61 protein-coding genes and 1 pseudogene are annotated in these 115,343 nt (G+C 69.3%); 37 read left to right on the forward strand and 25 right to left on the reverse strand.

Features of this window, described 5'->3' with window-relative positions:
- The first annotated feature begins 577 nt into the window (after nt 1-577).
- Both NAM01S_RS07285 and NAM01S_RS35650 read left to right on the forward strand, forming a co-directional pair.
- On the forward strand, nt 578-865 hold the full coding sequence (locus NAM01S_RS07285; protein ID WP_067781338.1) for a hypothetical protein: 288 nt from the start codon (nt 578-580) through the stop codon (nt 863-865).
- Nucleotides 866-927: 62 nt separating this feature from the next.
- The gene (locus NAM01S_RS35650; protein WP_067781341.1) at nt 928-1,113 is read left to right on the forward strand and encodes a LuxR C-terminal-related transcriptional regulator; all 186 of its coding nucleotides are present in this window, start codon (nt 928-930) and stop codon (nt 1,111-1,113) included.
- Nucleotides 1,114-1,132: 19 nt separating this feature from the next.
- Here the strand turns inward: NAM01S_RS35650 and NAM01S_RS07295 are convergent, their stop codons facing one another.
- Nucleotides 1,133-2,008, reverse strand: coding sequence for an alpha/beta hydrolase (locus NAM01S_RS07295; protein WP_067781343.1), 876 nt, complete (start codon nt 2,006-2,008; stop codon nt 1,133-1,135).
- A gap of 40 nt (nt 2,009-2,048) precedes the next feature.
- Nucleotides 2,049-2,477: a nuclear transport factor 2 family protein gene (locus NAM01S_RS07300; RefSeq protein WP_067781346.1), complete on the reverse strand. Its 429-nt coding sequence runs from the start codon at nt 2,475-2,477 to the stop codon at nt 2,049-2,051.
- Nucleotides 2,478-2,611: 134 nt separating this feature from the next.
- On the opposite strand from NAM01S_RS07300, the gene NAM01S_RS07305 reads away from it, so the two are divergent.
- The 5 genes and pseudogenes from NAM01S_RS07305 to NAM01S_RS07325 form a co-directional block, all read left to right on the forward strand.
- Nucleotides 2,612-3,403: an esterase/lipase family protein gene (locus NAM01S_RS07305; RefSeq protein WP_218018352.1), complete on the forward strand. Its 792-nt coding sequence runs from the start codon at nt 2,612-2,614 to the stop codon at nt 3,401-3,403.
- 1,451 nt (nt 3,404-4,854) lie between these two features.
- Complete coding sequence (locus NAM01S_RS07310) at nt 4,855-18,681, forward strand: type I polyketide synthase (RefSeq protein WP_067781349.1); 13,827 nt, start codon at nt 4,855-4,857, stop codon at nt 18,679-18,681.
- Entirely contained in the window at nt 18,678-24,230 is a 5,553-nt protein-coding gene (locus NAM01S_RS07315) for a type I polyketide synthase (RefSeq protein WP_067781352.1), read from the forward strand. Before NAM01S_RS07310 ends, NAM01S_RS07315 begins: the two co-directional genes overlap by 4 nt.
- Before the next feature lie 51 nt (nt 24,231-24,281).
- Nucleotides 24,282-50,297, forward strand: a complete 26,016-nt coding sequence (locus tag NAM01S_RS37495) for a type I polyketide synthase (protein ID WP_067781354.1) — start codon at nt 24,282-24,284, stop codon at nt 50,295-50,297.
- Nucleotides 50,298-50,335: 38 nt separating this feature from the next.
- Nucleotides 50,336-66,520: pseudogene (locus tag NAM01S_RS07325) on the forward strand (type I polyketide synthase); the annotation flags it as partial.
- Between the two features lie 70 nt (nt 66,521-66,590).
- Here NAM01S_RS07325 and NAM01S_RS07330 read toward each other — a convergent pair.
- Nucleotides 66,591-67,349 carry a thioesterase II family protein gene (locus NAM01S_RS07330; RefSeq protein WP_067781361.1) on the reverse strand — a complete coding sequence of 253 codons (759 nt, stop codon included), beginning with the start codon at nt 67,347-67,349 and terminating at the stop codon, nt 66,591-66,593.
- Nucleotides 67,342-68,199, reverse strand: a complete 858-nt coding sequence (locus tag NAM01S_RS07335) for a class I SAM-dependent methyltransferase (RefSeq protein ID WP_067781364.1) — start codon at nt 68,197-68,199, stop codon at nt 67,342-67,344. Before NAM01S_RS07335 ends, NAM01S_RS07330 begins: the two co-directional genes overlap by 8 nt.
- Before the next feature lie 36 nt (nt 68,200-68,235).
- On the opposite strand from NAM01S_RS07335, the gene NAM01S_RS34805 reads away from it, so the two are divergent.
- The 4 genes from NAM01S_RS34805 (at nt 68,236) to pgfA (ending at nt 70,702) form a co-directional block, all read left to right on the forward strand.
- Nucleotides 68,236-68,388, forward strand: a complete 153-nt coding sequence (locus tag NAM01S_RS34805; protein ID WP_157107629.1) for a hypothetical protein — start codon at nt 68,236-68,238, stop codon at nt 68,386-68,388.
- 307 nt (nt 68,389-68,695) lie between these two features.
- On the forward strand, nt 68,696-69,478 hold the full coding sequence (locus NAM01S_RS07340) for an Rv1157c family protein (protein ID WP_067781367.1): 783 nt from the start codon (nt 68,696-68,698) through the stop codon (nt 69,476-69,478).
- Between the two features lie 28 nt (nt 69,479-69,506).
- On the forward strand, nt 69,507-69,674 hold the full coding sequence (locus NAM01S_RS33790) for a DUF2613 domain-containing protein (protein ID WP_084482598.1): 168 nt from the start codon (nt 69,507-69,509) through the stop codon (nt 69,672-69,674).
- Nucleotides 69,671-70,702 carry a cell envelope lipid trafficking protein PgfA gene (gene pgfA / locus NAM01S_RS07345; protein ID WP_067781370.1) on the forward strand — a complete coding sequence of 344 codons (1,032 nt, stop codon included), beginning with the start codon at nt 69,671-69,673 and terminating at the stop codon, nt 70,700-70,702. The genes NAM01S_RS33790 and pgfA overlap by 4 nt, the downstream gene beginning before the upstream one ends.
- Here the strand turns inward: pgfA and NAM01S_RS07350 are convergent.
- Together NAM01S_RS07350 and NAM01S_RS07355 are read right to left on the reverse strand one after the other, a co-directional pair.
- Nucleotides 70,644-71,711 (reverse strand): DMT family transporter, encoded by a 1,068-nt coding sequence (locus tag NAM01S_RS07350; RefSeq protein WP_253798576.1) that lies wholly within the window; start codon nt 71,709-71,711, stop codon nt 70,644-70,646. The two genes, pgfA and NAM01S_RS07350, sit on opposite strands and share 59 nt — an antisense overlap.
- Before the next feature lie 218 nt (nt 71,712-71,929).
- Nucleotides 71,930-72,511 carry a TetR/AcrR family transcriptional regulator gene (locus tag NAM01S_RS07355; RefSeq protein WP_067781373.1) on the reverse strand — a complete coding sequence of 194 codons (582 nt, stop codon included), beginning with the start codon at nt 72,509-72,511 and terminating at the stop codon, nt 71,930-71,932.
- A gap of 116 nt (nt 72,512-72,627) precedes the next feature.
- On the opposite strand from NAM01S_RS07355, the gene sigK reads away from it, so the two are divergent.
- The 3 genes from sigK (at nt 72,628) to NAM01S_RS07370 (ending at nt 74,277) form a co-directional block, all read left to right on the forward strand.
- Complete coding sequence (sigK, locus tag NAM01S_RS07360) at nt 72,628-73,290, forward strand: ECF RNA polymerase sigma factor SigK (protein WP_084482600.1); 663 nt, start codon at nt 72,628-72,630, stop codon at nt 73,288-73,290.
- Nucleotides 73,287-74,006 carry an anti-sigma factor gene (locus tag NAM01S_RS07365; RefSeq protein ID WP_084482602.1) on the forward strand — a complete coding sequence of 240 codons (720 nt, stop codon included), beginning with the start codon at nt 73,287-73,289 and terminating at the stop codon, nt 74,004-74,006. Before sigK ends, NAM01S_RS07365 begins: the two co-directional genes overlap by 4 nt.
- A gap of 97 nt (nt 74,007-74,103) precedes the next feature.
- Entirely contained in the window at nt 74,104-74,277 is a 174-nt protein-coding gene (locus NAM01S_RS07370; RefSeq protein ID WP_157107630.1) for a hypothetical protein, read from the forward strand.
- Between the two features lie 3 nt (nt 74,278-74,280).
- Here NAM01S_RS07370 and NAM01S_RS07375 read toward each other — a convergent pair whose 3' ends face one another.
- Both NAM01S_RS07375 and NAM01S_RS07380 read right to left on the reverse strand, forming a co-directional pair.
- On the reverse strand, nt 74,281-75,930 hold the full coding sequence (locus NAM01S_RS07375; protein WP_067781378.1) for an alkaline phosphatase D family protein: 1,650 nt from the start codon (nt 75,928-75,930) through the stop codon (nt 74,281-74,283).
- A 74-nt stretch (nt 75,931-76,004) separates the two neighbouring features.
- Nucleotides 76,005-76,256, reverse strand: coding sequence for a hypothetical protein (locus tag NAM01S_RS07380; protein ID WP_157107631.1), 252 nt, complete (start codon nt 76,254-76,256; stop codon nt 76,005-76,007).
- A 104-nt stretch (nt 76,257-76,360) separates the two neighbouring features.
- On the opposite strand from NAM01S_RS07380, the gene NAM01S_RS07385 reads away from it, so the two are divergent.
- The 3 genes from NAM01S_RS07385 to NAM01S_RS07395 all read left to right on the forward strand — a co-directional run bounded on the left by NAM01S_RS07385 (nt 76,361) and on the right by NAM01S_RS07395 (nt 78,412).
- Complete coding sequence (locus NAM01S_RS07385; protein WP_067781384.1) at nt 76,361-77,038, forward strand: PAS and ANTAR domain-containing protein; 678 nt, start codon at nt 76,361-76,363, stop codon at nt 77,036-77,038.
- A gap of 79 nt (nt 77,039-77,117) precedes the next feature.
- Nucleotides 77,118-77,597, forward strand: a complete 480-nt coding sequence (locus NAM01S_RS07390; protein ID WP_067781387.1) for a Dps family protein — start codon at nt 77,118-77,120, stop codon at nt 77,595-77,597.
- A gap of 56 nt (nt 77,598-77,653) precedes the next feature.
- Entirely contained in the window at nt 77,654-78,412 is a 759-nt protein-coding gene (locus NAM01S_RS07395; protein WP_067781390.1) for an ATP-binding protein, read from the forward strand.
- 77 nt (nt 78,413-78,489) lie between these two features.
- Here NAM01S_RS07395 and NAM01S_RS07400 read toward each other — a convergent pair whose 3' ends face one another.
- The gene (locus NAM01S_RS07400; protein ID WP_067781393.1) at nt 78,490-80,136 is read right to left on the reverse strand and encodes an AIM24 family protein; all 1,647 of its coding nucleotides are present in this window, start codon (nt 80,134-80,136) and stop codon (nt 78,490-78,492) included.
- 507 nt (nt 80,137-80,643) lie between these two features.
- On the opposite strand from NAM01S_RS07400, the gene NAM01S_RS34810 reads away from it, so the two are divergent.
- Together NAM01S_RS34810 and NAM01S_RS07410 are read left to right on the forward strand one after the other, a co-directional pair.
- Nucleotides 80,644-80,940, forward strand: a complete 297-nt coding sequence (locus NAM01S_RS34810) for a hypothetical protein (protein ID WP_067781396.1) — start codon at nt 80,644-80,646, stop codon at nt 80,938-80,940.
- Between the two features lie 302 nt (nt 80,941-81,242).
- Nucleotides 81,243-82,196: a DNA polymerase domain-containing protein gene (locus tag NAM01S_RS07410; protein ID WP_067781398.1), complete on the forward strand. Its 954-nt coding sequence runs from the start codon at nt 81,243-81,245 to the stop codon at nt 82,194-82,196.
- Nucleotides 82,197-82,223: 27 nt separating this feature from the next.
- On the opposite strand, the gene NAM01S_RS07415 is transcribed toward NAM01S_RS07410, so the two are convergent.
- Nucleotides 82,224-83,039, reverse strand: coding sequence for an SAM-dependent methyltransferase (locus NAM01S_RS07415; RefSeq protein ID WP_245910413.1), 816 nt, complete (start codon nt 83,037-83,039; stop codon nt 82,224-82,226).
- 93 nt (nt 83,040-83,132) lie between these two features.
- Here NAM01S_RS07415 and NAM01S_RS07420 point away from each other — a divergent pair, with 93 nt between their 5' ends.
- Nucleotides 83,133-84,311 (forward strand): cytochrome P450, encoded by a 1,179-nt coding sequence (locus tag NAM01S_RS07420; RefSeq protein ID WP_067781401.1) that lies wholly within the window; start codon nt 83,133-83,135, stop codon nt 84,309-84,311.
- Here the strand turns inward: NAM01S_RS07420 and NAM01S_RS07425 are convergent.
- The 3 genes from NAM01S_RS07425 to NAM01S_RS07435 form a co-directional block, all read right to left on the reverse strand.
- Nucleotides 84,298-84,747, reverse strand: a complete 450-nt coding sequence (locus NAM01S_RS07425) for a MerR family transcriptional regulator (RefSeq protein WP_067781404.1) — start codon at nt 84,745-84,747, stop codon at nt 84,298-84,300. The genes NAM01S_RS07420 and NAM01S_RS07425 overlap by 14 nt on opposite strands.
- A gap of 32 nt (nt 84,748-84,779) precedes the next feature.
- Nucleotides 84,780-85,334 (reverse strand): class I SAM-dependent methyltransferase, encoded by a 555-nt coding sequence (locus NAM01S_RS07430; protein ID WP_067781407.1) that lies wholly within the window; start codon nt 85,332-85,334, stop codon nt 84,780-84,782.
- A 61-nt stretch (nt 85,335-85,395) separates the two neighbouring features.
- On the reverse strand, nt 85,396-86,559 hold the full coding sequence (locus NAM01S_RS07435; protein ID WP_067781410.1) for an alpha-hydroxy-acid oxidizing protein: 1,164 nt from the start codon (nt 86,557-86,559) through the stop codon (nt 85,396-85,398).
- A gap of 112 nt (nt 86,560-86,671) precedes the next feature.
- On the opposite strand from NAM01S_RS07435, the gene NAM01S_RS07440 reads away from it, so the two are divergent.
- The 3 genes from NAM01S_RS07440 (at nt 86,672) to NAM01S_RS07450 (ending at nt 89,887) form a co-directional block, all read left to right on the forward strand.
- Nucleotides 86,672-87,715 (forward strand): Lrp/AsnC family transcriptional regulator, encoded by a 1,044-nt coding sequence (locus tag NAM01S_RS07440; protein WP_067781412.1) that lies wholly within the window; start codon nt 86,672-86,674, stop codon nt 87,713-87,715.
- 161 nt (nt 87,716-87,876) lie between these two features.
- On the forward strand, nt 87,877-88,431 hold the full coding sequence (locus tag NAM01S_RS07445) for a type 1 glutamine amidotransferase domain-containing protein (protein WP_067781416.1): 555 nt from the start codon (nt 87,877-87,879) through the stop codon (nt 88,429-88,431).
- Nucleotides 88,432-88,534: 103 nt separating this feature from the next.
- A complete protein-coding gene (locus tag NAM01S_RS07450) occupies nt 88,535-89,887 on the forward strand; it encodes a cytochrome P450 (protein ID WP_067781420.1) in 1,353 nt (450 codons plus the stop codon).
- 289 nt (nt 89,888-90,176) lie between these two features.
- Here the strand turns inward: NAM01S_RS07450 and NAM01S_RS07455 are convergent, their stop codons facing one another.
- On the reverse strand, nt 90,177-90,713 hold the full coding sequence (locus NAM01S_RS07455) for a hypothetical protein (protein WP_067781423.1): 537 nt from the start codon (nt 90,711-90,713) through the stop codon (nt 90,177-90,179).
- A gap of 179 nt (nt 90,714-90,892) precedes the next feature.
- On the opposite strand from NAM01S_RS07455, the gene NAM01S_RS07460 reads away from it, so the two are divergent.
- Both NAM01S_RS07460 and NAM01S_RS07465 read left to right on the forward strand, forming a co-directional pair.
- Entirely contained in the window at nt 90,893-91,669 is a 777-nt protein-coding gene (locus NAM01S_RS07460) for an ABC transporter permease (protein WP_067781425.1), read from the forward strand.
- 105 nt (nt 91,670-91,774) lie between these two features.
- Nucleotides 91,775-92,827 (forward strand): alpha/beta fold hydrolase, encoded by a 1,053-nt coding sequence (locus NAM01S_RS07465; RefSeq protein WP_253798573.1) that lies wholly within the window; start codon nt 91,775-91,777, stop codon nt 92,825-92,827.
- A gap of 36 nt (nt 92,828-92,863) precedes the next feature.
- On the opposite strand, the gene NAM01S_RS07470 is transcribed toward NAM01S_RS07465, so the two are convergent.
- Nucleotides 92,864-93,694 (reverse strand): SDR family oxidoreductase, encoded by an 831-nt coding sequence (locus NAM01S_RS07470; RefSeq protein WP_067781729.1) that lies wholly within the window; start codon nt 93,692-93,694, stop codon nt 92,864-92,866.
- Between the two features lie 37 nt (nt 93,695-93,731).
- Nucleotides 93,732-94,865: an AI-2E family transporter gene (locus NAM01S_RS07475; protein ID WP_067781431.1), complete on the reverse strand. Its 1,134-nt coding sequence runs from the start codon at nt 94,863-94,865 to the stop codon at nt 93,732-93,734.
- 166 nt (nt 94,866-95,031) lie between these two features.
- On the opposite strand from NAM01S_RS07475, the gene NAM01S_RS07480 reads away from it, so the two are divergent.
- Both NAM01S_RS07480 and NAM01S_RS07485 read left to right on the forward strand, forming a co-directional pair.
- A complete protein-coding gene (locus tag NAM01S_RS07480; protein WP_067781434.1) occupies nt 95,032-95,643 on the forward strand; it encodes a flavodoxin family protein in 612 nt (203 codons plus the stop codon).
- Between the two features lie 73 nt (nt 95,644-95,716).
- The gene (locus tag NAM01S_RS07485; protein ID WP_067781437.1) at nt 95,717-96,043 is read left to right on the forward strand and encodes a plasmid stabilization protein; all 327 of its coding nucleotides are present in this window, start codon (nt 95,717-95,719) and stop codon (nt 96,041-96,043) included.
- On the opposite strand, the gene NAM01S_RS07490 is transcribed toward NAM01S_RS07485, so the two are convergent.
- Complete coding sequence (locus NAM01S_RS07490) at nt 96,040-96,627, reverse strand: TetR/AcrR family transcriptional regulator (RefSeq protein ID WP_067781439.1); 588 nt, start codon at nt 96,625-96,627, stop codon at nt 96,040-96,042. The genes NAM01S_RS07485 and NAM01S_RS07490 overlap by 4 nt on opposite strands.
- Before the next feature lie 62 nt (nt 96,628-96,689).
- Here NAM01S_RS07490 and NAM01S_RS07495 point away from each other — a divergent pair, with 62 nt between their 5' ends.
- Nucleotides 96,690-97,214 (forward strand): hypothetical protein, encoded by a 525-nt coding sequence (locus tag NAM01S_RS07495; protein ID WP_067781733.1) that lies wholly within the window; start codon nt 96,690-96,692, stop codon nt 97,212-97,214.
- A gap of 17 nt (nt 97,215-97,231) precedes the next feature.
- Nucleotides 97,232-97,777: a hypothetical protein gene (locus NAM01S_RS07500; protein WP_084482609.1), complete on the forward strand. Its 546-nt coding sequence runs from the start codon at nt 97,232-97,234 to the stop codon at nt 97,775-97,777.
- A gap of 198 nt (nt 97,778-97,975) precedes the next feature.
- On the opposite strand, the gene NAM01S_RS07505 is transcribed toward NAM01S_RS07500, so the two are convergent.
- From NAM01S_RS07505 to NAM01S_RS07525, 5 genes are all read right to left on the reverse strand, one after another.
- A complete protein-coding gene (locus NAM01S_RS07505) occupies nt 97,976-98,839 on the reverse strand; it encodes an NAD-dependent protein deacetylase (RefSeq protein WP_067781445.1) in 864 nt (287 codons plus the stop codon).
- A gap of 26 nt (nt 98,840-98,865) precedes the next feature.
- Nucleotides 98,866-99,453 (reverse strand): TetR/AcrR family transcriptional regulator, encoded by a 588-nt coding sequence (locus NAM01S_RS07510; protein ID WP_067781448.1) that lies wholly within the window; start codon nt 99,451-99,453, stop codon nt 98,866-98,868.
- A 64-nt stretch (nt 99,454-99,517) separates the two neighbouring features.
- Nucleotides 99,518-100,042, reverse strand: coding sequence for a DoxX family protein (locus NAM01S_RS07515; RefSeq protein WP_067781452.1), 525 nt, complete (start codon nt 100,040-100,042; stop codon nt 99,518-99,520).
- Nucleotides 100,043-100,181: 139 nt separating this feature from the next.
- On the reverse strand, nt 100,182-100,427 hold the full coding sequence (gene mbp1, locus NAM01S_RS07520; RefSeq protein ID WP_067781455.1) for a microaggregate-binding protein 1: 246 nt from the start codon (nt 100,425-100,427) through the stop codon (nt 100,182-100,184).
- Nucleotides 100,428-100,555: 128 nt separating this feature from the next.
- A complete protein-coding gene (locus NAM01S_RS07525; RefSeq protein WP_067781457.1) occupies nt 100,556-101,725 on the reverse strand; it encodes a thiolase family protein in 1,170 nt (389 codons plus the stop codon).
- 214 nt (nt 101,726-101,939) lie between these two features.
- On the opposite strand from NAM01S_RS07525, the gene NAM01S_RS07530 reads away from it, so the two are divergent.
- Complete coding sequence (locus tag NAM01S_RS07530; RefSeq protein ID WP_067781736.1) at nt 101,940-102,836, forward strand: bile acid:sodium symporter family protein; 897 nt, start codon at nt 101,940-101,942, stop codon at nt 102,834-102,836.
- Nucleotides 102,837-102,900: 64 nt separating this feature from the next.
- Here the strand turns inward: NAM01S_RS07530 and NAM01S_RS07535 are convergent, their stop codons facing one another.
- A complete protein-coding gene (locus NAM01S_RS07535; protein ID WP_067781460.1) occupies nt 102,901-105,615 on the reverse strand; it encodes a discoidin domain-containing protein in 2,715 nt (904 codons plus the stop codon).
- A gap of 218 nt (nt 105,616-105,833) precedes the next feature.
- Between NAM01S_RS07535 and NAM01S_RS07540 the strand changes: the two genes are divergently transcribed.
- From NAM01S_RS07540 to NAM01S_RS07570, 7 genes are all read left to right on the forward strand, one after another.
- Nucleotides 105,834-106,739, forward strand: a complete 906-nt coding sequence (locus NAM01S_RS07540; protein WP_067781739.1) for an NADP-dependent oxidoreductase — start codon at nt 105,834-105,836, stop codon at nt 106,737-106,739.
- Nucleotides 106,740-106,763: 24 nt separating this feature from the next.
- A complete protein-coding gene (locus tag NAM01S_RS07545; RefSeq protein WP_084482611.1) occupies nt 106,764-108,260 on the forward strand; it encodes a bifunctional phosphatase PAP2/diacylglycerol kinase family protein in 1,497 nt (498 codons plus the stop codon).
- A gap of 85 nt (nt 108,261-108,345) precedes the next feature.
- Entirely contained in the window at nt 108,346-109,710 is a 1,365-nt protein-coding gene (locus NAM01S_RS07550; protein ID WP_067781465.1) for a glutamine synthetase family protein, read from the forward strand.
- Nucleotides 109,691-110,440 carry a gamma-glutamyl-gamma-aminobutyrate hydrolase family protein gene (locus tag NAM01S_RS07555; protein ID WP_067781468.1) on the forward strand — a complete coding sequence of 250 codons (750 nt, stop codon included), beginning with the start codon at nt 109,691-109,693 and terminating at the stop codon, nt 110,438-110,440. The genes NAM01S_RS07550 and NAM01S_RS07555 overlap by 20 nt, the downstream gene beginning before the upstream one ends.
- 14 nt (nt 110,441-110,454) lie before the next feature.
- On the forward strand, nt 110,455-111,816 hold the full coding sequence (locus tag NAM01S_RS07560; RefSeq protein ID WP_067781470.1) for an aldehyde dehydrogenase family protein: 1,362 nt from the start codon (nt 110,455-110,457) through the stop codon (nt 111,814-111,816).
- A gap of 43 nt (nt 111,817-111,859) precedes the next feature.
- Nucleotides 111,860-112,624, forward strand: a complete 765-nt coding sequence (locus NAM01S_RS07565; RefSeq protein ID WP_067781473.1) for a 3-oxoacyl-ACP reductase — start codon at nt 111,860-111,862, stop codon at nt 112,622-112,624.
- Between the two features lie 321 nt (nt 112,625-112,945).
- A complete protein-coding gene (locus tag NAM01S_RS07570) occupies nt 112,946-114,217 on the forward strand; it encodes an MFS transporter (protein ID WP_174554784.1) in 1,272 nt (423 codons plus the stop codon).
- 9 nt (nt 114,218-114,226) lie between these two features.
- Here NAM01S_RS07570 and NAM01S_RS07575 read toward each other — a convergent pair whose 3' ends face one another.
- Complete coding sequence (locus NAM01S_RS07575; protein ID WP_157107632.1) at nt 114,227-114,688, reverse strand: SUKH-4 family immunity protein; 462 nt, start codon at nt 114,686-114,688, stop codon at nt 114,227-114,229.
- Nucleotides 114,685-115,254 carry a TetR/AcrR family transcriptional regulator gene (locus tag NAM01S_RS07580; protein WP_067781479.1) on the reverse strand — a complete coding sequence of 190 codons (570 nt, stop codon included), beginning with the start codon at nt 115,252-115,254 and terminating at the stop codon, nt 114,685-114,687. The genes NAM01S_RS07575 and NAM01S_RS07580 overlap by 4 nt, the downstream gene beginning before the upstream one ends.
- Nucleotides 115,255-115,343: the final 89 nt, after the last annotated feature.

Raw genomic sequence — 115,343 nt, forward strand, 5'->3', positions numbered from 1 at the left:
TAAGCCGCCATTTGACTACCGTCGATTTTGCGCAAGATGGTGAGCCGGCGAGCGAGGGCGCGGGGCACCAGGGGTTGACCGGACCTCGCCGCGACGAGGTTGGCCAGGGTGAACATCTCTGCGATGCGTTCGATCTCGGACAGCTGCATCACGTCTCGGTTGATCAGATCGGCGACGTAAGTATGCGCGTTCTGCCGCAGTGTTCTTGCGCGTTCTGCCGCTACGATCGTGCGCTTCTTGCCGACGTTGGAAGAACTGCATTGCCGGAGCGATGTCGACCAGTCGACTGTGTGATCTGCAGGTGATTCGTTGCGGTCGCCACCCCACGCGTAGTCGTCGGCAGTCCCGGACCTTCGGCCAGTTCGGCATGCCGCAGCGAAGTGCGGAAGTTCATGCGGCGACTCACATTTCGAGGGGCGGTGTCGTCGTTCTAGGCGAGACGAATTCATCGAGCGCGCAGGAGCGCTCCGGTTTTGCGGAGAACCATGGACACATTGCACAACGGTGACCGCCGGGCACTGGTGGTCGGTCTCGGGATCAGTGGGGTCGCGTCGTCTCAGGGCCGACGAGGGCCACGATGGCGCTGAACCGGCTGGGGCTCACCGCCGAGCAGGAACGCATTTATCGGCGACTGCTGCGAGAACACGGGCTCGACGAGGCGCCTACTCCGGCCGAGCGTGCGGTTCTCGCCGAGCTGCGCGCATTGGGGTTGTTGCACGATGATCTGACCCCCAAGTCCCTGGCCGCAGCGGTGGAGATACTGATGCATCGACGGCTCGCCGAGGCGCAACGTCAGCTGGCTGGACTGTCCGCCGCCTGGGACGCGCTGCGGGAACTGGAGGCGGAACACCGCACGGAAATATAGTCAGCCCGGTCGAATTCCTGCCCACCCCAGCCGATTCCGCGCGGCGAATCCACGAACGACCGTTGTCCGCCACGGAACTGCGGGTCTTGCAGGCGCTGACCTGCCACGACACCGACGAAACGGCCGCGCGGTCGATGAACGTGTCGGTGCGGAAGTTCCGCGCCCATGTGGCATCGGCGATGGACCGTCTCGGCGCCAGGACCCGGTTCCAGGCCGCGCTGCTCGCCAAGGAGAAGGGCTGGCTGTGAAACCGGGTGGCAGGGTGCGTCAGAGGGTGCGGGCGAAGTGTGCCGCGACCGTATCGATGGCGATGGTGACCTGCGGCTCCTGGTCGTAGAAGTCGAACTGACTGCCCTGGGTCCACAGGAAGTCCTTCGGCCCGGCGAGCCCGGCGTGGAACCGGCGCGCCCCCTCGGGGATCGCCGCGTCCTCGCTGTGCACGAGCACGGTCGGCTGGGTGATCCGCGCGGCGGGCGCGATCGAGTCGTGGGTGAGCCAGTCGACCCAGGACATCACGGCGAACCGGTTGGGCCACAGCGGGATTCCGCCGCGTTCCGGATTGAGGTAGAAGTCGATCTCGTACGGCATGGCGGCCTGTTCCTCGGCGCTGCCCACCACCGGCACGTAGTCGACCTCGCCGGTCTGCTCGAACCGAGCGCGCGCGGTGCGTGCGGCTTCGATCTTCGCGGCCACCTCCTCGGGCCCGCCGTAGGCTTGCTCACACACCGCGGCGTCGTGCAGCCACGGAGCGACCAGCGCCAGCGCCTTCACGCGGGGATCGCGGGCGGCGTTGCCCGACATGTATATCGCGGCCGCGCAGATGCCGAGCGCGCCGATGCGATCGGCGTCGACCGCGTCGTGCGCGGCGAGAAGGCCGACGGCACTGCCGATGTCGCTGATCTTGCGTTCCGGCGACTCGAAGTCGCGCGGAGAACCGTCCGACTCACCGAAGCCGGTGAAATCGAACGACAATGCCGCGTAACCACGTTCGGCCAGCCGCTGGGCGTATCGATCGGCCATCATCTCCTTCACACTGGTCCATGTCCCCGCGACCACCACGCCGGGCACCGGTCCCTCGGTATCGGGCAGAAACAGGTTGCCGACGAGTTTCACACCGGCACTGTCGAATTCGACCTTCGTCATTTCGTTCCTCTCGCCGAAGCGGTCGTCGCTGTCAGTGCTTTCATCCGGGCAGCAGGCCGCGATTGCCGTCGCCCCACAGCGCGGTCATCACCACGCCTCGGATCCGCCAAGTGCCGTCGGTGCGCACGAGGTCGAACCGGTAGCTGCCGCCCAGCGTCCACAACGACGCGCCGAAGGCCTCGGCTTTGCGGTGCGTCGCCTGGAACGAGGCCGTGCACACCGCGGTGTCACCGTCGATGGTGACCAGGTGGTTGGCAAGCAGATGCTGGGTCGCGGCGAACCCGCCGAGAGTCTCGCGCCAGGCGCCGACGATCTGCGCCGGGGTCAGCACCACCGGTTCGCCGCCGTTGAGGCTGGTGTAGTCCAGCGTCACCTGTTCGGCGAAGACCTGCTCGAGTGCGTCCCACTCGCGGTGATCGGTAAGCCAGACCATGCGGGTACAGGTGTCGATGACATCGAAACGATCCATACTGCGATCCTTACCGCCGAACCCCTTGCGCCGGAAGGGCAGTCGCTGCATATCCCCTGCAACAAGCTGCACAACGGGCACCGGACCGGCCGGCCGGGATCGATCAGCGCTGCCGGAACGCGGCGGAATGGGCGGTGGCCGGCTCGACACGATCATGTTTCACAGTGAGCGGGATAAACCTTGCGGCGCTAGTTTCTGTCTGCTCGCAGCGCAGCGAGCAGATCGGAGTTCGAATCATGCACATCACAACGATCACGCGCCGCCTCGCGATGGCCGCGATCACCTCGGTCGCTACGGCTGCCGCTTCACTCGGCATCGCCGCGCCGGAAGCTGCCGCGGCGCCGCCGCGAGATCCGATCCTTTTCGTCCACGGTTGGCAGGGATCGGCGTCGAACTGGGACTACATGTGGGGCCGATTCCTGGGCGCGGGGTACTCCATAAAAGAGTTGGCACGATTCAGCTACGACAGCTCCCAGCCGAACGGGGACATCGCGCTGGAGGTGAAAGCGCAGGTCGATGCGCTGCGCGCGAAGACAGGTGCCGCCAAGGTCGACGTGGTCACCCACTCGATGGGCGGCCTCAACAGTCGCTGGTACCTGAAGAACCTGGACGGCCTGAATTTCGTCGACGACTGGGTCTCCATCGGCGGCCCCAACCATGGCACCGACGTTGCCAACGGATGCTTCGACGCCTCCTGCGTGGAGATGCGGCCCGGCTCGGCCTTCCTGGCCGAACTCAACAGCGCCGACGAAACCCCCGGTCAGGTGAACTACGGCACCTGGTGGTCGCCGTGCGACGAGATCATCAACCCCGATGAGAGCACCATTCTCAGCGGTGCCGCCAACACCCGGACGCTGTGCCTAGGCCATCTCGGGCTGCTGTCGTCGGCGACGGTTTTCGATGGCGTGCGCAACTTCGTGAGGTAGGCGGCTGAGCCTCTGCCCCGTCTCGCATCTGCGAGGCGGGGCCGAGTCTGGGTGCCCGGCAAGCGCGACGCCCAGCGAACGCTCGGTCGTTCCCTCAGCCCATCACGTTCGCCGGTGACTTCCTCGGCGACCCGTCGCTGGCGGCCGCCTCCGACGCGGGACAGCGCGGCGCGGATGCGACCCGCGGAGCTTCGGCCTAGCCCGTCACGGGCGGGTCGCTGTCAGTGCGGCGGATACGTACCGGAACAGCCGTCGGCCATCGTCGATGGGATCCGCTCCTCGAGGGGCCGCCGCTCACTCCCCGGTGCGGATTCGTGCCGGGAGTCGGTTCTCCCGCGACCAGCGCGAGCGGATCTTTTTCCCTTCGCGCCCAAAATGATTCGATCCTGGACCGGATCTGGGCGTTGCAAGCAGGTCCGGACCCGGCCGAGTCGATTCCCCCGCGCACGTCGGCGGCCTCCGCGTGGTGTTGCGGTGCCTTCGTGAAGAGCTCGCGTATATGGCCGAGCCCGCGGGTGTGCGGGCGGTAGCGAGGTGCTCGGTCGGATCCGATGCCGAGGTCGCTTCGTAGCCGCGCTGCCGGTACCGTTCCGGTGCGAGTTCGACCACCGCGCCGGGGTCGAATTCCTTGGCACGCGCCATGTTTCGAGATACTAGGATGTTGCGACCGATCGGTCAAATATGCGGCGCTGCGAACCGGCAACCGCAACCGGGAGTGGGGCACCTGGGGAAGGCCTCGTTGTAGTCGCCGCGTGCGCTCGGATCGCCCGCCGCATCACTGGGGGCACGGGCGGTCATGCTCTCGGCGTCGGTTGCCAGGTCTGCGGGTTGCCTGATTCGTTCGTGCGGCGCACGAGGACCGCGGCGGACGATGCCGACGGTCCATCGGTTCCTCGCCGATCCCGCGCCGGAGTCGACCGGCGATCTTCGACTCGATCGAGCCCGCGGCTCGTCCTCGGTCAGGGTAACCAGCGCGATGCGTCAGGACGGTTGACAAGCTCGAGATCGTGCAAATACTGTTCAGTAACCATGAATCCTGTGCTGTCGTACGAAATTCCGAGAGGGATCGTTGTGCCAATCCACATCGCCATAGCGTAGGTGCGACTGCGCACCTTGTTCGGGCACTACCCCCTCTAACGCGCGCCGCGATCCGCTGGCATCCCTCGTAGCGCTTCATTTTCAGCGTCGCTCGCTGATCGATTGCTCTACTGAGCCCGACGGCACAGTCAGGTTTCGTCCTGACCTGCGTCGTCTCTTCTGGGCTGTCCGTGGAAGACGTTTCGCATTATTCGGGGCGATTCGCCGACCCTCGACAATGTCGAAATCCGTTATGGCGAAATATGAGCCGTCTGCGCCGGACTGTCTCAATAAATCTTAACGCAATCTTTGGTTTAACCACGAATCGATCGTGACGGGGGGTCACAGCGTGCGCTGAGGAAGGATGTTCAGAGGTGAACGGATCGGCCTTTGCCGTCGCCATCATCGGCATGTCCTGCAGAATGCCGGGAGCGGCCGATCTCGACAGTTTCTGGCAGCTGCTCAGAGCAGGGCGCGCCGCGATCGGCGCAGCTCCTTCCACGCGCGCGAACCTCACCGAGCGGGCCGGATTCATCGACACCGCAGGTCAGTTCGACGCGGATTTCTTCGGTGTCTCGCCCAACGAAGCGCGGGCGATCGATCCGCAACAGCTGCTGGCGCTGGAATTGAGCTGGGAAGCGCTCGAGGACGCGGGCCTGGCCGCCACCGCACGCGATGCCCGGCGATGTGGCGTCTACCTCGGCTGCACGGGCGGAGACTTCGCCGAAATCGTTGCCTCCCAAGGCGGTCCGGGTGTCAGCCGCCACTCGCTGTGGGGTGTCGGACGTGGCGTCATCGCCAATCGCGTCTCGAACTACTTCGGTTTCAGCGGACCGAGCATCGTCGTCGATAGCGCCCAAGCATCCTCGCTGGTCGCGGTGCATCTGGCCTGTGAGAGCCTGCGCAGCGGCGAGAGCGAGGTGGCTCTGGCCGGTGGCCTGAACCTGATTCTGTCGCCGACGAGCGGTGAACGCATCGAACAATTCGGCGCGCAGTCGGCGCTCGGCGCGTGCCACACCTTCGACGCGCGGGCCGACGGGTTCGTGCGCGGCGAGGGTGGCGGCGTGGTGGTGCTGAAACCACTGGCCAGGGCGATCGCCGACGGCGACCGGATTCACGCCGTGATCCGCGGCAGCGCGGTCAACACCGGCAACGAACGCCGAGTGCTGAGCGCGCCGAGCCGGGATGCGCAGGCGGCGGCGATCCGCTCCGCCATCAGCGCCGCCGGTGTCGCGGCGCCGTCGGTGCAGTACGTCGAATTGCACGGCACCGGAACACCCGCCGGTGATCCGGTGGAAGCCGCCGCGCTCGGCGAAACCTACGGCGTGCACCGGGCCACGGACGCACCGCTGGCCGTCGGATCGGTCAAGACGAACATCGGGCATCTGGAAGGTGCTTCCGGTATCGCGGGCCTGATCAAGACCGTGCTCTGTCTGGCCCACCGAGAACTGGTGGCCAGCCTGAACTTCGAGACGCCGAATCCGCGAATTCCGCTCGAGCAGCTGGGTTTACGGGTCGTAACCGGCACCGAGAGCTGGCCCGCGGACGACGTACGCCGTGCGGGTGTGTCGTCGTTCGGTATGGGCGGCTCGAATGCCCATGTGATCATGGAGGAGGCGCCCGCCGTCGGGGCCGCCGCATCAGCGGTAAGCGGCGCGCCCGGTGCGGTGCCATTGGTGGTGTCGGCCCGCACGGAGGACGGTGTGCGGGCGCAAGCGGCCCGGCTCCGCGAGTGGCTGCTCCGCCATCCTGAGCTGGATCCGGTCGATGTGGCGCATTCGCTGCTGACAACCAGAGCGCAGATGGAGTGGCGCGGCAATGTCGTCGGACAGGATCGAGCGGAGCTGCTGGCCGGTTTGGCGGTCCTGACAGACCCGACCGCGCCCGCCGTATCGCTCGAGCCGACAACCGAGCGCGCCGAGCAGCGCCGGGTCGCGTTCGTGTTCCCGGGGCAGGGCAGCCAGTGGGAGGGCATGGCGCTCGGCCTGCTGGATGCGGGTGGGGTGTTCGCGGAGTCGATCGCGGAATGTGAAGCGGCCCTGCGGCCGTACGTGGACTGGTCGCTGACGGCGGTGCTGCGCAGGGAAGCGGACGCGCCCCCGCTGGAGCGCGTGGACGTGGTGCAGCCGGTGCTGTTCGCGGTGATGGTCTCGCTGGCCCGGATGTGGCGGGCGGCCGGTGTGGAGCCGGACGTGGTGATCGGCCATTCCCAGGGCGAGATCGCCGCCGCCCACATCGCCGGTGGGCTGTCGCTGCCGGACGCGGCGCGTGTGGTCGCGCTCCGGTCGCGGGCGGTCGCCGACGAGCTGGCCGGACGGGGCGGTATGGCCTCGATCGGACTCGGCGCCGACGCGGTCCGGGAACGTTTGTCGGCGTGCGGGGACCGGCTGTCGTTGGCGGCGGTGAACGGACCGGCGCAGACCGTGATAGCCGGTGATGTTCCTGCGATGGAGGAGTTTCTCGCCGCCTGCGCCGAGGCCGGTGTGTGGGCCCGCCGGATTCCGGTGGATTACGCGTCGCATTCGAAGGCGGTCGAGCGGCTACGCGATCGGTTGCTAGAGGAACTGAAACCGATTCGCCCGCAATCCGGTTCGGTGCCGTTCTTTTCCACGGTCTTCGCCGACCGCTTGGATACGGCGGAACTGGACGCCGACTACTGGTATCGGTCGCTGAGGGAACCGGTTCGATTCGCCGACGCTGTGACGGCGCTGATCGCGGACGGCATCAACGCGTTCGTCGAGACGAGTCCGCATCCGGTGCTCACGATGGGCATCGGGGTAACCGCCGAGGCGGCCGGTGCGGCCGAGGGCGTCTCCGTTGTCGGGTCGTTGCGGCGCGGTGCGGGCGGGCCGGAACGGTTCGCGGCGTCCTTGGCGCAGGCGTATTGCGCTGGCGTGCAGGTGGATCCGGCGGTGTTGGTCGAAGGCGGCGCGCGGGTCGACCTGCCGCCGTACGCGTTCCAGCGTCGCGACTTCTGGTCCGGTGTGCCGGTCGCTTCCGGTGGTTCGACCGGTGTGACCGACGTCGATGCGGCAACCGAGGAACGCGTTTCCGAGGGGCGACCATCCGAGCGCGATGAGCAGTGGGACGACGGCCCGCTCGCTCGCACACTGGCGGCGGCACCCGAATATCAGCGCGACACAGTAGTTCTCGACATCGTTCGCGAGCATGCCGCCGCGGTGCTCGGCCACGAGTCGGCCCGGTCGATCGACCCCGACCTGCCGTTCACCGAGTTCGGCTTCGACTCCGTCAGCGGAGTGGAGCTGCGGAACCGGTTGATTCGGGCCACCGGTGTGCCGCTGCCGAAGACGCTCGTCTTCGACCACCCGACCGCGACCGCGGTCGCGGCGCTGCTCCGGGCACGCGTCACGGGGACCGACCATAGGAAGCGGCGCGCCGAGCTCACCAGCTCCGTCGGCCAACCCTCCCAGATGTCCGACGAACCGATCGCCATTGTCGGCATCGGTGCCCGATTCCCGGGCGGTGTGCGGTCGGCCGAGGATTTGTGGGACCTGGTGGCCGCGGGCCGGGACGCGATCGGCGACTTCCCGACCGATCGCGGCTGGGATCTGGACCGGCTGTTCGACCCGGACCCCGACAAGCCGGGCACGGTCTACTCGCGCCATGGCGGATTCCTCAGCGATGCGGGTGATTTCGACCCCGGCTTCTTCGGCATCAGCCCCCGCGAAGCGCTGGCGATGGATCCGCAGCAACGGCTGTTGCTCGAAACGGCATGGGAAGCACTGGAGGACGCGGGCATCGACCCGACGTCGTTGCGGGGCAGCGACACCGGCGTCTTCGCCGGTGCCTGCTCGTCGGGATACTCCGGCCGGGTGACCGGTGACCTGGAGGGCTTCCGGCTGACCGGCACGTCGCACAGCGTCATCTCGGGTCGCGTCGCGTACGTGTTCGGCCTGGAAGGTCCGGCGGTCACGGTGGATACGGCGTGCTCGTCGTCGCTGGTGGCGGTGCATCTGGCGTGTCAGGCGCTGCGCCAGGGCGACAGCTCGCTTGTTCTCGCCGGTGGTGTGACGGTCGCGGCGAGTCCGTATCTCTACGTGGACTTCGCCCGGCAGCGCGGCCTGTCACCGGACGGTCGTTGCAAGGCGTTCTCGGCCGCCGCCGACGGTGTGGCGTGGTCGGAGGGCGCGGGTGTCCTTGTGCTCGAACGACTTTCGGACGCCCAGCGGCTCGGCCACAACATCCTTGCCGTCGTTCGCGGTAGTGCGGTGAACCAGGACGGCGCGAGCAATGGCTTGACCGCGCCGAACGGCCCGTCGCAGGAGCGGGTCATCGCGCAGGCCCTCGCCAATGCGGGGATCTCGGCGGTCGACGTGGACGCGGTGGAGGCGCACGGAACCGGTACGGCCCTGGGCGATCCGATCGAAGCGCAGGCGTTGATCGCCGCCTACGGACAGGATCGCGCCGATCGGGAACCGTTGCGGATCGGTTCCTTGAAGTCGAATATCGGCCACGCCGTTGCCGCCGCCGGTGTGGCCGGTGTGATCAAGATGGTGCAGGCGATGCGGCACGAACGGCTGCCGCGCACGCTGCACGTCGATTCGCCGTCGCCGCACGTGGATTGGGACGCGGGCGCGGTGCGTCTGCTGACCGAGGCCGAACCGTGGTCCGTGGGCGATCGAGTGCGCCGGGCGGGCGTGTCGTCGTTCGGTATCAGCGGCACCAACGCGCACGTGATCCTCGAAGAAGCCCCGGCCGTCCCGGTCGCGGCTGCCGAGGGCGACCGCGAAGGCGGCGCGGAGCGGCGGTCGAACACCACCGTGCCGCTCATTCCCTTGCTGGTGTCGGGCAAGGGCGACGCAGGTCTGCGTGGCCAGTCCGCGCGGCTGCGTGAGTGGTTGTCGGAGCGGCCGGAGATCGACATCACGGAGACGGCCTACTCGCTGGCGACCGCACGGGCGCAGCTGGATTCGTGTGCTGTGGTCCTCGGTCGCGATCGGGACGAGTTGCTGGAACGGTTGACGAGTCTCGCCGAATCGGGAACCGGCACCGGCGTCGTCGCGGGCGCCGCAGGATCGGGGACGACGGCATTCCTGTTCACCGGTCAGGGCGCCCAGCGGATCGGCATGGGCGCCGGTCTGTACGAAGCGTTCCCGGTCTTCGCGGACGCGTTGGACGCGGTGTGCGCCCAGTTCGATCCGCTGCTGGGATGCTCGCTGAAGCAACTCATGTTCACCGGCGGTACCGGTGCCACGGATCTGGATCGGACGGAGTTCACCCAGCCCGCGCTGTTCGCCTTCGAGGTGGCGCTGTATCGCCTGCTGGAATCGTTCGGCGTCACCCCGGACGTGTTGATCGGCCATTCGATCGGCGAAGTCGCGGCTGCGTACGTCGCGGGCCTGTGGTCGGTCGAGGATGCCTGCCGGTTGGTGGCAGCACGCGGCCGTCTCATGGGTGCGCTGTCCGAGGGCGGCGCGATGCTCGCCATCGGGGCGTCCGAAACCGAGGTGAACGATGTCGTCGCTCGGTATCCCGGCCGAGTGTCGGTCGCCGCCGTGAACGCGCCCGAGGCTCTGGTGATCTCGGGTGACGAGGACGCGGTCGCCGAGATCGAGGCCCTGTTCGTCGAGCGCGCAAGGAAGACCTCGCGGCTGCGGGTCAGTCACGCCTTCCACTCGCATCGGATGGAGCCGATGCTGGCCGAATTCGAGTTGGTCGCAAAGGGACTGGTGTACCACCGGCTTCGCCTTCCGGTGGTGTCGAACGTGTCCGGCCTGCTCGCCGGTGACGAGATGCTGGAACCCGCCTACTGGGTTCGGCAGGTGCGGGCCGCGGTGCGATTCGCGCCGGGTATCGAGACGCTGATCGCCTCGGATGTGCGCCGATTCCTGGAGATCGGGCCCGACGCGGTGCTGGCGGCGATGACCAGGCAGACCCTTCCGGAGGGTGTGGAAGCGGTGGTGGCCGCCGCCGCGCGCCGGGATCACGATGAGCCCCAACAATTCCTGACGATGCTGGCGCACGCTCACACGTCCGGTGCGCGCGTGGATTGGACGCGACTGTTCCGTCGACCGGCGCGACGGCGAGTTCCCCTGCCCACCTACGCCTTCCAACACCAGCGGTACTGGTTGCCGCCGCGCCCCGAAGCGACCGGTGACCCCCACGGCCACCCGTTGCTCACCGGCGTCGTCCCGGTGGCGGGTAAGGACGAGTTCGTTTTCACCGGCCGGTTCTCGCTGCCGACCGACCCGTGGGTCGCCGACCATATGACCTACGGCACCGTGGTGCTGCCGAGCGCGACGCTCGTCGAGTTCCTGCTCGTCGCGGGCAGCGGAATCGGTTGCGGCGTCGTCGAGGAGCTGACCCTGGAGGCTCCGATCCTTCCGGCGGAGGACGACGAGGTCGAACTCCAGGTGTCGGTGCGGGAGCCGGACGGGACCGGGCGACGACCGTTCGACTTCTACTTCCGCAAGGCGGCGGGCGAATGGGTGCGCAACGCCAGCGGCGTCCTGGCCCCCTCCTGGGACGGCGACGACGCTCTGCTGGACCGGCTGCGCGACGAAGCGTGGCCGCCTGCCGACGCCGAAATCCTCGACACCGCATGGATTCCCGAGCGGATCGCCAAGGGATCCGGACTCGAATACGGTCCGGCGTTCCTCGGCGTCGACGCCGCATGGCAGCGCGGGGGAACCGTCTTCTCCGAGATCACCCTGGACACGGCGGCCGCGCCCGAACCCGAGCGGTTCGCTCTGCATCCCGCCCTGCTCGACCTGGTGATGCACGCCGGACTGGCCGGGCTCGTCTGGCACGACCAGGACAGCGATCCGAACACCGGCCGGTTGCTGTTCCGCTGGGGCGGGGCGCGACTGCACCAGCCGCTGGTCAAGGCGACGGCGCTGCGGGTCATCGCCGTAGCGACCGGCCCGGAGACGATCTCGGTGGCGACCGTCGATGATTCGGGACGGCCCGTGATCTCCGTCGACGCGGTCGTCATGCGGCCATACGACGTGAAACAGATGCGCGCCACGCTGGCCGGGGACGACGCCGACCTCTACGAGATCCAGTGGACGCCGGCACCGGCGGTGACATCCAGTTCGTCCGCGGACCGGATGGCCGTCCTCGGGTCGGTGCCGGTCGCCGGAATCGACACCGGCTATCCGGTCCCGTCGGAAATCGCTGCGGCAGAGGTGATTCCGGATGTCGTGTGCTGGCATCCGGGGATCGGCGCCGCGGCCGACGATCCGGTGGCTGTTCGCGGTCACCTGGAAACGGTGTTGGCGACGGTACAGGCCTGGTTGGCCGAAGACCGTCTGGCCGACACTCGCCTGGTCGTGCTGACCACGAACGGTGCCGGGCTGCCCTGCGCGGCACCGGATCTCGCCGCGGCAGCCGTCTGGGGCATGCTGCGCAGCGTCCAATCCGAGTATCCTGGCCGGTTCGTCCTGCTCGACGCCGACTCGTCGGCCGCCGCGTCCATGGATTACCCGACGCTGATCGGCGCGGTGATCGCGGCAGACGAACCGCAGGCCGCGGTGCGCGACGGCGCGTTGCTGGTGCCGAGGCTTGCGAGAGCACGAGCCCAGCACGATGCCGAGCCGGGCCAGGCCCACCCGTCGTTCGGTACCGGCACCGTACTGATCACCGGCGGCACCGGCGGCCTCGGCGCGCTCGTGGCACGACATCTGGTCTCCGCACACGGAGTACGCCATTTGCTGCTCGTCTCCAGGCGTGGCGAAACCGCTGACGGCGCAACGCGACTGGTGTCCGAGCTGTCGGAAGCGGGTGCTGCTGTCCGGGTGGCGGCCTGCGATGTCGGCGATCGAGAAGCCCTCCGCTCGCTGCTGGATTCGATCGAATCCGATCATCCGCTGACCGGCGTCGTCCACGCGGCGGGCGTCCTCGACGACGGCACCCTCGCGAGCCTGACCGCCGAGCAAGTGCGGCGAGTATTCGACTCGAAGGCCGCCGCCGCATGGCACCTGCACGACCTCACCCGCGACCGTGACCTGTCGGCCTTCGTGCTGTTCTCCTCTGTCGCGGCAACGATCGGATCGGCGGGACAGGCCAACTACGCGGCGGCCAACGCATTCCTCGACGCGCTGGCGCTGCGTCGCCGAGCCGAAGGGCTGTCCGCGACTTCGCTGGCGTGGGGACCCTGGAACTCCGCCGCGGGCATGACCGGTGGCTTGGACCGCGGCGCCGTCGCCCGCTGGGAAAGGCTCGGCCTCCACCCACTCGGGAACGACGAAGGCCTCCGGCTGTTCGATGCGGCCGGTGACCGCGTCGCCGCGCACCTGGCGGCGATCGGGTTCGACCCGGCGGAGCTGCGGCGCGAAGCGCGCGACGGTGCGGTGCCCGCGGTGTTCCGTGGTTTCCTGCCCCGCACCACGGAACGGACGGCGGCCGCGTCGAGTTCGCTTGGCACACGACTGAGCCGGGTACCGGAGGGCCAACGCGCCGAGGTCGTGCTCGACTTGGTCAGGGAGCACGCGGCGGCCGTGCTGGGACACCGTTCCGCCGAAGACATCAGCCCCGACGAGCGATTCGACGCGCTGGGATTCGACTCGCTCGGCGGCGTCGAATTCCGCAACCGGCTGTCGAAGGCCACCGGTGTCCAGCTGCCGTCCACCCTGGTCTTCGACCATCCCACCGCCGCGGCGGTCGCCACGCTCTTGCGGTCCAAGATCGAGGGAACAGAATCCGGTCCCAGGACCGCACGGCTGTCGCGCCGCGTCCGCGCGGACGAGCCCATCGCGATCGTCGGCATGAGCTGCCGATTCCCCGGCGGCGTCCGAACCCCGGAGCAGTTGTGGGATCTGGTGCGGTCGGGGACCGATGCCACCACCGAGTTCCCCGACGATCGCGGCTGGGATCTCGAGCGGCTGATCGACCAGGACCCGGACAAGCCTGGCACGGTCTACAGCCGCGGCGGCGGATTCCTGGACGACGCGGGCGATTTCGACGCCGGGTTCTTCGGCATCAGCCCGCGCGAAGCCCTGGCGATGGATCCGCAGCAGCGGTTGCTGCTGGAAGCGTCCTGGGAGGCGCTGGAGGATTCGGGAATCGACCCGAACACCTTGCGCGGCAGCGACACCGGTGTGTTCGCGGGTGCGTGCGCCTCCGGATACGTCGACCGGGTGACCGGCGACCTGGAAGGATTCCGGCTGACCGGCACCACCCACAGCGTCGTCTCCGGCCGGGTGGCCTACGTGTTCGGCCTCGAGGGACCGGCGGTCACGATCGATACCGCATGCTCGTCCTCACTGGTGGCCATGCATCTGGCCTGTCAGGCCCTGCGTCAGGGCGAAACATCGCTGGCCGTCGCCGGTGGCGTCACGGTGGCCGCGACCCCTTATCTCTCCGTGGATTTCGCGCGGCAACGCGGCCTGTCGCCGGATGGCCGCTGCAAGGCGTTCTCCGCAGCGGCCGACGGTGTGGCCTTCGCCGAGGGCGTGGGCGTCCTGATCCTGGAGCGGCTGTCGGACGCACAGCGGCTCGGCCACGACGTCCTGGCCGTCATCCGGGGCAGTGCGGTCAATCAGGACGGTGCGAGCAATGGCCTGACGGCGCCGAACGGTCCGTCGCAGGAGCGGGTGATCGCGCAGGCCCTCGCGAATGCCGGCCTCACACCCGCCGACGTGGATGCGGTGGAAGCGCACGGAACCGGAACTCCCCTGGGGGATCCCATCGAAGCCAACGCGTTGATCGCGGCATACGGGCAGGAGCGTGGGGATCGGCAGCCGCTGCGCATCGGATCGATCAAGTCGAACATCGGTCACACCGTGGCCGCGGCCGGTGTCGGTGGCGTGATCAAGATGGTGCAGGCGCTGCGACACGAAACGCTGCCCCCGACGCTGCACGCGGAAGCGCCGTCCCCGCACGTGGATTGGTCCGCGGGCGCGGTGCGCCTGCTGACCCAGCCCGAACCATGGCGCGCAGGAGGTGCGGTTCGCCGGGCCGGTGTGTCCTCGTTCGGAGTCAGCGGAACCAACGCCCACCTGATCCTCGAGGAGGCGCCCGCCCCGCAGCCCGTCGTCTCGCCACCTGCTACCGACCACCCGCTCGCGGCGGTGCCCTGGGTGGTGTCGGCCAAGAGCGAGAACGCCCTGCGGGCGCAGGCGGCGAAACTGCAGCAGTGGCTGATCGATCACCCCGACGCCGATCCGGCGGATGTGGCCTATTCGCTCGCCACGACACGTGCGCGGCACGAGTGGCGCGCGATGGTCCTCGGTTCCGATCGCGACGAGCTGCTCGCGCGGCTGGCGAAGCTGGTCGCCGGATCCGCCTCGGCCGGAGTGGTTTCCGGCGCCGCGGGCTCGGGGAAGACCGCCTTCTTGTTCACCGGTCAGGGCGCGCAGCGGGTCGGAATGGGTGCGGGTCTCGCCGAGGCCTTCCCGGTATTCGCCGCCGCGCTGGACGAGGTGTGCGCCCGGTTCGATCCGTTGCTCGGATGCTCGCTGAAGCAGGCGATACTCACCGGACACCTGATCGACGATCAGGGCGTCACCGCCGGCGACAGCTTGTCAGGTCGCTCGAAAGGGTCAGCGGAGACCGGCATTCTGGACCGGACCCGGCTCACCCAGCCCGCGCTGTTCGCGTTCGAAGTGGCGCTGTATCGGCTGCTGGAGTCGTTCGGGCTCGTCCCGGACATGGTGATCGGGCACTCGATCGGTGAACTGGCCGCGGCGTACGTGGCCGGCGTGTGGTCGCTGGAAGACGCCTGCGAGCTGGTCGCGGCACGCGGTCGGCTGATGGACGCGCTGCCGTCGGGCGGCGCCATGCTCGCGGTCGCCGCGTCCGAGACCGAAATCCACGCGGCGCTGGCCGGATTCGGTGATGGTGTGTCCCTTGCTGCGGTGAACGCGCCTGGGGCCGTGGTGGTTTCGGGTGACGCGGAGGTCATCGAGGAGATCGACCGGCAGTTCGCCGAGCGCGGTCGCAAGACGAGCCGACTCCGGGTGTCGCACGCGTTCCATTCCCCTCGGATGGAGCCGATGCTGGCGGAGTTCGAGGCGGTCGCGGCGCGAATGACCTTCAACGCACCGCGAATTCCGTTGGTGTCGAACATCTCCGGACGGGTCGCAGGCGACGAAATCCTGAATCCGGGGTACTGGGCGGCACAGGTGCGCGCCGCGGTGCGGTTCGCGCCCGGTGTCGAGACGCTGGTGGCATCGGGTGTACGCCGCTTCCTCGAAGTCGGACCCGACGCGGTGCTGGCGGCGATGACGCGGCACACGCTGCCCGAGGACGTCGAGTCTCGATCGGTGGTCGCCGCGGCGGCCCGTCGAGAGCAGGACGAGGTCGAACAGTTCCTGACCCTGCTCGGCCACGCGCACACCGCCGGGCTGTCCGTCGACTGGAATCCGCTGTTCACCACCCGCCGGGTGGCACGAATCGCCCTGCCCACCTATGCCTTCGAACATCGGCGGTACTGGCTCGAACCCAGCCCGGTGGAGACGAGCAACGCGACCTCGGAACACCCGCTGCTCACCGACGTGGTGCGAGTGGCCGACCGCGACGAGTGGCTGTTCACGGGGCGGCTCTCGCTGCGCACCCATCCCTGGATCGCCGACCACACCACCTACGGCGTTGTGGTCGTCCCGAGTGCCGCGCTCATGGAGATGCTGCTGGTCGCGGCGCCGCGGATCGGATGCGGTGCCGTGGAGGAACTCATCCTCGAGACGCCGATCCTCCCGCCCGCGGACGGCGAGGTCGAACTCCAGGTGCTGGTGCGGGAACCGGATTCCACGGGACGTAGATCGTTCACGTTCCACTATCGCCGCACCGGCGATGGGGCAGGCAGTGAGTGGACGCGCAACGCCAGTGGCGTGCTGAGCGGTAGGCAGCTGACCGACATCGGACTGATGGACATGCTGCGAAACGCTCCGTGGCCGCCGGTCGACGCCGAACCGGTGGATACCGACTGGATTCCGGCCCAGGTGGCCCGTGCCGCCGGACTGGAATACGGCGCCTCGTTCCTCGGCGTGGATGCCGCGTGGCGCAGCGGTGACACGGTGTTCTCCGAGGTCACCCTGAACCAGGAATTCCCGGCCGACCGATTCCAGCTGCATCCGGCGCTGTTCGACATGGTGATGCATGCCGGAATCGCCTGTTTGATCTGGCCGGACCACAAGGGCGATCCCACCGAGGGCAAACTCCTGTTCCGTTGGGGCGCGACACAAATCCACACCACGTCCACGGTCCGGACGTTGCGGGTGATGGCCATCCGCCGCAGCGGTGAGGCGATCACCGTGGTGGCCGTCGACCAGGACGGAACGCCGGTGGTCACCATCGACGAAGCCGTTATGCGCTCCTACGACGTCCAGCAGTTCCGCGCCACACTGCCGGGCGGACGCGCGGCACGGTACGGGTTGCGCTGGGTGCCGATGGAGAAGCCCGACGGACACACCGGGACCGGAAGTACGGCCGTGCTGGGAGCCGCGCGTGTGGACGGCATCGACGATCGGTATCCGGATCCGACCGCGCTCGCCTCGGCTTCGACGGTGCCAGACGTCGTGGTGTGGTCCGAAGCCGCTGCGCTGCACGGCGATTCGCAGTCGCCTGCACGGGACCGGGTCGCTGCCGCCTTGCGCACGGTGCGAGATTGGTTGGCCGACGAGCGATTCGCACGGTCGCGGCTGGTCGTGCTGACCAGCCGTGCGGCAGCCCTGCCCGAGGAGACGCCGGACACCGCATCAGCCGCGGTGTGGGGGCTGATACGCAGCGCGCAGACCGAGTACCCGGAGCGAATCGTGCTGCTCGACGTGGGCGAATCTGCTGGTGCACAGCAGATTTCCGCCGATGCGATTCGAGCCGTGCTCGAGAGCGGAGAGCCGCAGGTGGCAGTACGGGGCGACCACGTCCTGGCACCGCGACTGGAGGTGCTGACCGCCCAGGCAGCCGAGCAAATAGCGTTCGGTTCCGGCACGGTGCTGATCACCGGCGGGACCGGGGGATTGGGCGCGCTGCTGGCCCGGCACCTGGTCACCACGCACGGTGTGCGGCGACTACTGCTGGTATCCCGTCGCGGCGAGCGTGCCGACGGAGCGAGGGAACTCGCCGCGGAACTCTCCCGATCCGGTGCCGAGGTGCGGATCGCCGCCTGCGATGTCACCGACCGCGACGCGCTTCGCGAGCTGCTGGACGGCCTGCCCGCGGAGCACCCGCTCACCGGTGTCGTCCACGCCGCGGGCGTGCTCGACGACGGCACGTTCCACACGCTCACCGGCGACCAGGTCGATCGGGTGTTCGCTGCCAAGGCGGACGCGGCCTGGCATCTGCACGAGCTCACCAGGGACCTGAATCTGTCGGCGTTCGTGCTGTTCTCCTCGATCGCCGGAATGATCGGCTCGGCGGGGCAAGCGAATTACGCTGCCGCGAACGGCTTCCTGGACGCCCTCGCGAGGCAACGCCGTGCCGAGGGACTGCCTGCGCTCGCACTCGCCTGGGGGCCGTGGCAGCAGGACATCGGCATGACCGGCGCGCTGGACCGCGCGGCCATGAACCGGTTGGAGCGGCTGGGCCTTGCTCCGCTGGACCGTACCGACGGCCTTCGATTGTTCGACGAATCGCTGACCACGGCCGAACCGGTGCCTGCGCTGTTGCGGCTGGATACCGACAAACTGCGCATGGAAGCGCATGCCGGTCCGATTCCGGCGGTGCTGCGCGGGTTCGTTCGCGCACGCGGCCGGTCGGCACCGGCATCGAGGCGTGAACTGTCGCTCGAGGAGCGTCTGCACGGTGTACCGGAGGCGAGGCGACGCGGGGTCGTCCTCGATCTGGTGCGCGAACACGTGGCGGCGGTGCTCGGTTACGGCTCGGCCGACGACATCGGAGCCGATCGCGGCTTCAGCGAACTCGGCTTCGATTCCCTCGGCGGCGTCGAGTTCCGGAACCGGCTCGCCAGGCTGACGGGTCTGTCGCTGCCCTCGACGTTGGTCTTCGACTACCCGACCGCGGGAGATGTCGCCGACTACCTGCTGGAACAGACCGTGCCGACAGCGCACGCGCAACCGGCATCGGCCGTGTCCGACGACATCGCGCGGCTGGAGGCCCTGCTCGAGCGGATCATCGCCGACGGCAGCGACAACGACGAGACCGTCGCCGGATTGCGTGGCGTCAACGAGCGCCTGCGCACCTATCTGACGGGCAGGTCGCCGGACGGTGCCTACGACGACCTCGATTTCCATTCCGACAGTGAGCTTTTCGACCTCATCGACGAGGAGTTTGGTCCAGCATGAGCAGCCCAGCCGCCAGTAACGAGGAACGGCTCAGCCGGTATCTGAGAAAGCTCACCGGAGACCTGCGCGCCGCTAAGAAGCACATCCAGAATCTGGAAGAGCGTGCAGGCGAACCCATCGCGATCGTCGGCATGAGCTGTCGGTATCCGGGCGGAGTCGAAACTCCCGCGCAGCTGTGGGATCTGGTCGCTTCCGGTGCCGACGCCGTCGGTCCCTTCCCTGCCGACCGAGGCTGGGACCTGGATCGCCTGTTCGACACCGATCCGGACGCGCCGGGCACCATCTACACGCGGGAAGGCGGATTCCTCGACGCGGCGGGCGATTTCGATGCCGCGTTCTTCGGCATCGGCCCGCGCGCGGCCGAAGCGATGGACCCGCAGCAGCGCCTGTTCCTGGAAGCGGCATGGGAGGCATTGGAGGACGCCGGCATCGATCCGGTGACGTTGCGCGGCAGCGACACCGGAGTGTTCGCCGGCGTGATCCACCAGGACTACGGCCCGCGCGTGGGTTCGCCTGGCCTGACCGCCGAATCGGAAGGTCATGTCTACCTGGGTGTTTCGGCCAGCGTCCTGTCCGGGCGCGTCGCCTACACCTTCGGTTTCAAAGGTCCGACGCTCTCGGTGGACACGGCGTGCTCGTCGTCGCTGGTCGCCCTGCATCTGGCGTGTCAGGCGCTGCGGCAGGGCGAGACCTCTCTCGCTCTGGTGGGCGGTGTCACCGTGATGTCCGACCCCACGCTGTTGATCGCCTTCGCCCGGCAGGGTGCGCTGTCCCCGGATGCCCGGTGCAAGGCCTTCGCGGCGGCGGCGAACGGAACCGGATTCTCCGAGGGCCTCGGCATGCTCGCGATCGAGCGGTTGTCCGACGCGCGCAGGCACGGCCACCAGGTCCTCGCGGTCATCCGCGGCAGCGCGGTCAACCAGGACGGCGCGAGCAGCCATTTGACCGCTCCGAACGGTCCGTCGCAGGAAAAGGTGATCGCGCAGGCCCTCGCCAGTGCCGGTCTGGCGCCCGCCGACGTCGATGTGGTCGAAGCGCACGGCACCGGCACGACGCTCGGTGACCCGATCGAGGCGCGGGCGCTGATCGCCGCCTACGGACGCGATCGCGCCGGAGAGCCGCTGCGGATCGGCTCGCTCAAGTCGAACATCGGCCACACCTCCGCCGCGGCCGGTGTGGGCGGCGTGATCAAGATGGTGCAGGCCTTCCGGCACGAAACGCTGCCCGCGACACTGCATGTCGATGCTCCGACGCCGCATGTGGACTGGTCGGCGGGATCGGTGCGGCTGCTCACCACGGCGGAACCGTGGCCGGCGGGCGAGCGGGTGCGTCGCGCAGGCGTGTCCTCCTTCGGCGCCAGCGGCACCAACGCGCACGTGATCCTGGAGGAGGCGCCCGCTGCGGAGGAGGCGCTCGCCGAACTGGCGGACGACACCACCGATCGTGGTGCGCAGGCGGTGGCCGCCGGTGTCGCCCCGTGGCTGCTATCGGCGAAGACCGAGGACGCGTTGCGCGCGCAGGCGACCAAATTGCGGCAATGGGTGACTGAAAACCCGGACGCGCCAGTCGAAGACATCGGCTATTCGCTGCTGACGACCCGCGCGCGGCTCGACTGGCGGGCCGCGGTCGGCGCCGACGACCGCGAGACGATGCTCGCCGGACTGGCGGCACTCGCCGAACACGGTTCGGCCAGCACCGTCGGCGGCGTGACGGCAGGGCAGGCGGCGCCGCGCAAGGCGGCCTTCCTGTGCACCGGACAGGGTGCGCAGCGGGTCGGGATGGGACGTGAACTGTACGAGGCGTTCCCCGCATTCGCCGCCGCGGTGGACGAGCTGTGCGAGCAGTTCGACCCGCTGCTCGGCTGTTCGCTGAAGCAGGTGATGTTCACCGGCCTACCGGCCGAGGGTCCCGCCGATGCCGATGTCCTGAATCGGACCGAGTTCACCCAGCCCGCGCTGTTCGCGTATGAGGTCGCGATGGGCCGGCTCCTGGACTCGTTCGGCGTGACGCCCGACGTCCTGATCGGACATTCGATCGGTGAGTTGGCCGCCGCCTATCTCGCCGGCGTGTGGTCGCTACCGGACGCGTGCCGGTTGGTCGCCGCGCGTGGCCGCCTCATGGGGCAGTTGCCCGAAGGCGGCGCGATGCTGGGCATCGCGGCGAGCGAGGACGAGGTTTCCGAGGCGCTCGTCGACGGTGTCTCGATCGCTGCCGTGAATTCTCCTGTCGCCGTTGTTGTTTCCGGCGACGAGGAGGCGGTGGCGAAAATCGAGCAGTCGTTCGCCGACCGCGGCAGGAAGACCTCGCGGTTGCGGGTGTCGCATGCGTTCCATTCCCACCGGATGGATCCGATGCTGGCCGAATTCGAGGCTGTCGCACGCGAGGTGACCTACCGGCGCCCGCAGATCCCGCTGGTGTCGAATCTCTCCGGCCGGATCGCCGGTGACGAAGTGCTGGAACCCGCCTACTGGGTTCGCCAGGTTCGCTCGGCGGTGCAGTTCGCTCGCGGCGTGGAGACCCTGGTGGCCTCGGGCGTGCGCCGATTCCTGGAAATCGGTCCCGACGCGGTGCTCACGGCGATGACCAGGCAATGCCTGTCGGACGACAGCGAATCGCAGTCGTCGGTGATCGCCGGAGCACGGCGAGGGCGTGCCGAGGTCGAGCAGTTCGTGAACTGCCTGGCCCATGCACACGTCGTCGGTGTCGATGTCGACTGGAGCGTGTACTTCGCCGCTCGCCCTGCCTCGCGAGTGTCGTTGCCCACCTACGCCTTCCAGCGTCGTCGCTACTGGCTCGAACCCTCGCTCGGCACCGCGAGGGTCGAATCCCTGGATTCGAGAGTGGTCGACCATCCCATGGTGGACGCGGCATTGCCGATGGCGGATGGTGGTGTCGTCCTGACCGGGCGCCTGTCACCGCTGACGCAGCCGTGGTTGGCCGACCATGTCATCGGCGGGGTCTTGTTGTTGCCTGGGACCGGGTTCGTTGAGCTGGCGTTGCGTGCCGGTGCCGAAGCCGGGTGCCCGGTGCTCGAGGAATTGATGTTGCAGGCGCCGCTGGTGCTGCCCGCGACCGGCGGTCGGCGGATTCAGGTCGTCGTCGGCGGGCCCAGCGAGGAGTCCCCGCAGCGGCCGATCTCTATCTACTCCCGCGCCGAACACGACAACGCCGGACAGTGGGTACTGCACGCGCGCGGCCTGTTGACCGGCCGAGACGACACGGCCGAACCCGAACTGGGGGCTTGGCCGCCTGCCGGAGCGACCGGCGTCGAGGTCGCGTACACCAAGTTCCTGACGCGCGGTTACGACCTGGGCCCGGCTTTCCAAGGTGTGCGGGCGCTGTGGCGACGCGGCGATGAGGTGTTCGCCGAGATCGCCGCGAGTGCCGAGACCGGGGTGCGCGGGGAGGGCTTCGGAATCCACCCGGCATTGCTGGACGCGACCTTGCAGTCGGGACTGCTCGCCGGTGTGCTCGAGATCGGCGCCGGACAGGTGGTGCTGCCGTTCTCGTGGGAGTCGGTGTCGCTGTACTCGACCGGAGCGTCGGCGTTGCGCGTGGGTCTGACCAGGACCGGTTCGTCGGTGTCGGTGTGGGTGGCCGACGAGCAGGGGCGACCGGTGTTGTCGGGATCGGTGACGATGCGGGCGACGCCGCTGAAGCAGCTGGCCGCGGCCGCCGCGGGTGCGGGCGGTCGGGCCGAGCAGGTGCTGGAAGTGGTGTGGTCGCCCGCCGCGCTCGAGTCCGCGGCGCTGGATGCGGGCGTTGGTCGGTGGGACCGTTTGGATTCGGAGTCGCCGGTGCCCCCGGTGGTGGTGGTCGAGGCTGGAGCCGGGTGGGGCGACCACCCCGACGGCGACGTCGTAGCCACCACCCACACCGAGGTCGCCCGGATTCTCGAGGTGGTGCAGGCGTGGCTCGGCCAGGATCGGTTCGCTTCGAGCACGCTGCTGATCGCCACGCGCGGTGCGGTCGCACTGGCCGGTGAGGACCTCACCGATCTTCCTGGCGCCGCCGTGTGGGGCTTGGTGCGGACGGCGCAGACGGAGGATCCGGGTCGGATCGTGGTGGTCGATGCGGACACCCGCGTCGACGAGCAGCTCGCGGCGACCGTTCTGGCCGTGGGTGAACCCCAAGTCGTCGTCCGTGACGGCGTCACCCACACCGCTCGGCTCACCCGACCCGCGACCGGTGAGCCTTCCGTGGCGAGCGACGATGCCCCCGCCTTCGGGACGGGGACGGTGTTGATCACCGGCGGCACCGGCGGTTTGGGCGCGGCGGTGGCCCGGCATGTGGTGGCCAACCACGGGGTGCGGTCGTTGCTGCTTGTGAGCCGCAGCGGCCCGCGGGCCGAGGGTGCGGCCGCCTTGTGCGCCAAGTTGGAGCAGGCGGGCGCGCAAGTGAAAGTCGTGGCCTGTGATGTCTCCGATGCCGGTGCGGTGGCCGGGTTGCCCGCGGAAGTGCCCGCGCAGTGGCCGTTGTCGGGTGTGATCCATGCCGCCGGTGTGCTCGACGACGGGGTCATCGCCTCGTTGACCGCACAACGGATGGACGCGGTACTGGCGCCGAAGGCCGACGCCGCCTGGTACCTGCACGAGGCGACCGCGCACCTGAATCTGGCCGCATTCGTGGTGTTCTCGTCGCTGTCGGGCACGATCGGCGGCCCCGGCCAGGCCAACTACGCGGCGGCGAACACCTTCGTCGACGGTCTGGTCGCCCATCGGCGCGCGCGAGGGCTGGCAGGTCGGTCACTGGCCTGGGGTCCGTGGGCACGCTCCATCGGCATGACCGGACACCTGACCGATGCCGATACGGCCAGGACGACGCGCGCCGGATTCACCGCGTTGTCGGACGAGCAGGCCTTGGCCGCATGGGATTCGGTGCTCGACACGGGTCCCGGTCACGCGGTGATCACCGGCGTGGACACCACCGCGATCCGCGCCAAGGCCGATGCCGGACTGCTGCCACCGCTGCTGCGGGAACTGGTACCTCCGGCGGCCATCCGTCCGGCGGCGACCCCGGTGGTGATATCCGGTCTGCGGCAACGGCTCGCAGGCCTGGACGCCGATCGGCAGCGGCAGGTCGTGCTCGATACCGTCCGCGCGCACGTGACGGCGGTACTCGGCAGGGACGCCGTGTCCGCGCCCGATGCCGACCGCAGCACCTTCCAGGATCTGGGCTTCGATTCGTTGGGCGCGGTCGAGCTGCGCAACCGGATCAAAGCCGATACCGGCCTCGCGCTGGCGGCCACCGTCGTTTTCGACTACCCCACACCAGCGGCGCTTGCCGAGTATCTCCGCGAACAACTCTCGGACGGGCCGGTGGAAAAGCCGGTTCGTTCGATCGATGCGGTCTTCGAGGATTTGGAATCCGCCCTCGCGACCGCGAAGTGGGACGAACAGGAAAAGGCCCGGATCGCGGCTCGGTTGCAGTCCATTGCGACCAGTTGGACAGCTCGAATCGACACCGCTGGTGTCCCTCGCGACGACGATGTGGAAAACGCCGACGAAGCGGCGCTTTTCGCGATCCTCGACAGCGAATTGGAAGCCTGAGTACTGAATTCCTCGAGCTTGGCTCGAGTTCGGAAGGATTGCTGAACTTAGATGGTCGACGACAACAAGACCCTTGACTACCTGAAGCGCCTGACGGTCGATCTGCGCCAAACCCGCAGGCGGCTGCGGGAAGTCGAGGATCAGAAATTCGAGCCCATCGCGGTCGTTGGTGTGGCGTGTCGTTACCCGGGCGGGGTGGCCTCTCCGGAGGATCTGTGGAATCTGGTGTCGGAGGGCGTCGACGCGATCGGTGAGTTCCCCACCGACCGCGGCTGGGATGTGGACGGGCTCTACGACCCGGACCCGCAGGCGCGCGGGAAGTCGTACACCCGCTCGGGCGGGTTCCTCTACGACGCGGCGGAATTCGACGCGGAGTTCTTCGGGATCAGCCCGCGCGAGGCGCTGGCGATGGACCCGCAGCAGCGGATCCTGTTGGAAACCTCCTGGGAAGCCCTGGAACGAGCAGGTATCGACCCGTCGACGTTGCGCGGATCCGATACCGGTGTCTTCGCCGGCGCGTCGAACGGGGAGTACGCCGATCTGCTGCACGCGGGTCCGGTGGACCTGCGGGGCTACCTGCTGACCGGTACGACCGGCAGCGTGGTGTCGGGCCGGGTGGCGTACGCGCTCGGCCTGGAGGGCCCGGCGGTATCGGTGGACACCGCCTGCTCGTCGTCGCTGGTGGCGGTGCATCTGGCGGCCCAGTCGCTGCGCTCGGGGGAGTGCGCGATGGCGTTGGCGGGCGGCGTGACGGTCATGGGTTCGCCGGGGATGTTCGTGGAGTTCTCCCGGCAGCGGGGTCTCGCGGCCGACGGCCGGTGCAAGTCGTTCGCCGCCTCGGCGGACGGCACGGGCTGGGCCGAAGGCGCGGGTGTGCTGGTGCTGGAGCGGCTCTCCGACGCGCAGCGAAACGGGCATCGCGTGTGGGCGGTCATCCGCGGAACGGCGATCAATCAGGACGGCGCGTCCAACGGCTTGACCGTGCCGAACGGTCCCGCCCAGCAGCGGGTGATCCGCGCCGCGCTGGCCAACGGGCGGCTCTCCACCGACGACGTGGATGTGGTGGAGGCGCACGGCACCGGCACGGTGTTGGGGGATCCGATCGAAGCACACGCCCTGCTCGCCACCTACGGACAGGACCGTGATCCGCGCCGGCCGCTGTGGCTCGGGTCGCTGAAATCCAATATCGGTCACACGGTGGCCGCGGCGGGCGTCGGCGGCATGATCAAGATGATCATGGCGATGCGGCACGGGGTGCTGCCGCCGACCCTGCACGTCGACGAGCCCACCCCGCGCGTGGACTGGTCCAGCGGCGCGATCGAACTGCTGACCCGGAAGCGGGAGTGGCCCGAGGAAGCGGGCCGTCCCCGCCGTGCCGCGGTGTCCTCCTTCGGCATCAGCGGCACCAACGCGCACGTCATCTTGGAACACCTACCAGCGGACACGCCGGCCGAATCCGAGCCGGGCGACGACCCCGGCGGCTCGGAAAGGACTGTGGCGGGGGCGGTTCCGTGGGTGGTGTCGGCGAAGTCGCAGGCCTCGCTGCGGGCGCAGGCCGCGCGGTTGCGCGAGTTCGTGGCCGCCGATCCCGCGGTGTCGGTATCCGATATAGCGCATTCGCTGATCTCGACTCGCACGCTGTTCACGCATCGGGCCGTGGTCGTGGGTGCCGACCGGGACGAGCTGCTGCGCAGGCTGGCCACGGTGGCGGCCGGCGAACCGGGTCCCGATGTCGCCGTCGGTTCCGGCGCGACATCGAAGGTCGCTGTGATGTTCGCCGGGCAGGGCTCCCAGCGGGCGGGCATGGGTCAGCAGCTGTACGGCCGGTTCCCGGTGTTCGCCGAGGCTTTCGACCAAATCTGCGCGCAACTGGATCCGCTGCTCGGGCTCTCCTTGCGGGACGCGATCGGCTCCGGAAACGACTTGGAGCAGACCCGGTTGACCCAACCGGCGCTGTTCGCGGTCGAGGTGGCGCTGTATCGCCTGCTCGAATCATGGGGCGTCACCGCGGATGTGGTGTTCGGGCATTCGATCGGTGAGATCGCCGCCGCGCATGTCGCCGGCGTGCTGAGCCTGGCCGACGCGTGCGCGTTGGTCGCGGCGCGTGGCCGGTTGATGCAGGAATTGCCCACCGGCGGAGCGATGCTCGCGGTGCAGGCCGGTGAGCAGGAGATCACCGCACTGCTGGACGGCGTCGACGGGGTGGACATCGCGGCGGTCAACGGCCCTGCGGCAGTGGTGATCTCCGGTCGCGCGGAGGTCGTGGACGTCCTCGCCGAGCAGTTGCGCGAACGCGGGCGGCGCGTCAAACGGTTGCGGGTCAGCCATGCCTTCCACTCCTCGTTGATGGAACCGATGCTGGCGCGGTTCGCCGAGGTGGTCTCGACACTGCGCTTCGATCCGCCGCGGATTCCGGTGATCTCGACCGTCACCGGGGCGGTGGCGGATCCCGGCCTGTGGTGCTCGCCGCAGTACTGGGTCGATCAGGTGCGGCGGCCGGTGCGCTTCGCCGACGCCGCGGCAGCGGCCTGGGCCGACGGTGTGGACACCTTCCTGGAGGTGGGTCCCGACTCGGTGCTGTCGGCGATGACAGCCGAGTGCCTGCCGGAGGCGGCGACCGCGGTGGCGGTGCTGCACCCCGAGCGCGACGAACCCGTCGAGATCCTCGCCGCGGTCGCGCGGTTGTTCGTGCGGGCGGTGCCGGTGCGCTGGAACGCCGTACTCGCGGAACCGAATTCGGCGCCGGTGGAACTGCCCACCTATGCCTTCGACCGTCGGCGTTTCTGGCTCGAACCCGCGCTCGGCGCCGCCGGTGTCGAATCGGTGGGGCTCGGCGCGATGGGGCATCCGCTGCTCGGTGCGGTCGTGTCGGAAGCGAAGTCCGGCGACGTGCTGCTGACCGGCCGGTTGTCGGTGGCGACGCAGCCGTGGCTGGCCGACCACGCGGTCGCCGGGTCGGTCCTGCTGCCTGGGACCGGCTTCGTCGAGCTGGCCCTGCGCGCCGGTGCCGAAGCCGGATACCCGGTGATCGACGACCTGACGCTGCAGGCGCCGCTGCTGCTTCCCGACTCGGGCGGGGTGCGAATCCAGGTTGTCGTCGGCGGGCCGGGACCGGAGTTCGCGCCGATCTCGATCTACTCGCGCGGTGAGCACGACCCGGACGGTCAGTGGGTCCTGAACGCGCGGGGGCAGCTGACCACCATGGACGGCACGGCCGCGCCCGCATCGCACACCTGGCCGCCTGCCGCGGCGACCGATCTCGACGTCGCGTCCGCGTACGCGGCGCTGTCGGCACGGGGCTACGAGTACGGACCGGCCTTCCAGAGTGTGCGTGCGTTGTGGCGACGTGGCGCCGAGGTATACGCCGAGATCGCCATCGACGCCGACAGTGGCGCGCGCGCCGAAGGATTCGGGATCCATCCGGCCCTGCTGGACGGGGTGCTGCAGGCGGGACTGCTGGCCGGTGTCCTCGACGACGCTGCGGGACAGCAGGATTCACCGTTCGCCATGGCCGCCGGTCAAGTCGTGCTGCCCTTCTCGTGGGAGTCGGTCGCGCTGCATGCGGCCGAGGCGTCGGTGCTGCGCGTTCGGTTGACCACCGGCGGATCGTCGGTGTCGTTGTTGGCGGCGGACGAGCAGGGGCAGCCGGTGTTGTCCGGCTCGGTGACGCCACGGCCCATGCGACTGGAGCAGCTGGCCACGGGCCTGAGCGGCGCGGCCGATCCGGTGCTGGAAGTGGTGTGGTCGCCGGTCGAAACGGCTTCGGCCGTTGCGGATTCGGGTGCGGTCCGGTGGGACCGGCTGGATCCGGATGCGACGGTGCCTCCGGTCGTAGTGGTCGAGGCCGGGTCCGGGTGGAGCGAAGCCTCCGGCGCCGACGTGGTGACCGCTACCCACGCCGAGGTCGCACGCGTCCTCGAGGTGGTACAGGCGTGGCTGTCCGAGGACCGGTTCGCCGCGAGCACACTGCTGGTCGCCACCCGCGGTGCGGTCGCGATGGCCGACGAGGACCTCACCGATCTCGCCGGTGCCGCGGTGTGGGGCTTGGTGCGGTCCGCGCAGACCGAGGATCCGGGACGAATCGTCCTGGTGGACACCGACACCGGTGTCGATGAGGCCGTCGCGGCCACTGTCGTGGCCGTCGGCGAACCCCAGGTGGTCCTGCGTGACGGCATCGCTCACACCGCGCGGCTCACCCGGCCCGCACCCGCCGCGTCCGCATCGACCGTCGATGACGCCTTCGGTGCGGGGACTGTGCTGATCACCGGTGGCACAGGTGGTTTGGGTGCCGGTGTGGCCCGGCACGTGGTGGCCGAGCACGGCGTACGGTCGTTGCTGCTGGTGAGTCGCCGTGGTCCTCGGGCCGATGGCGTCGCGGAGTTGTGCGCCGAGCTGGAGCAGTCGGGTGCGCGGGTGCGGGTGGTGGCGTGTGATGTCACCGACGCCGACGCGGTGGCCGGGCTGCTTGCCGACGTTCCCGAGCAGCTGACCGGTGTGATCCACGCCGCCGGCGTGCTCGACGACGGGGTCATCGCCTCCTTGACACCCCAGCGGGTGGACGCGGTGCTGGCACCGAAGGTGGATGCCGCATGGCATCTGCACCGCGCGACCGCTGACCTGAATCTGGCCGCGTTCGTGGTGTTCTCGTCGATATCGGGCACCGTTGGCGGCCCCGGCCAGGGCAATTACGCGGCAGCGAACGCCTTCCTGGACGGGCTGGTCGCCCACCGGCGTGCCCGCGGACTGGCCGGTCAGTCGCTGGCGTGGGGTCCGTGGGCGCGCTCTGGCGGTATGGCCGGGCAGCTGGGTGAAGCCGACCTGGCTCGGATGAGCCGGGCCGGTTTCACCGCGATCCCGGACGAGTCCGCGTTGGCCGGTTGGGACGCGGTGCTCGAACGCGGCGCGGCGCACGCGGTGATCGCCATGGTCGACACCGCCGCGATCCGCGCCAAGGCCGTGGCCGGGCTGCTGCCCCCGCTGCTGCGCGCCCTTGCGCCTGCGGTGCGGCGGACCGCGGCGCTCTCGGCGGTGGGGTCGAGTCTGCGGCAACGGCTTTCGGGTCTGGACGCCGGTCGGCAGCGGCAGGCGGTGCTCGATACCGTCCGCACCCACATCGCGGCCGTTCTCGGCCACGACAGTGCCTCCGCGATCGATCCCGATCGAGCCTTCCAGGACCTGGGTTTCGATTCCCTGGGTGCGGTCGAGCTGCGCAACCGGCTCAAGACCGCCACCGGTCTGTCGTTGGCGGCCGCGGTCGTCTTCGACTACCCCACACCGCAGGCGCTTGCCGCACACCTGACCGAAGAGCTCACCGGCACCGGGCACGACGTGGCGGTCACCGCCGCCAAAGTCTTCGACGGCGAACCGATCGCGATCGTCGGCATGGCGTGCCGGTACCCGGGCGGGGTCCGGTCGCCCGAGGACCTGTGGCAGCTGGTCGTGGCCGGGACCGACGCGACGTCGGAGTTCCCGGTGAACCGCGGCTGGGACACCGAGCGGCTGTACGACCCGACCGGGGAGACACCGCACACCACGTACACGCGTTCGGGTGGATTCCTGCATGACGCAGGGGAATTCGATCCGGCGTTCTTCAACATCAGCCCGAACGAGGCGGCGCTGATGGATCCGCAGCAGTTTCTGCTGTTGGAGACCGCGTGGGAGGCGTTCGAGCGGGCCGGTGTCGACCCCGCGCTGCTGCGCGGCAGTGCGACCGGTGTCTTCGCGGGCATGATGTATCACGACTATCCGGCCAACGCGAACGCGGGATCCATTGCCTCCGGCCGGATCTCGTACGTGTTCGGTCTGGAGGGACCGTCGGTCACGGTGGACACGGCATGTTCGTCGTCTTTGGTGACAATGCATTTGGCGGCGCAGTCGCTGCGGTCGGGGGAGTGCGATCTGGCGTTGGCCGGTGGCGTGACCGTGATGGCGACTCCGGAGACCTTTGTGGAGTTCAGCAGGCAGCGAGGTCTGTCGCCGGACGGCCGGTCCAAGTCGTTCTCCGACACGGCCGACGGTGTCGCCTGGTCCGAGGGCGCCGGTGTGCTGGTGTTGGAGCGGTTGTCGGACGCGCGTCGCAATGGTCATGAAGTGCTCGCGGTGATCGCGGGTTCGGCGGTGAATCAGGATGGTGCGTCTAATGGGTTGACCGCGCCGAATGGTCCGTCGCAGCGACGGGTTATCCGGCAGGCGTTGGCCAATGCCGGGGTTTCCCCGACCGAGGTCGATGTGGTCGAGGCGCACGGCACGGGTACGACTCTGGGTGATCCGATCGAGGCGCAGGCGCTGCTGGCCACGTATGGCCAAGACCGTGACGCGGATCGTCCGCTGTGGCTCGGATCGCTGAAGTCCAACATCGGTCACGCTCAGGCGGCAGCCGGCGTGGGTGGTGTGATCAAGATGGTCATGGCCATGCGCCACGGACTTTTGCCGCAGACCCTGCATGTGGACCAGCCGTCCACGAAGATCGACTGGTCCGAGGGACATGTCCGGCTGCTGACCGAGGCGGTGACGTGGCCGGAGGTGGGTCGGCCGCGTCGTGCGGGTGTGTCCTCGTTCGGTATCAGCGGCACCAACGCACATCTCGTTCTCGAGCAGGCTCCGGCATCGGCGGTCGAGTCGGTCCCGGAGGTCAGGACCGTCCCGGCCGTGCCGTGGGTGCTGTCGGCGCGCGGCGGGCAAACGCTGGCCGCTCAGGCGGCTCGGCTGGCATCGCATGTGGTCGACCACGATCCGATCGATGTCGGCTTCTCACTGGCGTCGACGCGCAGTGTCTTCGAGCATCGGGCCGTCGTGGTGGCCGATGACCGTGCCGGGCTGCTCGCGGGCGTGCGGGCGCTGGCCGCTGGTACGCCCGCATCCGGTGTGGTGACCGGCCGGGTGGTTCCCGGGTCGACGGGTGTGGTCTTCTCGGGTCAGGGTGCGCAGTGGGCCGGTATGGCGGCCGAGTTGCGTGCGGTGTATCCGGTGTTCGCCGAGGCTTTCGACGGGATCGTCGCCGAGTTGGATCCGCTTCTCGAACAGCCTGTTTCGCTGAGCGTGGCGTTGGCGGACGGTGAGCTGGTCGATCGGACGGTGTTCGCGCAGGCGGGGTTGTTCGCGTTCGAGGTGGCGTTGTTTCGTCTGCTCGAATCGTGGGGTGTGCGTGCGGATGTGGTGGCTGGGCATTCGATTGGTGAGGTTGCTGCCGCGCATGTGGCGGGTGTGTTGTCGCTAGAGGATGCGTGTGTTCTCGTGGCGGCGCGTGGTCGTTTGATGCAGGCGTTGCCTGCTGGTGGGGCGATGGTGGCTGTGGGTGCGTCCGAGGGTGATGTGCTGCCGTTGCTGGCCGGTGTCGAGGGGGTGTCGATCGCGGCGGTGAACGGTCCATCGTCGGTGGTGCTGTCCGGTGTCGAGGACGCGGTTCAGGCTGTTGTCGAGGTGTGCGTCGCGCGTGGTTGGCGCACGCACCGTTTGCGGGTTTCGCATGCTTTCCATTCGGCATTGATGGAGCCGATGCTGGCCGAGTTCGCTTCGGCGATAGAGGGTTTGACGTTCGGTCGGCCCAGCATCCCGTTGGTGTCGACGGTGACCGGCGCGCAAGTCGTAGACGAGATGAGTGATCCGTCGTATTGGGTCGGCCAGGTCCGGGATACGGTCCGGTTCGCCGATGCCGTTGCCACGATGGCCGATTCGGGCGTCTCGAGGTTCGCCGAGGTCGGGCCGGACGCCGTGTTGACCCCGATGGTCGCCCAGACTCTCGGCGACGCCACGGCTGTCGCGATGACCAGGCGTGACCACGCGGACGCGGTGGCCGTGACCAGTGCGGTGGCCGGGTTGTTCGTGGTCGGTGCCGAGGTCGATTGGGCCGCTGTCTACGACAGCTCCGGTGTGCGGCGAATCGACCTGCCCACCTACGCCTTCCAGCACGAACGGTTCTGGCTCGACGCCAAGCAGATGCTGGCCAAGTCGTGGCTCGGCGCCGAACTGGGCGGCGTCAGCGCGGTCGGGCTGGACGCGGCGGCACATCCGCTGCTCGGCGCCATTGTGCCGCACGCGGATTCGGGTGCGGTGAGCTTCACCGGCCGGTGGTCGCTGGATTCGGTGGAATGGTTGGCGGACCACAGCGTGCTCGGCACCGTGTTGCTTCCTGGCACCGGATTCGTCGAACTGGCGTGTCACGTCGGTGGCCTGCTGGGCTGCGAGGTGGTCGACGAGCTCGTTCTGCATACTCCGTTGACCCTCACGGCCGAGGGCGATGTCGCCGTGCAGGTCGTGGTGGCCGCCCCGGACGAGGCCGGACGACGGCGGCTGAGCGTGCACTCGCGGCAGACGCCCGCGGGTCCGTGGGTGCTCCATGCCGAAGGCGTGCTCGTCCCCGGCGAGGTGACGGCCGACTTCGACCTCGTCGCGTGGCCACCGGCCGGTGCGCAACCGCTGGACGTCGACGGCGCGTACGACGAGTTGCTCGATATCGGATACGGCTACGGCCCCTTCTTCCAAGGCCTGCGGGCCGCATGGCAGCGCGGTGACGAAGTGTTCGCCGAGGTCGCGCTCCCTGATCCGAAGGACGCCGATGGTTTCGGTATCCACCCCGCGCTGTTCGACGCGGCGCTGCACGCCGCGATCGTCCACGGTCTTCGAGGCGGCCTCGACGGTTTCCCGGCACTCCCGTTCAGCTGGAACCGCGTGGTGCTGCACGCGGCAGGCGCCGCGGCGGTGCGAGTGCGGATCGTGCTGCAGGGCGACCGATTCTCGGTGCGGATGGCCGATGAGCAGGGACGGCCCGTCCTGTCGGTGGGCGCGTTGATCTCTCGGCCGGTGTCGGCCGATCGCCTGAGCGCAGCCGGGGTATCGGATGCCCTCTTCGGTATCGAATGGGTCGCTGCCGCGCCCTCCACGCCGAGCGTCGAGCCGGACCGGGTGGCGGTTCTCGGCGGGCGCGACGGCGATCTCGCGGCATTGATCGCCGAGCTGGACGCGAACCCCGACGAGGTGGTGCCCGACCTCGTGCTGCTCGAGTGCCCCACCCACGAGGGCGCGCCGCCGGAGGCAGCCCGCCGGGTCGCGATGGGCGTGCTCGACACCGTCCAACGTTGGCTGGCCGACAGTCGTTTCGCCGGTTCGCGTTTGGTGGTGCTGACCAGGCACGCGGTGGCCGTTGCCGATTCGGAGGACGTGGATCTGGGCCAGGCGCCGGTGTGGGGCCTGCTGCGCGCCGCGCAAGCGGAGCATCCGGGCCGATTCCAGCTGATCGATCTGGACGCCGAAGGTGATGCGCTTGCCGCGGCGGCGGTTGTCGCGACCGAGCCCGAAGCCGCGGTGCGGGGTATGAGCGTGTACGTGCCGCGGTTGCGTCGGCACGCGCCCGGCGCGATCGTTCGGTTGTCCGAACCGGGCACGGTGCTGGTGACCGGTGGTACGGGTGGTCTGGGTGCGGTGATCGCTCGGCACTTGGTGGTCGAACATGGTGTGCGCCATTTGCTTTTGACGTCTCGGCGTGGTCTGGATGCCCCTGGGGCGGCCGAACTGCGCGAGGAGCTGACCGAGCTGGGCGCGCAGGTGACCATCGCCGCGTGTGATGTGTCCGATCGGTCGGCGTTGGCGGCGTTGCTGGACGGCATTCCGGTCGAACATCCGCTGGTTGGCGTGGTGCACGCGGCCGGGACCTCGGACAACGGCTTGGTGGAGTCGATTACGGCCGAGCGGGTCGATTATGTGTTCGGGCCCAAGGTCGATGCGGCGTGGCATCTGCACGAGCTGACGCGCGATCTGTCGCTGTTCGTCTTGGTGTCCTCGGCAGGCGGATTGGTGCTTGCGGCGGGTCAAGCGAACTACGCCGCGGCGAATGTCTTCCTCGATGCGCTCGCGGCACACCGTCGTAGCTTGGGATTGCCCGCGACGGCGGTGGATTACGGGTTGTGGGCGCGATCCTCAGGGCTCGGTGTCGAGCTGTCCGAAGACGACTTCGATCGAATGCGCCGCCAAGGCTTCCCGCCGCTGACCGAGGCCGAGGGCCTCGCGCTGTTCGATTCCGCGATCGCCACCGATTCGGCGCAGCTGGTGGCGCTGCGGGTCGATCCGGCGGTGCTCCGGACGCGGGGCGAGCAGATCCCCGCTCTGGTTCGCTCGTTGGCACCGGCGCCGGTCCGCCGACAGACCAAAACCGCTGCGGGCCAGGCCTTCGCGCACGAGCTGGCCGGTTTGTCGGACGCGGATCGTGCGCGCGCGGTGCTCGATCTGGTCCGGTCGGTGGCCGCTGCCACTCTCGGGCATGCGTCGGTGGAGGCGGTGGAGCCGCAACAGGCTTTCCAACAGCTCGGCTTCGATTCGTTGAGTGCGGTCGAGTTCCGTAACAAGTTGAATGCCGCGACGGGTCTGCAACTGCCTGCGACGCTGGTCTTCGATTACCCGAGCGCGCAGGTCGTCGCCGAGTTCATCGATTCCCAGCTCTCCGGCACCGTGGCGGTCGATGAGCCCGTGATCGGGCGCGTCCGCACCGGCGACGACCCGATCGCGGTGGTGGCGATGAGCTGCCGCTACCCCGGTGGCGTCGCCTCGCCCGAGGACCTTTGGGAACTGGTCACTTCCGGCACCGACACCACCGGTGAGATGCCGTCGGATCGTGGCTGGGATCTCGAGGGTATCTACGATCCGGAGCCCGGTAAGGCGGGAAAGACCTATACCCGTCAGGGTGGATTCCTTTACGACGCAGCGGATTTCGACGCCGACTTCTTCGGGATCAGTCCCAACGAGGCCACGATGATGGATCCGCAGCAGCGGTTGCTGCTCGAGATCTCGTGGGAGGCGTTGGAGCGAGCCGGTGTGGATCCGGCGGTGCTGCGCGGCAGTTCGACCGGAGTGTTCACCGGCCTGATGTACCACGACTACGCCCAGCGCACCGGTACCGGCAGCGGCGCCGCGGGCAGCTTGGTTTCGGGCCGGGTGTCCTATGTGTTCGGTCTGGAAGGACCGTCGGTCACCGTGGACACCGCGTGCTCGTCGTCGCTGGTCGCCCTGCATCTCGCCGCGCAGTCGCTGCGGTCCGGTGAGTGTGATCTGGCCCTGGCCGGTGGCGTTGCGGTGATGGGAACCCCGGACATGTTCCTCGAATTCGGCAGGCAGCGGGGCTTGTCGCCGGATGGTCGGTGTAAGTCGTTCTCCGACAACGCGGATGGTGTCGGTTGGTCCGAGGGCGCCGGTGTTCTGGTGCTCGAGCGGTTGTCGGACGCGCGTCGCAACGGTCATGAAGTGCTCGCGGTGATCGCTGGTTCGGCGGTGAATCAGGATGGTGCGTCGAATGGTTTCTCGGCGCCGAATGGTCCGTCGCAGCGGCGGGTGATTCGTCAGGCGTTGGCCAATGCCGGTGTGTCGCCGACAGAGGTCGATGTGGTCGAGGCGCACGGTACGGGTACGACTTTGGGTGATCCGATCGAAGCCCAGGCGCTGTTGGCCACCTATGGCCAAGACCGGGATTCCGATCGTCCTTTGTGGTTGGGGTCGTTGAAGTCCAACATCGGTCATGCCCAAGCCGCGGCTGGTGTCGGTGGTGTGATCAAGATGATCATGGCTATGCGGCACGGTGTGCTGCCCATGACGCTGCACGTCGATCGGCCCAGCACCAAAGTGGATTGGTCCGAGGGGCATGTGCGGTTGTTGACCGAGTCGGTTGCGTGGCCGGAGGTGGATCGGCCGCGTCGTGCCGGTGTCTCCTCGTTCGGCATCAGCGGCACCAACGCCCACCTCATCGTGGAGCAGGCCCCGGTGACCGCGCCGGTGGCGCCCCAGCCTCCGGAGCATGCCTCGGTTCCGGTTGCGCGGCCGTGGGTGATCTCGGCCCGTAGCGCCGAGGCCCTCGCCGCTCAGGCCGCCCGCCTGGCAGCGCGTGTGGGCGAACACGATCCGGTCGACGTCGGCTTCTCCCTGGCGTCCACCCGTGCGGTGTTCGAGCACCGTGCGGTTGTCGTGGCCGATGACCGGGACGGTCTGCTCGCGGGCGTGCGGGCGCTGGCCGCCGGCACGCAGGCACCCGGAGTGGTGACCGGGCGTGCCGCGGCCGGGTCGACGGGTTTCGTCTTCTCGGGTCAGGGTGCGCAGTGGGCGGGTATGGCCGCCGGGCTGCGGACCGCCTATCCGGTGTTCGCCGAACACTTCGATGCGATTGTCGCGCAGTTGGATCCGGCTCTCGGGCAGCCTGGTTCACTGGGCACGGCGTTGGCGGACGACGAGCTGGTCGATCGGACTGTGTTCGCGCAGGCGGGGTTGTTCGCGTTCGAGGTGGCGTTGTTCCGTCTGCTCGAATCGTGGGGTGTGCGTGCGGATGTGGTTGCCGGTCACTCGATCGGTGAGATCGCTGCCGCGTATGTGGCTGGGGTGCTGTCTCTCGAGGATGCGTGTGTTCTCGTCGCGGCGCGTGGTCGTTTGATGCAGGCGTTGCCTTCTGGTGGGGCGATGGTCGCTGTCGGTGCCGCCGAGCTCGATGTGCTGCCGTTGCTGGTGGACGGTGCGGTGTCGATCGCGGCGGTCAACGGCCCGTCGTCGGTGGTTCTGTCCGGCGTCGAAGCCGATGTGCTCGCCGTCGCTGAACGTTGCGCCGAACAGGGTTGGCGGACACACCGTTTGCGGGTCTCGCACGCCTTCCATTCGGCGTCGATGGAGCCGATGCTGGCCGAGTTCGCTTCGGCGATCGAAGGTTTGACCTTCGACCGGCCCACCATCCCGTTGGTGTCGACCGTGACCGGTACCCGGATCACCGAGGAGATGTCCGATCCGGCGTACTGGGTCGGTCAGGTCCGCGACACCGTGCGTTTCGCCGACGCGGTCGTCGCGATGGCGGAGATGGGTGTGTCCAGGTTCGCCGAGGTCGGACCCGATGCGGTGCTGACCCCGATGATCGCGCAGACCCTCGATGCCGGGGATGGTGTGGCCGCAACCGTGGCCGCGTTGTCGCGCCGGGACCAGGTCGATGTGTCCGCGGTGTCGATTGGCCTGGCCAGGTTGTTCGTAGCGGGCGCCGATCTCGACCGGGCGGCTCTGTACGCCGGTACCGGAGCTCGCCGAATCGACCTGCCCACCTACGCTTTCCAGCGTCGGCGGTACTGGATATCCCAGGGCTCGGCCGGTGGCGGCGATGCCCGGGCCATGGGTCTGGTGGCGACCCCCCATCCGTTGGTTTCGGTGGTGGTATCGCAGCCGGATTCCGACGCGATGATCCTGACCGGTCGCCTGTCGGTACAGACACATCCGTGGCTTGCCGATCACCTGGTGCTGGGAACCGTGTTGTTCCCCGGCACCGGATTCGTCGAGCTGGCCATGTACGCGGGGGAGCGGGTCGGCTGCTCGACCCTGGACGATCTGGTGCTGCGTGCTCCGCTGGTGCTGTCGGAGTCCGGTGGAGCCGCGGTGCGCATCGTGGTCGATGCCGCGGACGAGACCGGTCGGCGCGGGGTGCGGATCTTTTCCAGCTCGGACGAGGACGTCGACGCGTCGTCGTGGCTGCTGAATGCCGAAGGCGCGCTGGCCCCGAGCGCGGCCGTGCCCGCCGTGGATCTCGCGGCGTGGCCTCCGGCCGACGCACAGGTTGTGAACGTCGACGGTGTCTACGACGAGTTGCTCGACGCCGGATACGGATACGGCCCCGTCTTCCAGGGCCTGCGGGCGGCGTGGCAGCGCGGCGACGAAGTATTCGCCGAGGTTGCCCTCCCGGACCCGGCGGACGGCCAGGGTTTCGGGCTGCACCCGGCACTGCTCGATGCCGCGCTGCATGCGCTGCGGCCTGCCGGCCACCTGCGCGGCGAGGGCGCGGGGCCGGAGTTGCCGTTCGAGTGGTCGGGTGTCACGGTGCACGCGGCGGGCGCCGGTGCGCTGCGGGTGCGGTTGACCCGGATGGGTGACCGTGCCGTGGCGGTGGACCTGGCGGATTCGACCGGAGCCGCGGTGGCGACGGTGCGGCAGCTCGCGTCACGGCCGATCGATCCCGCGCAGCTCAGTAACGGTTCGTCCATCGCGCGCAGCGCCGCATTCCAGGTCGAGTGGACACCGATCTCGGTGTCCGGCAACGGAATCGTTGCGGTGTCGTGGGCGGATCTGGGTGACGAGGTGCCCGCCGCGGTGGTGCTGGACTGCCCGGCCGGAAATGCGCCGGGCACTGTTCGCGCCGCGACCCACGATGTGCTGCGGGTGTTGCAGGCGTGGCTTGCCGATGAGCGGTTCGGCGCGTCGGCGTTGGTGGTCCGGACGAGCGGTGCGGTATCGGTTGCCGGGGAGGACATTACGAATCTGGCCGGTGCCGCCGTGGCCGGACTGGTCCGTACGGCCCAGGCGGAGAGTCCAGGCCGTATCGTGCTGGTGGACAGCGATTCCGACATCGACGGCCTGCTCGGCGGGATTTTGGCTGCCGAGGAACCGCAGGTGGCGGTGCGCGGCGGGCAGGTCTTCGGTGCGCGACTCGTTCGGGCGACACCTTCGTCGGCCACCGGCTCGTCCTTCGCGCCGGACGAGACGGTTCTGATCACCGGCGCCAGCGGCTATCTCGGTGGGTTGTTCGCCCGGCATCTGGTGGCCACGCGCGGTGTTCGCCATCTGTTGTTGCTGAGCAGGCGCGGTGAATCCGCGCCCGGTGCAAACGAACTGCGGGACGAGCTGCGGCGGCTCGGCGCCGAGGTCGAGTTCACCGCGTGTGATGTCGCCGACCGTGACGCGCTGGCCGCCGTACTGAACGCGATCCCCGCGGACCGTCCGCTCGCCGGTGTGTTCCATACGGCCGGTGTGCTCGACGACGGTGCGATCGCCGCGCTCACCCCGGAGCGGATGGACGCGGTCTTGCGGCCGAAGGTCGATGCCGCTTTGCATCTGCACGAGCTGACCGCCGACCTGCCGTTGCGGGCGTTCGTGCTGTTCAGTTCGGCGGCGGGCACCTTCGGCAATCCCGGACAGGGCAACTATGCGGCGGCCAACGCCTGCCTGGACGCGATAGCGTCGCACCGCAAGGCAGCCGGGCGTAGCGGACAGTCGCTCGCGTGGGGTCTGTGGGGCGCGGACGGGGGTATGGGTGCGGAGCTCGGCGACACCGAGCGGCGCCGGATGTCTCGGTCCGGCATGCTGCCGCTGACGGAGGAACAGGGTCTAGCGCTGTTCGACGCCGCTTCCGGAATCGACGCGGCCGTTTCCGTGCTCGCCCGTCTCGATCTGGACGGCATCCGTACCGCTGGGTCGGCCACTACTCTGCTGTCCGGCCTGCTTCCTGCGCGCCGTCGGACGGTCTCGGGCGGCGCCACGGCGCTGCGTTCTCGTTTGGCCGCGACCCCCGACAGCGAGCGACTCGGTGTGCTCGTGGAAACCGTTCGCGCTCGAGTCGCGACCACTCTGGGCCATCGGAACGCGAATACGATCGAAGCCGACCGAGCATTCAGCGAGCTCGGCTTCGATTCGGTCTCCGCGATCGAGTTCCGCAATGCCCTCGCGACCGTGACGGGTCTGCGGTTGCCCGCCAGTTTGGTGTTCGACTATCCGTCACCGCAGGCGCTGGCCGAATACCTGGCCGGTGAGTTCGCCGACCACCAGCTCTCGGCGGCAGCTGTTCGTGGAGCGCAGCGGACCCGCGACCCTCGGCTCGACGAACCCATTGCCATCGTGGGTATGGCGTGCCGCTACCCGGGCGGGGTCGGCTCACCCGAGGAGCTGTGGAATCTGGTCGCGACGGGGACGGATGCGACGTCGCAGTTCCCCGTGAATCGCGGGTGGGATGTCGATCGTCTCTACGACGCGGCCGGGGAGAAGCCGAACAGCAGCTACACCCGCGAGGGTGGATTCCTCCATGCCGCAGGTGAATTCGATCCGGCGTTCTTCAACATCAGTCCCAACGAAGCCGCGATGATGGATCCGCAGCAATTCCTGCTGTTGGAGACATCATGGGAGGCGTTCGAGCGGGCCGGTGTCGACCCCGGCGCGCTGCGGGGCAGCCGGACCGGTGTGTGGGTCGGCATGATGTATCACGACTATCCGGCCAACGCGAACGCGGGATCTATTGCCTCCGGCCGTGTTTCGTATGTATTCGGCCTGGAGGGGCCGTCGGTCACGGTGGATACCGCGTGTTCGTCGTCGCTGGTGGCCATGCATTCGGCCGCGGCCTCGCTGCGGTCGGGCGAATGTGATCTGGCCCTGGCCGGTGGTGTCACCGTCATGGCCACGCCAGAGACGTTCGTGGAATTCAGCAGGCAGCGCGGGCTGTCGGCGGACGGCCGGTGTAAGTCGTTCTCCGACAGTGCCGATGGCGTGGGCTGGGCGGAAGGCGTCGGCATCCTGGTGCTCGAGCGGTTGTCCGACGCCCAGCGCAACGGTCATCGGGTGCTTGCGGTGATGACCGGCTCGGCGGTGAATCAGGACGGTGCGTCGAATGGTTTGACCGCGCCGAACGGTCCCTCGCAGCGGCGGGTGATCGGGCAGGCGCTGGCCAATGCCGGGATCGCGCCGACCGAGGTGGATGTGGTGGAAGCCCACGGCACCGGTACGACTCTCGGTGATCCGATCGAGGCCCAAGCCCTGCTGGCTACATACGGCCAAGACCGCGACTCGGATCGTCCGTTGTGGCTCGGATCGCTGAAGTCCAACATCGGCCACGCTCAGGCGGCGGCTGGTGTGGGCGGTGTGATCAAGATGGTCATGGCCATGCGGCACGGGGTGTTGCCGAAGACGCTGCACGTGGATCAGCCGTCTACGAAGGTGGATTGGTCCGAGGGGCACGTGCGGTTGTTGACCGAGTCGGTGGCGTGGCCGGAGGTGGATCGGCCGCGTCGCGCGGGAGTGTCCTCGTTCGGTATCAGCGGCACCAACGCTCACGTCATCGTCGAACAGGCCCCGGCTGCGCGGCCTGAGCCGGTGGCGGCCGCTCCGTCCGGCGGATTGCTGCCGTGGGCGGTCTCGGCGCGCGGTGGACAGGCGCTTGCGGGTCAGGCCGAGCGGCTGGCGTCTCATGTCGCCGATCAGGATCTGGATCCGATCGATGTCGGCTTCTCGTTGGCTGCTACGCGTGCGGTGTTCGATCATCGTGCGGTCGTGCTGGCCGAGGATCGTGATGGGCTGCTGGCGGGTATGCGGGTGCTGAGCCGCGGCGAAACCGCTCCTGGTGTGGTGAGCGGCCGGGTGGTTCCCGGGTCGACGGGTTTGGTGTTCTCGGGTCAGGGTGCGCAGTGGTCCGGGATGGCGGCCGAGTTGCGTGCGGTGTATCCGGTGTTCGCCGAGCACTTCGACGGGATCGTCGCGAAGCTGGATCCGTATCTGGAGCAGTCGGTTTCGCTGGCCATCGCGTTGTCGGACGAGGATTCGGTCGATCGGACGGTGTTCGCGCAGGCGGGGTTGTTCGCGTTCGAGGTGGCGTTGTTTCGTCTGCTCGAATCGTGGGGTGTGCGTGCGGATGTGGTGGCTGGGCATTCAATTGGTGAGGTAGCTGCCGCGCATGTGGCGGGTGTGTTGTCGCTCGAGGATGCGTGTGTTCTCGTGGCGGCGCGTGGTCGTTTGATGCAGGCGCTGCCTGCTGGTGGGGCGATGGTCGCTGTCGGTGCGTCCGAGGGTGATGTGCTGCCGTTGTTGACCGGTGTCGAGGGGGTGTCGATCGCAGCGGTGAACGGTCCGTCGTCGGTGGTGCTCTCCGGCGTCGAGGACGCGGTCCAGACTGTTGTCGACGCCTGTGTGGAACATGGGTGGCGGACGCATCGCCTGCGGGTCTCGCACGCGTTCCATTCGGCCTTGATGGAGCCGATGCTCGCCGAGTTCGCTTCGGTGGTCGAAGGTTTGGTGTTCGATCGCCCGAGCATCGCGCTGGTGTCGACGGTGACGGGTGCCCGGATCACCGATGAGATGACCGATCCGGGGTACTGGGTTGGCCAGGTTCGTGACACCGTCCGTTTCGCCGATGCCATTGCCGCGATGGCGGAGATGGGTGTGTCTCGGTTCGCCGAGGTCGGCCCCGACGCGGTGCTGACCCCGATGATCGCGCAGATCGCCGACTCCTGGCAGCTGACCGCGACTCCGGCGATCGTCCCCATGGCGCGTCGGAGTCGGGCCGATGAGTCCGCGGTGTTGGGTGGCGTTGCCGCGCTGTTCGTGGCCGGTGCGGACGTGGACTGGGCCGGTCTCCATCCCGGCGGCCGACGAATCGACCTGCCCACCTACGCCTTCCAGCACGAGCGGTTCTGGCTCGATCCCCGGCACATGCTGGCGAAGTCGTGGCTGGGAGCCGAACTGGGTGGGGTCGGCTCGGCCGGGCTGGACGCGGTGGAGCATCCGCTGCTCGCGGCGATGGTGTCGCATCCGGAGTCGGGTGAGGTGAGTTTCACCGGCCGGTGGTCGGTGGACTCGATGCGGTGGCTGGCCGACCACAGCGTGCTCGGCGTGGTGTTGCTGCCTGGCACCGGGTTCGTCGAGCTGGCGAGCTACGTCGGCGGCGTCCTCGGCTGCGAGGTGGTCGATGAACTCGTCCTGCATACCCCGTTGACCATGCCCGCCGAGGGCAGCGTCGCGGTACAGGTCGTGGTGGCCGGCGCGGACGAGTCCGGTCGCAGGCGGCTGACCGTACATTCGCGGCAGACCGCCGAGGTGCCGTGGACGCTGCACGCCGAAGGTGTGCTCGCACCGGGCGAGACGGCGGCCGATTTCGATCTGGCCGACTGGCCGCCCGCCGGTGCGCAGCCGACTCCCCTCGCGGGCGTCTACGACGAGTTGTTCGATCTCGGGTACGGCTACGGCCCGTTCTTCCAGGGCTTGCAGGCTGCCTGGCGCCGCGGTGACGAGTTGTTCGCCGAGGTCACGCTGCCGGATCCGCAGGACGGCAACGGCTTCGGAGTTCATCCGGCGTTGCTCGACGCGGCGCTGCACGTCGGTATCGTGCACGGACTTCGGGACGGTGTCGGCGACTTCCCTGCCCTGCCGTTCACATGGAACCGCGTGGTGTTGCACGCTGCGGGCGCGGCCGCGGTGCGGGTCCGAATCGTGGTCGACGGCACCAGGTTCACCGTGCAGTTGGCCGATGACCATGGGCGCCCGGTGCTTTCGGTCGGGTCGCTGGTATCCCGACCGGTATCGGCCGATCGCCTGGGCGCCGACCGTGCCGCGGAATCCCTCTTCCGCGTGGAATGGAGCACTGTCGCCACACCGGCGGCGCCCGCGGAGCCCGGCCGACTGGCTGCGCTCGGCTGGGGCCGAAGTTCCGATGAAGTGCGTGCCTACGGCGACCTCGCGGCACTGATCGCCGATCTGGACGCGAAACCGGACGCGGTCGTACCCGAGATCGTGCTGCTGGAGTGCCCGGTCGAGGACGGTACGCCGCCGCAGGCGGCGCGCAAGGTGGCGAACCGGGTCCTGGACACCGTCCAGGGTTGGCTGGCCGAAACTCGTTTCGCCGGTTCCCGTTTGGTGGTGACGACCAGACACGCTGTGGCCGTGGACGATTCCGAGTCGGTGCGGCTGGACCAAGCCCCCGTCTGGGGTTTGGTGCGCGCCGCGCAGGCGGAGCACCCGGGTCGTTTCCAGCTCCTCGATCTGGACGGCGACCACGATCCGGTCTCCGTCGCGACCGCGGCGATGGCCGCGGAACCGGAAGCCGCACTGCGTGGGCAGGACGTGCTGGTTCCGCGCTTCGGCCGCCACGCATCCGATGCGGTCGCTCGGCCGCTGCCCCCTGGCACCGTCCTGGTGACCGGAGGCACCGGCGGCCTCGGCGCGGTGATCGCCCGGCACCTGGTAACCGAATACGGTGTGTGCCAACTGATCCTGACGTCACGGCGTGGCCTGGATGCTCCAGGCGCTACGGAGCTGCGCGATGCGCTCGTCGAGCTCGGGGCGCAGGTCGCGGTCGCCGCTTGCGATGTGTCGGATCGGGCCGCGGTGGCCGCACTGTTGGACGGCGTCTCGGCCGAGCATCCGCTGGTGGGTATCGTGCACGCGGCCGGAATCGCCGACAACGGTCTGATCGAGTCGATGACGCCGGACCGGCTCGGGAATGTCCTCGGGCCCAAGGCCGATGCCGCGTGGCATCTGCACGAGCTCACCCGGGACTCCGCGCTGTCGCTGTTCGTATTGCTGTCCTCGGCGGGTGGGCTGGTGCTGGCTGCGGGCCAGGCCAACTACGCTGCGGCGAACGTCTTCCTCGACGCCCTCGCGACGCATCGTCGAGAACTCGGATTGCCAGCTACCGCAATCGATTACGGACTGTGGGCGCGGTCGACCGGTCTCGGTGCCGAGCTGTCCGAGGACAACTTCGATCGGATGCGGAGACTGGGCTTCCCGCCGTTGACCGAGGCCGAAGGCCTTGCGCTGTTCGATGCGGCGATCGCCGCCGAGGCGGCACAGGTGGTGGCGCTGCGGGTCGACGCGGCTGTGCTGCGCACCCGGGGCGAGCAGATCCCCGCCTTGCTGCGGGCGATCGCACCCGCGCCCGTGCGCCGGGCGACTCGGACCGCGGCCGGGCAGGCGTTCGCGCAGCGGCTGGCCGGGCTCTCCGACACCGATCGCGCCGCCGCACTGCTCGAACTCGTCCGAGGCACCGCAGCGGAAACTCTCGGCCACGCCTCCGGCGCTGCCGTCGAGCCGCAACAGGCCTTCCAACAGCTGGGGTTCGACTCGTTGAGCGCCATCGAGTTCCGCAACAAGCTCAATACCGCCACCGGTCTGCAACTGCCCGCCACGCTGATCTTCGACTACCCCAACCCGCAGGTCGTCGCCGAGTTCATCGATGCGCAGTTCACCGGCACCAGCCGGGACATCGAAATCACCACTGGCACAGCCATCGGCGACGACCGGATCGCCGTGGTGGCGATGGGCTGCCGTTACCCGGGTGGCATCGCGTCGCCGGAGGATCTGTGGCGGCTGGTCGCCTCCGGTGGGGAGGCCATCGGAGAGCTGCCGGACGATCGGGGCTGGGATATCGACGGCATCTACGATCCCGAGCCAGGCAAGGCGGGTAAGACCTACACCCGACACGGCGGATTCCTGTACTCCGCAGCCGATTTCGACGCGGACTTCTTCGGGATCAGCCCGAACGAGGCGACGGTGATGGATCCGCAGCAGCGGGTGCTGCTCGAGGTCTCCTGGGAGGCGCTGGAACGCGCCGGTCTCGACCCCTCGGTGCTGCGCGGCAGTTCGACCGGCGTGTTCACCGGCGTCATGTACCACGACTACGCCCAGGGCGCGGGCACCGGCAACAACGCGGGCGGCAGCCTGGTCTCCGGTCGCATCGCCTACACGCTCGGCTTGGAAGGCCCTGCGGTGTCGGTGGATACGGCGTGTTCGTCGTCGCTGGTCGCCCTGCATCTGGCCGCGCAGTCGCTGCGCTCGGGTGAATGCGACCTGGCGTTGGCCGGTGGTGTGGCCGTGATGTCGGCACCGGATATGTTCCTCGAGTTCAGTCGCCAGCGTGGGTTGTCCCCGGACGGTCGCTGCAAGTCCTTCGCGGACGCGGCCGACGGTGTCGGCTGGTCCGAGGGCGCGGGTGTACTGGTGCTCGAGCGGTTGTTCGACGCCCGGCGCAACGGTCATCGGGTGCTCGCGGTGATCGCGGGTTCGGCGGTGAATCAGGATGGCGCGTCGAACGGTTTCGCCGCGCCGAACGGCCCGTCCCAGCGGCGGGTGATCCGCCAGGCGCTCGCCAATGCCGGGGTCTCGCCGGTCGACGTCGACGCGGTGGAGGCGCACGGCACCGGCACGACGCTGGGTGACCCGATCGAGGCGCAGGCGCTGATGGCCACGTACGGCCGAGATCGGGATGCCGCTCGGCCGTTGTGGTTGGGGTCGTTGAAGTCCAACATCGGTCACGCTCAGGCCGCCGCGGGTGTGGGTGGCGTGATCAAGATGGTCATGGCCATGCGGCACGGGCTGCTGCCGCAGACCCTGCACGTGGATCAGCCTTCTACGAAGGTGGATTGGTCCGAGGGTCAGGTCCGCCTGTTGACCGAGCCGGTGGCGTGGCCGGAGGCGGATCGGCCGCGTCGTGCGGCGGTGTCCTCGTTCGGCCTCAGCGGTACCAACGCGCACCTGATCATCGAACAGGCGCCCGTGGTGGACCTGGCTCCGGAGGTCGAGACCGCTCCGGTCGGCGGAGTGCTGCCCTGGGTGCTCTCCGCCCGCAATGGAGCGGCGCTCGCCGATCAGGCTGCCCGCCTGGCAGCGCAGGTGGGCGACCACGAGGACGACCCGATCGATGTCGGCTTCTCCCTTGCCGATTCGAGGATGCTGTTCGATCACCGGGCCGTGGTCTTCGCGACCGACCGTGACGCGCTGCTGGCCGGAACGCATGCGCTGAGCAGGGCCGAATCCCTTCCGGGTGTGGTGTCCGGTCGGGTGGTGCCGGGGTCGACGGGCGTGGTGTTCTCGGGTCAGGGTGCGCAGTGGGCCGGTATGGCGGCCGAGTTGCGTGCGGCCTATCCGGTGTTCGCCGAGCACTTCGACGCGATTGTCGCGCAACTCGATCCGATGCTCGGACAGCAGATTTCGCTGAATGCGGCGCTGTTGGACGAGGCTTCGGTCGATCGGACGGTGTTCGCGCAGGCGGGGTTGTTCGCGTTCGAGGTGGCGTTGTTCCGCTTGCTCGAATCGTGGGGCGTGCGCGCGGATGTGGTGGCCGGTCATTCGATCGGTGAGGTTGCCGCCGCGCATGTGGCGGGTGTGTTGTCGCTCGAGGATGCGTGTGTTCTCGTGGCGGCGCGCGGTCGTTTGATGCAGGCGCTGCCCTCTGGCGGGGCGATGGTCGCTGTCGGTGCGTCCGAGGTCGACGTGCTGCCGTTGCTGGCCGGCGAGGTGTCGATCGCAGCGGTCAACGGCCCGTCGTCGGTGGTGCTCTCCGGAATCGAAGACGATGTGCTCGCGGTGGTCGCGAAGTGCATCGAACAGGGCTGGCGCACACACGGATTGCGTGTTTCGCATGCGTTCCATTCGGCGTTGATGGAGCCGATGTTGGCCGAGTTCGCTTCGGTGATCGAGGGTTTGACCTTCAGTCGGCCCAGCATCCCGTTGGTGTCGACGGTGACCGGTGCTCGGATAACTGATGAGATGACCGATCCGGCGTATTGGGTCGGTCAGGTTCGGGACACGGTCCGGTTCGCCGATGCCGTTGCCGCGATGGCGGATATGGGTGTGTCCCGGTTCGCCGAGGTCGGACCGGACGCCGTGCTCTTCCCGATGGTCAACCAGATCATCGAGGAGCTGACGGCGACCACGGCTCCGACGGTGGTGGCGCTGGCGCGTCGGGGCCAGGCGGACGCGTCCGCCGTGATGGCCGGGACGGCCGGGTTGTTCGTCACCGGCGCTCACGTCGATTGGGCTCGCCTGTACGCCGGCACCGGAGCTCGGCGTATCGACCTGCCCACCTACGCCTTCCAGCGTCAGCGCTATTGGATGGCCGCGGGCTCGGCCACGGGTGGCGACGCCAGGTCGATGGGTTTCGCGGCCACCGAGCATCCCTTGGTTTCGGCCGTGGTGTCGCAACCGGAGTCCGACGCGATCGCACTCAGCGGACGATTGTCGGTGCGGACGCAGCCCTGGCTGGCCGACCACGCGGTCATGGACACCGTGTTGTTCCCCGGCACCGGTCTGGTCGAACTCGCCATGCACGCCGGAGAACAGCTCGGCTGCGCGGTGCTCGATGAACTGGTACTGCGGGCGCCGCTGGTGCTGTCGGACGCGGCCGGGGTCGCCGTGCGGGTGGTGGTCGACGCCGAGGACGCGGCCGGTCGTCGTCGGGTGCGGATCTTCTCTCGCCTCGACGACACAGTCGAGTCGCCGTGGACGTTGAACGCCGAAGGCGCGCTCGCGCCGGAAGGCGGCGGTGCCGCAGTGGATCTGGTGTCGTGGCCGCCCGCGGACGCGGTCGCGGTGGATATCGACGGTGTCTATGACGCCCTCGATGCGCAGGGTTATCACTACGGTCCGGTGTTCCAGGCGTTGCGGGCGGTGTGGCGCGGAGCCGATGGGGTTTATGCCGAAGTCGAGTTGCCTGAGGCGGCGCGAGGTGATGCGGGGCGGTTCGGTGTGCATCCGGCGTTGTTGGATGCGGCGTTGCACGCCTTGCGTTTCGCCGATGAAGCCGGGTCGGAGGAGTCCGGTCTGGTGTTGCCGTTCGAGTGGTCGGGTGTGACGGTGCATGCGGCGGGGGCCGATGCGTTGCGCGTTCGGTTGACTCGTATCGGTGAACGCGGGGTCGCACTGGATTTGGCCGATTCGACCGGTGTCGCGGTGGCGACGGTGCGGCACTTGGCGTCTCGGCCGGTCGATGCCGCGCAGCTGACGGCGGGCACGTCGATTGCTCGCACTGCGGTCTTCGATGTGGACTGGACGCCGATCACGGTGTTCGAGAACGAGGTTGCCTCGGCGGCATGGGCGGATCTCGGTGACGTGGGGGAGCAGGTCCCGCAGGTAGTGGTGTTGGACTGCCCTGCGGGCAATGACCCCGACACGGTTCGTGCCGCTACTCATGGTGTGTTGCAGGTGTTGCAGTCCTGGCTCGCCGAGCCGCGGTTCGGTGATTCGGTGTTGGTGGTTCGGACCGGTGGTGCGGTATCGGTGGCAGGGGAGGGTGTTTCGAATCTGGCAGGTGCCGCTGTCGGCGGCCTGGTTCGGGCCGCACAGACGGAGCATCCCGGCCGGATCGTGCTGATCGACAGCGATTCCGAGCTCGGCGGTCTGCTGGGCGGAATTCTGGCTGCCGAGGAACCCCAGGTGGCCGTCCGCGCCGGGCGGGTGCATGCCGCGCGACTCGCGCGGGTCGCCGCCACCGCCGCTCCGGCGACCGGTTCCTTCGAGCCGGACGACACCGTCCTGATCACCGGTGCCAGCGGCTTCCTCGGTGGGTTGTTCGCCCGGCATCTGGTGGCCACGCGCGGTGTTCGCCGACTGTTGCTGCTGAGTCGACGCGGTGAATCGGCCACGGGTGCAAACGAACTGCGGGAGGAGCTGCGGCAGCTCGGCGCCGAGGTCGAGTTCGTCGCGTGTGATGTCGCCGATCGCGGCGCGCTCGCGCGGGTGCTGGACGGTATCCCCGCCGCCCACCCGCTGACCGGTGTGTTCCACATGGCCGGCGTGCTCGACGACGGTGCGATCGCTTCGCTGACTCCGGCCCGCATGGACGCGGTGCTCGGACCGAAGGTCGATGCGGCCCTGCACCTGCACGAACTGACCGCCGAGCTGCCGTTGCGGGCGTTCGTGCTGTTCAGTTCGGCGGCAGGTGCGTTCGGTAATGCCGGCCAGGGCAATTACGCCGCGGCCAACGCCTGCCTGGACGCGCTGGCGGAGCACCGCAGGGCCTCCGGGCTGCCCGGCACCTCGCTGGCCTGGGGTCTGTGGAGTATGGACGGCGGTATGGCGGCGGAGCTCGGTGACACCGACCGGCGCCGGATGTCCCGGTCGGGCATGCTGCCGCTGTCGCAGGAGCAGGGGCTGGCGCTGTTCGATGCGGCGACCGCGCTGGAGACGCCGGCCCCCGTCCTTGCCCGCTTGGATCTCGATGCCATGCGTGGCGCGGGATCCGAAGTGCCGGTGCTGTTTTCCGGGCTTGTCCCGCAGCGCCGGAAGGCAGGCGCGAATGCGTCGGCGGCGCTGCGGGCGCGGTTGGCGAGCACACCCGACGGTGAACGCCTCGGCGTTCTGGTGGAGATCGTGCGCGGTCAGGTCGCGGCGATTCTGGGTCATCGGAATGCCCATGTGATCGCACCCGACCGGCCGTTCAGCGAGTTGGGCTTCGATTCGATCTCCGCTGTCGAGTTCCGCAACGCCCTCGCGACCGCGACAGGTTTGCGGTTGCCCGCGACCGCGGTGTTCGACTATCCGTCACCGCAGGCGCTTGCCGAATACCTGGCAGGCCAGTTCGACGGCCATCGGGATGCGGAGCAGGTAACGGAGCTGTCGGAGAACAGCATTCGCAACGCCCTCCAGACGATCCCGCTCGCCCGTCTCCGCGAAGCGGGCCTGCTGGACGCCCTCATGAAACTCGCGAACGGCCAGGACAGCCAGGACGACACCGATCAGACCGTCACGGACGAGTCGATCGACGAGCTCGATATCGACGGCTTGATCGACCTGGCCTACAACAACTCCTCCGAGGACTGAAGGACCGATTGATGACCAAGCCCGACGACAACACTCAGAAGCTGGCTCAGGCGCTCCGTGTCTCGCTCAAGGAGACCGAGCGGTTGCGTGCCCGCAACCGCAAGCTCGAGTCGTCGCTTCGTGAGCCGATCGCGATCGTGGGTATGGCGTGCCGGTATCCGGGTGGGGTGCGTTCGCCGGAGGAGTTGTGGAACCTCGTTGCCGCGGGGACCGACGCGACGTCGGAGTTCCCGGCGAATCGCGGCTGGGACATCGAACGGTTGTACGACCCGACCGGTGAGACGCCGAACTCGGCATACACCCGCGAGGGCGGCTTTCTGCATGACGCAGGCGAATTCGATCCGGCGTTCTTCAACATCAGCCCCAATGAGGCGGCGCTGATGGATCCGCAGCAGTTTCTGCTGCTGGAGACATCATGGGAGGCGTTCGAGCGGGCCGGTCTCGATCCGGGTTCGTTGAAGGGCAGCCGGACCGGTGTGTGGGTCGGCATGATGTATCACGACTATCCGGCCAACGCGAACACGGGATCCATTGCCTCGGGCCGTGTTTCGTATGTGTTCGGTCTGGAGGGTCCGTCGGTCACGGTGGACACGGCGTGTTCGTCGTCGCTGGTGGCGATGCATTCGGCCGCGGCGGCGTTGCGGTCGGGGGAGTGCGATCTTGCCTTGGCCGGTGGTGTCGCGGTGATGGCGACTCCGGAGACGCTCGTCGAGTTCAGCAGGCAGCGGGGTTTGTCGCCGGATGGCCGGTGTAAGTCGTTCGCGGACGCGGCAAATGGTGTCGGGTGGTCCGAAGGCGCGGGAATGTTGGTGTTGGAGCGGTTGTCCGACGCTCAGCGCAATGGTCATCACGTGCTTGCGGTGATGACCGGTTCGGCGGTGAATCAGGATGGTGCGTCGAATGGTTTGACCGCGCCGAATGGTCCGTCGCAGCGACGGGTTATCCGGCAGGCGTTGGCCAATGCCGGGGTGTCGCCGACCGAGGTCGATGTGGTCGAGGCGCACGGTACGGGCACGACTCTGGGTGATCCGATCGAGGCGCAGGCGTTGCTGGCGACTTATGGCCAGGAGCGTCCTGCGGATCGTCCCCTGTGGTTGGGCTCGTTGAAGTCCAACATCGGCCATGCTCAGGCGGCGGCTGGTGTGGGTGGTGTGATCAAGATGGTCATGGCGATGCGCCATGGCACTCTGCCGAAGACGCTGCACGTCGATCGGCCGAGCACCAAGGTGGATTGGACCGAGGGTCATGTGCGGTTGTTGACCGAAGCCATGGCGTGGCCGGACGCGGGTCGGCCGCGTCGTGCGGGAGTCTCGTCGTTCGGTATCAGCGGCACGAATGCGCACGTCCTCATCGAGCAGGCGCCGGTGGCCGAACCGGCGGTGGAACAGTCTCCGGAACGAGAGATTGTGCCGACGGGTGGGCTTCTGCCGTGGGCGGTCTCGGCGCGCGGCAGCGAGGCGCTGGCCGCGCAGGCCGTCCGCTTGGCGTCTCATGTCGCTGATCAGGACTTGGATCCAGTGGATGTCGGTTTCTCACTGGCGTCGACGCGTGCGGTGTTCGATCATCGTGCGGTCGTGGTGGCCGAGGATCGTGATGGGCTGCTGGCGGGCATGCGGGCCCTGGGGCGCGGCGAGACTGCTCCTGGTGTGGTGACCGGTCGGGTGGTGCCGGGTTCGACGGGTGTGGTGTTCTCGGGTCAGGGTGCGCAGTGGGCTGGTATGGCGGCCGAGTTGCGTGCGGTGTATCCCGTGTTCGCCGAGCAGTTCGATGCGATTGCCGCGCGGCTGGAACCACTGCTGGGGCAGCAAACATCCCTGAATGTGGCCTTGTCGGACGAGGATTCGATCGATCGGACGGTGTTCGCGCAGGCGGGGTTGTTCGCGTTCGAGGTGGCGTTGTTCCGGCTGCTCGAATCGTGGGGTGTGCGTGCGGATGTGGTGGCTGGGCATTCGATCGGTGAGGTAGCTGCCGCGCATGTGGCGGGTGTGTTGTCGCTCGAGGATGCGTGTGTGTTGGTGGCGGCGCGTGGTCGTTTGATGCAGGCGTTGCCTGCTGGTGGGGCGATGGTGGCTGTGGGTGCGTCCGAGGGTGATGTGCTGCCGTTGCTGGCCGGTGTCGAGGGGGTGTCGATCGCGGCGGTGAACGGTCCGTCGTCGGTGGTGCTGTCCGGTGTCGAGGACGCGGTTCAGGCTGTTGTCGAGGTGTGCGTCGCGCGTGGTTGGCGCACGCACCGTTTGCGGGTTTCGCATGCTTTCCATTCGGCGTTGATGGAGCCGATGCTGGCCGAGTTCGCCTCGGCGATAAAGGGTTTGACCTTCGGTCGGCCCACCATCCCGTTGGTGTCGACGGTGACTGGCGCGCGGATCACCGAAGAGATGACCGATCCGGCGTACTGGGTCGGTCAGGTGCGCGACACCGTTAGTTTCGCCGATGCCGTTGCCGCGATGGCGGATATGGGTGTGTCTCGGTTCGCCGAGGTCGGCCCCGACGCGGTCCTGAGCCCGATGATCGCCCAGACTCTCGACGACGAGACCGCCGCAGTGGTGGCATTGGCGCGTCGTGACCGTGCCGATGCGTCCGCGGTGTTGGCCGGGGTGGCCGGGCTGTTCGTGGCCGGTGCCGAGGTCAACTGGGCCGGTCTCCACGCCGGAGGTCGGCGCGTCGACCTGCCCACCTACGCCTTCCAGCATCAGCGTTTCTGGCTGGATCCCAAAGAAGCGCTCACCATGTCGTGGCTGGGCGCCGAACTGGGCGGTGCCGGCTCGGTCGGGCTGGATGGGGTGGAGCATCCGCTGCTTGGTGCGGTGGTGCCGCATCCGGATTCGGGTGGCGTGAGTTTCACCGGCCGGTGGACCGTGGACTCGGTCGAGTGGCTTGCCGACCACAGCGTGCTCGGCACCGTATTGCTGCCCGGCACCGGATTCGTCGAGCTGGCGAGTTACGTCGGCGGTGTGCTCGGTTGCGCCGTGGTGGACGAGCTGGTCTTGCAGGCCCCGTTGACGATGCCTGCCGAGGGCAGCGTCTCGGTACAGGTCGTGGTGACGGCGGCGGACGAGGCCGGTCGCAGGCGGTTGAGTGTGCATTCGCGGCAGACCGGCGAGGGGCCGTGGTCGCTGCACGCCGAAGGTGTGCTCGCACCCGACGAGGCGGCGGCCGATTTCGATCTCGCCGCCTGGCCGCCGGCCGGTGCCGAGCCCCTTGGCATCGACGGCGTCTACGACGAGCTGCTCGACATCGGGTACGGCTACGGCCCGTTCTTCCAGGGGCTGCAGGCGGCGTGGCGGCGCGGTGACGAGTTGTTCGCCGAGGTCGCGCTGCCGGATGCACAGGACGGCAAGGGATTCGGCATCCATCCCGCACTGTTCGACGCGGCGCTGCACGCCGGGATCGTGCACGGTATGCGTGGCGGTGTCGAGGGCTTCCCGGCGCTGCCGTTCACCTGGCACCGGGTGGTGCTGCATGCGGCCGGTGCGAGCGCGGTGCGGGTGCGCATCGTGGTCGACGGCACCAGGTTCGCGCTGCAGTTGGCCGACGAGCAAGGCGGGCCGGTGATGTCGGTGGGGGCCTTGGTTTCTCGGCCGGTGTCGGCCGATCGCCTCCAAGTGGATCGGGTGGATGATGCCCTGTACGGCGTGGAGTGGGTCGCTGCCGCACCGTCGCAGGCGAGCGTCGAGCCTGGCCGGGTGGCGGTGCTGAACGGTGACCTCGCGGCCCTGATCACCGAGTTGGATGGGGCCGGGGCAACGGATGGTCCGGAGATCGTGCTGTGGGAGATCCCCGTCCACGACGGTGCGCCGCCGGAGGCCGCCCGTCGGATCGCGATCGGTGTGCTCGACACACTGCGGGGTTGGCTCGCCGAACCGCGTTTCGCCGGTTCGCGTTTGGTGGTGCTGACCAGACGTGCGGTGGCCGTTGCCGATTCGGAGCGGGTGGATCTGGGTCAGGCGCCCGTGTGGGGTCTGCTGCGTGCGGCGCAAGCGGAGCATCCTGGCCGATTCCAGCTGCTCGACCTGGATCGGGACGAGGATCGTGACGCGCACACCATCGCCGCTGTGGCCGCGACCGTCGCGCTGGAACCCGAGGCCGCGCTACGTGGTTCGACCCTGCTCGTGCCGCGATTGAGTCGTCACGCGCCCGGTTCGAACCCTCGGTTGTCCGAGCCGGGCACGGTGCTGGTGACCGGTGGTACGGGTGGTCTGGGTGCGGTGATCGCTCGGCACTTGGTGGTCGAACATGGTGTGCGTCATCTGCTTTTGACGTCTCGGCGTGGCATGGATGCCCCTGGTGCTGCGGAGCTGCGTGCGGAGCTGGCCGAACTCGGTGCCGAGGTGACTGTTGCCGCGTGTGATGTGTCAGATCGGTCTGCGCTTGCCGCGTTGCTGGACGGCATTTCGGCAGAACAACCGCTGGTCGGTGTGGTGCACGCGGCGGGTACAGCGGACAACGGTCTGGTGGAGTCGATTACGGCCGAGCGGGTCGATTATGTATTCGGGCCCAAGGTCGATGCGGCGTGGCATCTGCACGAGCTGACTCGTGACGCCGCGTTGTCGCTGTTCGTCTTGGTGTCGTCCGCGGGCGGATTGGTGCTTGCCGCCGGGCAAGCGAACTACGCCGCGGCGAACGTGTTCCTCGATGCCCTTGCCGCACATCGTCACAGCCTGGGATTGCCGGCAACAGCCATCGACTACGGGTTGTGGGCGCGATCGACCGGGCTCGGTGTCGAGCTGTCCGAGGCCGAATTCGATGTGCTGCGCCGACAGGGTTTCCCGCCGATCTCCGAGGCCGAGGGTCTCGCGCTGTTCGATTCCGCGATCGCCACCGACACCCCGCAGCTGGTGGCGCTGCGGATCGATCGGGCGGTGCTCCGGACGCGGGGCGAGCTGATCCCGGCCCTGGTCCGCGGCCTCGTGCCGACCCCGGTGCGCCGCGCCAACCAAGGCGCGGCTGGTCAGGCTTTCGCCCGAAAGCTGGCCGGTTTGTCGGACGCGGATCGTGCGCGCGCTTTGCTCGATCGCGTCCGGTCGGTCGCTGCCGCCACTTTGGGGCATGCGTCGGTGGATGCTGTGGAGCCGCAGCAGGCGTTCCAGCAGCTCGGGTTCGATTCGTTGACCGCCGTCGAGTTCCGCAACAAGTTGAATGCCGCGACGGGTCTGCAATTGCCCGCGACGCTGGTCTTCGACTACCCCAACCCGCAGGTCGTCGCCGAGTTCATCGATTCCCAACTCGCAGGCACGAGCCAGGATGTCGCGGTCACCGCCAGCCGGGTGGCCGGCGACGATCCGATCGCGGTGGTGGCGATGAGCTGTCGCTACCCGGGTGGCGTCGCTTCACCCGAAGACCTGTGGCGTCTGGTCGCCGAAGGCATGGACACCACGGATGACCTGCCGTCGGACCGTGGCTGGGACCTCGAGGGTATCTACGATCCGGAGCCAGGAAAGGCGGGCAAGACCTATACGCGGCAGGGTGGATTCCTCTACAACGCAGCGGATTTCGACGCGGACTTCTTCGGGATCAGTCCCAACGAAGCCACGATGATGGATCCGCAGCAGCGGTTGCTGCTCGAGATCTCGTGGGAGGCGCTGGAGCGGGCCGGTGTGGATCCCGGTGTGCTGCGGGGCAGTTCGACCGGTGTGTTCACGGGCGTCATGTATCACGACTACGCCCAGGGGACCGGCAACAGCGTCGCAGGCAGCCTGGTGTCCGGTCGCATCGCCTACACGCTTGGCTTGGAAGGTCCCGCGGTGTCGGTGGATACGGCGTGTTCGTCGTCGCTGGTGGCCATGCATTTGGCGGCCCAGTCGCTGCGGTCGGGCGAGTGTGATCTGGCGTTGGCCGGCGGTGTCGCGGTGATGTCCACCCCGGAGATGCTTATCGAGTTCAGTCGGCAGCGGGGTTTGTCGCCGGATGGTCGGTGTAAGTCGTTCGCGGATGCGGCCGATGGTGTCGGGTGGTCCGAGGGCGCCGGAATGTTGGTGTTGGAGCGGTTGTCCGATGCCCGCCGTAATGGTCATGAAGTGCTCGCGGTGATCGCTGGTTCGGCGGTGAATCAGGATGGTGCGTCGAATGGTTTCTCGGCGCCGAATGGTCCGTCGCAGCGGCGGGTGATTCGTCAGGCGTTGGCCAATGCCGGTGTGTCGCCGACAGAGGTCGATGTGGTCGAGGCGCACGGTACGGGTACGACTTTGGGTGATCCGATCGAGGCGCAGGCGTTGCTGGCCACGTATGGCCAAGACCGGGATTCCGATCGTCCTTTGTGGTTGGGGTCGTTGAAGTCCAACATCGGTCATGCCCAAGCTGCTGCTGGTGTCGGTGGTGTGATCAAGATGATCATGGCTATGCGCCATGGCACGCTGCCCAAGACGCTGCATGTCGACCGGCCGAGCACGAAAGTCGATTGGTCCGAAGGGCATATCCGCCTGCTGACGGATCCGGTTGCGTGGCCCGACGTGGATCGGCCGCGTCGCGCGGGTGTTTCCTCGTTCGGCCTCAGCGGCACGAACGCTCACCTCATCATCGAACAGGCGCCCGCGGCCGACCCGGTTCCGGTGGTCGCGTCCGCGCCGAGTGGCGGGGTCCTGCCGTGGGTGGTCTCGGCGCGCAGTGCCGAGGCACTGGCGGAGCAGGCCCGGCGGCTGGCCTCCCATGTCGGCGACCACGATTCGATCGACATCGGATTCTCGCTCGCCACCTCGCGAGCGTTGTTCGAGCATCGTGCCGTGGTGTTCTCGCCCGAGGACGACGCCCTGCGGGCCGGTATCCAGGCCCTCGGGCGCGGCGAAATCGTTCCGGGCGTGGTGACCGGCCGCGTGGCGTCGGGTTCGACGGGTGTGTTGTTCTCGGGTCAGGGTGCGCAGTGGGCCGGTATGGCGACTGAGTTGCGTGCGGCGTATCCGGTGTTCGCCGAGCACTTCGACGGGATCGTCGCGAAGCTGGATCCGCGTCTGGAGCAGCCGGTTTCACTGACCACTGCGTTGTCGGACGAGATTTCGGTCGATCGGACGGTGTTTGCGCAGGCGGGGTTGTTCGCGTTCGAGGTGGCGTTGTTCCGGTTGCTCGAATCGTGGGGTGTGCGTGCGGATGTGGTTGCCGGTCACTCGATCGGTGAGATCGCTGCCGCGCACGTGGCGGGTGTGTTGTCGCTCGAGGATGCGTGTGTGTTGGTGGCCGCGCGTGGTCGTTTGATGCAGGCGTTGCCTTCCGGTGGGGCGATGGTCGCCGTCGGCGCCTCGCGGGCGGACGTGACACCGCTGCTGACCGAGGGAGTGTCGATCGCGGCGGTGAACGGTCCGTCGTCGGTGGTGATTTCCGGTGTGGAAGCCGATGTCATGGCTACCGCCGAGGCTTGTGCCGAGCGTGGTTGGCGGACACATCGATTGCGGGTCTCGCACGCCTTCCATTCGGCATTGATGAACCCGATGCTGGCCGAGTTCGCCTCGGCGATCGAGGGTTTGACCTTCGGTCGGCCCACGATCCCGCTGGTGTCGACCGTGACCGGAACCCGGATCACCGAAGAGATGACCGATCCGGCGTACTGGGTCGGCCAGGTCCGGGACACCGTCAATTTCGCGGATGCCGTTGCGGCGATGGCGGATATGGGTGTGTCCCGATTCGCCGAAGTCGGCCCCGACGCGGTGCTGACCCCGATGGTCGCGCAGACTCTCGACGACGAGGCCGCCGTGGCGGTCGCGTTGGCACGCCGTGACCGTGCCGACGCGTCCGCGGTGGTGGGTGGGATCGCCGGATTGTTCGTCGCCGGCGCCGAGGTGAACTGGCCCGGTTTCTACTCCGGGACGGGGGCGCGGCGCATCGACCTGCCCACCTACGCCTTCCAGCACCGGCGCTACTGGATATCCGAAGGTGCCGCGGGCAAGGGCGACGCCCGGTCGATGGGTCTCGTCGCGACCGGTCACCCGCTGGTGTCGGCGGTGGTGTCGCAACCGGATTCCGATGTGGTCGCCGTCAGCGGCCGATTGTCGGTGCGGACGCAGCTCTGGTTGGCCGACCACCGGGTCATGGACACCGTGTTGTTCCCCGGCACCGGTCTCGTCGAACTCGCCTTGCACGCCGGTGAGCGGGTGGGCTTTTCGAGCCTGGACGAGCTGATTCTGCGTGCCCCGCTGGTGTTGCCGGAGTCCGGTGGTGTCGCGGTGCGGGTCGTAATCGGCGCCGCGGACGAGGGACGTCGCGGGGTGCGGATCTTCTCCCGCCCCGACGACGACGCCGAACCGGAGACGTCGTGGACTTTGCACGCCGAAGGCGTCCTGGTGTCGGGAGCCGACGACACACCGGCGGACCTTGCGCAGTGGCCGCCCGCCGACGCCATCGCGGTTCCCGTCGAGGACCTCTACGACTCTCTCGATGCGCAGGGCTATCACTACGGTCCGGTGTTCCAGGCGCTGCGGGCGGTGTGGCGCGGAGCCGATGGGCTCTATGCCGAGGTCGAGTTGCCTGAGGCGGCGCGAGGCGATGCGGAACGGTTCGGTGTGCATCCAGCGTTGTTGGATGCGGCGTTGCACGCCTTGCGTTTCGCCGATGAAGCCGGGTCGGAGGGATCCGGTCTGGCGTTGCCGTTCGAGTGGTCGGGTGTGACGGTGCATGCGGCGGGGGCCGATGCGTTGCGCGTTCGGCTCACTCGAATCGGTGAACGCGGAGTCGCACTGGATTTGGCGGACTCGACCGGTGTTGCGGTGGCGACGGTGCGGCACTTGGCGTCTCGGCCGATCGATCCCGCACAGCTGACCGCGGGCACATCGATTACCCGTACCGCCGTCTTCGATGTGAGCTGGACACCGATCACGGTTAGCGAGAACGAGATCGCCTCGGTGGCATGGGCGGATCTCGGTGACGTGGGAGAACAGGTCCCGCAGGTAGTGGTGCTGGACTGCCCGGCGGGCAATGACCCTGCGTCCGTTCGTGCCGCTACTCATCGGGTTTTGGAAGCACTGCACTCCTGGATTGCCGAGCCGCGGTTCGGTGATTCGGTATTGGTTGTTCGGACCGGTGGTGCGGTGTCGGTGGCCGGGGAGGATATTTCGAATCTGGCCGGTGCCGCTGTCGGCGGCCTGGTCCGTTCTGCACAGGCCGAGGGCGTCGGCCGAATCGTGTTGGTGGATACCGATTCCGAGCTCGGCGGTCTGCTCGGCGGGATTCTCGCGCCGGAGGAACCGCAGGTGGCGGTGCGTGGCGGGCAGGTGTACAGAGCGCGACTCGGGCGGGTCGTCGCCACCGCCGCTCCGGTGACCGGTTCCTTCGAGCCGGACGACACCGTCCTGATCACCGGTGCCAGCGGCTTCCTCGGTGGGCTGTTCGCCCGGCACCTGGTGAACGCCCATGGCGTGCGCCGTCTGCTGCTGCTCAGCAGGCGGGGCGAATCCGGTCCCGGCGCAACGGCATTGCGAGAAGAGTTGCAGCGGCTCGGTGCCGAGGTCGAGTTCGTCGGATGCGATGTCGCCGATCGCGGCGCGCTCGCCGAAGTGCTCGCCACTGTTCCTGCCGCACAACGGCTTACGGGCGTCTTCCACCTCGCCGGTGTGCTCGACGACGGTGCGATCGCATCGCTGAGTCCGGAGCGGATGGACGCGGTGCTTGCCCCGAAGGTCGACGCCGCGCTGCACCTGCACGAGCTGACCGCCGACCTGCCGTTGAAGGCGTTCGTGCTGTTCAGCTCGGTCGCCGGTGCGTTCGGAAGCCCCGGTCAGGGCAACTACGCCGCGGCCAACGCCTGCCTCGACGCGCTGGCCGCGCACCGCAGGGCCTCCGGGCTGCCCGGCCTATCGCTGGCCTGGGGGCTGTGGAGCACGGACGGAGGTATGGCCGCGGAGCTCAGCGACGTCGACCGGCGCCGGATGTCCCGGTCGGGCCTGCTGCCGCTGTCGGCGGACCAGGGTCTCGCCCTGTACGACGCCGCGACGGCAATGGACACGGCGGCCCTCGTCCTCGCCAGGGTGGATCTGGATGCCATGCGCTCCGCGGAATTCACAGCGCCCGCGCTGTTCTCCGCACTGGTCCCGCAGCGCCGCAAGGCCGCCTCGGGTGCGTCGGCGGCGTTGCGTGCTCGGCTGTCGAGCACTCCCGACGGCGAGCGTTTCGACGTGCTGCTGGAGATCGTGCGCGGTCAGATCGCCACCGTCCTCGGCCACGAGAACATGAACGCGGTGGCGGCGGACCGGGCCTTCAACGAGCTGGGCTTCGATTCGATCACCGCTGTCGAATTCCGTAATGCGCTGAAGGCCGCCACCGGTCTCACGCTGCCCGCGACCTTGGTGTTCGACTACCCCACACCCGAGGCCTTGGCGCGGTACCTGGCCGACGAGTTCGCCGGGACGAGTCGCGATGCCGAGGTCACCGCCGTCAGGGCTGTCGACGGCGACCCGATCGCCGTGGTCGGCATGGCCTGCCGCTACCCCGGAGGGGTGACGTCCCCGGAAGAACTCTGGGAACTCGTGCGCACCGGCCGGGACGCGATATCGACGTTCCCGGTCGACCGAGGCTGGGACCTCAACGGCATCTACGATCCGGAACCCGGCCGCGCGGGCAAGTCCTACACGCGCGAGGGCGGATTCCTGCACACCGCTGCCGATTTCGACGCCGACTTCTTCGGAATCGGCCCCAACGAAGCCGTGATGACGGATCCGCAGCAGCGGCAACTGCTCGAAACCACGTGGGAGGCTTTGGAGCGCGCCGGTGTGGATCCCGCGGTGCTGCGCGGTAGTTCGACCGGCGTCTTCACCGGCGTCATGTACCACGACTACGCCCAGGGGACCGGCAACAGTGCGGCAGGCAGCCTGGTGTCCGGCCGCATCGCCTACACCCTCGGGTTGGAGGGCCCGGCCGTGTCGGTGGATACGGCGTGCTCGTCGTCCTTGGTGACAATGCATTTGGCGGCGCAGTCGCTGCGGTCGGGGGAGTGCGATCTGGCGTTGGCCGGTGGCGTGACGGTGATGGCGACTCCGGAAACTCTGGTGGAGTTCAGTCGGCAGCGCGGTTTGTCGCCGGATGGCCGGTGCAAGTCCTTCGCGGACGCGGCCGATGGTGTCGGTTGGTCCGAGGGCGCCGGAATGCTGGTGCTCGAGCGGCTGTCCGATGCCCGCCGCAACGGCCATGAAGTGCTCGCGGTGATCGCCGGTTCGGCGGTGAATCAGGATGGCGCGTCGAATGGTTTGACCGCGCCGAACGGTCCCTCGCAGCGACGCGTGATCCGGCAGGCGTTGGCCAATGCGGGGGTGTCGCCGACCGATGTCGATGTGGTGGAAGCCCATGGCACCGGTACGACTCTGGGCGATCCGATCGAGGCCCAGGCCCTTTTGGCCACCTATGGGCAGGGGCGCGATGCGGATCGGCCACTGTGGCTCGGTTCGTTGAAGTCCAACATCGGTCACGCCCAAGCCGCCGCCGGTGTCGGTGGTGTGATCAAGATGGTCATGGCGATGCGCCACGGGCTGTTGCCGAAGACCCTGCATGTCGATGCGCCCAGCACCAAAGTCGATTGGTCCGAAGGACATATCCGCTTGCTGACCGAGGCGGTGGCGTGGCCGGAGGTGGATCGGCCGCGTCGTGCGGGTGTCTCGTCGTTCGGCATCAGCGGCACCAACGCCCACGTCATCATCGAACAGGCCCCGGCACCGACGGCGCCGCAGGAGCCGGAGGTCAAGTCCGCGCCTGCGGGCGGGCTGCTGCCATGGACCGTCTCGGCTCGCAGTGCCGAGGCACTGGCCGCGCAGGCCGACCGCTTGGCATCGCGTGTGGGCGAACACGATCCGATCGATATCGGCTTCTCGCTGGCGTCGACACGCGGTGTTCTCGAGCATCGCGCCGTGGTGATTGCCGGTGACCGTTCGGGGCTGCTGGCAGGTATCGGGGCCTTGGCGGCCGGTGCGCAGGCGCCCGGTGTGGTGACCGGCCGCGTGCTGGCCGGTTCCACGGGTGTGGTGTTCTCGGGTCAGGGTGCCCAGTGGGCAGGCATGGCCGCAGAGCTGCGGTCGGCCTTCCCGGTCTTCGGCAACCACTTCGACGCGATCGTCGCCGAGCTCGATCCGCTGCTGGCGCAGCCTGTTTCGCTGAGCACGGCACTGGCGGACGCCGATCTGGTCGACCGCACCGTGTTCGCGCAAGCAGGTCTGTTTGCCTTCGAGGTCGCGTTGTTCCGGCTGCTCGAATCATGGGGCGTGCGCGCGGATGTGGTTGCCGGTCACTCGATCGGTGAGGTCGCCGCCGCGCACGTGGCCGACGTGCTGTCGCTGGCGGACGCCTGTGTGTTGGTGGCCGCGCGTGGTCGTTTGATGCAGGCGCTGCCCTCGGGTGGCGCGATGGTCGCCGTGGGCGCTTCCGAGGCCGATGTTCGGCCGCTGCTGACCGGTGCGGTGTCGATCGCGGCGGTCAACGGCCCGTCGTCGGTGGTGCTCTCCGGTGTCGAAGCCGACGTCGTCGCTCTCGCCGAGGCCTGTGCCGAACACGGTTGGCGCACACACCGACTCCGGGTTTCGCACGCGTTCCATTCGGCCTCGATGGACCCGATGCTGGCCGAATTCGCCACGGCGATAGCGGGTGTGACGTTCGCACGTCCGCGTATCCCGCTGGTGTCCACCGTGACCGGCGCCCGGGTCGCCGACGAGATGTCGGATCCGTCGTACTGGGTCGGTCAGGTCCGGGACACGGTGCGGTTCGCCGACGCCGTCGCGGCGATGGCGGATCTGGGTGTGGCCAGGTTCGCCGAGGTCGGCCCCGACGCGGTGCTGACCCCGATGATCGCCCAAACCCTCGACACCGCGACGACTGTCGCGCTGTCCAAACGTGACTCCGCGGACCCCGCGACCGTGCTGACCGGCCTCGCCCGACTGCACGTCTCGGGTGCGACGGTCGATTGGACGAGCTACTACACCGGCACCGGCGGCACGAAGATCGACCTGCCCACCTACAGCTTCCAGCACCGCCGCTTCTGGTCCACCGGCCCGCTGCACACCGGGGAGGCGCACGCACTCGGCCTGCGCTCCACCGACCACCCGATGCTGGGCGCCCTGGTGGCGCAGCCGGAGAGCGGCGGCGTCCGATTCACCGGCCGCCTGTCCACGAGCACCCATCCCTGGCTTGCCGATCACGACGTGCTCGGCACGGTGTTGCTGCCGGGCACCGGATTCGTCGAACTGGCCGCCCACGCGGGCGACCAGGTCGACTGCCCGGAGCTGGCGGAACTCACCCTGCTCGCGCCACTGGTATTCCAGGGGCAGGGCGGCGCCGACATCCAGGTGATCGTCGGCGACGGCGACGACACCGGCCGCAGGCGGCTCGACATCTACTCTCGGCGGGACGACGACGATCCGTCGGCGCCGTGGACGCACCACGCGCAGGGCACGGTGAGTCCGACCCGGGAAGCCGAAACACCGGACGGCTGGGCGGATTTCACGCAGTGGCCACCGGCCGGTGCCACGGACATCGAGCTGGCAGGCGCCTACGACGTACTCGCCGACCACGGCTACAACTACGGGCCCGCCTTCCGCGGACTGGAAACCATGTGGCGGCGTGGTGACGACCTCTTCGCCGAGGTCGCGCTGCCCGAATCGACCGCAACCCAGGGCTACGGCATGCACCCGGCGCTGCTGGACGCGGCCATGCACGCGCTGTCCTTCGGCCTTCCGCGGGGCGTGGACGAGCAGGCCGAGCGGCCCACCCTGGTGCCGTTCGCCTGGTCCTCGGTGCGGGTGCACGCCGACGGCGCCCGGCGGGTGCGGGTTCGATTGTCCTGGCTGAACCAGGGCGAGGTCGCCCTGGCGAGCGCCGATGCCGGTGGGTCGCCGCTGTTGTCCGTCGGGTCGCTCGCGCTGCGCCCGATGTCGCTCGAACTGCTGTCGGCCGCAACTCGTTCCGCACCGGACGGGCGGTACGAGGTCAGCTGGCGGCCCGGTCCTGAACTGCGCTCGGCGGGTTCGTGGGCCGAGTGGGGGTCGTCCGAGTCGGCCTCGGTCGTGCTGTTCCGTCCCCCGGTCGACGGCGCCGACGAGCCGGTCCGATTGCGTACCGCGCTGCACCGGACACTCGGGGTCGTGCAGGAGTTCCTGCGCGAACAGCGTTACACGGCAACCACTTTGGCTGTCGTCACCGACGGCTCGTCTGGCCCGGCCGCAGCTGCGGTGTGGGGCTTGGTGCGCGCGGCGCAAACGGAGCATCCCGGGCGCATCGTGCTCGTCGAGGCCGCAGCCGAGATCACCGCGGATCACCTTGCCGCCGCGGCGATGTCGGGCGAACCGGAACTGGCCGTCCGGGAGGATGGGACGTGGGTGCCGCGGCTGGTGCGTGCCGCGCTACCCGAGTCGGCCGCGCGGGCGCCGTGGGATCCGGAACGGACGGTACTGATCACCGGCGGCACCGGCGGAATCGGCCGTCACCTCGCCAGACACCTGGTGAGCGAGCACGGTGTGCGGCACCTGCTGCTGGCCGGGCGCCGCGGACCGGATGCCGCCGCGGATCTCGTCGCGGAACTGACCGATCTCGGTGCCAGGGTGCGGGTGGTCGCCTGCGATGTGGCGGACCGAAACGCGTTGCGAGAACTGCTCGCTTCGGTCCCGGCCGAGCATCCGCTGGGTGCGGTCGTGCACGTCGCGGGCGTTGCCCACAACGGGATGGTCGAGACACTGACGCCCGAGCAGATCGACTACTCCCTCGCCGCCAAGGCCGACGCGGCCTGGTATCTGCACGAGCTCACCCGGCCTGCCGGGCTGTCCGCCTTCGTGCTGATCTCCTCGGTCGCGGGCTCCATCCTGCCCGCAGGCCAGGGCGGCTACGCGGCGGCCAACGTATTCCTCGACGCGCTCGCCACCCACCGGCACGCCGAAGGCCTGCCTGCCACCGCGCTCGCCTACGGGCTGTGGGATATCGAAACGGGCCTGTCGCAGTGGCTCGGCGAGGCAGACCGGCAGCGCATGCGCCGCCAGGGTCTGCCGCCACTCGCCGCGCACAAGGCACTCGAATTGTTCGATGCCGCAGTGGCTTCGGCGGCTCCGGCGAGCGTCCTGACCGAGATCGACCTGCCCGCCCTGCGGGCTCGCGATGCGGTGCCCGCGCTGCTGCGCGACCTGGCCAAGCGAGCAGGGCGGCGACAGAGCACCGCTGCCAAGGACGCGAGCGCACTGCGCAGGCAGCTCGCCCAGCTCCCGGAGTCCGAGCAAGAAGAGTGGCTCCGCAAGCACATTCTCGAGACCGCTGCCAGGCTGCTGGGTCATGAGAGCGTCGATGCGCTCGACCCGGAGCGGGACTTCCTCGAATCGGGCTTCGACTCACTGGCCGCCATGGAGCTGCGGACCACGCTCAACGCGTCCACCGGTCTGACGCTGCCGACGGCCGCGATCTTCGACCACAAGACGCCCGCGGCGCTGGCTCGATACCTGCGGACGGAACTCGCCGCGACCGCACGACGCGGCGATGCGCCTGCCGCCGAGGACGACTCGCTGTACGGGATGTTCCGTGGCGCGGTGGAGAGCGGCCGGTTTGTCCAGGCCTTCGACCTGTTGCGGGTGACGGCGGAGCTGCGCGAACAGTTCACCGCCGCACCGGAACCGGACCGGCTGCCGGTGCCGACGCGGCTCGCCGCGGGATCCGCGCTGCCGCGGATCATCTGCCTCACACCGCCGCTGGCGACCGGGGGCGCGCATCAGTACGCCCGTATCGCCTCGCACCTGGGCGGTGCGCGGGACATCGTGGCGGTGTCGCCGATCGGCTGCCGAAAGGGAGAGCCACTTCCGGCGACGCCGGCGGCGGCCGCGGAAGCCATCGCGCGCTCCGTCCTCGCGGCGGCGCAGGGCGAACCGTTCGTTCTGCTCGGCTACTCCTCGGGCGGCCTGCTGGCCTACCGCGTCACCGAGCACCTGGAAGCGGCCGGTGGCCCAGCGCCCGCGGGCGTGGTCATGCTGGACACCTACAAGGTGCACGACGACGGCGATTGGTTGCTGCGAGCGATGGCCGAACACATGGTGTCGGACGAAGCCACCTTCGGTCGCTTCGACCGGGATCGGTTGACAGGTATGGGCCGGTACGTGCAACTGCTACAGCAGATGATGCCCGGCTCCGTCACCACGCCCACGCTGTTCATCCAGTGCGCCGAGAGCTTCCTCGGTAGCTCGTCGGATCGCGCGGACTGGCAGGCCGAGCCGTGGGATCCGGCGCATACCGTTGTCTCGGTTGCGGCCGACCACTTCTCGATTCTCGAGGACGGTTCGGCCGATGTCGCCGAAGCGATCGAGGGCTGGCTCGCGGGCTAGGAACGACGACCGGGTGGGCGAGTCGGCCCACCCGGTCGTCGCGGCTCTAGCTGGAGAGCGCTCGGGCGCAATGATCGCGAATCAGCTGTCCTATCGGGTGGCGATTCGCATCGATGAAGAAATGACCGCCCGGAAACGATTTCGCGAAGAAGCTTCCGGTGGTGTGCGAACCCCATGCCTCGATTTCCGCGAAACTCGCATCGGGGTCACGGTCACCGACAAGCGCGACGACAGGGCTGCTGACCATCGCGTCCGCACTGCACTCGTAGGTCTCGATGGCTCGATAGTCGTTCCTGACGACCGACAGGATCAGCTGTCGGAATTCGGGATCCTCGAGCAACGCCGCCGGTGTGCCGCCGAACCCCAGTAGGTGCTCACCGAGCTCACGATCGCTCAGCAGGTGCACTCGCAGCGCGGGCAGCGCGGCCGAAGGCGCGCGCCGACCGGAGGCGAACAGCACCCGCGCGCTCACCCCCGATTCCTGCTCGAGCCGCCTGCACGCCTCGAAAGCCACGACGGATCCCATACTGTGCCCGAACAAGGAAAAGTCCTCGGCGCCCTCGGCTGCTTCTTTCAGCTCGGGAAGCAGGCCGTCGACGAGGTCCGGAATATTGCCCACGAGCGGTTCGCGTCTTCTGTCCTGCCGCCCCGGATACTGGACAGCGAGGACCTCGAAATCCGACCCGAGGGCTTCGGCCAATGGCCCGAAGGAGATGGCGGAGCCGCCGGCGTGCGGAAAACAGAACAACTTGTGGGACCCGTCCCCTGCGGAGGGGGACAGGCGACGTAGCCAGCTATTACCCATGGGTTAGTCGCACCACCGAACTCCAAGGCTTCCAAGCGCTTCGGATCGGCTTGCGAGGATCCGGCGGCGGGAAGAGCGTCATCGGTTTCATGAACCAGGGCAGCCGGTGGAACCGGTGCGCCGCCGAGGTGAGTGCTTCCACCTCGTCGGCCGTCCAGTCGAGGTCGGCGAAGAAGCGCAGCGGATCGACCGGACCGAAGTGCCAGGGAGCGTTGGCGAGCAGTTCGGTGGTGGCCTTGCTCATCCGCTTCACAATCGCCTGATTGTTGACATCCAGTGCCCACCAAGCGATTTCCGGCCGGGCCAGCGCGGCGGCCAAGCTGGTCACCTCGTCTTCGGTGAGGTAGTAGATCAGACCCTCGGTGAGCACCAGCGCCCGCTGTGCACCCGCGAGTGCCTCGTCGAGGAACCGGCTCCGCGCCTCGGGATCGGCGAGATCCACCGCCGTGCGGGTGAGCGCGCAGCGCGGCGACTCCCCGGCGAGTAGCTTGTTCTTCTCCTCGACCAATGCGGGGAGATCGGCCTCGATCCACACGAATTCGGCGGGCAGGTCGAGCCGGTAGGGGCGGGTGTCCATCCCCGCGGCCATATTGAGCACCCGATCGCAGCCCTGCTCGATGGTCTTCATGATCAGGTCGTCGATGAGTTTGGTGCGGGTGACCAGATTCCAGCCGTTGTGCATCAGGAGCGGAGTGCGGCCGGCTATGGCGCGTCCCCGCTCCCCGGCGACCCGGTCGGCGAGCGGATCGTGGAAAAGCGCGTCGGGGCGGGCGGATTCGACAGCGCGGAAGGCGGCCACCCAGCGCGCGGTGTCGGAAACGTTCGTAACTAGTTCAGCGGTTTCGGCCACCGATGCAGTCTCGCACAGCGAACGAAACGATGCTCAATGGCCGGATTCGGCTGCGGCGGCGCTCAACTCGACGACCGCGGTTCGCCGACCTGTCGAGCCGCGACCGAAGCCTTCTGCGGTGTCGAGGTCGCCGAGCGGGCCGACGCGGGCGTGTGCGAGCCGAGGGTGTTCGATCACGAGGCGTTGTGAACGTTCCCAGTGCGGTTCTGGTCGGTCGATCAGCGTCGGCTATGCCGGTTGATCTGGGATTTTTCAGCCGGGTTCGGGGTCGTCGAGGCCGATCGCGACCGGTGCCGGTTCGTACCCGTCAGTAGATCGGGAGCGACTGTGATGATTCACAAAGTATTGCCGACGGCTTTCTGGATCGCACGAAACGCTAGCTCGAGACGGGTCGGATGCTGTTTCATCATGGTGCGCTGGGGCTCGAGCAGCGGCGGGAAAGGACGTCCTTTCTGGGTTGCTCCACCTATCCCACAGAAAGAAGGACGGCTGACATATGCTGCCCACCCGAGGATCGCGGACCGCTGTGTCCGCTCTCGTACTAGCGGCGAGTGCCGCACTCGTCGCGCCGGCGCCGAGCACGGCCGCGCCGCGGCCTGCCCCGGCACAGCAGGCCGTTCCGGCCATCCCGGAGAACGTTCCCTCCGAGGCGCTGGCCGCGCTGGCGCCGACGATCATCGGCGCCATCTCCGCGCCCGGTCCCATCGCCGACGGCGGACAAGCCGCGATCCTCGCCCAGGCTCGGGCGCTGCTCGCGACGCCCGGCATCCCCGCGCAGGTCAAGGCGACCCTGGAGCGGGTCATCACGTTCCTCGACGGTAGCGGTGGCGGTGGCCCCGAGCTCCCGCCGTCGGACGGTGCGCGGATCGCCCAGTTCCTCTACCCGACCATCGGCAAGGGCTGCATCGGACCGACCTCCGATTCCGTCGGCACCGCGCTGGCCGTCCCCGGCCCCGCCGAACTGCCGCCGCCGGGACCGAAGGCGGGCCAGACCGGCTTCGTCTTCACCGCGCTCGGCACCAAAACGCCTGCGGCCGTGCAGAATCCACCGCTGACCGTGCAGTGGGTCAACCTCGACACCCGCCGTTCGGGTGTGCAGCCGCTCACCGGTGAGGCCGAGATCAACACCGACGGACCCGCCACCCTGTCGGCCATGGTCGACACCGGCCCTGGCCGCGTCGCCGCCGTGATCTCCGGCTCGCTCACCACCACGACCGCCGATTCCGGCGCTCGTACCTGCACCTTCGCGCCGACCCTCGGGTTCTTCACCGTCGCCTGAGTCGACGCAACGTATTGGAGTCATATCTATGAAATTCGCCGTTCCCGGCTTGGTCAGCGGGCTAGCGGGCGCGACCCTCGGTGTGGTTGCCGTACTGGGCATCACCGTTGGCGCGCAACAGAATTCGATCCCGGCCCCGGAGACGATCGTCGACCCGGGTTCGTCGCCGGCCAACATGCCGTACGGCAGCCGATGAGCAACGGGCGCAGGACCATCGCCTGCTTCCTCGTCGGTCTCGGCGCGCTGCTGCTCGTGGCAGCGGTCATGATTCCCAGCTACACCGTCGGCAAGGTGGCCAAGACGCCGCTCGACCTGCGGATCACCACGATCGCCAAGAGCGTGCCCGGCGAGGAAAGCCTTGTGCTGGACGCGAAGTCGCTCACCTCGCCCGAGGGCTCGGCCAAGGTCGACACCAATGTGCCGATCGTCTCGCAGCGCTTCCTCACCGTCGAAGAGCCCTCCGACGCCGACCAGATGACGGTGCAGGCGGGCCAGACGTTGCGTCGTGACGACCGCGAGGGCGACACCGGTCTGCTCACCGCCTCGATCGACCGCGTCACCATCGACCGCAAGACGGGCGAGCCGATCCCGGTGTCCCCCAACGGTTCCATCGCCGTCTCGGTCGACAGGACGGGCGCGTCGGTGGCCGACCCGTCGCAACGGGCCGGTCTGCAGTACCGCTTCCCGATCGGCACCGAGAAGAAGTCCTACCCCTACTTCGATCTCAACGCCCGCGCCACCTACGACATCGACTTCGTGGACGAGGCCGAGATCAACGGCGTGCCGGTCTATCACTTCCGCCAGACCATCCCGGTCACGAACATGTGGGACGTGGTGCAGGCGCCGACCAACAAGCTCACCCTCCCCGCCGCCAAGTGGGGCCTCGAGGGCGAGGAGCCGGTCACGATGACCCGCTTCTACACCAACACCCGCGACCTGTGGGTCGAGCCGAGGACCGGCGCGGTCCTCAAGGGCGGCGAGCAGATCCACCTGTTCTACGGTCGTAGCGCCACGCAGGTCGACGTCACCGCCCTCAAGTCGCACATCGTCTTCGACGAGAAGACCATCGATGCCCAGCTGGCCGTCACCCAGGAGAGCCTCGACCGGCTCACCCTCTTCGGCCAGACCCTCCCCATCGCCCTGGGGATCCTTGGCGCGATCGCCCTCATCGGGGGCATCGTCCTCGGCGTCCTGAGCGGCGGATCCCGGGGCCGCCGGACCTAGAGATTCCAGCGAAACCTGTACCACCACCTCGGCCTCCCTGCGTCCAACAGGGAGGCCGAGGTGTTACGTCCTCGGCTCGGCTTGTGCACCCGGGCGAGGTGAGAACGGCGAGGCAGCCGAGGACAAGCGCGATACCGACCCAACCGAGCGGGGGCAGACGTTCCCCGACGACCAACACCGCCAGCACGGCCGCACCCGCCGGTTCCAGCAGCGACAGAGTGGTCGCCGTGCTCGCGGTGACGTGCGCGAGCCCCCACCCGAACAGGACGTACCCGGCGAACATCGGAACCACCGCCATGTACGCGCCCACCGCGGCGTTGCCCCAGGAGCCGACGAGAGGCCCGCCGGTGGCGATCAGGACGGGAACCAGACCCAGTCCGCCGAGGCCGAAGACCGCGCCCATGGCCGCGCGGGGGCGGATCCCGCCGGTGATCAGGCGATGGGCCGCCCAGGAGTACACCGCGTAGGTTGATGCGGCGAGCAATCCGAGCCCGACCCCGAGCGCGGCGGCGCCCGCCGAATCCGGACCCGCCGCGTGGCCGGTGGCTTCGGCCACGCAGATCGCGACCGTGCCCAACAGGCCGAGGGCCGCGCCGAATCGCCAACGGCGCGTGAGCCTTCGCCGGTCGGCCACCCGCTCGATGACGGCCGAGGCAAGCGGCGCCATGCCGACCGAGACCGCGGTGCCCACCGCAACCCCGGCCAGCCGCATCGAGCTGTAGAACGCCAAAGGATAGAGGGCCACCGAGATCGCGCCGACGAGCACGGTGCCACGGCGGTCGCGCAACTGCCGCGCGTTGCGGGCGATCGGTCCTGCGGCGAGCAGCGCCTGGAGCAGGCCGCCGACACCCATGGCCATCGCCCCGATGGCCAGCGGTCCCACGTCCGGGGCGAAGCTCGCCGCGGTGCCGGTGGTGGCCCACAGCAGCGACGCCGCGAGCACGCACACCGCACCCACCCGCGCGGACCCGAGCTGCGCGGCGCCCGTCGGAAACAGCGCGCGGCTCACGCTTCTACGCCGCGCCGCTATCGAACGTCTCGACCGATCCGTTCGGTACCCAGCCCGGCAACTGTCGACCTCCTCGACTCCGCGTGTGCGCCCCGACAGTGACGCCGCGGGCACGCGCAGAGCACCGACCCGCTCCGGCTCACGCTGTACGGCGTGGGCCGGGGTCCGGCGAACACCTGGACGCCGCGCCGCTGCTGAACCCCACGCCCCGACGCGATTCACAACTCGTCCAGCAGTTGGGCGGCGATCGCGCGCGCACGGTCGAGGCGGGCGCCCTCGCCTTCCAGCCCGGCTCGCGCTATCGCTCCTTCCAAGAGAAACGACAGGTGCTCGGCCAGCGCCTTCGCGTCCTCGCCAGGTAGCAAGTGCTCGAGGTGACCGCGCAGCAGCGACTCCACCTCTTCCTTGTGACGGCGCACCACCGCACGACCTTCGTCCCCGGCCGGTAGTTCCGCCGCCGCGTTCAGCAGCCCGCACCCGCGGAAGCCGTGCTCGTACGCCAGGGCCGCGTGGTCGGCGTAGGAGTCGAAGATCGCCAGCACACCCGCGGCCGGACCCTCGGCACGCTCCAGCCGCGCCCGGTACAGCCCGAGCCATTCCTCGTGACGGGCGTCCAGATACGCCCGCACGAGCTCCGCCTTCGACGCGAAGTTGTTGTACAGGCTCATCTTCGCCACGCCCGCATCGGCGGTGATCGTGTCGATCCCGGTCGCCGCCACCCCGTCGGCGTAGAAGCGCCGCGCCGCCGCCTCCAGCAGACGCTGCCGAGCCGGTCGACGCCGCTGACCGGATGTTTCCATGCCGCACCTCCAATTAGGTAGGTCAGTCTACCCAGTTAGACCTCGACTCGGTTATCCAAAACCCATCCGAATTCCGGTCCGCAGCGAAGCACCTCTTATGCGGGAGAGGTCGAAGCATGTCGGATGACGAGGAGAAACGCGGCGTCATCCGGTTGCGCAGGGACCCGGCGGCGAACGGGGCGGGACCGCAGTGTTCCACGCGCGCCGAGGGCTCAGCCGCCGAACGCAGCCGCTGGCTCGCGGACCTGCTGGCGGCCGTCGGCGACGGCGACCGGGACGCGTTCACCGACTTCTACCGCGCGACCAGCTACCGCGTGTTCGGTCTCGCGATGCGCATCGCGCGCAGCAGGGCCGCGGCCGAGGAGATCACCCAGGAGGTGTACCTCCAGGCGTGGTCGACGGCCGCGACATACGACCGCAACCGGGCCAGCCCCATCGGCTGGCTGATGATGCTCACGCACCGGCGCGCGGTCGACCGTGTCCGCGCCGAGCAGTCCACCGCCGACCGCGACATCGTGTACGGCCACAGCCACCTCGGCCGGGACCACGACATCGTCGCCGAGGAGGTCGGCCAGCGCCTCGACGAGCAATCCGTGCTCGACTGCCTTGGCACCCTGACATCCATGCAGCGCGAAGCCCTCGCGCTGGCCTACTACAGCGGCCGCACCTACCGCGAGGTCGCCGACCAGCTCGACGTCCCACTGCCCACCGTCAAAAGCCGCATCCGCGACGGCCTGCGGCGACTCGCGACCTGCCTGTCCGGAGGTGAATCCAGTTGATCGACGCCGAGTCTCCCGACCCGGAACTGCTCGACCTGGCTTTCCCCTATGCGATGGACGCCGTCACCGACGGCGAGCGCGCGACCATCGAAGAAAAAGTCGAGGCCGCGGACCCGACCACGGCCGCCGCCTTCGACGACACCGTGCGCGGCGTCCGCGAGACGGTGGCCGCGATGACGGTGACCGACAGTGTCGCGCCGCCCGCCGAACTCGAGGCGGCGATCCTGTCCGCGATCGACGGTCCGGCCGTAGACGGTCCGCGCCGCGCGGGGACGCGATGGCTGGCGGCGGCCGCCGCGCTCGTCGTCGCGGTGGGCGTTGGGGTCGGCGCGGCGGTCTTCCTAGGCCGTGATCCGGCCCCGACCAGCCCCGACATCACGGCCCAGCTGGTGCAGGAACAAACCGACACCAGGACCCGCGCCGCGGCGGTCGAGGGTGGCGGGACGCTGCTGGTGACCACCTCCGCGCAACTGGGCGCCGCGACGGTGGACTTCGCCGGGGTGCCCGCGCCCGAGGAGGGACGGTCCTATCAGCTGTGGCTGGTGCCGCCGGAGGGTCCGCCGCGCTCGGTCGGGGTCCTCGCGCAGCTGCCGACCTCGGACGCGCCGTTCATCACCCGGTTCCACCCCTCGGACGCCCTTGCGATGACGATCGAACCGCCCGGCGGATCGCCGCTGCCGACATCGACACCGGTCGCCACGCTCGCCCTCGGCTGATCGTTCCGGGACGCGATCGCCGATTTCGGCTCTGCGCGCCCGTCCCCGCACGTATTCTGGCCCGAATTCGGCCGACCTCACCCACGAGGAGGTGACGATGCGGCGGCGCCTGTCCATCGTGTCGCGGCACCTGTTGCGCGGACTGCTGCTGTACGGCGCGAGTGTCGGCGGTTCGACCCGCTGCCACAGCGAATGGCTCGCCGCGGACACCGCTGCGCGGCGGTGGGATTGGTCGATACCGCACCGCTGGTACGACGCCGCGCACCGCTGAGCGTCAGCGCGTTCCCCGGGTCGGTCCCGCCACGATGTCGGAACCTGGCATCGGCTCGGCGGGTGCCTCCGGCCGCCACGCTTCCCGGACACCGGGCACTCCGTCCTGCACGACGAAACTCGCGCGGGTGTCGATGGGCGCGCCCGGGCGGCGGATGTACGGCACGACACGGAAGTCGTTGCGCCACAACCCGTGATCGAGTTCGACGCGGACGTAGCCGCGCTGGGCGTTGAAGAACTCGAGATCGGGATTGGCGGCGAGCAGGCGTCGTCCGACGTCGTTCATGTCCGCGCCGTCGCCCCCGCTGGTGATCGAGGTGCCGGTGAATTCCGAAGCGACCACCGGTGATTCGGGGTCGGCGTAGTCGCGGCGCAGCTGGGCCGCATGGTTCTGGTGGCGGTCGCCGGTGATCACCACCAGGTTGCGGACACCGCGGTCCGCCGCCGCGCCGAGCACGGTGTTGCGATCGGCCACGTATCCGTCCCAGGAGTCGGTGGACACCGCCAGTTCCGGTCCGGGATCGCTGTCGGTCTGGCTCATGCCCACCTGATTACCGACGATCTGCCAGCGCGCTGGCGAGGACGTGAGGCCGTCGAGCAGCCAATCGCGTTGCGCGGCACCGAGAATGGTGCGGTCGGGATCGAACCGGTCGGTGCAACCGGCGCTGACGTTGCCGCCGCAGGCCTGCGGCGTCCGGTACTGCCTGGTGTCGAGCATGGTGATCTCCGCGAGATCACCGAACCGGTAGCGGCGGTGCAGGTGCATGCCGGAACCGCGCGGCAGCTGCGCGAGCCGCAGCGGCTGGTGTTCGTACATCGCCTGGAAGGCCGCGGCGCGGCGGCGACGGAACAGCGCGGGAATCAAGTGGATGTCGATACCGAGACCGGGCGAGCCCGCCGCCCAGTTGTTGTCGACCTCGTGATCGTCCATGGTGACCAGCCACGGGAACGCGGCGTGCGCGTCGCGCAGCGGCTGCTCGGCCTTGTACAGCGCGTAGCGCAGCCGATAGGTCGGCAGGTCGACCGCCTCGTCCTGGAACTCCGTGCCAAGCGAAAGTCCTTGGCGGCCTTGGGTCCACGCGCGCTCGTAGATGTAGTCGCCGAGGTGCACGACCAAGTCGAGGTCCTCCTGGGCGAGGTGCTCGTAGGCGGTGTAGTAGCCGGAACTCCAGGACTGGCAGGAGGCGAAGGCGAAGCGCATGCGCGCGGTCGGATGTCCGTGCGGCGGCGCGGTGCGGGTGCGCCCGATCGGCGAGATCACCGAGCCCGCGCGAAAACGGTAGTAGTACCAGCGATCCGGCGCGAGTCCACCGACCTCGGGGTGCACGCTGTGCGCGAGTTCACGGGTGGCGACGGCCGAACCGCGGGCCACCACCCGGTGGAAGCGCTCGTCGTCGGCGACCTCGTAGTCGATCGTCACCGGGTGGTTCATCATGCCGCCGTGGCCGTCCGGCGCGAACGGGTCCGGCGCGAGCCGGGTCCACAGGACGACGCCGTCCGGAGTCGGGTCGCCAGAAGCCACCCCGAGTGTGAACGGATCCGCCGACCAGCGCGGTGTGCGGAACCGCCCGCTGCTTGCCGCCGACGCGCCGACGAGCACCGCGGCCGACCCCGCGGCGCCGAATCGCAACAGCTGCCGCCGAGACACGCCCATAAATCACGGTACATCGGTTCGGGCGCGACTCTCCGCCGCCGATCGCGAGGCGCTCGGCGGGACACCGGCGCGTGTCAGGCGCCCTGCAGCCGGATCTCGCTGGAGAGTTCCGCCGCCAGCTCGCTCAACTTTGTCCGATCCGGATCGGCTCCGGCGCGGCCGGCGATCTCGTCCCTGGTCGCGATGGTCAGGCCGTCGGGGGAGCCCTCGGCTATCTCGACGCGACCCTCGAGCAGCACCAGGCAAGCGTCGGCGCTCGCGCCGAGCAGGTCGCGCAGATCGCTCTCGGTGACGGTGGTGTGCGGGCGCTTCGCGTTGTCGTCCATGCCAACCGGGTGCCCGGCCATCCGGGCGGGAAACCAGGATGCCAACTGTTTGCTGTCGAGGTCGGGGTTGGCATGGCAAAGGGCATACTTGTTCCGTGACGGACATGGGTGAGCTGACCTCCGAGACCCCCGCGGGTGTGGTCGCGCACGTGGTGAGCGTCGGCCGTCCGCAGGTCGCGGGGACTTTCCGCTTCTGGTTCGCCGACCAGCGCTGGGAGTGGTCCGATGAGGTCGCCCTCATGTACGGGTACACGCCGGGCAGCGTCACGCCGACCACCCAGCTGTTGCTGTCGCACAAACATCCCGCCGACCGCGAGCTCGTCGCCGACGCCATCGCCGACGCGCAGCGCAATGCCGCGCCGTTCTGCAGCAGGCACCGCATCGTCGACACGACCGGCCGGGTCCATCCCGTGCTGGTGCTCGGCGACATGATGACCGACGACGCGGGCAACCCCATCGGCACCGCCGGCTACTACATCGATCTCACCGACGCCATCGACGAGCAACGCAGGGAGACTCTGGACGAGGCGCTGCCCGAGCTGTTCGAGGCCCGCGCGGTGATCGAGCAGGCCAAGGGCGTCCTGATGAGCGTGTACAGCATCAACGCCGATCAGGCGTTTCGCGTGCTGCGCTGGCGGTCCCAGGAGACCAACATCAAACTGCGCACCCTCGCCGCGCAGCTGCTCACCGAACTCAGCGCGCTGCCGCCGGTGGGCCCCGGGGTGCAGACCGCGTTCGATCACCTGTTGCTCACGTTGCACCAACGCATCGCGCCGGAGTAAGGGGCGCCGGTCCGATTCGACACTGCGAAGCTGGGTAGCCCGTCGTTGACACGGACCGACGACGAGAAAGGCATGAGCGATGACTCAGCCCATCACGAGCACCCTCGATCCGGAACAGCAGCGCATCGCGGGCGAGGCCCTGCGCGGCACCGTGGTCGACCTGATCGACCTCTCGTTGATCGCCAAGCAGGCGCACTGGAACGTGATCGGCCGGAACTTCCGCTCGGTACATCTGGCACTGGACGAACTGGTGACCGCGGCACGTGAGTTCACCGATTCGGCGGCCGAGCGCGCCACCGCGGTCGGCGTGAGCCCGGACGGACGGGCCGCGACCGTTGCCGAGAAGTCCGGCGCGATCGGCTTTCCCGACGGCTGGCAGCAGGACACCGAGGTCATCGACGCGGTGGTCGGCAACCTGGCCGCGGTGATCTCCCGGCTGCGCGAGCGGATCGATGCCACCGAGAAGGCCGATCCGGTGACCCAGGATTTGTTCATCGAGATCGCCGCGCGCCTCGAGCAGCTGCACTGGATGTGGCAGGCGCAGCTGGCGACGGCGTGAGCGGGATAGGCCACCGCTCGCGCGCCGCCGACCGGCGCGGGGCGGATGGAGGGCAGATGTCCGGGTCCCGTCGTGGCGCACTGCTTTGGCGCCCTTCCGAACTGGCCGGTTGCACGGTTCTCCGGCCGAGCGGAATGCTGGACTGGGACGGATATCGCCGATTCGGCGACGACCTGGTGCGGTACGCCGTCGAGCGCCCGCGCGCGGTGATCGTGGTCGTCGACGATCTCGATCTGGTCGAGGACGCCGTGGCGACGGCGTGCGCGTCCGCCCGGGTGCGGGTCAGCGACTGGCCGCACGTGCCGATCGTGCTGGTGGCCGCCGGGCTGGCGAACCCGACGGCGACCGTCGCGGCCAGGCACCGGGTGCCGACGTTCCCGTCCATCGAGGACGCGCTGCGGAGCCTGCCGCCCGCGCCGCCGCGGCGCGAGGCATCGATCGAACTGGCGCCGAGCACGGTCTCCTCGATGCACGCCAGACAGTTCGTGACCCGCGTGTGCGATCGCTGGGAGGTCGGCCCGGTCCGCACGGACGCGCTGCTGGTGGCCACCGAACTGGTGGAGAACGCGCTGCTGCACGCCTTCGGCGAGCTGCTCCTGCGCTTGGAATGCCAGGGCAACTCGCTCACGATCGCGGTGGCTGACGCCGATCCGCAAGAGGCGATGTTGCGTGAACCGGCCGCCGGGCATCCGGCCAGGTTCGGTTTGCACGTGGTGGCCTCGCTGGCGCGGGCGTGGGGTTGCGCGCCGCGCTGGCCGGTCGGCAAGGTGGTGTGGGCGACGCTGGCGGATCAGCGGCGCTCGCTGCTGTTGTGAGTGTGTCGAATGTCGGCCCCGGCCGCCGCGCTCCCATCCGGTGAGCGCGGCGGCCGGGATCGGCCCGACGGGCCGTTTCAGCCGAACAGGCCGCCGAGCACGCCGCCGCTCTGCCCGGCCTGCTGCCCACCGCCTGCGCCGCCGATCAGCCCGCCGGGCGGCAGTTCTGAAGGCTGCACGATGACGAAGCCGCGGCCGGAGAACGCCAGCGTCAGGCCTTCGCCGGTGCTGCGGCCCATCAGCCTGCCGAGACCGAACGAGTCGTTGCGCTTGATGCCCGTCTGCAAGCTCGACGACCACGCCACCGCCGCCTGCGGATCGGCGTAGGTCGGCTGGTCGACGTTCAGCACCACCGGCGTGCCGTGGGTGGTGATGGCGATCCGGCCACGTCCGGTGAACACGCAGTTGAAGAGCCCGGCGTTGCTCGCGAATCCGGCCGCGCCCTGCACCATCTTGATGTCGTAGCGCAGCGTGGAGTCGAATGCGAGCACATTGGCGCCGTTGATGGTCAGGCCGTCGCTGCCGTCCAGATCGATGATGTGCACGTCGGCGGCGGCGTTGGCCAGGAACAGGTCGCCGCGGCCGGAGACCTTCATCAGCGGAACGCCCTCGCCGGTCAGCCGCTGCTGGATGGCGCGGCCGATGCCGCCGGAGCCCAGCGCCTGGAACTGGAGTTCACCCTGGTAGGCGACCATCGACCCGGCGCGAGCCATGACCTCGCCCGCGAGGCCGACCTTGACCATCTTGCCGCCCTGTTTCTGGATGCCGACACCGCCGACCTCGGCGTGACTCGGGTTGAACAGATCGCTCTGCATCGGCAGCGCTCCTTGCTGGGGTGTCGACATCGGCGGGGGAGGTACCGCGCCGGGCGGAGGGTAGGTGGGGCTCGCGGGCGAGCCGTACGCCGGGGCGTTCGGGTAAGTCGGAGGCGGGGTTGTCTGCGGGCCGTACGCGGGGCCCGAAGGCGGGGCGCTGTAGCCGGACGGTGGGGGCGGGCTTGTCGGCGAACCGTGCGTGGGGCCCGAGGCGTTGTAGCCGCCGGACGGTGCGGGTTCGGCCGGGTATGCCGGGGGCGGACTTGTCTGCGGGCCGTACGCGGGGCCCCAGGTCGGGGCGCCGTATCCACCGGAGGCTGGTGGAGGTGCGGTGGGGTACGCCGGGGGTGGCGCGGCAGGTGAGCCGTACGCGGACGATGGCGCGGCCTGGGACGCCGCGGGCGGTGCGGGTTCGTCGTCGACGTTCACGCCGAACGCCCTGGCGATCCCGGCGAGCCCGTCGTCGTAGCCCTGGCCGACGGCGCGGATCTTCCACGAGCCGCCGCGGCGGTAGATCTCCACGCACACGACGGCCGTCTCGGTGCTGAGGCCGGTCATCGGGAAAGTGACCGTGCCCGAATCGGATCCGATCGTCGCGGTGAGCGAGCCTGCGCCCGCGAAGGTGGGCGGGCCGCTGCCGTCCAGGCTGGCGGTCACGACGACCTTGTCCACGTCGGCGGGCAGCGCGGAGGTCCGCACGTCGACCATGTCGCCCGCGCCGCGCCCGTGCCGGTAGGTGACGCCGGGCCCGACGGGTTGGTTGAAGAAGACGAAATCGCCGTCGGACCGCACCCGGCCCGCCGCGTTCAGCAGCAGCGCGGAGACGTCGACGGGTGCGGTGCAGGTGACGGTGACTGTCATCCGGTCGGCGGGCGCGGGCCGGTTCTCGCCACGAACCAACGCGGTCACGCTGGGCCCGCCGTCGCGCTGGGTGGCCAGGACATCGAACTCATGGTCACGAGTGTGTCTCGCATCCGCGCCGTTCGCCACTGTCCCCCCGGATCAGGACGGACACACCCGCCGCCGCACCGGCTCGACGAGCGCGGCACCGGTTCGAAGGGCGCCGCGCACTCGAGTCCCGCCGCACGGGCAGCGATGGGCGCATCGCGAGATCGGCCCTGCCGCAGGCCGATACGCGGGTGTGGCGATATTCGCGCAGCGCACCCAATTGGTCTTGATGCCGGTATTGTCGGAAACGACAAGATCGCTTCTATGCGCCCGATCGCCACATTTTCGCTGGAGTCGACTTCTAGTTAGTGGCCAACCGCGTTACCTTGGTAAAACACTCTGTTAGCCAATTATTAACGGTGATAATTCGCACAATCACAGAAGTGGATTTGTGGATTTCTTTTTCATAACGTTGCTGGTGCGCGCCGCTGGCGTGACGAACCAGTCCGTGAAAGGAAAGCCCCACACATGTTCTCTCGCAAGACCTTCGCCGCCGCCGGTGCCACCGCTGTCGCTGCCACCATGTTCTTCGGCCCTGTCGCGGTCGCTTCCGCCGAGGAGTCCACCGGCTCCGGCACCGGCTCCGCCGAGCTCGCCACCGGCTCGGCTGGCTCGTCCACCGGCTCGGCCGGTTCGTCCGCCGGTTCCAGCATGCTCGACTCCGGCAGCTCGGCCCTCGACGGCGGCACCTCGGCCATCGTCAACATCATCGAGGCGATCACCGGCGCTCGCGACCTGACCGCGCCTGCCGAGCCCGCTGCCTGATTCGATAGCGGTCGAGCACTGCTTCGTCGGCCTCTGGATTTCCCCGAGTCGCGACATCTCGGCGTCACCGGCGTCATTGCAGTGAATTTGCCGTAATTGATCTTGTCATCCGCCGCTCCCGTATGGGGGCGGCGGATGATCTGTTTTCAATTGCGTTAGCTGGCAAAGAAAATGGCCCGTAGCCCTTCGGGCGTGAGGGCTTCGAAACATCGGTCGAGTGCCGTCCCGCGAACCCGTCGGCAAATGGACGACCTCGAGAGTGCGGGGTTGACCGCGTCGAGACCGCGGGGCAAGGTGGGCCGATGGGCAGCGACGAGGTGCGCGCGGGCGTCACGCTGACGAATCTGGACAAGCCGCTGTTCGACGGTGCGGCGGCGACCAAACGGGATCTGATCGACTACCTGGAGTTCGTCGGTGACCGGCTGGTGAACCAGCTGCGCGGCCGACCGCTCTCGGTGGTGCGGATCCGGCCGGGGCAGGAGCCGTTCATGCAGAAGAACCTGCCCAAGTACACGCCGGAGTGGGTGCCCCGGGTGACGCTCTGGGCCGAGAGCGCGCGCCGCGAGGTCACCTACGCCCTCGGCGACGACGTGCGCACCCTGCTGTGGTTCGGCAATCAGCGCGCCGTCGAATACCACCCGACGCTGCTGCTCGCCGACCCCTCCGCCGGGCCGACCCACCTGGTGCTCGATCTAGACCCGTCACCGGGGCAGACCTTTCGCCACGCGGTGCTGGGCGCCGAACTGATCCGCGCGGCCCTTGCCGCCGACGGACTGGCGGGCGCGGTGAAGACCAGCGGCGCCAAAGGTGTTCACGTGTTCGTTCCCGTCGTCGCGGGCACCGACATCGAGGACGCCGCCGCGGCCACCCGCGCGATCGCGGCCCGCGCCGAGCGCCTCGACCCCGACCTGGCCACCACCGCGTTCATCCGCGAGGACCGCGAGGGCAAGGTCTTCCTCGACTCCACCCGCTCCGGCGGCGCGACCGTGGTCGCGGCCTACAGCCCCCGCATCCGCCCCGGTGTCCCGGTCTCCTTCCCGATCGGCTGGGCCGACCTCGCCGACGCGAACCCGACCGATTTCACCCTCCACACCGCCCCTGACCGCCTCGGCGACCGCGACCCGTGGGCCGAGGAAATGCCCGCCCCGCAAACTCTGCCCGAGGATCTCGTCGCCGAAGGCCACACCATCCCGGTCGCCCGAGTGCAAGCCATGCACGAAGGCAAACGCCGCGCCCGAGCCCGCCGCGCCACCTGACCGCGCCCACCGCACGGCTCGGTGGGATCAGGGGATGCGGGCGACGGCGCCGAGCATGGAGACGGCCTCCGGGCGGGGGTGCGGGCGCCAGACTTCCGGGCGCCAGGTCATCACCGAGCCGATGCCGGGACGCACCAAGTCGAAACCGGTGAAGAATTGCCGGAATTCGGCGGTGGAGCGCAATTGGAAGGGGACGCCGCTGCGCTTGTTGGCCAGCTTCGTCTCGGCTAGATCCTCGTCGGTGAGGTGATCGTTGGTCGCGTGCGTCATCACCAGGTAGCTGCCGGACGGCAGCGCCTCGCAGAGCTGGCGCACCAAACCGTAGGGCGCCTCGTCGTCGGTGATGAAGTGCATGATGGCCACCAGCATCAACGCGACCGGCTCGGTGAGATCGAGGGTGCCGGTGAGGTCAGGGTGGGTCAGGATTCGGTCGGGGTCGCGCAGATCGGCGTCGAGGTAGGCGGTCGCGCCTTCGGGCGAGCTGTTCAGGAGCTCACGGGCGTGTACGAGCACGATCGGGTCGTTGTCCACGTAGACGATGCGCGATTCGGGTGCGATGCCCTGCGCGATCTCGTGCACGTTGCCCGCGGTGGGCAGGCCGGTGCCGATGTCGAGGAACTGCCGGATGCCCGCCTCGGCGGCCAGGTACGTCACCGCGCGGCGCAGGAAGTTGCGGTTCTCCACGGCCGCGAGCCGCACCGTCGGAAACGCCTCGGCCACCGCGTCGGCCGAATCCCGGTCCGCGGGAAAATTGTCCTTCCCGCCGAGCCAGTAGTCGTACCGGCGCGCGGGGTGCGGTTTACTGACATCCACCCTGGCTGCCGCCGATTCCGAGTCCACCACGCCCTCAATTCATCTCGACTAGGGTCATCATGTCAGCTCGAGTTGCGAACCGGTAGCGAGGGTGAAACTCGCACGGCCCCGGAAGGCTCCGTCATGCAGTTGCAGTACAGCCCGTACGATTTCGACGTCCACCGCGATCCCTATCCGTACTACGCAAGGCTACGCGCGCAGGCACCGGTCTTCCACAACCCGGACGACGACTTCTACGCCTTCTCCCGCTACGCCGATATCGTTGCCGCACTGCGTGATTCGGACCGATTCTCCAGCGTCAACGGACTGCGGATGGAGCCCGCGTTCTGGGGACCGCAGGCCGAACAGTTCTTCTCCTTCGTCGCGATGGACCCGCCCAAGCACACCCGCCTGCGCGGACTGGTGGCCCGCGCGTTCACCAATCGCAGGGTGCAGGAATTGCAGCCCCGACTACGGGAGATCGCGCGCGGGCTGTGGCAGCCGCTGCTGGCGCGCGAAAGTTTCGACCTGATGGCCGATTTCGCGGGCCCGTTCCCCACCGACGTGATTTCCGAACTGGTCGGCGTCCCGGAGGCGGATCGCGACATGATCCGCAAACTGGGCATGGAGATCATGTACACCGACGAGGAGTCCACCGATCTGCGCCCGGAAGCGGTGCAGGCCATCGGCACCCTGGTCGGCTACTACACCGAACTGACCATCGAACGGAGCAAGACCCGCCGCGACGATCTGCTGTCCGGCTTGCTCGACGCCGCCGACGGCGACGACCGGCTGACGCCCGAGGAGATCGTCGGCGTGCTGATCCTGCTGGTCGGCGCCGGTATCGAGACCACCATGCTGACGCTGGGCAACCTCTGGCACGTCGCGTGGCAGCACCCCGACCGGCGCCGCGAGGCCTTCGGCGGGCGCATCGACGAGTGGATCGCCGAGGGCATGCGCTACGAACCCGCCACCCAGACCCAGCTGCGCAGCACCACCGAACCGATCTCGCTGCACGGCGTCGACATTCCGGCGGGCGCGCGCATCCTGCTGCTCACCGCCTCGGCCAACCGCGACCCCGAAATCTTCACCGACCCCGACACTTTCGACCTGGACCGCGACACGGGCGCCGCACTGTCCTTCGGCAGCGGCCGCCACCACTGCCTCGGCGCGAACCTCGCCCAGCTGGAACTGCGCGTCGCGCTGGAGGAGATCATCGGCACGATCGCCGATTACGACATCGACGCCGCGAACCTGCGCCGCGTCCACTCCTCCAACAACCGCGGTTTCGCCAGCCTGCCCACCACGGTCACCGCCCGCTGAACGGAACGTCGACGGGGTGGCCGACCACCCCGTCGACGCCGAGCCGCAGCGCCTCGTCCACCTTGCCGCGGAAATGCGGACAGGAGCGGAAATCCGGTGCGCCGCAATCCAATGCGTGCTCGATCGTGTGCAGCGCCGCGGTGGCGGCGGCGATCCGCGCGGCCAGCTGGTCGCGGTGCGCGCGCAGCAACTCGCGGCGTGCTTCGCGATCCGCGGCGCTCTCGAAAAGCCGCGCGATCTCGGCCAAGCTCAGCCCGACCCGTTTGCCGAGCAGGATGACGGCCACCGTCTCGGCGTCGTCCGCGCGATACACGCGGCGACCGCCGGAATCGCGGCGCGGCGCGAGCAGGCCGAGATCCTCCCAGTGCCGCAGCACGTGCGTGGCAAGGCCGAACCGCGCGGCCAGCTCGCCGATCGTCAACCCGGAATCGGACATACCAGCACTCTAAGCTCGACCGGACGTCGCGATCAGGCCGCGCGTGCGGTCCACTGCGCGTACAGCCCGAACGGGTATCCGCGCGGACGCACCACCTTCCTGCGTATCGTCGGTTCGGCGAAACGCGCGCCCAGCGCGGTGCGCATCGACGCGTCGCGCACGAAGCGGAAGTCGTAGATCGCCAGCGTCCCGCGCGGGCGGAGTACGCGCCCGAGCTCGGCCGCCGCGGCGACCGGATCCGGCCACTCGTGCATGCTGAGGCTGGAGACGACGAGGTCGAAACTGTTGTCCGGGTAGGGAAGCGCACCCACGTCCCCCACCGACAGTTCGACCTCGTGCCCGGCCAGATTGGTCCGGGCGTGCGCGATCATGTGTGGCGAGAGGTCCACCCCGTGCAACAGCAGATCGGGTCGTCGGCGCGCGAGGTGGGCCAGCAGCAAGCCGGGCCCGGTCCCCACGTCGAGCACCGCCTCGCCCGTCGCGGTGGACGCGGCCACCTCGTCGGCGATGTGCCGGTACAGCCCGCCGAGCAGTTTGGTGGCGCGCCGGTCGTAGCCGCGGCTTTCCTGTTCTCCGAACCCGGTCATCTCATCCCTTTCCTCAGGTCGACCCTCAGCGTGCGAGTTCAGGTCGACCTGAAGTCAAGGGCTAGATGGCGACTCGGCGCAGCGCGTCCCTGGTCAGCTCACCGAGATCGCGGTACCCGTCGACGGCCATGATCAGGTCGGCCTCGGCGAGCAACGCGCGCAGCACGTGCACGATGCCGTCGGCGCCGCCGAGCGCGAGACCGTAGGCGTAGGGCCTGCCGACACCGACCGCCGACGCGCCCAACGCCAGCGCCTTGACGATGTGGTCGCCGCCGCGGACGCCGGAGTCGAACAGCACCGGCAAGCCGTCGGCCGCGTCGACGACTTCGGCGAGCATGTCCAGGGCGGGCAGTCCGCCGTTGGCCTGGCGGCCGCCGTGGTTGGAGCAGTAGATGCCGTCCACGCCACCGTCTTTCGCGCGGCGCGCGTCGTCGGGGTGGCAGACGCCCTTCACGATCAGCGGCAGCGTGGTGAGTTCGCGCAGCCACGGCAGGTCGGCCCAGGTGAGCGGATTGCCGAAGAGCTGGACCCAGCGCAGCACCGCGGCCTGGAGGTGTTCTTCCGGCGGGCCGGGCAGACCCGAGCGGAACACCGGATCGGTGAAATAGTTCGCCAGACAGTGCCCGCGCAGCTGGGGGAAGTTCGAGACGCCGAGATCGCGCGGGCGCCATCCGGTGATCCAGGTGTCGAGCGTGACGACGATGCCCTTGTACCCCGCCTGCTCGGCCCGCTTCACCAGACTCGCGGCGAGATCCCGGTCGGTGGGTGTGTAGAGCTGGAAAAAGCCTGGCGTGTCACCCACTTCGGCCGCCACCTGCTCCAGCGGATCCACCGACAGGGTGGAGGCCACCATCGGGACGCCGGTGCGCGCCGCCGCGCGTGCGGTCGCCAGATCGCCGTGCCCGTCCTGGGCGCACAGACCGATCACACCGATCGGGGCGAGGAAAACCGGTGCGGGCCAGCGCATTCCGAACAGTTCCACGGAGAGATCGCGCTCGGCGGCGCCGACGAACATGCGCGGCACGAGTCCCCACTGGTCGAACGCGGTCACGTTGGCGCGCTGCGTGCGTTCGTCACCGGCCCCGCCCGCCACGTACGACCACACCGAGGGCGGCAGCGCCGACCGCGCCTTCGCCTCGAGTTCGGCGAAGGACATCGGCAGCGTCGGCTGCACGCCACCGAGCCCGCGCAGGTAGATCTCGTTCTGGTAATCGGCGAAGGCCATTCGGGTTGCCCTTTCGTCTTCGGGCGCCGCACCGCGCCACCGGGAGAAAGCATGCGGGCCCGGTCACTCGCCGCTACTAGAATGCAGGAATCAGGCACGATGGGAACCGCTGATGCAGGATGACGCCGCACTCCTGAGCGAGGACGAGCTCGCCCTGATCAACGCGTTGCAACTGCGGCCGCGCGGTTCCTGGTCGGAACTGGGGCACGCGCTCGGCGTCGATCCGGTGACGGTGGCCCGTCGCTGGCAACGGCTCACCCGGCGCGGGGTGGCTTGGGTGAGTCCTTCGCCAGGTCCTCGGCTGCTCGACCAGATCACCGTCGCCTATGTCGAGATCGGCTGCACCGCCGACGCCGCGGCCGCGGTCAGCCGCAGCCTGTGCGAGCACCCGCACATGGTCACCGTGGAGCGCTGCGCGGGCACCTACAACCTGTTGGCCACCGTCGGCGCGCGCGATCTGGCCACCATGTCGCACTACACGCTGGACGTGCTGCCGGCCATCCCGCACGTCGCGGCGGTGCGGGCGCGGATCGTCACGCACATGTTCACCGAGGGCGGTCGCTGGCGCATCGACGCGCTCGCACCCGACCAACGCGCCGAACTGGACACCCCGCCGCCGCCGCCACCGTCGGCGCCGGTGCGCGCGGCGAGCATCGACGACGCCGACCGCGCGATGCTCGCCCAGCTCGCCATGGACGGCCGGGCCTCGCACCAATACTTGGCGACGGTGGTCGGCGCCAGCGCCTCGACGGTAAAGCGCAGGCTGGACCGGCTCACCCGGCTCGGCCTGCTCCAGTTCCGCTGCGATTTCGCCCGCCCGCTCGGCGGCTGGCCGGTCGCGGTGACCCTGTGGCTGGACGTGCCGCCGGATCGGCTCGCCGAGATCGGCGACGCGATCGTCCGGCTGCCGCAGACCCGCAACTGCGCCGCCATCAGCGGCGGCCACAACCTGCTCATCCAGGCCAACCTGCACAGCCTGGCCGATATCCCGCGCCTGGAAGCCGGGCTGGCCGCCGCCCATCCCGCGCTGCGCATCGCGGAGCGCACCGTCACGTTGCGCCACGACAAGCTCTTCGGGCACATCCTGGATCCGCGCGGGCGCAGCAGGCGCGTAGTGCGTCCCGACATCTGGAGCGAGCCCGCGTCCGCGGGGTGATCCAGGCGTAGCGCCTTCGTTCCGGCTGTGCGCAACTCGTGCTCCTGAGGTCGGCGGTGGTGCGGAGTGGGCGCGGTGCGGTGGTGCGGCGAATGTTTAACGGCGGGGAATCGCGGCATGCCGACCAGGGGAGGGTGCAGCGATCGCGAGAGGAGTTGCTCATGGCTGAATTGGACGGTGCGCGGGTACTGGTCGTGACCTCGAACACCGGCGTCGAGCACGACGAGCTGCTGGTACCGCGCGACGAACTACGCGAACGCGGCGCGCGCGTGACCCACGCGGCGCCGAAATCGGAAGCGGTGCAGACCTTCCGGCACGACGTGGACAAAGACGAGGTGGTCTCGCCCGACGCCGCGCTGGACGCGGTGGACACCGACGACTTCGACGTGCTCGTGGTCCCCGGCGGCACCGTGAACGTGGACAAGCTGCGCGCCGACGATCGCGCCGTCGCGCTGGCCAAGGAATTCGCCGGTGCGGGCAAGCCGGTCGCCGCGATCTGCCACGGGCCGTGGCTGCTCGTCGAGGCGGATCTGCTGCGCGGCAAGACGCTGACCTCGTATCACTCGCTGCGCACCGATGTCGACAACGCGGGTGGCGCGTGGGTCGACGAGCCCGTGGTGCGCTCGCCCGAGAACGGCTGGACGCTGATCACCTCGCGCGCGCCCGGCGATCTGAGCGATTTCGTCGGCGCGATCTCCACCGAGTTGCGGGCGTAGCGGCGGGCGGTTCGACGCGCGCGTCGCCCGTTTCGGCCCGGCGGTCTCGGGTACGCGCTCGACGTCAGCCCTCGCGGAGGGCAGCGAAGCGGGAGGAGGCTGTATGGCAGGCACACACGGCAACCGTCTGGTGGGTGCGCGAGCGCTCGCGACTTTGGCCGACCTGGGGTTCGCATCGATCGCCTCGGGGGTGATCGCCCGCAGACGCGCGGTCATGGGGGTGCTGGAACGGACGCAGGCCGATCGGCGCGCGGTGGCGCGCATGCGCCGGTTGCGCGCCGAATTCGGCGCGGGCCCAGTCGAATTGGTGCTGCCGGGCCGTCGCGTCGTGATCGTGCTCGACCCGGACGACGTCGGAAGGGTGCTCGCGGACGCGCCGCGGCCGTTCGATCCCGCCAATCGCGAGAAGCGCGCCGCGCTGCGCCAATTCCAGCCGCACGGCGTGCTGCTCTCGGAGGGGCCGGTGCGCGCGCAGCGGCGGGCGGTGAACGAGGCGGCGCTGGACACCTCCGCGCCGTTGCATCGCCTCGCCGAACCGTTCGCCGAGATCATCGCCGACGAGGCACGCGACCTCACCGCGTCGGCGCTGCGCCGCGGCCACCTGAACGCCGACCAGTTCACCGCGGACTGGTGGCGGCTGGTCCGCAGGCTGGTGCTCGGCAGGCGCGGACGCGACGACGAGGCGATCACCGACGAACTGTGGAAGCTGCGCTCGGCCGCCAACTGGTCGTTCCTCGCGCTGCCGCAGCGCGGGCGGCGGGATCGTTTCACCGAACGGCTCTACCGCTATGCGGAAGCGGCCGATCCGGACAGCCTGGTCGGCGCGCTGGCGGCGACCGCGGCGGGCGGCGCGGTGGATCCGGTCGGTCAGATTCCGCACTGGCTCTTCGCATTCGACGCGGCGGGGATCGCCACGAGCCGCGCCCTCGCGCTGCTGGCCACCCATCCGGATCAGCACGCCCGCGCGACCGCCGACGCCGCGGACCCGCACACCCCGCAGACCCGCGACTACCTGCGCGCCTGCGTCCTGGAATCGGTCCGGCTCTGGCCGACGACGCCGGTCATCCTGCGCGACATCACCGAGGACACCCAGTGGCGGACAGGCGCGGACCGGTTCACCATCGAGGGCGGCGCGGCGCTGATGATCGTGGTCCCCGCGTTCCATCGCGACACCGAGCTGCTGCCCTTCGCCGACCGGTTCGCCCCCGACCTGTGGTTGGAGGGGCTCGCGGAGCAGTACCCGCAGCTGGTGCCGTTCAGCGCGGGCCCGGCGGTGTGCCCCGGCCGCAACCTGGTGCTCTTCACCACCAGCACCCTGCTCGCCCACCTGGTGGACGCCGCCGACTACCGGCTTCGCTCCACCCCGTCGCTGTCGCCCGAAAGCCCACTTCCCTTGACCCTCAACAACTTCGGCCTCGACTTCGCGATCACACCCGCGGTGACGCGCGCTAGGTGATCGGTCCCGATCGCCGGGCGGTGCTGCCTCAGGTCCGTGGTGCGCGAATGGTTCGGAGCAATGCGCTGTGGACCACGCGCGTCGCGCCGCGTGCCCGACGACCTGTCTGAAGCGCAGGTCCGTCGTGAGAAGGGGCTCAGGTGCGCAGGTCGCTCGGAGCAACGGTGCTGCGTATGACGCGGACGTTGTGACGCGCACTGGTGAATGATCCAAAGCGGCTGCGGCGCTGTGGATCACGTCCGGGCTCGCGGGTGGCGCCGCGCGGCGGCTCAGGAAACGGGGTGCCGGCTCAGGCGTACGCGGTGCGCAGGGCGAACCAGCCGGTGGTCGGGTCCGCGAAGCCGTGGTAGACGAGCGGCGCGCGCTGGTCGAGAGCGAAGTGCCGATAGACCGCGAGCATGGCCTGCCGGATGGATTCGGCCTGGAAGTCCTCGCTGCGGCGGAAGCCGATGCGGCGTTCGGGCAGCAGCGCCAGCCGGGCCACCTCGGCGCGGTCGCCGAGATCGAGTCCGAAGGGATCGATGATCAGGTGGTCGTGCAGGATCGCGTGCAGCCGGTCGGGGTCGGGCAGGTGCGTCTTGCACGGGCGCAGCTCGGCGTGGATCGATGGTTCGGAGCGGCCGGGCACGGTCGGCGTCTCGAGCGAGTCGACCAGCGCGACATCGGGCCGCGGCGGCACGTCGGGATCGTCGACGGTCGCCTGTTCCAGCAGATGCACGATGTTCCCGCCGGGCATCAGGGGTTCCGCGACGAGGAAGACGGTGACCGAGGGGCAGCGGCAACCCTGGCCGGTGAGACAGACCTTCGCGGGAAGCGGATAGGACATGTGTCCTCCTCCGGAAGCGGACGAGCGATCGGCGAGGGGCAACTGCATTGCGAGCCCACATTGCATGGTAATCCGCGACGAAGGCCGGTGACAGGGGTTCGCGGCGGGCCCGTTCAACGGCTGTGCGGCGGTCACCTCGTGTGTGATCGTTGGACGGTGAGCGCCCTCGCGGAGCACGGATGAACGCGGCGATACGGCCCGACCTCGGCCTCGCGGCGTTGTGCGTCGCGCTGGCGATCGGGGCGGCCGCGGTGTATCGGGTGGCGCGGCTGGGTTCACCGTTCGTGGCGCCCCGCGCGGCTCTTCGCGGCGCCGTGCAATTGGCGGTTGTCGCGCTCGTGTTGGCGGCGGCGCTGGCCAACCTGTGGTCGGCGATCCTGGTGCTCGCCGTCATGTTCGTCGCCGCGGTGGTGACCTCGGCGCGGCGCTCGGGTGCTGGGAAGTCCGCGCCGTGGCTGGCGCTGGCGCTTGGCGCGGGCGTCGGAGCGACGCTGCCGCCCATGTTGCTCAGCGGTGTGGTCCCGATGACGGGCGTGGCGGTGGTGCCGGTCGGCGGGATCGTTCTCGGCGGCGCCATGACCGCGACGTCGCTGGCGGCGCGGCGCGCCCTCGACGCGGTCGACCAGCGGCGCGGCGAGGTCGAAGCAGCGCTGAGCCTGGGCTTCACCGAGCGGGACGCGCGGCTGGAGGTGATCCGCCCGACCGCTGTCGACGCGCTGCTGCCCGGCGTCGACCAGACCCGCACGGTCGGATTGGTCACGCTGCCCGGCGCGTTCGTCGGTGTGCTGATCGCCAGCGGCTCGGCCATCCAGGCGGGCGCGGTCCAGATCCTGGTGCTCTCGGGTCTGTTGCTCGCCCAGACCTGCGCAGTCGCGGTCACCATCGAACTCGTCGCCCGCAATCGCGTCTTACGACAGTCGGGCGCGCACGTCGCCGGGGCGGGGAGCGGCCGGTGAAATCGGCCACCTAAATTGTAACTTCGAGTAACAGTTACTTACACTCGGTGCTGCTGGGAACGATCCGGCGATCGACTCGAATCCATCCGTGCACTGAGGAAAAGCGTGATCTTCACCGAGCTGGCGCGTGCGCTCGACAACGGCTGGGCGCTCACCTTCGGCGGTGGCGTCGAACCCGCCAATCCGACCCCCTCTACGGTGCTCTACGACGAGCCGCACCGGCAGCTGCGCCGCTACGAGGGCGCGCACGGCTCCGGCAACCCGGTCCTGCTTGTGCCGCCGCTCGCGGTGCACAGCTCCTGCTTCGATCTGCGCCAAGGGCAGAGCCTGGCCCAGTTCCTGCTCGACACCGGGCGCGCGCCCTACGTCGTCGACTACGGCCGGATCACGTTCGCAGACCGGAATCTGGGCTTCGAGGAGTGGATCGACGACATCGTCCCGACCGCCATCGCCCGGGTCAGTGCCGAGCACGGCGGGGCCGAGGTCGATGTCATCGCCTGGTCGCTCGGCGGCACCCTAGCGCTGCTCACCGCCGCCGAACACGCGGACCTGCCGATCGCCTCGGTCACCGCGCTCGGCACCCCGATCGATTACCGGCGCCACCCGATGCTCGCGCCATCCCGGCTGCTCGCCCGCGTGACCGGTGGCCGCGAAGTCGCCTGGTCCACCGCGTTGTTCGGCGGCATTCCGGCGTTCGCCGTGCAGCTCGGGTTCCGCGGTATGGCGCTGCCGCGGGAGCTCATGCGCCCGTGGTTCATCGCCCGCAATCTGGGTCGCAGCGAGGCGCTGGCGCGGATGGAGGCGATCGACCGGTTCATCGGACGGATGCCCGGCTATCCCGGCCGCCTGTACCGGCAGAACCACCGGCTGATGATCCTCGGCAACCACATGGCGAAGGGCAGTATCCCGCTCGGCCCGGACCGGGTGATCGAGATGGCCAAGGTGAGCTGCCGGGTGCTGCTCGTCGGCAGTCCCTCGGACAACATCGCGCCCGCCGCCACGGTCGCGCCGGGCGTGCGGGTGCTCACCGGCGCGGCCGAGGCCCGCTATGTCGAAGTGCCGCGCGCCAGCCACCTCGGGCTCGTCGCCGGGCCGGAGGCGGCCAGCTGGGCGGTCATCGACGAATTCTTGGGCAGTGCCGTGCTCGCGAACCGCTGAGGTCTTCCCGGTCCACGGGCGAACAAGCGACGGGCCTCAGAGCCCGACCAGTCGCGCGCTCACCTCGTCCAATCGCTCGGCGAGCGCGTCGTCTTGGGCGCGGCGCGACGGGGTCTTGAGCGCGTTGTTCTGGAAATAGCGTCCGCTGTGCTCGGCGGGTTCCGGCGCCGTGGCGAGATAGGCGAGCCTGCGGCCGCCCTCGGCGGCCGGAATCATGAAGAGCCGCTTGGCGATCGCCGCGAACGGCCTGCCCCACCACGGCATCGCGTCCCAGATCCCGGTCGCCACCGCACCGGGGTGGAAGGCGTTGACGGTCACCCCGGTGCCCTCCAGCCGCCGCGCCAGCGCGCGCACGTAGAGGATGTTGGCCAGCTTGGACTGGCTGTAGGCCTTCTCGCCGGAGTAGCCGCGCGACATGTTCAGGTCGTCGAAATCGAGGTTGGCGCCGTAGTGCATGACCGACGAGGTGAACAGGATGCGCGAGGGCGCGCTGCGCCGCAGCAGGTCGAGCAGCAGCTCGGTGAGCAGGTAGCCGCCGAGATGGTTGACCGCGAAGGTGGCCTCGACCTCGTCGTCGGTCACGACGCGCTGCGGATAGAAGCCGCCCGCGTTGTTGGCGAGCACGTCGAGGCGGTCGTAGTTCGCGAGCACCTTTCCGGCCAGCTCGCGCACCGCGGACCGGCTCGCGAAATCGCACACCAGCGTGTCCACCTGTCCCGCGCCCGCTTCGCGGACCAGTCGTGCGGCACGGTCGAGCTTCTCGGGATTGCGTCCGACGAGTATCAGGTGATCGCCTGCTTCGCCCAGTTGCCGCGCGGCTTCCAGACCGATACCCGACGTCGCCCCCGTGATCAGGATCGTCTTCATGAAACCCACACTGCCACAGCGTCATGCGTCGCGGGGCTCACCGCGCGGGTTCGGCCTCCGCCTCGTCGTCCGGTTCCGGCGGCTGCGTCGCCTCGTCGATCTGCTCGCCCACGTAACGCAGCACGACCGCGACCATGGCGGCGACCGGCACCGCGAGGAACGCGCCGACGATGCCGTACAGCGAGCCGCCCGCCGTCACGGCGAGCAGCACCACCACCGCGTGCAGCTGCATGCTTCGGCTCTGCAACACCGGTTGCAGCACATTGCCTTCCAGCTGCTGCACGGCCAGGATGATGCCGAGCACGATCAACGCGGTCGTCACGCCGTTGGCGACCAACGCGACCAGCACCGCGAGCGCGCCTGCGACGAACGCTCCGACGATCGGGATGAAGCCGCCGAGGAAGGTCAGCACGGCGAGAACCGCGGCGAGCGGGACGCCGAGAATCACCAGGCCCGCGCCGATCAACACCGCGTCGATCAGGCTGACCAGTGCCTGGGTGCGGATGAAACCGCCGAGGGTGACCCAGATCCGGCTCAGCACCTCCTCGAAGTGCCTGCCGCCGCGGGACCCGGTCACGTTGTGCAGCCAGGGCATGAAGCGCGGCCCGTCCTTGACGAAGAAGAACGCGAGCACCAGCACAAGGAACAGGGTGACCAGCGCCGAGGTGGCGGTGGTGACGCCGCTGAAGACGCCGGTCGCGATCTGCTCGGCGCTGGACTGCAACCGGGAGACGATGGCGTCCACCGCGGAATCGAGCTGCTCGTCGCGGACGTTCAGCGGCGGGCCCTGCAACCAGTGCCGGACCCGGTTGACGCCCTCGGTCGCCTTGTCGGCCAACTCCGGCGCCTGATCCACCACCGAGGGCACGATCAGCGCGATCACTCCCGCGAGCAGACCGAGGAAGCCGAGTATCGACAGCGACGCGGCGAGCGCGGGCCGCAGACCGTGTTTCGTCAACCACCGGGTCGGCGGCCACAGCACGGTGGCGACCACGACGGCAAGCGCCACCGGCAGTACAACCACCCACAGGCGGGCGACGAGGAAGCCGAGCACCCAGGCGCCCGCGGCGATCGCGACTACGCACAGCGACCATTTGGCCAGCCAGAGCAGTCCGATGCCGATCACATCTCCGCGCTCGGGCGGCTCGAGTGCCTTCTTCGGCTCGGTCACGACATGCCCTCCACTCGCTGACGCCTCACCGGGCCAGTCTCGCACGATGCCGCCCGCGCGGCCGATCACCGGCCGTCGCGGTGGCCGCGGCCCGGATTGCCCTGCGGATCTCCGGGTAGTGCCACGAAGTAGGAGCAGGCCGAACGCGAACCGAGGAGGCCCGATCATGGCAGCACCGACCGCGCTGGCGCTGGTGTGCACGTTGAAGAAGTCACCGGGGGAATCCAGCAGCGAGCTCATCGCCAGGCAGGTGCTGGCGCGGCTGGCCGAGCACGACGTGAAGGGCGAGGTGCTTCGGCTCGTCGACTACGACATCCATCCCGGCATCACCGACGACGAAGGCGCGGGTGATCAGTGGCCGCGGGTACGCGAACAGATCATGGCCGCCGACATTCTGCTCGTCGCCACCCCGACCTGGCTCGGGCACATGTCCTCGGTGGCGCAGCGGATGCTGGAGCGGCTCGACGCCGAGCTGTCCAACACCGACGAGCAGGGGCGGCCCGCGATGGTCGGGAAGGTCGGGCTTGCCGCGGTCGTCGGCAACGAGGACGGCGCGCACAAGATCGTGGCCGATATGTTCCAGGCGCTCAACGACATCGGCTTCACCATCCCGGCGCAGGGCTGCACCTACTGGAACGGCCGCGCGATGGAGACCGTCGACTACGCGGATCTCGACGAAGTGCCCGAGCCGGTCGCGAGCGCCACCGCCGCCATGGCGCGCAATGCCGCGCACCTCGCTCGGCTGCTCGCCGACCAGCGCTATCCCGCTTACAAGTAGTGGATTTCTCTCGGCGCGAGCCGGTTTCTCCGGCATATCCCGGGTATCCGATCGATGAGGAGGTGTGTGTGACATGCCGAAGGAATGGACCGACAAACAGGAACGGCAGTACGAACACATCAAGGACTCGGCGCAGGACCGCGGCGCGAGCACCAAGCGCGCCAAGGAGATCGCGGCCCGCACCGTCAACAAGAACCGCGCGCAGTCCGGCCAGAGCAAGACCGCGAGCCGGTCCTCGGTCAAGGACAAGTCGCCGCAGCAGCGCGGCGGGCAGCGTTCGGGACGCAGCGGCCCGAAGGGGCCGACCAGGGACCAGCTGTACAACGAGGCCAAGAAGCGCAATATCAAGGGCCGCTCCAAGATGACCAAGAAGCAGCTGGAGAGCGCACTCGGCCGTTAGTCCGGCGCGCCGAGCAGCGCCGCGGCGGCCTGCTCGGCGAGATCGGCGGCGTGGTCCGGAATCTCTTGTCCGGCGCGTAGATACCGCAGGACCAGGGCGTAGGGCAGGTCGACCACGGCGAGCAGCACGCGGTCGGTGGCTCGGGCGCCCTCGTCGCCGGTGCGCGCGATCAACTCGGTCAGCGCGTTCTGTATCGCGGCATTGGCCCGCGCGGTGTCCGCGCGCGCCGCTTCGCTCCAGTCTCGTTCGCCCAGTTCCCGCGCCCCCGCGAGCAACACGGCCGCCTCGCGGGGGCTTCGCCGTGCCCAGTCGAGGGTCGCGCGTGCGCCGCGGCGGATCGCCTCCTCGGGCGGATCGATGGTCAACACGGCGAGCAGTTCGTCGCGGAACCGGCCCAGCGTGCGGGTCCACAGCGCGGCGAGCAGCGCGGGCCGATCCGGAAACCGGTGGTAGACCGACCCGCTCGGCGCGCCGACCGCCTTGGCCACCGCCGACATGGTGACCGCGGCGGGCCCGCCCGCGGCGAGGAGTTCGGCCGCGGCGTCCAGCAGCCGATCGGCGTCGTGCTTCGGGGGTCTTCCCATGTATTGGAGGATATGCTCTAATTCCATTTTAGAGATAACTCTCTAAAATGGAGGTGGACCGGATGGTGCTGGACACCGGGATCGAACCGCCCGCGTGGGCCCGATGGGCGGCGTGGGGAACCGTCGCGGCCGTCGCGCCCTCGGCGGTGTGGCGGGTGCTCGTCGGGATCGGTGTCGATCTCGGGTGGAGCGACGAGCAATTGGCTTTCCAACACATTCCCGGCGGCGGGACGGTGTACGTCATCGGGTTGAGCGTGGCGTCGTTGTCTTGTGCCGCAATGACTTTCGCGTTGGTGTCGCCATGGGACGAGCGGTTCCCGCGCTGGTTCGGGTCCCTCGCGGGCCGTCGGGTGCCGCCCGCGCTGCCCGCGGTCACGGCGACGGCGGGCGCGGTGGCGGTGCTGCTCTTCGTCGCGATGAGCGCGCGGAACTGGGACCGGGTCAGCGGTTTCGCGGACCGGCCCGACTCCGGCTGGGCCCGGTTGATGGCCGCCTGCTACGCACCCGCCACGCTGTGGCCGGTCCTGCTGTTGGCCGTCACCGCCGACTACTGGCGGCGCCACCGACGCCTCCCCGCGCACGGCTGATGAAGGAGCGAAAAACTATGGCCGTCATAAATATTCACGTGCGGCGCCTGCCCGCACCCGCCGCGGAGGTCGGGGCGTTGCTCGACTCGCTGGCGAGTGAGGACGATCGCCTGTGGCCCGCCCCTGCCTGGCCGCCGATGCGCTTCGACCGCCCGCTCGGGGTCGGCGCGGTCGGCGGGCACGGCCCGGTCCGCTACACCGTGGAGCACTACGAACCCGGGCGGTGGGTGCGCTTCCGGTTCACCGGTCCCCGCGGCTTCGACGGCTTCCACGAATTCACCGTTCGACCGGCCGACGGCGGCGCCGATCTGATCCACCTGCTCGCCATGCACGCTCGCGGGCCCGCCCGCCTCACCTGGCCGCTGGCTTTCCGCTGGATGCACGACGCCTGCCTGGAGGACAGCTTCGACCGTGCCGAACGCGCTCTCACCGGCTCGGTTCGTCACCCTGCCCGGTGGACCCTCCTCGTTCGCGTCCTCCGCTGGATCGCCGAACGGGCGGAAGGATCCGAAGCGGCTGAGCCCGAGTCCGTCTCGGTCATCAAGGCAGCCACCGCCGATTAGCGGTCGCGCCGACCCCGCCCGTCTCGAGTCCAATCCGGCGGCTCCGCTGCACAGATCTCCGCGAACCGCGTCGTCGTCGGAGGCGCAGCCCCCCGTATCCGGGGATGCAGCCCAGACAGAGCTCGGGCGCGGCAGTCGGGGCCTCCGGAGCACGCTCGTGCCACGAGATCGTGCCGAATAAGCAACAGCTACAACGGTCTACATTCGCGCGGGCGCCTGTGCCCCGCCGGCTGCCGCAGCGAGCGCGTCGAGGGCTTCCGAGCATCCGGTGTCGAGTGTGTGCGTGGCGTATTCGTCGCCGCGGGTCCGGCCGCGGTTGACGATCACCACCGGACAGCCGTTCTTCGCGGCGCGACGGACGAAGCGCAGACCGGACATGACGGTGAGGGAGGAGCCCGCGACCAGCAGCGCGTCGGCCTCGTCGACGAGGTCGAAGGCGGCGGCGACGCGCTCCTTCGGCACGTTCTCGCCGAAGTAGACGATGTCGGGCTTGAGCATCCCGCCGCAGCGGGCGCAGTCGACCATGCGGAAGCTCTCGGTGTCGGCGACCACGGCGTCGGCGTCCGGCGCGACCTCGATGCCGGTGGCGCTGGCGGCCTCGGCGAAGCCGGGATTGGCCGCTTCCAGCCGGTCGGCCAGCGTCATCCGGGAGATCAGCGCGGAACATCCGAGGCAGCGCACGCGAGCGTAGGTGCCGTGCAGGTCGATCACCCTGCGGTGACCCGCCTTCGTGTGCAGCATGTCGACGTTCTGGGTGATCAGGCCGGTGACGACGCCGAGCCGTTCCAGCTGGGCGAGCGCCCGGTGTCCCGCGTTGGGCCGGGCGGCGTCCATTCGGCGCCAGCCGATGTGATTGCGCGCCCAATAGCGTTGGCGGAAGGCGGCGTCGCCGACGAACTGCTGGTAGGTCATGGGATTGCGGGGCGGCGAATCAGGACCGCGATAGTCCGGTATACCGCTGTCGGTGGAGAGGCCCGCGCCCGTCAGCACCGCGACCCGGCGATCGGCAAACACCTCGGCCAACCGCTCCAGCTCCGCGTCGGTCGACGTGCTGCGCGACATGGTCGCATCGTAGGTGACGTCGGAGGTCAGGCGTGCACGGTGATGCTCAACCGGGGGCGCTCGGTCTCGTCCGGCGCGGCGACCCGCTCCCACACCGCCTCGACCAGCGGCGCGAGCAGCAGCTCCCCGAGCTGCCTGATCAGCATCGAGACGACCTGCGTCGACTCGCGGCGGTCGGTGGAGGCGACACCGGCCTCACGCAGTCCGATCACTTCGCGGCGGGTCAGCTCGACCAGCGCCTCGAGCAGTTCGGCCCGCGTCCCGGACGGTTCGAGCACCGCGCGCCGGATGTAGTTCACCACCGCCGGATTGGCCGCCAGCATCCGCCGCACCGCCTCGTCCCGCGCGGCGGCGACCTGCGCGGTGTCGCCCTCCACCGGCACGGCCGCGACGGTGTGCGCGAAATAGTCGACGATCAGCTGATCGACCGCCGCCTCCAAGCCCGCCTTCGTCTTGAAGTGGTGCTGGACGAGGCCGAGCGTGACGCCCGCCTCGGCCGCCACCGCGCGCAGCGACACCCGCTCCGCGCCGTACTGGGCGTACAGGTCCATGGCCGCGTTCCTGATCCGCGCCTTCGCGGTCAAATCCTCGTTGGTCGCCCGCGGATCAACCATGTGCCCTCGCCTCGTCGTGCCTGCTTCGGTGGCGGCGATTCTACGGTCGAGGGTGATCTGCGAATCAGTCGCGCACGAGCAGCACGATGGCCGCCGTGATCAGGCCGAGGGCGATCGCGGCGAACCCGTAGGCCACGCGGTAGGGGCGCAGGAACGGCAGTGCGCTGTCGACGGCGAAGCGGCCGGGGCCGGTCAGCGCGATCGCGGCGGCCGAGCAGGCGATCAGCACTTCGTATTCGATGCCGCCCTTTTCGCCGAAGAACCCGCCACCCCATTTGACGGCGATCGCGTTGATCATGACGCCGAGGATGGCCGCGGCGCCCAGCGGAGTGAACAGGCCGATGGCCACCGCCAAGCCGCCGAATGCCTCGGACGCGCCCGCGAGAATCGCGGCCGCCTTGCCCGCCGGATAGCCCTGCGAGGTGAAGAACTCGGCGGTGCGGTCCAGGCCGTTGCCGCCGAACCAGCCGAAGAGCTTCTGCGCGCCGTGCGCGGCCATCGTCAGGCCGAGCGCGAGGCGCAGGACGAGCAGGCCCAGATCGATGCCGAGCGTGCTCGCGGTTGTGGTCGGTGCTGTCGTGGTCGTCATGGCGAGGTCCTCTCTCGTCCACAAGCTGCCTGACCTAACGCAACGGTACGCCCGTGGCACTGCCCGATGTGCCGAATCCGGCCCAGAACGCGCTGGTGGGCGGGTCATGCGACCCGCCCACCGAGCGATGCGTCAGCGATCAGTCGCCGCGCTGGTACGCCTGCTGGCGCGCCTCGTCGACCTTGGCTTCCGCCCGTGCCTTCTCCGCGGCGGCTTCCTTTTGTGCGGCCTCACGCTGGGATTCGGCCTTGTCCTGCTGGACGCGGCCTTCCTTCTCCAGGCCCTGGTTGCCGGTGACGATGCCCGCGGCCTCCTTGACCTTGCCCTTGACATCCTCGACGACGCCCTTGACACCTTCGCGGGGACCACTTTCGTGCTTCGACACGATGTCTACCTCCGAAATATCGGTTGTCGGCTGACACATGCCGCATACCCGGTGTCGAGGACCTCAATCGCCGTCCAGCTCGTCGCGCTTCCACGCGCCCGTGAGCAGCAACGGAAGCGCCGCCTGGATCATCCGAGGCGCTCGATGACGGTCGCGTTTGCCAACCCGCCCGCCTCGCACATGGTCATCAGGCCGTAGCGTCCCTGCGTCTGCTCGAGGTGGTTGACCAGGGTGGCCAGAATGCGGGTGCCGGACGCGCCGAGGGGGTGGCCGAGGGCGATCGCGCCGCCGCGCGGGTTCAGCTTGGCGGCATCGGCGCCGAGTTCGTGCTGCCAGACCAGCGGCACCGGCGCGAACGCCTCGTTCACCTCGTAGGCGTCGATGTCGTCGATGCCGAGCCCGGCCCGCTCCAGCACCTTGCGGGTGGCCGGGACGACGGCGGTGAGCATCAGCAGCGGATCGTCGCCGAGCACGGCGAAGGAGTGGAACCGGGCGCGCGGGCGCAGACCCAGCTTGGCCGCGGTCTCCTCGCTCATGATCAACGCGGCCGAGGCGCCGTCGGTCAGCGGCGACGAGTTGCCCGGGGTGATCGACCATTCGATCTCGGGGAAGCGCGCCTTGTACTGCTCGTCGACGAAGGCGGGACGCAGTCCGGCAAGGCCATCGGCGGTGGTGGTGGCGCGGATGGTCTCGTCGGCGGTCAGCGTGCCCGCCGCGACCAGCTCGTTGTCGAATCCGCCCGCGGCGGCGGTCTCGGCGGCAAGCCGGTGCGAACGCGCCGCGAACTCGTCGAGCGCGGCGCGGTCGAACTTCCACCGGGCGGCGATCACCTCGGCGGAAATGCCCTGCTGGACAAGGCCTTCCGGGTAGCGGTGGGCGATCGGGCCGCGGTTGGCGTCCTTGCCCTGCGCGTTGGAGAACATCGGCGCCCTGCTCATCGACTCCACGCCGCAGGCGATGGCGATGTCGTAGGCGCCCGCGATGACGCCCTGCGCGGCGAAGTGCGCGGCCTGCTGCGAGGAGCCGCACTGGCGGTCCACGGTGGTGGCGGGCACCGACTCGGGGAAGCCCGCGGCGAGCACGGCGGTCCGCGAGATGTTGAACGCCTGCTCACCGGCCTGGGTGACGCATCCGCCCACCACGTCGTCGACCAGCGCCGGATCCAGATCGTTGCGCGAGACGAGCTCGGCGAGCACACCCGCGAGCAGCGTCGCGGGATGCACGTCCGACAGACCTCCGCCCGGCTTGCCCTTGCCCGAGGGGGTGCGGACGACGTCCACGATGACGGCGGACCTCATAGCTGTCTCCGATCAACTAAGTTAACTCGCATTCTCGACTAAGTTAACACGGATTCACCTCCGGCCGTAATGGTGACCCAGGTATTGGGGGCAGCGAAGCCGCCCGGCGCGGCCGAGTAGCCGCGCGGATCTACGAGACCGGCACGTAGCATCGTGCTACACAGGTTCGGTGGCCGGCGGGGATGTTGGGCCGCATCGACATGACGAGGTGTTCGTGGACAGCTGGCCGGTCACCGTCGCGTTGCCGATGGTCTTGGCGCTCATCATGTTCGGGCTCGGGCTCGCGCTGACGGCGGACGATTTCACCAGGGTGGTGCGGTATCCGCGCGCGGTGGTCGTCGCGTTGACCTGCCAGCTCGTCGTCCTGCCCGCGATAGCGTTCGGGCTGGTGATCGCGGTGGGACTCGGCCCGGCCCTTGCGGTGGGGGTGATGCTGCTGATGGCCTCGCCGGGCGGCGCGACGGCGAACCTGCTCAGCCACCTGTTCCGCGGCGACGTCGCGCTGAATGTGACTCTCACGGCGGTGAACTCGGTGCTCTCGGTGCTCACGCTGCCGTTGGTGACCAACTTCGCGCTCGGCTATTTCGCGCCGCCCGGCGCCGACGGCATCGGCCTGCAATTCGGCAAGGTGGCCCAGGTCTTCGCGTTGGTGCTGATTCCGGTCGCGGCGGGCATGGTGGCCAGGCGGCTGCGGCCCGGTTTCGCCGACCGCATGGACCGGCCGGTGCGGATCGTGTCGGTGGCGTTCCTGGCGGTGGTGACGCTCGCGGCGCTGGTGGCCGAACGCGGGAACGTGCTCGGCTATCTGGCGGCGGTCGGCCTCGTGGTCGCGCTGCTGTGCGTGACCAGTCTTGGCGTCGGCTACTTCGTGCCGAAGGCGTTCGGCGTCACGCGCAGCCAGGCCATCGCGTGCTCGATGGAGGTCGGTATCCACAACAGCGCGCTGGCGATGACCATCGCCATCAGCGTGCTCGGCGACATCAGGATGGCGGTGCCCGCGGGCGTCTACGGCATCGTCATGCTGCCCATCGCCTACGTCGCAGGCTCGGCGATCAGCCGCAGAATCCGGCGCGAAGAGACCGTCGAGCCCGCCGTGATCCCGGGTACCTGAGTTCCCGGCTCAGTCGGTGGAACGGGAGACCTCCGATTCCGGACCCCGCGCCTGAGTTCCCGGTTCAGTCGCGGGAGCCGGAGACCTCCAATTCCCGGACCCCCGGCGACGCGGCCGGGTCCGCGCCGGTCACCTCCAGCCGGACGTATCGCGCGGAGAGCGGTTCGGTGAGCGCCCCGCTCGCGGGATCGGCGGCGACCGTGGCCCACTCCCGCCCGTTCTCGGACACCGCGACCGACGACGCGACCGGCGCGGGATCGGCCCAGCGTGGCAGCACCCGCTCGACGCGCGCGGCCGCGCCGAGATCGACGGTGAGGCTGCCGTGCGCGCCGTCCGGCGCCCATCCGGTCGCGGTGCTGCCGTCCACCGCGGCGTCCGGATAGCGGCCCGGCTCGGTGGAGCTGCTGGTGACCGGACGGCAGCGGGCGAGGTTGCCGGTGGGTGCGAGATCGGGACGGCGGGTCTCGATCGTCACGGGCGCGCCGGGCGCGACGGTGTCCGTACCGGACGGCGTCCGCAGGGGCATCGGCGCACCTCCGGTGAGCGTCACCGTCGTGCGTTCGGCGCCGATCTCCGCGTCGAAAGTGCGCCCCTGCCAGTGCATCCCGCGGATCGTCATGCCGCGTTCGAATTGCGGCGGCAGCGTCGGGTTCACCTCGACGGCGTCGCCGCGCAGCCGCAGTCCGAGCAGGCCGCTGGTGAGCGATTGCAGGAAGCCGCCCGCCGCGGTGGCGAACGTGAACGCGGGCGCACCGGCCAGCGGGTCGCGCGCACCCGCTTTCGCGCCGCGTGCCTCGGCGAACTGCGCGAACGGCGGCCGCACGAACGGACGCGCCGCGCGGTCGAGGAAGGTGTTGGTCGCGCAGCCGGGTGCGCCGAGGTGCGCGGCGTCGATGGCGTGCACCGAGTCGGTCATCGCCGGGCCGTCGGGATCGGTTCGCGCGGAATAGTATTCGAGGACCCGGGTGGCGACGTCGGTCGGCATCGGCCATTCCAGCGGGTAGATGAGCAGCACGGTGTCGGCCTGTTTGATGGGAGTGCCGGTGTAGCCGTCGAATTGGGCGAAGACGCCGTTCGCCGCGTCGAACGGCATGCGAAGACCGTCGGCGACGGTGGTCCACTCGGGCGGGTGTGGCGCGCCGAGGATCTCGGCGGCGCGCACCGCGTTGCGCAGCGCGAGCGCCGCGACCGCGTTGGTGTAGACGCCGTCGTCGACGCCGTTGCTGTACTCGTCGGGGCCCGCGACATCGCGCAGCGAGAAGCTGCCGTCCGGGTTGGGTGTCACGCGCGCGGCCCAGAATTCGGCGACCGCGCTCATGATGGGCCAGACCCGGTCGCGCAGATATCCGGCGTCGCCGGTGGCGAGGTAGTACTGCCAAGCGGCCAGCGAGATGTCGCCCTGGAGATGAATCTGATTCAGGCAGTGCGGCGGATCCCAGCTGTGGCATTCGTCGAGTTCGCCGTCCGTCGCGCTGGTCCACGGGTAGAACGCGCCGGGGAAGCCGAGTCGCCGGGCGTTGACCTTCGCGGCGGGCAGCGTCCGGTACCGGTACTCCACAACGGTTTTCGCCAGGTCCGGCGCGAAATGCAGGAGGGCGGGGAACATCCAGATGTCGGCGTCCCAGAACACCGCGCCCGCGTAGTTGTCGCTGCTGAGCCCGACCGGCGAGAGGCTGTTGTCCTGCGAAGGATTGCTCGCCGAATACAGCGAATACAGCGCGCCGCGCGTCCACGATCGCACGTCGGGTTCGCCGGGGATCTCGACCTCGCCGCGCCACAGGCCCGTCCACACCGCGGTGGTGTCCGTCAGCAGCGCATCCCAGCCCGCGCTCGCGGCACGCCGCGCGGCGGCCAGTGCGGAGGCGGCCGGATCGGCCGAGGTGCGCCCGGTGTCGACGCCGACGAACTTGGTCGCGGTGTAGGACTCGCCCTCCCGCACCGAGATCCGGGCCTGCTGGCTCGCGGTCAGGTCGTCGAGCGGCGGCGCCGGCGAGATCGCCGCGTCCGGCCCGGCGTCCAGAACGGACACGACCGAACCGGCGATTACCGTTCCCGCCGTGCGGAATCCGACGCCTACGGTCGCTTCGCCGCGCTGGCCCGCGCCGGTCGGCACGATACGGCGGGCACCCGCGCCGTCGAGCAGATCGGTCAGCACCAGTTCGCCGGACCAGCGCGGCCGTAGGCTGAGGCGCACCGCGCCGACGTGCTGATCGGAACGGGCGGCGAACACGTCGTATACCAGATCGGTGGCCCGCCCGTCCGCTGTCGTCCAGGTCGCCCTGGTGCGGACCAGTCCGCAGCGCAGGTGCAGGGTCTGCTCGAAGTCGGTGATCCGCGCGGCGGGGGTGGTGGGGGAGTACGTCTCGTCGCCGACGCCGACCAGCAGGCCCGACCAGTTCGGGATGGCCGCCGCGACCTCGCGGTCGTCGGCGACGTCCGGGCTGTGCCCGTACAGACCGGCGACGAACGCGCCGTCGTAGGCCGGGGTGTACAGCGGCCAGCCGGTGGGCTCGTCGGTGCCGACGTAACCCGTCCCGCGCGGCGGCACGCGCAGTCCGAGATAACCGTTGCCGACGAAGGGATGACCGTCGATCGGCGCGTCCACGTCGGTATTGGACGGCGCCCATCCGGCGGTCTCCGCGATGCCCGGGCACGCCGAGTCCGACCACTCGGCCTCCTCGCGCACCACCACCAGCGCCACCCCCGTCACCAGCGCCAGCACCGCCACCAAGGCGATCACGAGCAGTATTCGCCGGAAGGGCCGGGCCGAGAACGACATCGCACCTCCCGTCGTGCGCGGCGCGCACGCTCGATTCACTCGGACGACTCGTTGGCGGGCCGGGCCCCGCTCGGCCCGGTCTCGCGATGATGCCTGTGCACGAGGATTTCCCCGTTCCCGCCGATCGACACCCGGCGCGCGGATTCGCCGCGGGCATATCCTGTCGCCGGTTGTTCTCCATCGACCGCGGCCGCCTCGGCCGGGGAAGGCAGGCGAGGATGCGCGCCATCGCGTTCTACGAGTTCGGCGAACCGGAGGTGCTTCGGGTCGTGGACGTACCGGTCCCCGAGCCGACCGGCGCACAGGTGCGAATCGCGGTGCGCGCCGCCGGAGTCAACCCGGCGGACTGGAAGATCCGTTCGGGCGCATTGGTTTTCGGCGAGCCGACCTTCCCGCAGTTCCCGGGCGCCGAGGTCGCGGGTGTGGTGGACGCGGTCGGGCCGGAGGCGGCGGGCGTCGCCGTCGGCGACGAGGTGATCGCCTGGACGCGCGGCGGCTACGCCGAGTACGCGCTGAGCGCCGAAGTCGCGGCCAAGCCCGCGGGGCTCGCCTGGGCCGACGCCGCCGCGCTTCCGGTCGCGGTCAGCACCGCGGCGAAGGTGCTCGATCTGCTGCGACCACGGGCGGGCGAGACCCTGCTCGTCAACGGCGCGTCGGGGGCGGTCGGCTCGATGGCCGTTCAGCTGGCCCGCGCCGAGGGCGCCACCGTCATCGGCACGGCCGCGCCCGCCAACCAGGACCTGGTGCGCGCGCTCGGCGCGACGCCGACACCGTACGGCGACGGGCTGGTCGAGCGGGTGCGCGCGCTCGCGCCGGGCGGTGTCGACGCGGTGTTCGACGCCGCGGGTCACGGCGTGCTGCCCGCCGCGATCGATCTGCGCGGCGGCACGGATCGCATCGTCACCATCGCCGACGGCGCGGCCGCCGACTTCGGCATCGCGTTCCCGACCGGTCCCGGCCCGCGGTCGGCCGCCCTGCTCGGCGACGTGGCGCAGCGACTCGCTCGCGGCGAATTTCGCCTGGCAGGCGCGGCGCGCGTCTTTCCGCTGACCGAGGCGGCCGCGGCGCAGCGGGAAATGGAGCACGGCCGCGGACCGGGGAAGGTCGTATTGATCGTCGAGTGAGCCGGTCGTAATTAGGCTGGAACGATGCGACTGCCTCGGATTCGCAAACCGACGCCACCGCCAGGATTGGCCAGCAGTCTCGACGTCTGGCTGGTCGGCAGGAGCGCGCGAGTACGCCCGACGCCCGCCGACCGGATGCTGCGCGGTCTCAGCACGAGCGCGAACCACAACCGGCTCTGGCTCGGCGTCGGCGCGGGCCTCCTCCTGCTCGGCAACCGGCCGCTGCGCCGCGCGGGCGCGCGCGGACTGCTCGCGGTCGGACTCGCCAGCGGTATCGCCAACGGCATCGCCAAGCCGCTGTTTCCCCGCCGCCGTCCGCCCGACGAATCGGTGCCGTTCGTCCGTCGGCTGGTCCGGCCGCCGGTGTCCTCGTCGTTCCCCTCCGGACACGCCGCCTCGGCGGCCGCCTTCGCCACCGGCGTCGCGCTGGAGAGCCCGGCGACGGCCGCGGCGATCGCGCCGGTCGCCGCGGCCGTCGCCTACTCCCGGGTCCACATCGGCGTGCACTGGCCCTCCGACGTGGTCGCGGGCATGCTGCTCGGGACCGGGGTCGCACTGGTCACGCATCGGTGGTGGGCGGTGCGCCCCGACGAACCCGCGCTGCTCGGCCACGCCGAGCAGGTCGACCCGGTGCCGCACGGGCGCGGCCTGCTGCTGGTGACAAACCCGCTCGCCGGAAGCGGCAACGGCGCGCTCGCCTCGGCGCAGCTGCGCGCCGGGCTGCCCGCGGCACACATCGTGCAGATCGATCCCGACCGCGACCTCGACGACCAACTCGGCGAACGGCTCGACCGCGCGGACATCACCGCGCTCGGCGTCTCCGGCGGCGACGGCACGGTCTCCTCGGTGGCCGAGATCGCGGTCCGGCACGGGGTGCCGTTGGCCGTCTTCGCCGACGGCACCCTCAACCACTTCGCCAGGGACGCGGGCGTCGACGATGCCGAGCAGACGTTCGCCGCGCTCGAGCACGGCACGGTCGTGCGGGTCGACGCCGCGGACGTGCGGTTCGACGAGGACGGCTCGCGCGTCTTCGTCAACACCGCAAGCCTCGGCGGCTACCCCGACTTCGTCCAGCTGCGGGAGCGGTGGGAACAGCGGCTCGGCAAATGGCCCGCCGCGGGCATCGCGATGATCCGGGTCCTGCTCGGCGCGCAGCCGCTGCACACCGTCATCGACGGCGCCCCGATGGCCATCTGGATGCTGTTCGTCGGCAACGGCCGTTACGACCCGGCCGACCAGGTCCCGATGTCGCGACCCGAATTGCACCGCGGCACCCTCGATGTCCGCTACCTGCGCGCCGACGTCCACTTCTCCCGCACCCGCCTGATCTGGGCCACCCTCACCGGCACCCTCGGCAACTCGGCCACCTACGTCCGCAAGGAAGTGCCGCGCCTCGAAGTCCGCGTCATCGAGGACTCGGTCTCCCTCGCCACGGACGGCGAAGTGGATTCGCGCGGAAAGCATTTCGTCTTCACCAGCCGCCCGTCCGCGTTGGCCCTTTTCCGGCCTCCGGAGGAGTAGCCGCGACCCATTTGCGTGTCCCCGCCCGCGCGGTCGGTTTTTGATCTAGCGTGAGCCACGGGTCGACGCCGAGAGGGGCCGTGGGATGCGAACGGGGATGCTGGGGCTGGCGGAGTTGCGGGAGCGGGTCGAGTCCGGTGAGCTCGACACGGTGCTGGTCGCGATGACCGACATGCAGGGGCGGTTGCAGGGGAAACGGTGCGCGGCACGGTATTTCGTCGACGAGGTGCTCGACCACGCGACCGAGGCGTGCAACTATCTGCTCGCGGTCGACGTCGAGATGACGCCTGTGGACGGGTATGCGATGTCGTCCTGGGACAACGGCTACGGAGACTTCGTGCTGCGCCCGGACCTGAGCACGCTGCGGCTCGTACCGTGGCTGCCCGGCACCGCGCTGGTGCTCTGCGATGTCGAACAGGTGCATCCGGAGGGCACGCCGGTGGCCGCCTCGCCGCGCCAGGTGCTGCGCAAGCAGCTGGACCGGCTCGCCGAACACGGACTCCGCGCGTACGTCGGCACCGAACTCGAATTCCTGGTCTTCGACGACAGTTACGAATCGGCCTGGGAGCGCGGCTACCGCGACCTGCGCCCCGCCAATCAGTACAACGTCGACTACTCGATGCTCGGCACCTCCAGGATCGAACCGCTGCTGCGCCGCATCCGCAACGAGATGGCCGGTGCCGGAATGTATGTCGAGTCGGCCAAGGGTGAATGCAATCCAGGCCAGCACGAGATCGCCTTCCGCTTCGACGAAGCCATGGTGACCTGCGACAACCACAGCATCTACAAGACGGGCGCCAAGGAGATCGCGGCACAGGACGGCCGCAGCATCACCTTCATGGCGAAATACAACGAGCGCGAGGGCAACTCGTGCCACATCCACCTGAGCCTGCGGAACGAGGCGGGTGAGCCGGTGTTCGCTGGCGACGGCGAAGGCGGCGCCTCCGCGCTGATGCGGCACTTCCTGGCGGGCCAGCTCGATTGCCTGCGCGAGTTCACCTACTTCCTCGCACCGAACATCAACTCCTACAAGCGTTTCGTCTCGGGCAGCTTCGCGCCCACCGCGCTGGCCTGGGGCAGGGACAACCGCACCTGCGCGCTCCGGGTGGTCGGCACGGGCGCCTCGCTGCGGGTGGAGAACCGGATTCCGGGTGGCGACGTGAATCCCTATCTCGCCGTCGCGGCTTCGATAGCGGCCGGGCTGCACGGCATCGAGCGGCGGCTGCCGCTGGAGCCGGAGTTCCACGGCAACGCCTATCGTTCGCAGCGTCCCAGGGTGCCGAGGACCCTGCGGGAGGCGGCACGGCTGTTCGGCGAGAGCGCCGTGGCCCGCACCGCGTTCGGCGCGGAGGTGGTGGAACACTATCGGAACGCGGCGCAGGTGGAGCTGGACGCCTTCGACGCCGCCGTGACCGATTGGGAGCGAACCCGTGGATTCGAACGACTCTGACCCCGCCGCCCCCCGCCCCGTCATCGGGCTGCCGACCTACGTGGAGCAGGCGCGATTCAGCACCTGGGATACCCGATGCGCGGTGTTGCAACACGATTACATCCACATGGTCGACCGGGCGGGCGGTATCCCGGTGCTGCTGCCGCCCGTAGGAGAGCCGCGACCCGAATTGATCGACCGGCTCGACGGCCTGGTGCTCACCGGCGGGGCGGACATCGACCCGGCTCGCTACGGCGCGCGCCTGACCGATGCCGCCCTCGGCTACACCCGAGCGGACCGCGACGAATCCGAGTTCGGCCTGTTCACGCTGGCCCGCGCGGCGGGTGTGCCGATTCTGGCGGTGTGCCGCGGGCTGCAACTGGTCAACGTGGCGCTCGGTGGCACCTTGATCCAGCACCTGCCCGACGCGGTCGGTCACGAGGGGCACTCGGGCGGGAGCGGGTCGTTCGACGTCAACGAGGTGCTGACCGAGCCGGGCACCCAGCTGGCGGCGCTTGCCGGGCCGCGGCTGGAGGCGCATTGCCACCATCACCAGGCGATCGACGACCTCGCGTCGGGACTCGTGGTGAGCGCGCGCTCGGGCGACGGGTCGATCGAGGCGGCGGAACTGCCTGGCGAGCCGTTCCTGATCGGCGTGCAGTGGCATCCCGAGGCCAATCGGGCCGATGATCGTCTGATGCGGGCACTGGTGGCCGCGGCCGCGGCCTATCGGCGGGCACGAGTCGGGTGAGAGGAGCGGACGACATGGCGGCAACCCAGGTGGTGAACCCCGCGACCGAGCAGGTCGTGGCGACGGTGGAACCGACGGACGCGGCGGCGACCGACGCCGCCATCGAGCGCGCGCGACGGGCGGCGTCGGAGTGGCGCGAGGTCGCGCCCGGTGACAGGGCCCGGCTGCTGCGTCGCTTCGCCGAAGCGGTCGACGCCGATCTGGAGCGGCTGGCGCGACTGGAGGTCGACAACGCCGGGCACACCATCGGCAACGCCCGCTGGGAGGCCGGAAACGTCCGCGACGTACTGCATTTCGCGGCCGGGATGCCGGAGCGTTTGTCCGGCAAGCAGATTCCGGTGTCCGGCGGCTTGGACGTCACGTTTCAAGAGCCGCTCGGCGTCGTCGGTGTCATCGTGCCGTGGAACTTCCCGATGCCCATCGCGGCGTGGGGATTCGCGCCCGCGCTCGCCGCGGGGAACGCGGTGGTGCTCAAGCCCGCCGAGCTGACGCCGCTGACCGCGCTGCGGCTTGGCGAGCTGGCAAGGGAAGCCGGCCTGCCCGAGCACGTCTTCCAGGTGCTGCCGGGCAAGGGTTCGGTGGTCGGACAGCGGTTCGTCACCCATCCCGCGGTGCGCAAGGTGGTGTTCACCGGGTCGACGGAGGTCGGCAAGCAGATCATGGCGGGCTGCGCGGAGCAGGTGAAGCGGGTGACCCTCGAGCTGGGCGGCAAGAGCGCGAACATCGTGTTCGCCGACGCCGATCTGGAGAGGGCGGCCGCCACCGCGCCGTACGGCGTGTTCGACAACGCGGGGCAGGACTGCTGCGCGCGCTCGCGAATCCTGGTGCAGCGCAGCGTCTTCGATCGATTCCTCGAATTGCTGGAGCCTGCGGTGCGCGGCGTGCGGGTCGGCGATCCCGGCGCGGAGGACACCGAGATGGGCCCGCTCATCTCGGCCGCGCACCGCGAGCGGGTCGCCGCGTTCGTGGAGCCGTCGACGAAAGTGGCTTTCACCGGCCATCGTCCGGAGGGTCCTGGGTTCTGGTACCCGCCGACCGTCGTGCTGCCCACCGCGCCGACCGACCGGGTGCTCACCGAGGAGGTGTTCGGTCCGGTGGTCGCGGTGCTTCCATTCGACGACGAGGCGGAGGCGGTGCGCCTCGCCAACGACACCGAATACGGCCTGTCCGGCTCCATCTGGACCAATGATCTCGGCAGGGCGCTGCGGGTCTCCCGGGGCGTCGAGGCCGGAAACCTGTCGGTGAACTCGCACTCCTCGGTGCGGTACTGGACACCGTTCGGGGGGTTCAAACAGTCCGGCCTCGGCCGCGAACTCGGACCGGACGCCGCGCTGGCGTTCACCGAGACCAAGAACGTCTTCATCGCGACCCAGTGATCCATCGAACCCACGTGATTCACCGCACCGAGAAGGAGATGCGTTGCAGCGCTTACAGGATCGAGTAGCCGTCGTCACCGGCGGCGGCAGCGGGATCGGGCTCGCCACGGTGCGCCGCTTCGCGGCCGAGGGCGCCAAGGTCGTCGTCGCCGACATCGACGCCACCGCGGGCGAGGCCGCCGCCGCGGAGGTCGACGGCCTGTTCGTGAAGGTGGACGTCACCGACGAGACGCAGGTTCGGGACATGTTCGAGGCCGCTGTCGCGGCGTACGGCGGACTGGACATCGCCTTCAACAACGCGGGAATCTCACCGCCGGAAGACGATTCGATCCTGACCACCGGCATCGAGGCGTGGCGGCGTGTGCAGGAGGTGAACCTGACCTCGGTCTACCTGTGCAGCAAGTACGCCATCGAGCACATGCTGGTGCGCGGCAAGGGCTCGATCATCAACACCGCCTCCTTCGTCGCGGTGCTCGGCGCGGCGACCTCGCAGATCTCCTACACGGCGTCCAAAGGCGGCGTGCTGTCCATGAGCCGGGAGCTCGGCGTCCAGTTCGCCAGGCAGGGCATCCGGGTGAACGCGCTGTGCCCTGGTCCGGTGAACACCCCGCTACTTCAGGAGCTGTTCGCCAAGGACCCGGAGCGCGCCGCGCGCCGCCTGGTGCAAATCCCGGTCGGTCGCTTCGCCGAGCCGGAGGAGATCGCGGCCGCCGTCGCCTTCCTCGCCAGCGACGACGCCTCGTTCATCACCGCCTCGCAGTTCCTCGTCGACGGCGGCATCTCCGGGGCCTACGTCACGCCGATCTGAGGCGTTCCACCCGATCGGACGGGCTGTTCGAGCCCGTCCGGGCCGCTCCGTCGGTCACGTCACATTCGAAAGTGTGTGACGACAATCACATTCGTTGCCTGCCGTGCAGGTAGCTGGGTGTGCGCTCTTCGGTGGAGCGGGTCCGCCGCTGTTTGGTCCTCCCGAAACCTGGGTATCGGTTTGTTCCGTGCCCGGCCCATCTTTCCGGGGTGGGCCGGACGGACGAATCGAGGCTCGCCGGGACGGGCCGGTGAGGAGGCGGGCGTGACCGATCGTGGACAGGACTCGACGCGTCTACGGCGTTCGGTGGCCGCGTCGGCCATGGGCAACGCCACCGAGTGGTTCGACTACGGCGTGTACGCGGCGACGGCGACCTATCTCACCGACGCGTTCTTCCCCGGCGAGCTCGGCACCCTCGGCACGATGCTCGGCTTCGCCATCTCGTTCGTGCTTCGCCCGCTCGGCGGCATGGTGTGGGGTCCGCTCGGCGACCGCCTCGGCCGAAAGGCCGTGCTGGCCACCACGATCCTGCTGATGTCGGCCGCGACCGGCGCGATCGGCCTGCTGCCGACACACGCCTCGGTCGGCGTGCTCGCTCCGGTGCTGCTGATCGCACTCCGTGTCCTGCAAGGCTTCTCGACGGGCGGCGAATATGGCGGCGCGGCAACGTATTTGGCGGAGTGCGCGACCGATCGGCGGCGCGGCTACCTCGGCAGCTTCCTGGAATTCGGCACGATGGCCGGTTTCGTCGGCGGTTCGGCCGTTGTGCTCGCCTGTCAGCTGGCGCTCGGCTCGGACGCCATGCACGACTGGGGCTGGCGCATCCCGTTCCTGCTCGCCGTCCCGCTCGGCCTGACCGGCTGGTATCTGCGCGCCAGGCTCGACGAATCGCCGGTGTTCCAGGAGGTCGCCGAGAACCCGCACCCGCCGACCGGGCTGCGCGAGCTGCTCACCGGCTACCGACGCGAGATCCTCACCCTCGGCGGCCTGGTGATCGCGCTCAACGTGGTGAACTACACGCTGCTCACCTACCAGCCGACCTACCTGCAGAAGACCGTCGGCATGTCGGAGTCGGCCACCACCGCCATGATGCTGACCGGTCAGCTGGTGATGATGCTGGTGCTGCCGCTGTTCGGCATGGTCTCCGACCGGGTCGGCAGGCGGCCGATGTGGTTGTTCTCGCTGATCGGTCTCGCGGTGCTCGCGGTGCCGATGTACTGGCTGATGGGGCAGGGCACCGCGTGGGCGATCATCGGTTTCGTCGTGCTCGGCCTGCTGTACGTGCCGCAGCTGTCCACCATCAGCTCCACGTTCCCGGCGATCTTCCCGACGCACGTGCGCTTCGCCGGTTTCGCCTTCGCCTACAACGTCTCCACCGCGGCGTTCGGCGGCACCGCGCCGCTGGTGAACGAGGCCGTGATCGGATCGACCGGGTGGGCGCTGTTCCCCGCCGTGTACATGGTCGGCGCGTCCCTCATCGGGCTGGTCGCCTGGGCCTACCTGCGCGAGACCGCGGGCACCTCGCTGCGCGGCACCAAGGTGCCCGATGCCGACAGCGCACCGCTCCCAGCGGTGGCGCAGCCCGCGACCTGACGCGGGTCGCTATTCCTCCTCGAGTTCGTCATCGGTCGGCCAGTCGTCGGCGACGATCAGTCGACCGGTGCGCAGCATCTCGTCGTACTGTGCGGCGATCAGTGCGGCCGGGTAGGTCGGCCAGTACGAGACCGCGCCGGTGGCCTTGTCGATGACGCTGACCGTCCCGCCGATCACCGGCGGCGGTAGTGGTGAACTGTTTTCCGTAATCGGTCCTCGGACCGCGACGACGACGAAGCCGCCGTCGAATTCCGTGACCCGGTGCGTTATTTCGCTGCCGTGCTCCGTGACGGACAGGTACCGCGCGGCGATCTGTTGCGCCGCAGCGAGATCCACCGGCGTGGTCGCCGAGGTGGGGTAGGCGTGGACTTCCATGGTGCGGTGGCGGGATCGACCGGCGATCGACCGCCTGCTCCTTTCGTCGTTGCTGTGCAAGAAGATACGCCGCCCGCCGTGTGGTGATCGTCTCATTCGAACTGGACCGTGGCCAGCATGGCGCGAGCCAGTTCTTCCGGGTCCGTCGTGTCGGCCAGCGCCGAATCCGTCAGCGCCCCCTCTCGCCACAGCGCCGCGAAGCCGTGGACCAGCGACCAAGCGGCCAGCTGGGTGGCGCGTTCCCGTCCGTCGGTGCGTTCGGGGCGGAGGTCGGCGACGCCTGCGCGCAGCGCGGCGCCGGAGCGGGTGCGCGCGGCCCGCAGCTCGGGGTCGTCGGCGCGCAGCAGGTCGCGGCGGAACATCACGTCGAAGTGTCCGGGATGGTTCAGCGCGAAACGGACGTACGCGACCGCGACGTCGCGGAAATCGGGTCCGGCGCCGTCGAGCTCCGAGCCGAGCAGGTTGTAGCCCTCGGTGGCCAGCGCGGTGAGCAGGCCGGCGCGATCGCCGAAGTGGTGGGCGGGCGCCGCGTGAGAGACGCCCGCGCGCCGTGCGAGCCCGCGCAGGGAGATCGCGTCGACGCCGTCGGCGGCGATTTGTTCGGCCGCCGCGGTCAGCATCGCGGTGCGGAGATCGCCGTGGTGGTAACCGCTCTTCGCCATGACTCGATAGTGGCCGACAATCTTGTCATTGACAAGTTCTCGGCGTCGGCTTTAATCTTGCCAGTGTCAAGATTGGTTCGTGTCCTACC

The sequence above is a fragment of the Nocardia amikacinitolerans NBRC 108937 genome, from assembly GCF_001612615.1.
Taxonomy (GTDB): domain Bacteria; phylum Actinomycetota; class Actinomycetes; order Mycobacteriales; family Mycobacteriaceae; genus Nocardia; species Nocardia amikacinitolerans.

What these genes read in the sequence shown, in the direction of transcription:
- NAM01S_RS07285 (WP_067781338.1), top strand. Translation starts at nt 578, where the DNA reads ATGGCGCTGAACCGGCTGGGGCTCACCGCCGAGCAGGAACGCATTTAT.
- NAM01S_RS07295 (WP_067781343.1), bottom strand. Translation starts at nt 2,008, where the DNA reads ATGACGAAGGTCGAATTCGACAGTGCCGGTGTGAAACTCGTCGGCAAC.
- NAM01S_RS07300 (WP_067781346.1), bottom strand. Translation starts at nt 2,477, where the DNA reads ATGGATCGTTTCGATGTCATCGACACCTGTACCCGCATGGTCTGGCTT.
- NAM01S_RS07315 (WP_067781352.1), top strand. Translation starts at nt 18,678, where the DNA reads ATGAGCAGCCCAGCCGCCAGTAACGAGGAACGGCTCAGCCGGTATCTG.
- NAM01S_RS37495 (WP_067781354.1), top strand. Translation starts at nt 24,282, where the DNA reads ATGGTCGACGACAACAAGACCCTTGACTACCTGAAGCGCCTGACGGTC.
- NAM01S_RS07330 (WP_067781361.1), bottom strand. Translation starts at nt 67,349, where the DNA reads ATGGGTAATAGCTGGCTACGTCGCCTGTCCCCCTCCGCAGGGGACGGG.
- NAM01S_RS34805 (WP_157107629.1), top strand. Translation starts at nt 68,236, where the DNA reads ATGGCCGGATTCGGCTGCGGCGGCGCTCAACTCGACGACCGCGGTTCG.
- NAM01S_RS07340 (WP_067781367.1), top strand. Translation starts at nt 68,696, where the DNA reads ATGCTGCCCACCCGAGGATCGCGGACCGCTGTGTCCGCTCTCGTACTA.
- NAM01S_RS33790 (WP_084482598.1), top strand. Translation starts at nt 69,507, where the DNA reads ATGAAATTCGCCGTTCCCGGCTTGGTCAGCGGGCTAGCGGGCGCGACC.
- pgfA (WP_067781370.1), top strand. Translation starts at nt 69,671, where the DNA reads ATGAGCAACGGGCGCAGGACCATCGCCTGCTTCCTCGTCGGTCTCGGC.
- NAM01S_RS07355 (WP_067781373.1), bottom strand. Translation starts at nt 72,511, where the DNA reads ATGGAAACATCCGGTCAGCGGCGTCGACCGGCTCGGCAGCGTCTGCTG.
- sigK (WP_084482600.1), top strand. Translation starts at nt 72,628, where the DNA reads ATGTCGGATGACGAGGAGAAACGCGGCGTCATCCGGTTGCGCAGGGAC.
- NAM01S_RS07370 (WP_157107630.1), top strand. Translation starts at nt 74,104, where the DNA reads ATGCGGCGGCGCCTGTCCATCGTGTCGCGGCACCTGTTGCGCGGACTG.
- NAM01S_RS07375 (WP_067781378.1), bottom strand. Translation starts at nt 75,930, where the DNA reads ATGGGCGTGTCTCGGCGGCAGCTGTTGCGATTCGGCGCCGCGGGGTCG.
- NAM01S_RS07380 (WP_157107631.1), bottom strand. Translation starts at nt 76,256, where the DNA reads ATGGACGACAACGCGAAGCGCCCGCACACCACCGTCACCGAGAGCGAT.
- NAM01S_RS07385 (WP_067781384.1), top strand. Translation starts at nt 76,361, where the DNA reads ATGGGTGAGCTGACCTCCGAGACCCCCGCGGGTGTGGTCGCGCACGTG.
- NAM01S_RS07390 (WP_067781387.1), top strand. Translation starts at nt 77,118, where the DNA reads ATGACTCAGCCCATCACGAGCACCCTCGATCCGGAACAGCAGCGCATC.
- NAM01S_RS07395 (WP_067781390.1), top strand. Translation starts at nt 77,654, where the DNA reads ATGTCCGGGTCCCGTCGTGGCGCACTGCTTTGGCGCCCTTCCGAACTG.
- NAM01S_RS34810 (WP_067781396.1), top strand. Translation starts at nt 80,644, where the DNA reads ATGTTCTCTCGCAAGACCTTCGCCGCCGCCGGTGCCACCGCTGTCGCT.
- NAM01S_RS07410 (WP_067781398.1), top strand. Translation starts at nt 81,243, where the DNA reads ATGGGCAGCGACGAGGTGCGCGCGGGCGTCACGCTGACGAATCTGGAC.
- NAM01S_RS07420 (WP_067781401.1), top strand. Translation starts at nt 83,133, where the DNA reads ATGCAGTTGCAGTACAGCCCGTACGATTTCGACGTCCACCGCGATCCC.
- NAM01S_RS07425 (WP_067781404.1), bottom strand. Translation starts at nt 84,747, where the DNA reads ATGTCCGATTCCGGGTTGACGATCGGCGAGCTGGCCGCGCGGTTCGGC.
- NAM01S_RS07430 (WP_067781407.1), bottom strand. Translation starts at nt 85,334, where the DNA reads ATGACCGGGTTCGGAGAACAGGAAAGCCGCGGCTACGACCGGCGCGCC.
- NAM01S_RS07435 (WP_067781410.1), bottom strand. Translation starts at nt 86,559, where the DNA reads ATGGCCTTCGCCGATTACCAGAACGAGATCTACCTGCGCGGGCTCGGT.
- NAM01S_RS07440 (WP_067781412.1), top strand. Translation starts at nt 86,672, where the DNA reads ATGCAGGATGACGCCGCACTCCTGAGCGAGGACGAGCTCGCCCTGATC.
- NAM01S_RS07445 (WP_067781416.1), top strand. Translation starts at nt 87,877, where the DNA reads ATGGCTGAATTGGACGGTGCGCGGGTACTGGTCGTGACCTCGAACACC.
- NAM01S_RS07450 (WP_067781420.1), top strand. Translation starts at nt 88,535, where the DNA reads ATGGCAGGCACACACGGCAACCGTCTGGTGGGTGCGCGAGCGCTCGCG.
- NAM01S_RS07455 (WP_067781423.1), bottom strand. Translation starts at nt 90,713, where the DNA reads ATGTCCTATCCGCTTCCCGCGAAGGTCTGTCTCACCGGCCAGGGTTGC.
- NAM01S_RS07460 (WP_067781425.1), top strand. Translation starts at nt 90,893, where the DNA reads ATGAACGCGGCGATACGGCCCGACCTCGGCCTCGCGGCGTTGTGCGTC.
- NAM01S_RS07470 (WP_067781729.1), bottom strand. Translation starts at nt 93,694, where the DNA reads ATGAAGACGATCCTGATCACGGGGGCGACGTCGGGTATCGGTCTGGAA.
- NAM01S_RS07480 (WP_067781434.1), top strand. Translation starts at nt 95,032, where the DNA reads ATGGCAGCACCGACCGCGCTGGCGCTGGTGTGCACGTTGAAGAAGTCA.
- NAM01S_RS07485 (WP_067781437.1), top strand. Translation starts at nt 95,717, where the DNA reads ATGCCGAAGGAATGGACCGACAAACAGGAACGGCAGTACGAACACATC.
- NAM01S_RS07490 (WP_067781439.1), bottom strand. Translation starts at nt 96,627, where the DNA reads ATGGGAAGACCCCCGAAGCACGACGCCGATCGGCTGCTGGACGCCGCG.
- NAM01S_RS07495 (WP_067781733.1), top strand. Translation starts at nt 96,690, where the DNA reads ATGGTGCTGGACACCGGGATCGAACCGCCCGCGTGGGCCCGATGGGCG.
- NAM01S_RS07500 (WP_084482609.1), top strand. Translation starts at nt 97,232, where the DNA reads ATGGCCGTCATAAATATTCACGTGCGGCGCCTGCCCGCACCCGCCGCG.
- NAM01S_RS07505 (WP_067781445.1), bottom strand. Translation starts at nt 98,839, where the DNA reads ATGTCGCGCAGCACGTCGACCGACGCGGAGCTGGAGCGGTTGGCCGAG.
- NAM01S_RS07510 (WP_067781448.1), bottom strand. Translation starts at nt 99,453, where the DNA reads ATGGTTGATCCGCGGGCGACCAACGAGGATTTGACCGCGAAGGCGCGG.
- NAM01S_RS07515 (WP_067781452.1), bottom strand. Translation starts at nt 100,042, where the DNA reads ATGACGACCACGACAGCACCGACCACAACCGCGAGCACGCTCGGCATC.
- NAM01S_RS07525 (WP_067781457.1), bottom strand. Translation starts at nt 101,725, where the DNA reads ATGAGGTCCGCCGTCATCGTGGACGTCGTCCGCACCCCCTCGGGCAAG.
- NAM01S_RS07535 (WP_067781460.1), bottom strand. Translation starts at nt 105,615, where the DNA reads ATGTCGTTCTCGGCCCGGCCCTTCCGGCGAATACTGCTCGTGATCGCC.
- NAM01S_RS07540 (WP_067781739.1), top strand. Translation starts at nt 105,834, where the DNA reads ATGCGCGCCATCGCGTTCTACGAGTTCGGCGAACCGGAGGTGCTTCGG.
- NAM01S_RS07545 (WP_084482611.1), top strand. Translation starts at nt 106,764, where the DNA reads ATGCGACTGCCTCGGATTCGCAAACCGACGCCACCGCCAGGATTGGCC.
- NAM01S_RS07550 (WP_067781465.1), top strand. Translation starts at nt 108,346, where the DNA reads ATGCGAACGGGGATGCTGGGGCTGGCGGAGTTGCGGGAGCGGGTCGAG.
- NAM01S_RS07560 (WP_067781470.1), top strand. Translation starts at nt 110,455, where the DNA reads ATGGCGGCAACCCAGGTGGTGAACCCCGCGACCGAGCAGGTCGTGGCG.
- NAM01S_RS07570 (WP_174554784.1), top strand. Translation starts at nt 112,946, where the DNA reads ATGGGCAACGCCACCGAGTGGTTCGACTACGGCGTGTACGCGGCGACG.
- NAM01S_RS07575 (WP_157107632.1), bottom strand. Translation starts at nt 114,688, where the DNA reads ATGAGACGATCACCACACGGCGGGCGGCGTATCTTCTTGCACAGCAAC.
- NAM01S_RS07580 (WP_067781479.1), bottom strand. Translation starts at nt 115,254, where the DNA reads ATGGCGAAGAGCGGTTACCACCACGGCGATCTCCGCACCGCGATGCTG.